At 72.5% G+C, this 112,379-nt stretch carries 100 protein-coding genes, 3 tRNA genes, 2 pseudogenes and 1 other annotated feature (2 of these 106 only partly in view); of the genes and pseudogenes, 48 read left to right on the top strand and 57 right to left on the bottom strand.

Annotated elements, in window-relative coordinates:
* The 6 genes from LPC08_RS05650 to LPC08_RS05625 all read right to left on the bottom strand — a co-directional run.
* On the bottom strand, positions 1-108 hold the 5' end (the start) of the coding sequence (locus tag LPC08_RS05650; protein WP_230451745.1) for a response regulator. It extends 939 nt beyond the left edge of the window; 108 of the gene's 1,047 nt are visible here — the first part of the coding sequence; the start codon lies at positions 106-108; the stop codon falls past the left edge of the window.
* Positions 96-1,493, bottom strand: a complete 1,398-nt coding sequence (locus tag LPC08_RS05645; protein WP_230451744.1) for a sensor histidine kinase — start codon at positions 1,491-1,493, stop codon at positions 96-98. The genes LPC08_RS05650 and LPC08_RS05645 overlap by 13 nt, the downstream gene beginning before the upstream one ends.
* Positions 1,490-2,080 (bottom strand): putative pterin-binding protein, encoded by a 591-nt coding sequence (locus LPC08_RS05640; protein ID WP_230451743.1) that lies wholly within the window; start codon positions 2,078-2,080, stop codon positions 1,490-1,492. Before LPC08_RS05640 ends, LPC08_RS05645 begins: the two co-directional genes overlap by 4 nt.
* A gap of 755 nt (positions 2,081-2,835) precedes the next feature.
* Positions 2,836-3,807, bottom strand: a complete 972-nt coding sequence (locus tag LPC08_RS05635) for a Bug family tripartite tricarboxylate transporter substrate binding protein (protein ID WP_230451742.1) — start codon at positions 3,805-3,807, stop codon at positions 2,836-2,838.
* A gap of 67 nt (positions 3,808-3,874) precedes the next feature.
* Positions 3,875-5,083, bottom strand: coding sequence for an FAD-dependent monooxygenase (locus LPC08_RS05630; RefSeq protein ID WP_230451741.1), 1,209 nt, complete (start codon positions 5,081-5,083; stop codon positions 3,875-3,877).
* Positions 5,084-5,118: 35 nt separating this feature from the next.
* Positions 5,119-5,262, bottom strand: a complete 144-nt coding sequence (locus tag LPC08_RS05625; RefSeq protein WP_230451740.1) for a hypothetical protein — start codon at positions 5,260-5,262, stop codon at positions 5,119-5,121.
* A 210-nt stretch (positions 5,263-5,472) separates the two neighbouring features.
* Here LPC08_RS05625 and LPC08_RS05620 point away from each other — a divergent pair, with 210 nt between their 5' ends.
* Positions 5,473-6,249 (top strand): IclR family transcriptional regulator, encoded by a 777-nt coding sequence (locus LPC08_RS05620; protein WP_230451739.1) that lies wholly within the window; start codon positions 5,473-5,475, stop codon positions 6,247-6,249.
* 336 nt (positions 6,250-6,585) lie between these two features.
* On the opposite strand, the pseudogene LPC08_RS05610 reads toward LPC08_RS05620, so the two are convergent.
* Positions 6,586-6,720, bottom strand: a pseudogene (locus LPC08_RS05610) (transposase domain-containing protein); the annotation flags it as partial.
* 544 nt (positions 6,721-7,264) lie between these two features.
* On the opposite strand from LPC08_RS05610, the gene LPC08_RS05605 reads away from it, so the two are divergent.
* The 6 genes from LPC08_RS05605 to LPC08_RS05580 are packed head-to-tail and all read left to right on the top strand — an operon-like array spanning position 7,265 to position 13,340.
* Positions 7,265-8,029: an enoyl-CoA hydratase-related protein gene (locus tag LPC08_RS05605; protein ID WP_230451738.1), complete on the top strand. Its 765-nt coding sequence runs from the start codon at positions 7,265-7,267 to the stop codon at positions 8,027-8,029.
* A gap of 7 nt (positions 8,030-8,036) precedes the next feature.
* On the top strand, positions 8,037-9,008 hold the full coding sequence (locus LPC08_RS05600) for a Bug family tripartite tricarboxylate transporter substrate binding protein (protein WP_230451737.1): 972 nt from the start codon (positions 8,037-8,039) through the stop codon (positions 9,006-9,008).
* A 27-nt stretch (positions 9,009-9,035) separates the two neighbouring features.
* Positions 9,036-10,541 (top strand): AMP-binding protein, encoded by a 1,506-nt coding sequence (locus LPC08_RS05595; RefSeq protein ID WP_230451736.1) that lies wholly within the window; start codon positions 9,036-9,038, stop codon positions 10,539-10,541.
* Positions 10,542-10,543: 2 nt separating this feature from the next.
* Positions 10,544-11,722, top strand: a complete 1,179-nt coding sequence (locus LPC08_RS05590) for a thiolase family protein (RefSeq protein WP_230452996.1) — start codon at positions 10,544-10,546, stop codon at positions 11,720-11,722.
* Positions 11,719-12,162, top strand: coding sequence for a Zn-ribbon domain-containing OB-fold protein (locus tag LPC08_RS05585; protein ID WP_230451735.1), 444 nt, complete (start codon positions 11,719-11,721; stop codon positions 12,160-12,162). Before LPC08_RS05590 ends, LPC08_RS05585 begins: the two co-directional genes overlap by 4 nt.
* On the top strand, positions 12,159-13,340 hold the full coding sequence (locus tag LPC08_RS05580; RefSeq protein ID WP_230451734.1) for a CaiB/BaiF CoA transferase family protein: 1,182 nt from the start codon (positions 12,159-12,161) through the stop codon (positions 13,338-13,340). Before LPC08_RS05585 ends, LPC08_RS05580 begins: the two co-directional genes overlap by 4 nt.
* Before the next feature lie 82 nt (positions 13,341-13,422).
* On the opposite strand, the gene LPC08_RS05575 is transcribed toward LPC08_RS05580, so the two are convergent.
* The gene (locus LPC08_RS05575; protein WP_230451733.1) at positions 13,423-14,136 is read right to left on the bottom strand and encodes a nitroreductase; all 714 of its coding nucleotides are present in this window, start codon (positions 14,134-14,136) and stop codon (positions 13,423-13,425) included.
* A gap of 90 nt (positions 14,137-14,226) precedes the next feature.
* Entirely contained in the window at positions 14,227-14,979 is a 753-nt protein-coding gene (locus LPC08_RS05570) for an alpha/beta fold hydrolase (protein ID WP_230451732.1), read from the bottom strand.
* A 136-nt stretch (positions 14,980-15,115) separates the two neighbouring features.
* Here LPC08_RS05570 and LPC08_RS05565 point away from each other — a divergent pair, with 136 nt between their 5' ends.
* The 4 genes from LPC08_RS05565 to LPC08_RS05550 all read left to right on the top strand — a co-directional run bounded on the left by LPC08_RS05565 (position 15,116) and on the right by LPC08_RS05550 (position 20,115).
* The gene (locus LPC08_RS05565; protein ID WP_230451731.1) at positions 15,116-16,048 is read left to right on the top strand and encodes an AraC-like ligand-binding domain-containing protein; all 933 of its coding nucleotides are present in this window, start codon (positions 15,116-15,118) and stop codon (positions 16,046-16,048) included.
* 258 nt (positions 16,049-16,306) lie between these two features.
* Complete coding sequence (locus LPC08_RS05560) at positions 16,307-18,208, top strand: flavin-containing monooxygenase (protein ID WP_230451730.1); 1,902 nt, start codon at positions 16,307-16,309, stop codon at positions 18,206-18,208.
* Between the two features lie 123 nt (positions 18,209-18,331).
* A complete protein-coding gene (locus LPC08_RS05555) occupies positions 18,332-19,249 on the top strand; it encodes a hypothetical protein (protein WP_230451729.1) in 918 nt (305 codons plus the stop codon).
* Positions 19,250-19,263: 14 nt separating this feature from the next.
* Positions 19,264-20,115: an MBL fold metallo-hydrolase gene (locus LPC08_RS05550; RefSeq protein WP_230451728.1), complete on the top strand. Its 852-nt coding sequence runs from the start codon at positions 19,264-19,266 to the stop codon at positions 20,113-20,115.
* A 55-nt stretch (positions 20,116-20,170) separates the two neighbouring features.
* Here LPC08_RS05550 and LPC08_RS05545 read toward each other — a convergent pair.
* Together LPC08_RS05545 and LPC08_RS05540 are read right to left on the bottom strand one after the other, a co-directional pair.
* Positions 20,171-20,626, bottom strand: a pseudogene (locus LPC08_RS05545) (transposase); the annotation flags it as partial.
* A 123-nt stretch (positions 20,627-20,749) separates the two neighbouring features.
* The gene (locus LPC08_RS05540; protein ID WP_370643307.1) at positions 20,750-20,941 is read right to left on the bottom strand and encodes a hypothetical protein; all 192 of its coding nucleotides are present in this window, start codon (positions 20,939-20,941) and stop codon (positions 20,750-20,752) included.
* 179 nt (positions 20,942-21,120) lie between these two features.
* On the opposite strand from LPC08_RS05540, the gene LPC08_RS05535 reads away from it, so the two are divergent.
* From LPC08_RS05535 to LPC08_RS05500, 8 genes are all read left to right on the top strand, one after another.
* The gene (locus tag LPC08_RS05535) at positions 21,121-22,047 is read left to right on the top strand and encodes a LysR substrate-binding domain-containing protein (protein WP_230451727.1); all 927 of its coding nucleotides are present in this window, start codon (positions 21,121-21,123) and stop codon (positions 22,045-22,047) included.
* 158 nt (positions 22,048-22,205) lie between these two features.
* Positions 22,206-23,240 carry a Bug family tripartite tricarboxylate transporter substrate binding protein gene (locus tag LPC08_RS05530; RefSeq protein ID WP_230451726.1) on the top strand — a complete coding sequence of 345 codons (1,035 nt, stop codon included), beginning with the start codon at positions 22,206-22,208 and terminating at the stop codon, positions 23,238-23,240.
* A 4-nt stretch (positions 23,241-23,244) separates the two neighbouring features.
* The gene (locus LPC08_RS05525; protein WP_230451725.1) at positions 23,245-24,606 is read left to right on the top strand and encodes an acyclic terpene utilization AtuA family protein; all 1,362 of its coding nucleotides are present in this window, start codon (positions 23,245-23,247) and stop codon (positions 24,604-24,606) included.
* Between the two features lie 2 nt (positions 24,607-24,608).
* On the top strand, positions 24,609-24,926 hold the full coding sequence (locus LPC08_RS05520; RefSeq protein WP_230451724.1) for a DUF4387 domain-containing protein: 318 nt from the start codon (positions 24,609-24,611) through the stop codon (positions 24,924-24,926).
* 212 nt (positions 24,927-25,138) lie between these two features.
* Positions 25,139-27,220, top strand: coding sequence for a DUF4387 family protein (locus tag LPC08_RS05515; RefSeq protein WP_230451723.1), 2,082 nt, complete (start codon positions 25,139-25,141; stop codon positions 27,218-27,220).
* A gap of 431 nt (positions 27,221-27,651) precedes the next feature.
* On the top strand, positions 27,652-33,798 hold the full coding sequence (locus tag LPC08_RS26060) for an autotransporter outer membrane beta-barrel domain-containing protein (protein WP_255702300.1): 6,147 nt from the start codon (positions 27,652-27,654) through the stop codon (positions 33,796-33,798).
* The gene (locus LPC08_RS05505) at positions 33,764-34,051 is read left to right on the top strand and encodes a DUF2165 family protein (RefSeq protein ID WP_255702299.1); all 288 of its coding nucleotides are present in this window, start codon (positions 33,764-33,766) and stop codon (positions 34,049-34,051) included. The genes LPC08_RS26060 and LPC08_RS05505 overlap by 35 nt, the downstream gene beginning before the upstream one ends.
* Positions 34,041-34,907, top strand: coding sequence for a cytochrome c (locus LPC08_RS05500; RefSeq protein WP_230451721.1), 867 nt, complete (start codon positions 34,041-34,043; stop codon positions 34,905-34,907). The genes LPC08_RS05505 and LPC08_RS05500 overlap by 11 nt, the downstream gene beginning before the upstream one ends.
* A 21-nt stretch (positions 34,908-34,928) precedes the next feature.
* Here LPC08_RS05500 and LPC08_RS05495 read toward each other — a convergent pair whose 3' ends face one another.
* Complete coding sequence (locus LPC08_RS05495) at positions 34,929-37,805, bottom strand: winged helix-turn-helix domain-containing protein (protein WP_230451720.1); 2,877 nt, start codon at positions 37,803-37,805, stop codon at positions 34,929-34,931.
* A 361-nt stretch (positions 37,806-38,166) separates the two neighbouring features.
* On the opposite strand from LPC08_RS05495, the gene LPC08_RS05490 reads away from it, so the two are divergent.
* The 4 genes from LPC08_RS05490 to LPC08_RS05475 are packed head-to-tail and all read left to right on the top strand — an operon-like array spanning position 38,167 to position 39,645.
* Positions 38,167-38,472 (top strand): hypothetical protein, encoded by a 306-nt coding sequence (locus LPC08_RS05490; protein WP_230451719.1) that lies wholly within the window; start codon positions 38,167-38,169, stop codon positions 38,470-38,472.
* 29 nt (positions 38,473-38,501) lie between these two features.
* Positions 38,502-38,834, top strand: coding sequence for a GCG_CRPN prefix-to-repeats domain-containing protein (locus LPC08_RS05485; RefSeq protein ID WP_230451718.1), 333 nt, complete (start codon positions 38,502-38,504; stop codon positions 38,832-38,834).
* Between the two features lie 31 nt (positions 38,835-38,865).
* Positions 38,866-39,363, top strand: coding sequence for a Spy/CpxP family protein refolding chaperone (locus tag LPC08_RS05480; protein ID WP_230451717.1), 498 nt, complete (start codon positions 38,866-38,868; stop codon positions 39,361-39,363).
* A gap of 42 nt (positions 39,364-39,405) precedes the next feature.
* Positions 39,406-39,645 carry a hypothetical protein gene (locus tag LPC08_RS05475; RefSeq protein ID WP_230451716.1) on the top strand — a complete coding sequence of 80 codons (240 nt, stop codon included), beginning with the start codon at positions 39,406-39,408 and terminating at the stop codon, positions 39,643-39,645.
* 171 nt (positions 39,646-39,816) lie between these two features.
* Here LPC08_RS05475 and LPC08_RS05470 read toward each other — a convergent pair.
* Positions 39,817-41,051, bottom strand: a protein-coding gene (locus LPC08_RS05470; RefSeq protein ID WP_230449651.1) for an IS3 family transposase whose coding sequence is annotated in 2 segments (ribosomal slippage) — positions 39,817-40,757 and positions 40,757-41,051 — 1,236 coding nt in all. Because the reading frame shifts where the segments join, the coding sequence is not laid out codon by codon here.
* Positions 40,648-40,764, bottom strand: a sequence feature (AL1L pseudoknot). It overlaps the preceding gene by 117 nt.
* A gap of 282 nt (positions 41,052-41,333) precedes the next feature.
* Between LPC08_RS05470 and LPC08_RS05465 the strand changes: the two genes are divergently transcribed.
* Positions 41,334-42,403, top strand: a protein-coding gene (locus LPC08_RS05465; protein WP_230451715.1) for an IS630 family transposase whose coding sequence is annotated in 2 segments (ribosomal slippage) — positions 41,334-41,825 and positions 41,828-42,403 — 1,068 coding nt in all. Because the reading frame shifts where the segments join, the coding sequence is not laid out codon by codon here.
* A 209-nt stretch (positions 42,404-42,612) separates the two neighbouring features.
* On the opposite strand, the gene LPC08_RS05460 is transcribed toward LPC08_RS05465, so the two are convergent.
* The 31 genes from LPC08_RS05460 to LPC08_RS26170 all read right to left on the bottom strand — a co-directional run bounded on the left by LPC08_RS05460 (position 42,613) and on the right by LPC08_RS26170 (position 74,227).
* Positions 42,613-43,302 (bottom strand): ABC transporter ATP-binding protein, encoded by a 690-nt coding sequence (locus LPC08_RS05460; protein ID WP_230451714.1) that lies wholly within the window; start codon positions 43,300-43,302, stop codon positions 42,613-42,615.
* Positions 43,295-44,548, bottom strand: coding sequence for a lipoprotein-releasing ABC transporter permease subunit (locus LPC08_RS05455; protein WP_230451713.1), 1,254 nt, complete (start codon positions 44,546-44,548; stop codon positions 43,295-43,297). Before LPC08_RS05455 ends, LPC08_RS05460 begins: the two co-directional genes overlap by 8 nt.
* Positions 44,548-45,855 (bottom strand): proline--tRNA ligase, encoded by a 1,308-nt coding sequence (gene proS / locus LPC08_RS05450; protein ID WP_230451712.1) that lies wholly within the window; start codon positions 45,853-45,855, stop codon positions 44,548-44,550. Before proS ends, LPC08_RS05455 begins: the two co-directional genes overlap by 1 nt.
* A gap of 426 nt (positions 45,856-46,281) precedes the next feature.
* Positions 46,282-46,545, bottom strand: a complete 264-nt coding sequence (locus LPC08_RS05445) for a DUF1467 family protein (protein WP_230451711.1) — start codon at positions 46,543-46,545, stop codon at positions 46,282-46,284.
* A gap of 3 nt (positions 46,546-46,548) precedes the next feature.
* Complete coding sequence (locus LPC08_RS05440) at positions 46,549-48,195, bottom strand: ribonuclease J (RefSeq protein ID WP_230451710.1); 1,647 nt, start codon at positions 48,193-48,195, stop codon at positions 46,549-46,551.
* A 30-nt stretch (positions 48,196-48,225) separates the two neighbouring features.
* On the bottom strand, positions 48,226-49,044 hold the full coding sequence (locus tag LPC08_RS05435; protein WP_230451709.1) for a type III pantothenate kinase: 819 nt from the start codon (positions 49,042-49,044) through the stop codon (positions 48,226-48,228).
* A 146-nt stretch (positions 49,045-49,190) separates the two neighbouring features.
* Positions 49,191-49,988 (bottom strand): biotin--[acetyl-CoA-carboxylase] ligase, encoded by a 798-nt coding sequence (locus LPC08_RS05430; protein WP_230451708.1) that lies wholly within the window; start codon positions 49,986-49,988, stop codon positions 49,191-49,193.
* Positions 49,985-51,406, bottom strand: coding sequence for an NADH-quinone oxidoreductase subunit NuoN (gene nuoN / locus LPC08_RS05425; protein ID WP_230451707.1), 1,422 nt, complete (start codon positions 51,404-51,406; stop codon positions 49,985-49,987). The genes LPC08_RS05430 and nuoN overlap by 4 nt, the downstream gene beginning before the upstream one ends.
* Before the next feature lie 4 nt (positions 51,407-51,410).
* A complete protein-coding gene (locus LPC08_RS05420) occupies positions 51,411-52,922 on the bottom strand; it encodes an NADH-quinone oxidoreductase subunit M (protein WP_230451706.1) in 1,512 nt (503 codons plus the stop codon).
* The gene (gene nuoL / locus LPC08_RS05415) at positions 52,922-54,835 is read right to left on the bottom strand and encodes an NADH-quinone oxidoreductase subunit L (protein ID WP_230451705.1); all 1,914 of its coding nucleotides are present in this window, start codon (positions 54,833-54,835) and stop codon (positions 52,922-52,924) included. Before nuoL ends, LPC08_RS05420 begins: the two co-directional genes overlap by 1 nt.
* 4 nt (positions 54,836-54,839) lie before the next feature.
* Positions 54,840-55,151, bottom strand: a complete 312-nt coding sequence (gene nuoK, locus LPC08_RS05410) for an NADH-quinone oxidoreductase subunit NuoK (RefSeq protein WP_230452995.1) — start codon at positions 55,149-55,151, stop codon at positions 54,840-54,842.
* Between the two features lies 1 nt (position 55,152).
* The gene (locus tag LPC08_RS05405) at positions 55,153-55,863 is read right to left on the bottom strand and encodes an NADH-quinone oxidoreductase subunit J (protein WP_370643345.1); all 711 of its coding nucleotides are present in this window, start codon (positions 55,861-55,863) and stop codon (positions 55,153-55,155) included.
* Positions 55,864-55,941: 78 nt separating this feature from the next.
* The gene (gene nuoI / locus LPC08_RS05400; protein WP_230451703.1) at positions 55,942-56,430 is read right to left on the bottom strand and encodes an NADH-quinone oxidoreductase subunit NuoI; all 489 of its coding nucleotides are present in this window, start codon (positions 56,428-56,430) and stop codon (positions 55,942-55,944) included.
* Between the two features lie 42 nt (positions 56,431-56,472).
* On the bottom strand, positions 56,473-57,483 hold the full coding sequence (gene nuoH / locus LPC08_RS05395; protein WP_230451702.1) for an NADH-quinone oxidoreductase subunit NuoH: 1,011 nt from the start codon (positions 57,481-57,483) through the stop codon (positions 56,473-56,475).
* Positions 57,484-57,489: 6 nt separating this feature from the next.
* Positions 57,490-59,568, bottom strand: coding sequence for an NADH-quinone oxidoreductase subunit NuoG (gene nuoG / locus LPC08_RS05390; RefSeq protein WP_230451701.1), 2,079 nt, complete (start codon positions 59,566-59,568; stop codon positions 57,490-57,492).
* Positions 59,569-59,572: 4 nt separating this feature from the next.
* Complete coding sequence (gene nuoF / locus LPC08_RS05385; protein ID WP_230451700.1) at positions 59,573-60,895, bottom strand: NADH-quinone oxidoreductase subunit NuoF; 1,323 nt, start codon at positions 60,893-60,895, stop codon at positions 59,573-59,575.
* A 1-nt stretch (position 60,896) separates the two neighbouring features.
* On the bottom strand, positions 60,897-61,526 hold the full coding sequence (locus LPC08_RS05380; protein ID WP_230452994.1) for a complex I 24 kDa subunit family protein: 630 nt from the start codon (positions 61,524-61,526) through the stop codon (positions 60,897-60,899).
* A 32-nt stretch (positions 61,527-61,558) separates the two neighbouring features.
* A complete protein-coding gene (locus LPC08_RS05375) occupies positions 61,559-62,806 on the bottom strand; it encodes an NADH-quinone oxidoreductase subunit D (RefSeq protein ID WP_230451699.1) in 1,248 nt (415 codons plus the stop codon).
* Complete coding sequence (locus LPC08_RS05370; RefSeq protein ID WP_230451698.1) at positions 62,803-63,444, bottom strand: NADH-quinone oxidoreductase subunit C; 642 nt, start codon at positions 63,442-63,444, stop codon at positions 62,803-62,805. Before LPC08_RS05370 ends, LPC08_RS05375 begins: the two co-directional genes overlap by 4 nt.
* A gap of 7 nt (positions 63,445-63,451) precedes the next feature.
* On the bottom strand, positions 63,452-64,003 hold the full coding sequence (locus LPC08_RS05365; RefSeq protein WP_230451697.1) for a NuoB/complex I 20 kDa subunit family protein: 552 nt from the start codon (positions 64,001-64,003) through the stop codon (positions 63,452-63,454).
* 5 nt (positions 64,004-64,008) lie between these two features.
* The gene (locus LPC08_RS05360) at positions 64,009-64,377 is read right to left on the bottom strand and encodes an NADH-quinone oxidoreductase subunit A (RefSeq protein WP_230451696.1); all 369 of its coding nucleotides are present in this window, start codon (positions 64,375-64,377) and stop codon (positions 64,009-64,011) included.
* 302 nt (positions 64,378-64,679) lie between these two features.
* Positions 64,680-64,756 (bottom strand) — tRNA-Asp (locus LPC08_RS05355).
* 62 nt (positions 64,757-64,818) lie between these two features.
* Positions 64,819-65,847 carry a tetratricopeptide repeat protein gene (locus tag LPC08_RS05350; RefSeq protein WP_230451695.1) on the bottom strand — a complete coding sequence of 343 codons (1,029 nt, stop codon included), beginning with the start codon at positions 65,845-65,847 and terminating at the stop codon, positions 64,819-64,821.
* Between the two features lie 4 nt (positions 65,848-65,851).
* Positions 65,852-66,640, bottom strand: a complete 789-nt coding sequence (locus tag LPC08_RS05345) for a CsgG/HfaB family protein (RefSeq protein WP_230451694.1) — start codon at positions 66,638-66,640, stop codon at positions 65,852-65,854.
* 120 nt (positions 66,641-66,760) lie between these two features.
* A tRNA-Val gene (locus LPC08_RS05340) sits at positions 66,761-66,832 on the bottom strand.
* 143 nt (positions 66,833-66,975) lie between these two features.
* Positions 66,976-69,387 carry an endopeptidase La gene (gene lon, locus LPC08_RS05335; RefSeq protein ID WP_230451693.1) on the bottom strand — a complete coding sequence of 804 codons (2,412 nt, stop codon included), beginning with the start codon at positions 69,385-69,387 and terminating at the stop codon, positions 66,976-66,978.
* 346 nt (positions 69,388-69,733) lie between these two features.
* Positions 69,734-70,990, bottom strand: coding sequence for an ATP-dependent Clp protease ATP-binding subunit ClpX (clpX, locus tag LPC08_RS05330; protein ID WP_230451692.1), 1,257 nt, complete (start codon positions 70,988-70,990; stop codon positions 69,734-69,736).
* 178 nt (positions 70,991-71,168) lie between these two features.
* The gene (gene clpP, locus LPC08_RS05325; protein ID WP_230451691.1) at positions 71,169-71,819 is read right to left on the bottom strand and encodes an ATP-dependent Clp endopeptidase proteolytic subunit ClpP; all 651 of its coding nucleotides are present in this window, start codon (positions 71,817-71,819) and stop codon (positions 71,169-71,171) included.
* A gap of 297 nt (positions 71,820-72,116) precedes the next feature.
* Entirely contained in the window at positions 72,117-73,469 is a 1,353-nt protein-coding gene (gene tig, locus LPC08_RS05320) for a trigger factor (protein WP_230451690.1), read from the bottom strand.
* A gap of 46 nt (positions 73,470-73,515) precedes the next feature.
* Positions 73,516-73,600 (bottom strand) — tRNA-Leu (locus LPC08_RS05315).
* Between the two features lie 171 nt (positions 73,601-73,771).
* Complete coding sequence (locus LPC08_RS26170) at positions 73,772-74,227, bottom strand: RlpA-like double-psi beta-barrel domain-containing protein (protein ID WP_304622066.1); 456 nt, start codon at positions 74,225-74,227, stop codon at positions 73,772-73,774.
* Positions 74,228-74,461: 234 nt separating this feature from the next.
* On the opposite strand from LPC08_RS26170, the gene LPC08_RS05305 reads away from it, so the two are divergent.
* The 5 genes from LPC08_RS05305 (at position 74,462) to LPC08_RS05285 (ending at position 80,818) form a co-directional block, all read left to right on the top strand.
* Positions 74,462-75,442, top strand: a complete 981-nt coding sequence (locus LPC08_RS05305) for a Bug family tripartite tricarboxylate transporter substrate binding protein (protein ID WP_230451689.1) — start codon at positions 74,462-74,464, stop codon at positions 75,440-75,442.
* Positions 75,443-75,635: 193 nt separating this feature from the next.
* Entirely contained in the window at positions 75,636-77,852 is a 2,217-nt protein-coding gene (locus LPC08_RS05300) for a TonB-dependent siderophore receptor (protein WP_230451688.1), read from the top strand.
* The gene (locus tag LPC08_RS05295; protein WP_230451687.1) at positions 77,846-78,718 is read left to right on the top strand and encodes an alpha/beta hydrolase; all 873 of its coding nucleotides are present in this window, start codon (positions 77,846-77,848) and stop codon (positions 78,716-78,718) included. Before LPC08_RS05300 ends, LPC08_RS05295 begins: the two co-directional genes overlap by 7 nt.
* Before the next feature lie 47 nt (positions 78,719-78,765).
* On the top strand, positions 78,766-79,698 hold the full coding sequence (locus LPC08_RS05290; protein ID WP_230451686.1) for a siderophore-interacting protein: 933 nt from the start codon (positions 78,766-78,768) through the stop codon (positions 79,696-79,698).
* A complete protein-coding gene (locus LPC08_RS05285) occupies positions 79,688-80,818 on the top strand; it encodes an ABC transporter substrate-binding protein (RefSeq protein WP_230451685.1) in 1,131 nt (376 codons plus the stop codon). Before LPC08_RS05290 ends, LPC08_RS05285 begins: the two co-directional genes overlap by 11 nt.
* Before the next feature lie 19 nt (positions 80,819-80,837).
* Here the strand turns inward: LPC08_RS05285 and LPC08_RS05280 are convergent, their stop codons facing one another.
* The 3 genes from LPC08_RS05280 to LPC08_RS05270 are packed head-to-tail and all read right to left on the bottom strand — an operon-like array spanning position 80,838 to position 84,463.
* Entirely contained in the window at positions 80,838-81,293 is a 456-nt protein-coding gene (locus tag LPC08_RS05280; protein ID WP_230451684.1) for a DNA polymerase III subunit chi, read from the bottom strand.
* Entirely contained in the window at positions 81,286-82,782 is a 1,497-nt protein-coding gene (locus LPC08_RS05275) for a leucyl aminopeptidase family protein (RefSeq protein ID WP_230451683.1), read from the bottom strand. Before LPC08_RS05275 ends, LPC08_RS05280 begins: the two co-directional genes overlap by 8 nt.
* A gap of 1 nt (position 82,783) precedes the next feature.
* Positions 82,784-84,463, bottom strand: coding sequence for a leucyl aminopeptidase (locus LPC08_RS05270; protein ID WP_230451682.1), 1,680 nt, complete (start codon positions 84,461-84,463; stop codon positions 82,784-82,786).
* 150 nt (positions 84,464-84,613) lie between these two features.
* Here LPC08_RS05270 and cysQ point away from each other — a divergent pair, with 150 nt between their 5' ends.
* From cysQ to LPC08_RS05240, 6 genes are all read left to right on the top strand, one after another.
* A complete protein-coding gene (gene cysQ, locus LPC08_RS05265) occupies positions 84,614-85,444 on the top strand; it encodes a 3'(2'),5'-bisphosphate nucleotidase CysQ (RefSeq protein WP_230451681.1) in 831 nt (276 codons plus the stop codon).
* Positions 85,441-86,430 (top strand): L-threonylcarbamoyladenylate synthase, encoded by a 990-nt coding sequence (locus LPC08_RS05260; protein ID WP_230451680.1) that lies wholly within the window; start codon positions 85,441-85,443, stop codon positions 86,428-86,430. The genes cysQ and LPC08_RS05260 overlap by 4 nt, the downstream gene beginning before the upstream one ends.
* Positions 86,431-86,557: 127 nt before the next feature.
* Positions 86,558-87,475, top strand: coding sequence for an ABC transporter permease subunit (locus LPC08_RS05255; RefSeq protein WP_230451679.1), 918 nt, complete (start codon positions 86,558-86,560; stop codon positions 87,473-87,475).
* Positions 87,472-88,941, top strand: a complete 1,470-nt coding sequence (livM, locus tag LPC08_RS05250; protein WP_304622065.1) for a high-affinity branched-chain amino acid ABC transporter permease LivM — start codon at positions 87,472-87,474, stop codon at positions 88,939-88,941. Before LPC08_RS05255 ends, livM begins: the two co-directional genes overlap by 4 nt.
* A gap of 14 nt (positions 88,942-88,955) precedes the next feature.
* On the top strand, positions 88,956-89,795 hold the full coding sequence (locus LPC08_RS05245) for an ABC transporter ATP-binding protein (RefSeq protein ID WP_230451678.1): 840 nt from the start codon (positions 88,956-88,958) through the stop codon (positions 89,793-89,795).
* Positions 89,792-90,529, top strand: a complete 738-nt coding sequence (locus LPC08_RS05240) for an ABC transporter ATP-binding protein (RefSeq protein ID WP_441295831.1) — start codon at positions 89,792-89,794, stop codon at positions 90,527-90,529. The genes LPC08_RS05245 and LPC08_RS05240 overlap by 4 nt, the downstream gene beginning before the upstream one ends.
* Here LPC08_RS05240 and LPC08_RS05235 read toward each other — a convergent pair.
* Both LPC08_RS05235 and LPC08_RS05230 read right to left on the bottom strand, forming a co-directional pair.
* Positions 90,514-91,005, bottom strand: coding sequence for a DUF421 domain-containing protein (locus LPC08_RS05235; RefSeq protein WP_230451677.1), 492 nt, complete (start codon positions 91,003-91,005; stop codon positions 90,514-90,516). The two genes, LPC08_RS05240 and LPC08_RS05235, sit on opposite strands and share 16 nt — an antisense overlap.
* The gene (locus LPC08_RS05230; RefSeq protein ID WP_230451676.1) at positions 91,002-91,508 is read right to left on the bottom strand and encodes a hypothetical protein; all 507 of its coding nucleotides are present in this window, start codon (positions 91,506-91,508) and stop codon (positions 91,002-91,004) included. The genes LPC08_RS05235 and LPC08_RS05230 overlap by 4 nt, the downstream gene beginning before the upstream one ends.
* Positions 91,509-91,695: 187 nt before the next feature.
* On the opposite strand from LPC08_RS05230, the gene LPC08_RS05225 reads away from it, so the two are divergent.
* Positions 91,696-92,823 carry a branched-chain amino acid ABC transporter substrate-binding protein gene (locus LPC08_RS05225; protein WP_230451675.1) on the top strand — a complete coding sequence of 376 codons (1,128 nt, stop codon included), beginning with the start codon at positions 91,696-91,698 and terminating at the stop codon, positions 92,821-92,823.
* A 230-nt stretch (positions 92,824-93,053) separates the two neighbouring features.
* Here the strand turns inward: LPC08_RS05225 and LPC08_RS05220 are convergent, their stop codons facing one another.
* The gene (locus tag LPC08_RS05220; RefSeq protein WP_230451674.1) at positions 93,054-93,548 is read right to left on the bottom strand and encodes a flavin reductase; all 495 of its coding nucleotides are present in this window, start codon (positions 93,546-93,548) and stop codon (positions 93,054-93,056) included.
* A gap of 191 nt (positions 93,549-93,739) precedes the next feature.
* On the opposite strand from LPC08_RS05220, the gene LPC08_RS05215 reads away from it, so the two are divergent.
* The 3 genes from LPC08_RS05215 (at position 93,740) to LPC08_RS05205 (ending at position 96,861) form a co-directional block, all read left to right on the top strand.
* Entirely contained in the window at positions 93,740-94,684 is a 945-nt protein-coding gene (locus tag LPC08_RS05215; protein WP_230451673.1) for a DMT family transporter, read from the top strand.
* A 7-nt stretch (positions 94,685-94,691) separates the two neighbouring features.
* On the top strand, positions 94,692-95,930 hold the full coding sequence (locus LPC08_RS05210; RefSeq protein ID WP_230451672.1) for a hypothetical protein: 1,239 nt from the start codon (positions 94,692-94,694) through the stop codon (positions 95,928-95,930).
* Between the two features lie 79 nt (positions 95,931-96,009).
* Positions 96,010-96,861 carry a PhzF family phenazine biosynthesis protein gene (locus LPC08_RS05205; protein ID WP_230451671.1) on the top strand — a complete coding sequence of 284 codons (852 nt, stop codon included), beginning with the start codon at positions 96,010-96,012 and terminating at the stop codon, positions 96,859-96,861.
* Here the strand turns inward: LPC08_RS05205 and LPC08_RS05200 are convergent.
* Both LPC08_RS05200 and LPC08_RS05195 read right to left on the bottom strand, forming a co-directional pair.
* Complete coding sequence (locus LPC08_RS05200; protein WP_230451670.1) at positions 96,839-97,468, bottom strand: GNAT family N-acetyltransferase; 630 nt, start codon at positions 97,466-97,468, stop codon at positions 96,839-96,841. The genes LPC08_RS05205 and LPC08_RS05200 overlap by 23 nt on opposite strands.
* Positions 97,469-97,478: 10 nt before the next feature.
* Positions 97,479-98,171 carry a winged helix-turn-helix transcriptional regulator gene (locus tag LPC08_RS05195; RefSeq protein ID WP_230451669.1) on the bottom strand — a complete coding sequence of 231 codons (693 nt, stop codon included), beginning with the start codon at positions 98,169-98,171 and terminating at the stop codon, positions 97,479-97,481.
* A gap of 202 nt (positions 98,172-98,373) precedes the next feature.
* Here LPC08_RS05195 and LPC08_RS05190 point away from each other — a divergent pair, with 202 nt between their 5' ends.
* The 6 genes from LPC08_RS05190 (at position 98,374) to LPC08_RS05165 (ending at position 104,198) form a co-directional block, all read left to right on the top strand.
* Positions 98,374-99,537, top strand: coding sequence for an acyl-CoA dehydrogenase family protein (locus LPC08_RS05190; RefSeq protein ID WP_230451668.1), 1,164 nt, complete (start codon positions 98,374-98,376; stop codon positions 99,535-99,537).
* Positions 99,538-100,018: 481 nt separating this feature from the next.
* On the top strand, positions 100,019-100,840 hold the full coding sequence (locus LPC08_RS05185) for a CoA transferase subunit A (RefSeq protein WP_230451667.1): 822 nt from the start codon (positions 100,019-100,021) through the stop codon (positions 100,838-100,840).
* A complete protein-coding gene (locus tag LPC08_RS05180; RefSeq protein WP_230451666.1) occupies positions 100,837-101,607 on the top strand; it encodes a CoA-transferase in 771 nt (256 codons plus the stop codon). Before LPC08_RS05185 ends, LPC08_RS05180 begins: the two co-directional genes overlap by 4 nt.
* Positions 101,604-102,848, top strand: a complete 1,245-nt coding sequence (locus LPC08_RS05175; protein ID WP_230451665.1) for a CaiB/BaiF CoA transferase family protein — start codon at positions 101,604-101,606, stop codon at positions 102,846-102,848. The genes LPC08_RS05180 and LPC08_RS05175 overlap by 4 nt, the downstream gene beginning before the upstream one ends.
* 22 nt (positions 102,849-102,870) lie before the next feature.
* Positions 102,871-103,254: a VOC family protein gene (locus tag LPC08_RS05170; protein WP_230451664.1), complete on the top strand. Its 384-nt coding sequence runs from the start codon at positions 102,871-102,873 to the stop codon at positions 103,252-103,254.
* 125 nt (positions 103,255-103,379) lie between these two features.
* Positions 103,380-104,198: an MBL fold metallo-hydrolase gene (locus LPC08_RS05165; RefSeq protein ID WP_230451663.1), complete on the top strand. Its 819-nt coding sequence runs from the start codon at positions 103,380-103,382 to the stop codon at positions 104,196-104,198.
* On the opposite strand, the gene LPC08_RS05160 is transcribed toward LPC08_RS05165, so the two are convergent.
* The 3 genes from LPC08_RS05160 to LPC08_RS05150 form a co-directional block, all read right to left on the bottom strand.
* Positions 104,162-104,515 (bottom strand): protein-tyrosine phosphatase family protein, encoded by a 354-nt coding sequence (locus LPC08_RS05160; RefSeq protein ID WP_230451662.1) that lies wholly within the window; start codon positions 104,513-104,515, stop codon positions 104,162-104,164. The genes LPC08_RS05165 and LPC08_RS05160 overlap by 37 nt on opposite strands.
* Before the next feature lie 107 nt (positions 104,516-104,622).
* The gene (locus LPC08_RS05155) at positions 104,623-105,516 is read right to left on the bottom strand and encodes a CDP-alcohol phosphatidyltransferase family protein (RefSeq protein WP_230451661.1); all 894 of its coding nucleotides are present in this window, start codon (positions 105,514-105,516) and stop codon (positions 104,623-104,625) included.
* Positions 105,513-106,256, bottom strand: a complete 744-nt coding sequence (locus LPC08_RS05150; protein WP_230451660.1) for a phosphatidylserine decarboxylase — start codon at positions 106,254-106,256, stop codon at positions 105,513-105,515. The genes LPC08_RS05155 and LPC08_RS05150 overlap by 4 nt, the downstream gene beginning before the upstream one ends.
* A 49-nt stretch (positions 106,257-106,305) precedes the next feature.
* Here LPC08_RS05150 and LPC08_RS05145 point away from each other — a divergent pair, with 49 nt between their 5' ends.
* Entirely contained in the window at positions 106,306-106,779 is a 474-nt protein-coding gene (locus LPC08_RS05145) for a hypothetical protein (protein ID WP_230451659.1), read from the top strand.
* Here the strand turns inward: LPC08_RS05145 and LPC08_RS05140 are convergent.
* Positions 106,704-107,978 (bottom strand): LysM peptidoglycan-binding domain-containing protein, encoded by a 1,275-nt coding sequence (locus tag LPC08_RS05140; protein ID WP_230451658.1) that lies wholly within the window; start codon positions 107,976-107,978, stop codon positions 106,704-106,706. The two genes, LPC08_RS05145 and LPC08_RS05140, sit on opposite strands and share 76 nt — an antisense overlap.
* A 209-nt stretch (positions 107,979-108,187) precedes the next feature.
* Between LPC08_RS05140 and LPC08_RS05135 the strand changes: the two genes are divergently transcribed.
* Positions 108,188-108,865, top strand: a complete 678-nt coding sequence (locus LPC08_RS05135) for a cytochrome b/b6 domain-containing protein (RefSeq protein ID WP_230451657.1) — start codon at positions 108,188-108,190, stop codon at positions 108,863-108,865.
* Here the strand turns inward: LPC08_RS05135 and LPC08_RS26165 are convergent.
* Positions 108,849-111,146, bottom strand: coding sequence for a glycosyltransferase (locus LPC08_RS26165; protein ID WP_304622064.1), 2,298 nt, complete (start codon positions 111,144-111,146; stop codon positions 108,849-108,851). The two genes, LPC08_RS05135 and LPC08_RS26165, sit on opposite strands and share 17 nt — an antisense overlap.
* Positions 111,147-111,235: 89 nt before the next feature.
* Here LPC08_RS26165 and LPC08_RS05125 point away from each other — a divergent pair, with 89 nt between their 5' ends.
* Positions 111,236-112,379: the 5' portion of a hypothetical protein gene (locus LPC08_RS05125; protein WP_230451656.1), read on the top strand. Its footprint extends 116 nt past the window's final position; the window shows 1,144 of its 1,260 coding nt (coding positions 1-1,144); the start codon lies at positions 111,236-111,238; its stop codon lies beyond the right edge, outside the window.

Below are 112,379 nucleotides of genomic sequence, written 5' to 3'. Positions count from 1 at the left end.
GCGGCCGTCCTCCGCCTGCGCCACCACGTAGCCGGCGGCCTCCAGCTCCTCGGCCAGGTCGGCGCGCAGGTCCGCCTCGTCCTCCACGCACAGGATCAGGCGGCCCATCGCAACCATCCCAACGAACGTTTGGCGGCCCCGGACCGGGCGGGGTCGCCGACCGGCTCGAGCCGCAGGGTGAAGGTGGAGCCCTCGCCTTCCCGGCTCTCCACGGTGATGTCCCCACCGTGCAGCCGCGCCACCTGCCGCGCGAAGGCCAGGCCGATCCCCGTGCCCGGCACGTTCCGCGCCGTGCTGGCACGATAGAAGCGGTCGAACAGGCGCGGAAGCTCCCCGGCCGGGATTCCGACGCCATGGTCCCGGACCCGCAGCACCATACCGCCGCCGACGGTGCTGCCGCCCGTGACGACCACCGGCGAGCCCGGAGGCGAGTACTTCACCGCGTTGGAGACGAGGTTGGCGATGGCCTGCTCGACCAGGGTCACGTCGCAGGGCAGGACAGGCGGCAGGCCCGCGAGGTCAAGCTCCAGCCGCGCCTTGCCGTCCAGCTCCGTCTGGGAGGCGCAGATCTCGCGCACCAGCACGGCCGGCTCGCAGGGGCGCGGGTTCAGCGTGATCTCCCCCGCCTCCAGCCGCGCGGCGTTCAGGGTGCTCTCCATCAGCCGTACCATGCGGCGGGAGGCATCGCGGATCTTGGCGGTGCGTTCCGCCAGCTCCTGCGCGTCCATGGCCGTGCCGCGCCGGGCCATGCGCTGGGCGCTGCCGTCGATGATGGCCAGCGGCGTGCGGAACTGGTGCGAGACGACCGAGACGAAGCCGCGGTACAGCCGGCCCAGGTCGCGCTCCCGCTCCAGCGAGATCTCCGCCCGTCGCGCCGCCACCCGGCCCTGGACCAGCAGCACGATCAGCAGCACGCCCATGCCGGCGATGCCCGAGCCGAAGACCACGAACTCCAGCATCGCCCGGCGGCGGCCGTCCCGCAGCAGCAGGCGCTGCTCGCGATCGGCCAGGACGGAGCGGTTGGCCGTGTCGCGCAGCTGCATCAAAAGGGGTGCCAGCGCACCGCGCAGGGCGTTGACCGCGTCGCGATCGCCGGGGGTGAGGGTCTCCGCCAGGGAGGCAAGCCAGACCACCGGGCCGATCCGCCGGTCCAGCTCCGTCGCCTCGCCGAGATCCTCCAGCCGCTCCCGCACCGTGCCGGATTCCAGCACGGAGAGCCGGCTGACCAGCACGTCGAAACGCAGCATCACCTCTTCCTCGTCCACCTCCGGATCGTCGGCATAGCGGCGGGTGACGGTGTCGAGCATCCGCGCCGTCTCGACCTGGGCCTGGCTGACGAACCACAGCACGCTCTCGCCCAGGCGGGTCTGGACGTTGCGCTCGACCTCGATGAGCCGCAGCCCGGCCATGACGAAGAACAGGATGAAGGCGATCACCGCCCCGAGGGCGAGGAAGGAGGCCCGCCGCCGGACCAGGGCGGGCGGGAGGTTCACCTGACCTCCAGGCTGCGCAGCTGCCAGACCCAGCGGGAGTTGTACTGGGCGTCGTCCAGCTCGGGGTGCTCCGAGCGCGGATAGACGATCCAGAGCGGCCCCTTGTCGCGGGTGGTCAGGTCGCGCCCGTCCATCCGGTAGGCCAGCAGGACGTCGTAGCGCTCGAAATCCTGGCGGGGGATGTCGATCATGTAGTCGTTGACCGCCCGGGCCCGGACCACGCCGCCCTGCGCGCCGACCCGTTCCAGCACCGCGCGGGCCAGCACGCCCTCGAACTGCTTGATGCCATCGGTCCAGGCCGTCGGGGTGCTGAGCTGCCTCTGGCCCAGGGCCCGCAGCATGTCCCGGTCGAAATCGGCACGGCCGTTGCGGTTGGTGACGGCGATATTGCCCATCAGGCTCAGCAGGACCCGCCCGCCCGGCTCCGGCAGCGCCTCCTGCGGTGCCGCCGCGGCCCGCCGTGCCGCCGGCAGCGCGGCGAGCAGCCCCAGCAGCACGGACCGCCGGGACGCGGGCGGGGCGACCCCGGCCACGCCGGCGGGCCGGCGGGCCGGCGTCGGGTGGGGGGCCGGAACGGGACCGGGCATGGGCGACCTCGCGAGGGAAGGCGCGCGGGCTGGGCGGGCAACGGAGCCCCACCGGCCATCCCGTGACGCAGCGGTGACAGTGGCAAGCCGGCCGTTACATCATAGGCGACGGCGACCTCCGTCTCAACCGAGGCGGCACGGTTCCCGAGCGTGGAACGAAGCCGGCGCCGGATGGCCGTCCCGCCGGGCGGGCACGGGGCCCCGCCATCCGCGGACCCCGTGCGGAGCGTGTCACGTCAGACCGGCTTCAGTGGGCCTCGCGCAGCGTCGTCCTCCCCGGTTCATCTGCGGCACCGTCCCAGGTTGTGGGTAACGATCAGGGCGGCAAGTCCCCTGGCCCGCGCCGCCCCAGGCCGCTGGGCGGAGACATGGTCGGGAGTGACACCGCCAACATCCCCGGGCGGCCCATCCGCCAGCGGGGCCGCCGGCCATTGACGGGGGCCATGGCGGAGCACTGCTGTGACGCGTCTGGCAGCGCACCATGCACCCCGAGCGTGTCGTCATTCTGGATGAGACCGGTGCTGCCGCGAACATGACCCGTCGCTACGGCCGGGGACCCGGACGTGAGCGCCTGGTCGACGCCACGCCACACGGCCACTGGCGCACCAGCCGCGCCGTCATCCGGCTGGCGGACAGGGAGCGATCCCCCTTCCGGACGTCGCCCGCGCCCTCGACGCGCTCTGCCGCCGCGGCGCCGGCTTACTGGAGGAGGACGCACCGGATTGGAGGCCGCGGGACGGCCCCGCCCACGCGCCTCATTCCACCGTGATCCCCGTGCTCTCGATCATCTTGCGGTAAAGGCCGGCCTCCCGCGCGATCCTCTCGCCCATCGCGGCTGGGGTGCCGCCGACAGGGCCGATCCCGAGGCGCGCCATCAGCCCCCCCATCTCCTCCGTGCGCAGCGCCGCGTTCGCCTCCCGGTTCAGCGCCGCGACGATCGCGGGCGGCGTGCCGGCGGGTGCCGCGAGCCCGACCCAGGAGGTGAGGTCGAGTTCGGGCAGGCCAAGTTCCACGGCGCAGGGCACCTCCGGCAACAGGGGGGAGCGGGCGGCGCCGCTGGCGAGAAGGGCCGTCACGCGCCCCGACTGCACCTGCGGCGCGGCGGCCGCCACCACCTCGAAGAACAGGTCCACCTGCCCCGCCACCACGTCGTTCATCGCGAGCGAGCCGCCGCGGTAGGGAACGTGGGTCAGACGCACGCCCGCACGGGCCATGAAGAGCTCGGCAAAGACGTGCGGGAAGCTGCCGTTCCCTGCCGAGGCGACGGTCACCTCACCCGGCTTCTCCTTCGCCAGCCGCACCATCGCCTCCAGGCTCCGGATGCCGCGCCGCGGGCTCGCCACGAGGATCGTCGGCGCCTCCGACAGCGCGGCGACGGGGGCGAAGGCGGTCAGCGGGTCGTAGGGCTGCGGGCGGTACACGTAAGGGGCGATGACGTAGGTGCTCGTCGTGCCGAGCAGCAGCGTGTAGCCGTCCGGCTCCGCGCGGGCGACGTACTGCGCGCCGATGGTGCTTCCCGCGCCAAGGCGGTTGTCGAGCACGAAGGGTTGGCCCAGGGCCCGCTGGAGCTGGAGGTTGACCAGGCGCCCCACCGGGTCCGACTGCCCGCCCGGCGCGAAGGGGTTGATCACCGTGACGGGACGGGACGGGTAGGCGCCCTGCGCGCCGGCCGCGCGCGCCAGCGGCAGCAGGGCGGCCGCGCCCAGCAGGGACCGGCGATGGGTCATCTCTCGTTTCCTCCGTTCTCGCGCGCCGCGGCGCGGGGACCCGGCCTCCGCGCCGGGCCGCCCCTTCTCAGACCGGCACCGCCGTGGCGTCGTAGCGGAACAGCCAGTCGTAGCGCTCGCGCACGCGGTCGGGCTGCCATTCCCGGCCGACATACGCCGCCGCGCCCTCCGCCTCGGCGAGGGCGGGGTTGTGGAAGCGCTTCGTGTTCTCCTCTGAGCCGCGCACCATCCGCGCGGTTCGCTCCCGGCGTGCGTCCTCGTAGCGGGAGAGGCCCTCCGTCACGTCGTCGCCGGCGGCTTCCAGGGCGCGCGCGAGAACCACGCCGTCCTCGATCGACTGCACGGCGCCCTGGGCAAGGAAGGGGAGCGTCGGGTGGCAGGCGTCGCCGAGCAGCGTCACCCGCCCCTCGGACCACCGCTCCAGCGGCGAGCGGGCCATCAGCGCCCACTTGTAGGGCGTGTCGATGCTGCGGATCATCGCCTGCACGTCCCCGTGCCAGCCCTCAAAGTCGGCCGCGCACTCCTCCGTGCTGCCCTGCGTGGTCCAGGACTCCACCCGCCAGTCGTCACGCTCGACGATGCCGACGAAATTCATCAACGCGAAGTTGCGGAGGGGGTACTGCACGACGTGGCGACCCGGCCCGACCCAGTTGGTGCTGGCCGGTCGCTTCATGTGGGCGGGCAGGCGCTCCATCGGGATCACGCCGCGCCAGGCGACGAGCCCCGTGAAGCGCGGCGCCTCGTCGCCAAAGAGCTGGTGGCGGATGCGCGAGTGGATGCCGTCCGCGCCCACCAGCGCGCTGCCGCGCGCGCTGCGCCCGTCGGCCAGGCGCAGCGTGACGCCCTCCGCGTCCTGCTCGAAGCCCTCCGCCCGCGCGCCGAGCCGGAGCGCTCCGGGATCGAGGCGGCGCACCGCCTCCACCAGCGCCGCGAGGAGGTCCGGCCGGTAGACGGTGAGGTAGGGGAAGCCGTAGCGCGACACCGATTCGCCGCCGATGTCGAAGGGCGACCAGGTCTCGCCCGTGCTCCAGAGGCGGATCTCCTTGCCCGACGCCTCGCAGGAGAGCGCCGTCACCGCCTCCCCCACCCCGAGCTCGTGGAGCGCGCGGGTGCCGTTGGGGCTGATCTGGACGCCGGCGCCCACCTCCCGCAGTTCCGGCGCCTGCTCGTAGATCTCCACCGCGTGGCCACGGCGCAGCAGGGCGAGCGCGGCCGACAGGCCGCCGATCCCTCCGCCCGCGATCAGGACCCGCGGCTTCGCCTGCACGTTGTTCATCGAGGCGCCTTCTCCTTGGCTGGCACGGGACGGCCTCACGCCGCGCGCGGTGCCGGCTGCTCCCGCGTCACGTCGTGCTCGAAGATCCAGTCCCGCGAGATCGGGGGCGGGGCCGGGCTCTTCCGGTTGTTCTGGAACTGCTGGCGCGCCTGCAGCTGCACGCCGACGTAGGTGAGCATCCCCGGCCTCGCCGCGTGATCGACCTCATGACGGTGCCTGCCCTCCCCCTACTTCCGCCGGGCTGTCGATCCGGGATCGCCGCCGCAGCGCAACTTGCCCTCCGATTAAAATAGCGAACTTAATTCGTCAATAGCGAATTCATGCCCTTGCGCCGGCGCGGTTCGGCGCGCCGAATTGACGGGGGGCACCGCCTGTCCTCTTCATGCGGCATGGCGAAGCGACGAACCGATCAGGACGAGGCCAATCAGGAGGCCGGGCAAGAGAAGCGGTCCGTCCAGTCCGTCGTGATCGGGTTCCGCCTCGTCGAGGCGCTCGAAGCCGCCGGCGGGCCCCTCCCCCTGAAGGATCTGGCGATAGCCGCCGGCATGCCGGCGAGCCGGGCGCACGCTTACCTCGCCAGCCTACGGGCCGTCGGCCTGGTGACCCAGGAGGTGGAGGGCGGGCACTACGACCTCGGGCCTCGCGCCCTCTCCCTCGGGCTTGCCGCCCTCGGGCGGCTCGACGTGCGGGACGCCGCGCTGGATGCCATGCGCCGCTTCCGCGATGAGACGGGCGAGGCGGTGCACCTCTCCGTGTGGTCGGGGCAGTCGCCGGTCATCGTGTCGCGCCTGGACGGGCGGCGCGGCGTGTCGCTCGCGATCCGTCTCGGCTTCGCGCTGCCGCTGGACCGCTCCGCCTCCGGCCGGATCTTCTTGGCCTTCCTTCCGGAGGCGGGGCCCGCGAAACCGGCCTTGCGGTCTGAGATTGAGCAGGTGAGGGCCCGGGGCATCGCCATCACCGATGGCTTGCTGAACGCCGGCTTCGCTGCGCTCTCCGTCCCAGTCCTTGACCACTCGGGCGACCTCGCGGCGGCGATGACCACACTCGGTGCTGCCGGCCATATCGACATCGCGCCGGGCGGGCCGACCGCGATGTGCCTGCGCGCCGCCGGAGAGGCCGCATCGGCGAGCCTGGGCTACAGGCGTGGACGACCTGGGTTCGGCTAGGAACATCCAGCAAGCTGCTGACGCCTCTGGTGCGCAGCCCTGCTGCATGCGCGCGGGCATCGTAGTTCTCGTCGGCCCCGAGCGTGATCCGCCGCCGCACCGTCAGGCGCTGCTGGTCCACGAGGCCGAGCGAGGCGCCGCGCTCGGCCGTGCCGGTGACCCGTGTCAGCCAGGCTAGGCGAACCAGACCCGAGCGGTTCTCCATGAGCACGTGCCCGGCATAGGCCAGGAGGGAGGGCTGCCCACCCGACCTGCGGGCGAAGCGTGCGTCCGGATCGGTGGCGCTGGCATGCGTCACGTTCGAGCATAAGCGTCCGGTGACGCGGGGATCGACTGTCAGGTTGCTGAGGCTTCGGCGTCGTTTGGCGGATTCCACGGCAGGAGCTCAGCGACGCAGCTGACGGGGTGGTCGGCGATGCGCTCCGGCGCGCGGCGCAGATAGGCCTCCGGGCTGAGGCCATTCAGCCTGGCTGGTGCACGACAGCGGCAGCCCAACGGAGATGGCGGCACGCATCCGTCGGGAATCCACGATCTACCGCGCGTCATCGCCGAGGCACGGATTGCCGTCGAACGGAGCGGATCGTCGGCGGGCGGATGGCAGTCCGCCCTGGCGGCGCCGACCGCCCGTGCCAGGCGGCCGCGCCGGTCGCCAAGCCGCGGCAGGGCCTGAACCTCGATGACGAATCTGTTTCGCAACTGACGAATTTCGTAATTGACGAATTTGTTTCGAATATGCCAAATACATCCTGAGGAAACCGACCAAGAAAGCGAGAGAGCACCATCATGACCGCAGGATGGAACCTGCACCGTGCCGTTCGGCCCGGCGCCTCCCGCCGCCAGCCGGGCCGGGGCGGCGGGCGACCATGGCCGCCGCGCCCCTCGCCCGGTCGTCGCGCCGTTCCCATGCCGCCCTAGGGCCGGCGACCGCCCTCCCCCCTTGTCATGCGCGCCGGACCCGGGACGGGCCGCGCGTGGCCCGTCCGCCGCCACATCCCTCAGAGAAAGAAGAAGCTGCATGAGCGCCCACGTCCTCCTCGTCGAGCATCCCGCACCGCATGTCGTGCTGCTCCGGATCAACCGCCCGGAGGCGCTGAACGCGCTCAATGCCGAGGTGCGCGAGTCCATCAACACGACCCTGCCGCGACTCGACGCCGACCCCGAGGTGCGCTGCGTCGTGCTCGCCGGCAGCGAGAAGTCCTTCGCCGCCGGCGCCGACATCAAGGAGCGCGCCGGCATGTCGGCCGTCGACGTGATGAAGATGAGCACGACGCGCGGCATCGCCGCCTTCTCCAAGCCGATCATTGCCGCGGTGAACGGCTTCGCGCTCGGCGGCGGCTGCGAGTACGCGCTGCAGTGCGACATCGTCGTCGCGAACGACCGCGCCCGCTTCGGCCAGCCGGAGATCAAGCTCGGCCTGGTGCCCGGCGCCGGCGGCTCGCAGCGGCTGCCGCGCGTCGTCGGCAAGCACAACGCCATGTACATGGTGCTGACCGGCAACATGGTGAGCGCGCAGGACGCGCTGCGCATGGGCCTGGTCTGCGAGGTGGTCAATGGCAATTGCGACGCGCGGGCGATCGAGCTGGCCACTCAGATCGCCGCGATGGCGCCGCTCACCGCAAAGCTCATCAAGGAGGCGGTGAACAGCGGCGCCGACATGGCGCTCGACGCCGCGCTGCGGCTGGAGACGCGGGCGCACCAGCTCGCCTTCGCGACCGAGGATGTGCGCGAGGGCATCGCCGCCTTCATCGAGAAGCGCCAGGCGCGGTTCGGCGGGAACTGAGGCGGTCATGCTGCTCCGCAAGCGCACCCTCCTGCGGTCCGCCCTCGCCGGCCTGCTGCCCGCCGCGCTGCCGGTCCGCCCGGCGCGGGCGGAGGCCTTCCCGGCGCGGCCGGTGCAGATCATCGTCGCCTTCCCTCCCGGCGGCCCCTCCGACGCCATCGCCCGCTCGATCGCGCCGGCGCTGTCGGAGCGCTGGGGCGTGCCGGTGATCGTGGACAACCGGCCCGGCGCGGCCGGCTCCATCGCCGCCTCGCTGGTGCTGCGCACGCCGGCCGACGGGCACACGCTGCTCTTCACCGCCTCCACCCACGTCCAGGCGATCGGCCTCAAGCTGCGCCTCTCCTACGACCCGGTGGCGGACTTCCAGGGCATCATCCAGGCCGCGGTCTCGCCCCTCGTCTTCATGGTGCGGCCGGACGGGCCGCGCACGCTGGCCGAGTTCATCGCCCTGGCGAAGCAGCGCAGCCTCAGCCACGCCTCCTTCGGCGTCGCGACGACGGGCCACATCTACGGCGAGTACCTGAACCAGGCCGCCGGCATCGCCATGGCCAACGTACCGTTCAGCGGCGGTGCGCCCGCCGTCTCCTCTCTGCTCGGCGGCCAGACCGACTGCTCCTTCATCGAGGGGACACAGGCGATCCCGCTGGTGCAGTCCGGCAGCCTGCGCCCCCTCGCCGTGACCGGCCCGACGCGGTTCACGCATCTGCCGGACGTGCCGACCTTCGCCGAGAGCGGCTTCCGCGGCTTCGAGCTGCGCGGCATGCACAGCATCCTGGCGCGATCGGCTGTCCCGGACGGGATCGCCGACCGCCTGGCCGCCGAGCTGGAGGCGGTGATGGGCGAGCCGGCGATCGCCGCGCGCCTCGCGGCACTCGGCGTGGAGCGCCCGCCGCCGGCGCCTGACCGGCGCGCCGCACTCCGCGTCGAGGCAGCGCAGTGGACGGACCTGATCCGCCGTACCGGCATCAGCGTGCAGTAGTCGGGGAGCAGGAGGATGTCACGGGGCATGGGCCGCATCGTCGTCGCCGGGATCGAGACCACGCTTCCCGATTTCGAGGAGCAGGTCGCCAGGGCCATGGCCGGCCTTGCGCGCCTCGGGGTCGGCGAGGGCAGCGCGGTGCTGCTGCTGCTGCGCAACGACACCGCCTTTCTCGTGGCGGCGCAGGCCGTCTCGCGCCTCGGTGCCTACCCGGTGCCGGCGAACTGGCACAACAAGCCGGACGAGATCGCGGTGATGCTGCGCGATTCCGGCGCCCGGTGCGCCGTGGCGCACGCGGATCTCGCGCGCTCCCACCTCGCGGGCAGCGAGGTGACGGTGGTGTCCGTCCGGCCGCCGGGCGCCGCCGATGCCGGGCTGGAAGGGCCGGGCTGGATCGCCTGGGAAGCGCTGCTCGCCGGCAGCGAACCGCGGGAGGTGGCGCCGGTGCCGCAGCGCGGCGCCCTCATCTACACCTCCGGCACCACCAGCGCGCCCAAGGCGATCGACCGCGCGGCGATGACCCCGGCGCAGGCCGCGGCGATGGCGGAATCGCAGTGCCTGACCTACGGCTTCCGCCCGGGCATGAAGGCGCTGATCTGCGGCCCGCTCTACCATTCCATGACGATGTCCTACGCCTTCACCGCCATCCGGACCATGGGCGAGGACGGCGCGCTGTTCGTCGAGACGCGCTTCGACGAGCGGCGGATGCTGGAACTGGTGGAGCGCGAGCGGATCACGCACCTGCTGATGGTGCCGGTGATGTTCATCCGCCTGCTCCGGCTCGACCCCGAGGAGCGCGCGGCGCGCGACGTCTCCTCCATCGAGGCGGTGACGCATTCCGCGGCGCCGTGCAGCCGCGAGGTGAAGGAGGCGATGGTCGCCTGGTGGGGACCGGTGCTGCGGGAGTTCTACGGCGCCAGCGAGAGCGGGCCGGTGACGCTGCTTGCCGGCGAGGACTATCTGCGCAAGCCGGGATCGGTGGGGCGGCCGATGGCGGGCTGCACCGTCCGCGTCCTGGGCGAGAACGGGGCGCCGCTGCCGGCCGGCGAGGCCGGCGAGATCGCGGTGCGCAACGGCTCCTACCCGGAGTTCACCTACCGCCACCGGCCGGAGGAGCGGGCGAAGCTGGACCGCGACGGGCTGATCGCGACCGGCGACATCGGCTGCCTCGACGAGGAAGGCTTCCTCTTCCTGCGCGACTGCAAGAAGGACATGATCATCACCGGCGGGGTGAACGTCTATCCGGCCGAGATCGAGGGCATCATCCTCGAACGGGCCGAGGTGCGCGACTGCGCGGTGTTCGGCATCCCGGACGCGGAATTCGGCGAATCCATGGCCGCCCATATCGAGCTCTGTGCCGGGGTCGATCCCGACATGGAGGCGATGCGCCGCCACCTCGCCGACCGGCTCGCCAAGTACAAGATCCCGAAGGTCATCCACTTCACCGAAGGTCTGCCGCGCGACGACAACGGCAAGATCGCCAAGCGGCACCTCGCCGCGCCCTACTGGGCGGATCAGGGGCGCCGCCCGTGAGGATGCTCGCCGACCGCGGCATCGCCGTGGTGGCCCATGGCGAGGTACCGAACGCCAAGGGCTCCGGCCGCTCGGCGCTGGAGCTGGGTGCCGCGGCGATGCGCGACGCGCTGCGCCGCTCGGGCATCCGCCCTGACGAGATCGACGGCGTCCTCGCCACCACGCCGCTCTCGGAGGCGGGCGACCCGTTCTGGACCAACCTGCTGGTCGAGACGCTCGGCCTGTCGCCGGGCTGGCTTCAGGCGATCGACCTCGGCGGCGCCTCGGCGATCGCGGGCGTGGCGCGCGCCGCGGCGGCGATCCATGCCGGCGCCTGCGAGACGGTGCTCTGTCTCTTCGCCGACGCGCCCTCCACCCGCTATCTCGGCCGGCAGGGCGGGCATCGCGCCGAGGTCGCCGATCCGGCCGGCTGGGGCGGCCCGGTGACGGGCTTCGGCCTGCTGGCCAGCGTCTATGCCGACCGGTACGGCTGGCCCGAGGCGGCGCTGGCGCAGCTCGCCATGCAGCTCCGCGAGAATGCCGGCCGCAATCCGAATGCCTGCGCCGAGCTGGCCCGGCCGCTGACCGAGGAGGCCTACCGCCGCTCCCGCCCGATCGCCGACCCGCTGCGGCTGCTGGACTGCGTGATGCGCTGCGACGGCGCCAATGCCGTGATCGTCACCTCGACCGCGGCGGCGCGCCGGCGCGGCCTCGCGCGCGTGGCGCATCCCATCGCCTATCGCGAGCTGACCAACCCCGATCCGCGCGGCGAGAGCGACGACCTGCTGGCCTCCGGCTTCTCCGTCGTCGGGCCGCGCGCGCTGGCCGATGCCGGCCTCGCGGCCTCCGACATCCGCATGCTCCAGGCCTATGACGACTTCACCATCGCGGTGCTGCTGCAACTGGAGGAGATCGGCTTCTGCGCACGGGGCGAGGCGGGGGCGTTCGTCCTCGCCAACGACCTTTCCCCGGCCGGGCGCCTGCCCGTGAACACCGGCGGCGGCCAGCTCTCAGCCGGCCAGTGCGGGCTGGCGGGCGGCGGCATCGGGCTGGTGGAGGCGGTGCGGCAAATCCTCGGCGAGGCCGGCCCGCGCCAGGTGGCGGCGCCGCGCAACGCGATGGTCACCGGCCTGGGCGTAGTGCCCTATGCCGGCAATTGGGGCACCAGCGCCGTGCTCATCCTCGAAGGGGGCAGCCCATGAGCGGCGACGGCAAGGGCGGCGGCCCCGTGAGCGTCGGCATCGACCTGCCCGAGGCGGGGCTCGACGCGGCAACGGCGTTCTGGGCGCATCTCGCCGCCGGCGAGCTGCGGCTTCAGTACGATCCCGGCGCGGATCGCTGCCAGTTCTATCCGCGGCCGCTCAGCCTGTTCGCGCCGGACGGGTCGCTCGAATGGCGCGCCGTGCCGCGCACCGGCACGCTGCTGGCGCTGACCATGGTGCGGACGCCGACGCCGGGCTTCCCGCTGCCGCCGCCCTATCGCGTCGGTCTCGTGCGCCTGGATGCCGGGCCGCGTCTGTTCGGCGTGGTCGAGGCGGAGGCGGCGCCCGCCATCGGCAGCCGGGTGGAGCTGGTGCCGCCCGAGGCGGCGAAGGACGTGCCGCCGCTGCGCTTCCGGCCGGTCGCGGCGGCCGGCGCATGAGCGCCCCGGCCGAGAGCGTCGCGCCGGACCCCCAGGCCGACGCCACCCCCGCCGGCACCGCGCCGGGCGGGCCGCTCGCCGGGCTGCGCGTGGTGGAATTCGCCGGCCTCGGCCCCGGCCCCTTCGCCTGCATGCTGCTGGCGGACATGGGCGCCGACGTGCTCACCATCATGCGGCCGGCCGAGCGGCTGCCTGGCCCCGGCTCGATCCTCGGCCGAGGCCGTCGGGTGGTCCAGCTCGACCTGAAGTCGGATGCGGACCGGGCGGCCGTGCTCGCCCTGTGCGACCGCGCCGACGTGCTGGTGGAAGGCTTCCGGCCCGGCGTCATGGAGCGGCTCGGCCTCGGGCCGGAGGCGCTGGCGCGGCGCAACCCGCGCCTCGTCTATGGCCGCATCACCGGCTGGGGGCAGGACGGGCCGCTGGCGCCGCGCGCCGGCCACGACATCAACTTCATCGCCCTGGCCGGCGCGTTGCACGCGATCGGCCCGGCGGACGGGCCGCCGGTGCCGCCGCTGAACCTGCTGGGCGACTATGCGGGCGGCAGCCTCTACCTCGTCTGCGGCGTGCTGGCGGCGCTGCTCGAACGGCAGCGCTCGGGACGCGGGCAGACGGTGGACGCGGCCATGGTGGACGGCGTGCTGTCGCTCATGAGCAGCATCCTCGGCATGGCTCGCACGGGCCGCTTCACCGAGGCGCGCGGCACCAACCTCCTCGATGGCGGCGCGCCCTTCTACGCCACGTACCGGACCGCCGATGGCGGCCATGTCAGCATCGGCGCGCTGGAGCCCGCCTTCTTCGACATCCTCTGCGACCGGCTCGACCTGCCGGCCCCGCTGCGCGCGGCGCAGCGGGACCGGGCCGCCTGGCCCGCGCTGCACGCCGCCTTCACCCGGATCTTCGCGTCACGCCGCCGCGACGAATGGGAGGCGCTGCTGGGCGACGTGGATGCCTGCTTCGCGCCGGTGCTGCCGCTCTCCGAGGTGGAGGCGCACCCGCATCACCGCGCGCGCGGCGCCTTCGTCACGGTCGGGGAGAGCCGGCAGCCGGCGCCGGCGCCGCGCTTCGGGCGCACGCCCTCGGGCATTCCCGCCGCCGCGCCGGCCCTGCCGGTGGCACCGGAGGCGGCCCTCGCCGCCTGGGATGCCGCGCCGCCGGAACCGGCCGGCGGCCGGGACTGAAAGGACCCGGGCGATGGCCGCGCCACGGCGGAACCCGCTCCGGCCGGCACCGGGTGGCGCCTCGCCCCGGCGCCGCGCCGTACTACGCGCCGTGCCAGTCGACGACTTCGGCGAGCGGCGCCCGCTCGGTCCGGAAGGCGTTGGCGGGGTGCGCCGGGTCCTCGTAGCCGAAGGAGATGCCGCACAACACCTGGCGCCCCTCCGGGATGCCCAGCCGCGCGCGGAGGATGGGCGCGTACATCGCCAGCGAGGCCTGCGCGATACTAGCCACGCCCAGCGCCTGTGCCGCCAGCATGAAGCCGGTGACGTAGGCCCCGCAATCGACCGCGCCGTAGGGACCAAGCGCCGCCTCGGTGGTGACGACCGCCACGTGCGGCGCGCCGAAGAAGCGGAAATTCTCCAGCGCCTGCCGGCGCGAGGCCTCCCGGTCGCCGGCCGCCACGCCGGTCGCGGCGTAGAGCTGCAGGCCGGAGACGCGGCGCCGGTCCCGGTAGACGCCGAGATACTCCTGCGGGAACGCGATGTCGGGCGCGGGCGCGCCGGCGCGCGCCGCCTGAAGCACCGCCTCGCGCAGCTCTTCCGTCGCGGCGCCGCTCGTCACATGGACCCGCCAGGGCTGGGTGTTGCACCAGGAGGGCGTGAGCTGCGCGACCGCGAGGATGCGCGCGATCACGTTGCGCGGCACGGCGTCAGGCCGGTAGCCGCGGCAGCTGTGGCGCGTGCGCAGGAGCGCTTCCAGCGCCCCGATGGCGTCCATCCCCGGCGCCGTGCCGGTCGGTGCCTCACCATCCGTCATCCCGTCCTCCCTGTTTCCGGCAATGCCCGTCCCCCGATCACGGTGATGACGGGCATCCGCCGCCCCGCCGGGGCCCGGCCACGGCGCCGCTCAGCCCGGCTCCAGGAAGCCCGCGAGATGCGAGGCGAGGATCAGCGGGCACTCGTTCGCCGGATAGTGCCCGCTGTCCGGCATGACGGCGAGCCGCGCGTTCGGCAGCGTCGCGAGCCAGGTGGCGCGGGCCACCGCCTCCGTGATGCCGGGATCGTGCGCGCCGACGATCACCAGCGTCTCCGCCGTGACACTGGCTGCCTCCCGCGCGAAATCCTCCAGTGCCCAGGATTCGAAGTAGGCGGCGAAGGCGTCCGGATCGCTGATGCGCATCGAGTGCTCGGCCACGCGCCGGCTCCAGACCGTCGGCAGACGGCCGCCCGTCGCGTTGGCGACGATGCCCTGGCGTACGCCGGCCACATCCCTCGCCTTGCGGAACAGGCCGAGCCGCTGCTCGTCGAAGGGCGAGCGGCCGGCCCAGACGGGGGCGATGCCGCAGAGCTTCCCGACGCGCCCCGGCGCCTCGACCGCCACGCGCAGCGCCGCCTTGCCGCCCATGGAGTGGCCGACAACGTCGAACCGCTCCCAGCCGAGCTCGTCGGCCAGCGCCACCGCGTCGCGCGCGATCGTCGCGACGTCGTAGGGGCCGGTCTCGCCCTTCCGCTCGCCGAAGCCGCGGAACTCGATGCAGGCGAAGCTGAAGACGTCGGGATCGATGGCGGCCAGCATCGCGTCGAAGTCGTGCGCGTCGCCGAACCAGCCATGGATCAGCACGGCGCGAACAGGCCCGTTGCCGTACCGGTATGCTACCATTCCGCTTGCTCCACCCCGCATCGCCCGGCCATCGAACCAGCCGCGCGGAAAACTACCCACAGGCGCGCCCGGCGGGCTGCGCCGGTACGGCACTGCGTCTGTGCACAGAAGGAAGAGAACCAGGGAGGATGACCGGATGCGCAAGCCGGGAAGCCAGAGCTACTGCCTGAGGGGCCTTTCCTCGGAGATCCTGTCCTCGATCTTCGTGCCGCTCGAGATGCGCGGTGCCGCCGCGGTCGAGGGGCGCTACCTCGTCACGGAGGTGGACTCCCTGCGCTTCATCCGCGCGCGCAGCCGCGGCGACCGGTACGAGGCGCGGCGGCGGCAGGATCACATCGCCGCCGGTGCGGAGGGCCACTGCTTTGTCTGCCTGCCGCTGAGCCGCCCGACACTGCTGCGCCAGGACGGCGCGAGCTGCCTGCTCGAACCCGGCGATCTCGGCATCGTGGACTCGCGGCGGGAATACAGCGTCGAGGTTCCGGCCGGCAGCGACACGCTGTGGCTGCGGCTCGACACGGCCAGGCTCGCCGGGCGCTTCCGGGCAGCGCCGGCGATCTTCGCGCGGCGGATCGACGGCAAGGCCGGCATCGGCCGGCTCGCCGCCGGCTTCCTGCGCTCCGCGATCGGGCAGGAAGGCGCGGTGCCGTTGCCGTCCCGGACGCTGGTCGCCACCGTCGCGACAGACCTGCTGGCCGAAGCAGCGGCCACGCTGCTCCAGGACCGGCCGTTCCGCTCCGGCAGCCAGCGCAGCTTCGACCGCGCCTGCCTGCACATCGACCGCCATGCCGACGACCCCGAGCTGTCGCCGGCTTCCATCGCCCGCGCGCTCGGCATCGGCCCGCGCTATCTCAGCCAGCTCTTCGCCGATCGCGGCGAGACGGTGATGGGGCGCGTGCAGCGGCAGCGGCTGGAGCTGTGCCGGGCGCGGCTGGAGCGGGAGGTGTGGCGCCCGGGTCTGATCACCGAATTCGCCTATGCCGCCGGCTTCGGCAACGTCTCCAGCTTCAATCGGGCCTTCAAGGCGGCCTTCGACCGGACGCCGCGGGAGGTGACGCTGCGCCAGCCCTGACCGGGCGGCCGTCCCGCACCGTGCGGCCCGGTGGCTTCCGGGCACACCCTCTCCGCGCAGCCCCGCTGCCGCCTGCGCAAAGACACGGCCCGCCGCGTCGTACGACCATGCCACCAAGGCGATCGGGCCATCTGATCCGCCGGCCGGGCGAAGGCGCCGGCGGGAGAGGGTGTCCACCGACGGCGCCCGTCACCGCGCCGGCGCCGCGCGCCGACCGGGGTGAAGCCGGGCAAGGTCCGACGCAGGGAGGGAAGGCCGGTGACGGACGCAGCCGAAACCGTGGCGCTGCTGGAGGGGCATATCCGCGCCGGAGCGGAATTGCCGGTCCTCCTGATGGCCACGGCGCATCTGACGGGCGACCATTCGCTCCTCACGCCAGGCCGGAAGCCGGGCGCCGTGTTCGGCAAGCTGCGCTGCGAGGTGGAGCCGGCGGAGCGGGAGACCATCCTCGCCGCCTGCGTCGAACGCCTGCGCGCCTTCCTCGCCGCCGGCGCGCCGGTGCCGCCGCTGACCTTCGACGTGCTGCACCGCATCGCCGCCTGGGCGGTCGGCAAGGAGATCGAGCCCTTCGTGCCGCTGCTGGCCGAGGAGATGGTGCTGGGCGGGCAGGATCCCCGCCGCCCCGGTTGGTCCAAGGCGCGGATCGCGCCGGACCGTCCCTTCAGCGTCGGCATCGTCGGCGGCGGCGAGAGCGGCATCATCGCCGCGATCCGCCTCGCCCAGGCCGGCATCCCCTACACCCTGTACGAGAAGAACGACGCCCTCGGCGGCACCTGGCTGGAGAACCGCTATCCGGGCTGCCGGGTGGACATCAACAGTTACGTGTACAGCTACGCCAGCGCGCCCGTCGTTTGGCCGGAGTATTTCGGGCAGCAGCCCGACGTGCTGGCCTACCTGCAGGATGTGGCGCGGCGGCACGGGGTGGACGAGCAGACGCGCCTCAACTGCGCGGTGCGGGCCGCGCGCTGGGACGAGGCGGCATCGGCCTGGAAGCTGCGCCTCTCGCAGGACGGCGCCGAGGTGGTCCGCACGCACCAGGCGGTGATCTTCGCCGTCGGCCAGCTCAACCGGCCCGCCCTGCCCGACATCCCAGGCCGCGACGAATTCGCCGGCCCCGCCTTCCATTCCGCGCGCTGGGACCATGCCACCGATCTCGACGGCAAGGATGTCGGCGTCATCGGCACGGGGGCCAGCGCCTGCCAGTTCATCCCGAAGCTCGCCGAGCGGGCGCGCAGCGTCCGCGTCTTCGCGCGCACCACGACCTGGCTGCTGCCGACGCCGGAGCTGCACGAGGCGGTGCCCGACAGCGCCCGCTGGCTGATGGCGAACCTGCCCGCCTACCAGCCATGGTACCGCGCCTCCATGCTGATGATGCAGGGGCCGGGACTGCTCGACCGGATCACCCACGATCCGGCCTATCCCGCCTCGGAGACCGCCATCTCCGAGAGCAACGATGCGCTGCGCGCGTCGCTGCAGGGCTGGATCGAGGCGCAGATCGCCGACCGCCCGGACCTGCGCGACGCGCTGATCCCGGACTCGCCGGTCGGCGCCAAGCGCATCCTGCGTGACAACGGCGCCTGGATACGCGCATTGCGCCGCGACAACCTGCGCGTGGTGCGGACGCGGATCGAGCGGATCGTGCCGGGCGGCCTCGTCACCACGGACGGGGAGCACCACCGGCTCGATGCCCTGATCTACGGCACCGGCTTCCAGGCGGCGCGCTTCCTGCACCCGATGACGATCACCGGCCGCGGCGGCGTGGACCTGCACGAATACTGGGGCGCGAACCCGCGCGCCTATCTCGGCCTCACCGTGCCGAACTTCCCGAACATGTTCGTCATGTACGGGCCCAACACCAACCTGGTGGTGCATGGCGGCAGCATCATCCTGTTCTCGGAGCTGTCCGCCAAGTACATCCTCAGCGCGCTGCGCTGCCTGCTGGAGGACGGGGCGCGTTCCCTCGAAGTGCGGGACGGCATCCACGAGACCTACAATGCGCGGGTGGACGAGACGAACGCCCGCCGCGCCTGGGGCTGGTCCGGCGTCAGCAGCTGGTACAAGAACAGCGAGGGTCGGGTGACGCAGAACTTCCCCTTCACCATCGCCGAGTACTGGCAGCGCACCGATCGGTTCGAGCCGGGCGAGTACCTGCTCCGATAGGGAGTTCCCGTCTCCAGGTCACGCCGCCCGGCGCGACACGGCGGCGGGCGGGACGCGCCAGGGCGGCGCGCGAAGGACCGCCCGGAACCGGCTGGGCCGGCAGGAAGCAGGGGAAACGGCGTGATGCACGTGGATTCGGAGACGATCGGACCGATCGCTGACAAGGAAACGGATCCCGCTGATGCCGCGACGGCGCCCGAGCCAATTGCCGAGGGGTTGCACCTGCTCGGCGGCAACGTCGCCATCGACGAGCGATTGTCCTGGTACCCGGCGGCGGAGGCGGGCCGCCACCTTCCCTTCAACAGCTACCTGCTGGCGGATGCCGGCAGCCTGCTGCTGCTGGAGGGCGGCGTGCCCGCGGTATTTCCTGCGATCGCGGTGCAGCTCGGCGGGCTGGCCTGCGCCGGGCAGGGGCCGACACGGCTGGCGGTCACGCGGAACGAGCCGGACTGCGTCGCCAATATTCCCGATCTGGTACGCCTGACCGGGCTGCGCACCGTCCATTCCCCCGGCCTGCTGGACACCCTGCAATTCTTCACCGCCGACACGGAGGCGCTGCGCGAGGGGAGCTTCCTCGACACCGCCACGGAATTGCAGATGCTGGATTTCGGCGTGGCCTGCGCCCGCGTCGCGCCGGGGGACACGGTGCCGGTCTCGGCGCATCGCCGGCTGGAGGCCATCCAGGCGCCGCTGCGGGTCCTGCCGACCGTCTGGTACTACGAACGGGTCAGCCGGACCCTGTTCTGCTCCGACAGCTTCTCCGACGAGACGGCGGCCACGCCCGGCCAGCGGCTGCTCGCCGGGGTGGCGCCGCACGACGCGCTGGTCGCGCGCTGCCTGGAGAATTTCGCGCTGAAGTTCGACTGGCTCGCGCGCAGCCGGCTGGCGCCGATCATCGACCAGGTCGAGGCGATCTTCGACCGCCACGACATCGAGGTGCTGGCGCCGAGCCGGGGCCTCGTCATCCGCGGCGCGGCCGCGGTCCGCGCCAAGCAGTCGGCGATGCTCGAGGCGCTCCGGCGGCTCGAAGCCCGCCATTGAGGAGGAGACCCGCCATGTCCGACGCCGCTGCCGGGGGGCGCGCCGGCGATGCCGCGCCCGCGACCAACCGGATGGATTATCACGGCTTCTCCACCCGGCAATTCACCGACAGCGCCTACCTGCTGACCGGCTGCTTCCACATGCGGATGTACGGCCGGGAATTCCACACCCATGCCTCGGCCTACCTGCTGCGCGGCAGCGCCGGCGCCGTCCTGATCGACACCGGCCACGCCAAGGACGGGCCGCGGATCGAGGCCTTCATCCGCTCCGTCGTCGGCGACGAGCTGACCTACATCTTCCCGACGCACGAGGAGTACCCGCATGCCGGCAACCTCGGCGCGTTGCTGACCGCCTTCCCGAAGTCGACGGCGGTGGGGGAGGCGCGCAACCTGCACCTGTACCACCCCGGGCACGCCCGCGCCGGCCGCTTCCGGCAGATGCGCACGGGGGAGACGCTGTCGCTCGGCGACCGCACGCTGAGCGTCCTTCCCGCCCTCGTCCACGACCTGCCGGCGACGGCCTGGGCGCATGACGACAAGGACGGGCTACTCTTCGTCTCCGACGCCTTCGGCTTCTCGCATTACGCGACCGACCAGTGCGCGCTGCTGACGCGCGAGATGCCCTTCCGGCCGACGCTGGAGGATACGAGGATGGTCCTCGACCTCGCCCTCTACTGGGCGCGCTTCGCCGACAACCATCCCCTCGTCGCGGATTTCCGCCGGATGCTGACGCGTTATCCGACGACCATGATCTGCCCGGCGCACGGCAACGTGGTCACCGAGGTTGAACAGCTCACCGCGCTGATGGAGGAGGCGCTGCTGGCCAACGGCATCGCCCTACCGGCCGGATACCCAGCCGGCGGGTGATAAGCCGCTTGGAGTTGGAGTTGAACCGCTCCCGTGGACGGTTGGCGGGGAGGGATCAGTTGTTCTCGGCCATGGCTCTGGCTTCGTATTCGATGGGGGAGAGGTAGCCCAAGGCGGGGTGACGCCTGGCAGGGCTGTAGAAGCCCTCGATGAAGGCGAACGCCGCCATCCGCGCCTCGGCCTGGGAGCGGAAGCTGCGGCGGTCGAGGAGTTCGCATCCGAGGGTGGCGAAGAACGCCTCGGCCATGGCGTTGTCGTAGGCGTCACCGACCGAGCCGGTGGAGGGGCGGACTCCCGCCTCCCTGCATCTGAAGCCGAAGGCCACGGATGTGTATTGGCTGCCCTGGCCCGAGCGGTGGGCGACATCGGTGGAATTGCGCGTTGTCACCGCCATGTCGAGCGCGTCCAGCACCCAGCGAGTGCGCAGGTCCGTCACCATGGCCCAGGCGACGATCCGGCGCGACCAGACATCGAGCACGACAGCGAGGAGCAGCAAGCCCGCTGCGGCAGGCCGCCGCCTTTGCCAAAGATGTCGCACTCCTGACGCAGGCGGTGGCTCTCATGCCGAAGCTTCGTCAACTCCTCCCGCTCGGGGCTGGTCACGCCGCTGTCGTTGCGGGCCCCGCCGTCGCGCTCAGCCTGTCGACCCCAGTTCCAGATCGACGTTCCAGATCGACGGCGCCGTCGGCTCGAACTCCCTCGCACGCTCCTCAGGCGTTCGCCCCGATCGGACCAACTCCACCATCTGCCGCCGGAACTCCGGCGGGTAGGGCACCCTGAATTTCGGCATCTCCGACACCCCCGTCTCAAGCCTCAGGGTGTCCACGAAACCGGGTCAACTCCAACTCCAGTCGCCCCCCGTGAGGCCGAGCGAATTACAACGGAAGCACCAAATCAACAGGTCGAACGGGTTCTCAGCCTAGAGCGTGGCGTGCTTCCGAGGTGAGGTCAGGCGGTGCAACATGACGTCGAGCTCCGGTTGTCGGAGCCACCCCGAGGCGATGCATGCAGCTACGACACCTCCGGTACTTCGTCCGGATCGTTGAGGCCGGGAGCTTCTCCCGGGCGGCCTCGCTCGTGCACGTCGCGCAGCCCGCGCTCAGCCAGCAGATCGGCGAACTGGAGACCGAACTGGGTGTGCTCCTCCTGGAGCGCAGCGCGCGGGGCGTCACCCCGACGGAGGAGGGCCGCATCCTCTACCAGCATGCCTGCTCCATCCTGCGTCAGGTCGAGCAACTGCCGGACCTCGTGCGGGCGGGCCGCGGCGATCCCGCTGGCGTGGTCTCGCTGGCCATGGCATCGACGCTGGCCTCCCGCCTGGCAGCCCCCTTCGTTCTGGAGTGCCGCACGGCCCTGCCGAAGGTCAGCCTCCAGATCGTCACGGGCGATAGCCTGCACCTCAGGGAGCGGCTCGCGAACAGCAAGGTGGATCTCGCCCTTCTGTTCGAGGAAGCGCCGGCCCCGGGCCGCCACTGCCGGCCGCTCTTCCGGCAGCGCCTGCATCTCGTGCAACGCTCCGACCAGGCGTCTGGCGTGGAGGAGATCGCCCTCGGCGACCTGGCCCTGATCCCGCTCGTCCTCGCGGTGCGGCCGAACGTGACGCGCGCGGTGCTGGACCGGGCTCTCGACCGGGCCGGCGTGGTCCCCGACATCGCCGTCGAGGCCGATGCCTTCTCGAGCCTGTTCGAGGCGGTCCAGGCCGGGCTCGGTGGAGCCGTCCTGCCGGTCTCCGGCGCCGAGGCGTTCCGGGGCGGACCCGCGCTGCGGCTGCGTGCCATCACACCGCCGCTGTACCTCGTGGCCTCGCTCCACACCTCGGCCGAGCCGTCCGGCAGCCCCGCCGTCGCGGCGGTGGGCGATCGCCTGGCCGCCTTCGTGCTCGCCGCCGTCCGCTCGGGCACTTATGCCGGTGGCGAGCCGCTCGAGGACTGAGGGGGCCATATCCGGCGGCTATGCCGGCAGAGGCGAACGGTATTTGTGGGGCGCCCGGCGCGCTGGCATTCCCGTCGACCGTCGCCGCGAAGGTTCCCCGGCCGCAGCAATGGCCGCCAGCGGTGGGAGGACATCATGCAGAATCCGGGCCACGGGCGATGAACGTACCAGCCGTGGGGACGGCCGAGCAGTCAGGCGCGCGCCTGCTCCGCCACGTGCTACGGAGAAGAACCGCCCTCGGCGGCGCCCTCGCCCTGATCGGCGCCGCCTCGCGCCCGGCGGAGGCGGAGGCCGAGTTCCCGACCCAGCCGATCCGGCTGATCGTCCCCTTCGCGCCCGGCACCGGCAGCGACGTCGTCGCGCGCCTGATCACGGAGGCGGCGAGCGCCGCGCTCGGCCGGCCCCTGGTGGTGGAGAACCGCAGCGGCGCCGGGGGCGCCACCGGCACGGACCAGGGCGCACGCGCGCCCGCCGACGGCCACACGCTGATCCTCGGCACCACCAGCACGCTCATCGTCAATCCGCTCGTCAACCCCCGGATCCAGTACCGGTTCGAGCGGGACTTCGTGCCCGTCGCCGGCCTCGCGCAGACCTCCTTCGCGCTCGTGACGGCCAATACGCCGGGCGCGCCAGGGAGCTTCCGGGGGCTGATCCAGCATCTCGGGGCGCAGGATGCCTCCTACGGCTCTCCGGGTGTCGGCACGATCGCACAGCTCGCCTCGGAACTCGTCCTGCGGCGCGCCGGGGTCGCCGCCGCGCACGTCCCGTACAGGGGTAGCAGCCAGGCCCTGGGCGACGTCATCAGCGGACAGGTGCTCTTCGCGAGCGACACCCTCGCCGCCACGCTACCGCTCGTCCAAGGGGGAACCCTCCGCGCCCTCGCGGTTACCTCGGCCGAGCGTCTGCCAACGCTGCCGGACGTGCCGACCGTCGCGGAAAGCGGGTTCCCTGGGCTGGTGGTGAATGCCTGGTTCGGGCTCGTCGCCCCCGCGGCCACGCCGCAGGACAGGGTCGGGAGGCTGAGCCGCGCCATCCTCGATGCCCTCGGCGCGCCGGCCTTGCGGAGCCGCTTCCAGACCCTGGAGCTGGAGGCGCTGCCGCTGGCGCCGGCGCCCTTCGCCGCCTTCATCCGGACCGACGCGGCCTTCTGGGCCGACTTCATCCGGCAGGCCAATATCAGGATCGAGTTCTGAGCCGATGCGGGAACTCAGGATCGTCGCGATCAACGGCTGCCTCGGCTACGGCTACGAGGTCGAAAGCCTGGACGCCGGCATCGCGCAGCGGCCGCACCTCGTCGGCGGCGATGCCGGCTCGACCGACCCGGGGCCCTTCTACCTCGGGACCGGCCGGTCGCTGGTGAAGGACGGGCAGGTCGAGCGCGACCTGAGCCTCGCCCTGCTGCGCGCCCGCACCGCCGGCGTGCCGCTCGTGATCGGCTCGGCGGGCATGGCGGGCGGCGACCCGAACCTGGAGGCCGTGCGGCGCATCCTGGTCCGGATCGCGCGCGAGGCCGGCCTGCACTTCCGCCTCGCCGTGATCCGCGCGGAGATCGACCGGGCGCGCGTCCGCGACGCGTTGCGGGCAGGCGCCATCACCCCGATGCCCGACGCTCCGCCCCTGGCCGAGGAGGCGGTGATGGACAGCGCCCGGATCGTCGGCCAGATGGGGACGGAGCCCCTGGCACATGCCCTGGCGCGGGGCGCGGATGTCGTCCTCGCCGGGCGGGCCTGCGACACGGCCATCTACGCGGCGCTGCCGATCGCGGAGGGCTACGATCCGGGCCTGGCGCTGCACATGGCGAAGATCATGGAATGCGGGGCCCAGTGCGCGCTGCCGCTCGCCCCGAACGACAGCCTGCTGGGGATCATCCGCGACGGCCACTTCCTGATACGCCCGCTCTCCGCCCGCCGGACCTGCTCGCCCGCCTCGGTCGCCGCGCACACCCTGTACGAGCAGGCCGAACCGCTCCTGCTGCACGAGCCGGAGGGCCGGGTGGACCTACGCGACGCCACCTTCGAGCAGGTCGACCGGCAGACCGTCCGGGTCGGCGGTTCCCGCTTCATCCCCGCCCCGCGGCTGCGGATCAAGCTGGAAGGCGCCCGCCGCGTCGGCTTCCGCGCCTTCGTGCTGGCCGGCATCCGCGACCGGGCGGTGATCGCGAACCTGCCGCTCATCGAGGCGCAGGTCCGGGCCGCCGTGCGGCGCAACCTGGGAGGCGCGGGGGCGGACGACGCGCCCGCGCTCGGCTTTCGCTACTACGGCCGGGACGCCGTGCTCGGGGAGCTGGAGCCGGAGCGCGACAGGGTGCCGCACGAGGTCGGCGTCCTCATCGAGGTCGTCGCGCGGACCCAGGAGCTGGCCGACCATGCACTGTCCCTCGCGCGCTCCTCCTTCCTGCACTGCCCCTTCCCGGGCCGGCGGACGACGGCCGGCAACCTGGCCTTCCCCTTCTCGCCCTCCGACGTGAGTGCGGGCGAGGTGCACGAGTTCAGCGTCTACCACCTGATGGACGTCGAGGATCAGCTTGCCCTCTTCCCGATCGAGATGGAGCAGGTGTGACGATGGCCCAGCTCCAGGACCTCGCGGCCGTGCTGCGGAGCAAGAATGCCGGACCGTTCCAGGTCACCATGGACCTCCTGTTCGACGACGAGCCGACCTACCGGCGCGTCCTCGCATCGGGCGTGCTGACGGCGGCGCGCATCGGCGCGCTGTACGACGTCGAGGCGCAGCACGTCTCGATCATCCCGTTCGACCGGATCCGCGCGGTGAAGGTCACCCTGCCGCGCCGCTGGGGCGATCGCGGCAGCGGATCGCCCTTCGACCGTGACGTCTACGGCGCCCAGCAGCATGGCCCGCTGGCGGTGCTGGAGATTCCCTGAACCGGGGCGGCCCTCGGACAGTGCTCACGGGCCGCCACGATGCGTGGCCGTCCGGACGAAGCGGCGGGATACGGGGCGGGCCGTATCCGAAAGCTATGCCGGGATATCGAGACCCTATTTGTCCTCCGGCGCAGCGGGCTGCATCTGCTCTGCCGCCGGCACTGGCCTGGGCCGATCGCGTCGATCCCGCCTGCCGGCTGCGGAAGGACATCATGGCGAAGCTCATCTACCGTGTCGTCTCGGCCTGCGGCGCGCTCGGCTACGGCTATCCTCCGGAGTCCCTGAAGGAAGCGCTCCGCGGCCGCATCGACGCCATCATCTCCGACGCGGGCTCGATGGATGCCGGGCCGCACTATCTCGGCACGGGCACCGAGTATTTCGAGCGCGAGGCGGTGAAGGCCGACTTCCGCCACATGGTCGAGGCGGGACAGAAGACCGGCAGCCCGGTGATCCTCGGCAGTTGCGGGATGGCCGGCGGCAACCGCAACCTCGACGGGATGCTGGAGGTCGCGAAGGCGGTCTTCGCGGAACTCGGTGTGCGCGACGCCAAGGTGGCGGTGATCCGCTCCGAGCTCGATCCGGAGATCGTCCTGCGCGAGTTCCGGCAGGGCACGCTGCGCCCGACGGGCCTCGGCCCCGATCTCGACGAGGAGGCGCTGCGCGAGAGCACCATCGTCGGCCAGATGGGCATCCACCCCCTCATCACCGCGCTCGACAGCGGGGCGCAGTACGTGCTCGCGGGCCGCGCCTGCGACGTCGCCCTCTTCGCCTCGGACATGATCCGCCGCGGCATCGATGCCGGCTTGGCCTATCATGTCGGCCACGTCCTGGAATGCGGCGCGCTGGCCTGCGACCCGGGCTCGCCCTCCGACTGCCTCGTCGCGGAGGTCTACGACGACGGCACGGCGGTCTTCGTGGCACCGAACCCGGCGCGGCGCTGCACCCCCTACTCCATCGCGGCGCATTCGCTCTACGAGGAAAGCCACCCCCAGCTCCAGTTCTATCCCGAAGGCGTCCTGGCGATGGAGCATGCGGAGTTCTTCACCCGCGGTCCGCGTGCGGCGGGCATCCGCAACAGCCGGTTCGTCCATGCGGGCAAGCCGTGGCCGCTCAGCATCAAGCTGGAGGGCGCGCGGCGGCTGGGGGCCCGCAAGGTGTCGATGGTCCGGCTGGATCCGGCCGACCTTCCGAAGGTTCCCGCCGACATCCTGGTCTATGGCCGCAACGGCGTGCAGGCGGCCCCGGTCGTCGAGGGCGAGCGGGAGCTCGGACTCATCGTGGAGACGCGCGCCGCGACGCAGGAGGCGGCGGTCCTGCTCGCGAGTCTGCTGACCCACTACCTCATCCACTACGGCTATCCCGGCCGCAAGGCGACGGCCGGCAACATCGCCTACCCGCTCTCGCCCAACCTTGTCAGCTTCCGGCGCGACGACGGCGCCTTCGGCGCCATCGTGCCGAGCGGCACGCGCGATCCGGTCTTCTTCGCGAACTATCCGAGGATCAAGGCGGCGGTGGTGGCGCTGATCCAGGCGGAATTTCCCGACGCGCTGCGCGACGCGACCTACGAGATCATCGAGGCCGATGCGGCGCGGCCCTGCGCTCTCCTGCGAACCGTGGACCGCGACGCCGACGCGCTCGCGCGGCGCCACGCGGAGGAGATCGCACGCCTGGCCGCCGTCGCGGCACCCCTGCCGGGCTCGCTGACCAACCTGGACGCGCCCGATGCCTACGAATGGTCGCTCTACCACCTGCTGCAGAACGAGGCGGTGATCCGCGACGTGATGTTCCCCATCACCTTCTACCGCGCGGATGGCGGCGCCTGGACGGAGGAGGGCACGGCCCGTCCCCGCTACTTCGATGTCGGGGAGCGGAGGTATGACGGGAACCTCGATGACCGCACCCTCTCCCTGATCGCGGACGTGCCGGCGCGGGGGGCGCCGGACGACACTTACCATCTACTCGACATGGCCATCGTGATCCGCTCGAAGGATGCCGGGATCAACCGCCTGACCTTCGACATCATCTTCAACTCGGCCGAGAGCTACGAAGCCGCCCTCCGGTCCAACCGCTTCCACAGGGACAGCGTCGCGGCGCTCCTCGGCCTGCCGGCGGAGCGGGTCGTCGGAAGCTTCTTCGTGGACAGCTGCAACGCCATCAAGATCTCGATCGAACGGCCGAACATCTCCGCCTCGGTGGACGAGCGTGACGTCTTCGGCGCCCAGCAACAATCGGCGATCGAGCGGATGGCGGTGCCGATCTACGCCGATGCGCTCGCCAAGGCGCTGCCGGTCTGATGCCGCTCGATCGTCACCAGGCTGCCGCGACTCACCGGGCGGCGCGGTGCCGCCCAGCCGTTCCGGCGGCTCTCCCCATCCGCGAGACACCGGCTGGTTCACGCACCGCCAATCCAGTCTCTCGCGAGGGCATATCGTCATCCGAAAGAACGCCGAAAGAAATTTCGGCTGAAGCTCGCCGGTTTCGGGCCCGGCTTTCGGGACTTCCGGAGTGGCCGGCAGGTACCTCTTCCAGGCCGGCCGTGATGCCGCCGGCGCCGCCCCGGACCGCAGGCCGGTCCCTCGGGCGGTGCGTCACCAGGATCAAGGATATCATCATCATGCGCCGCTCCGGACGCAGCCTGTCCAAGCATGCCCCGGCGGCCGGCCGGGCGACCCCTGCCGGAGCTGCGGCACCCGACCTGCAAGGGACAGGCGCACGGCTTCCGGCCATGTCGCCCGGTGCCTCGTCCCGCGCTCGGCTGCTCTCCTCCTGCTCGGGCACGGCCGTGCTGGCCGCCTCCATCGCGGGGCCGCTCGTCCTGTTCTCCGCCGCGCTGGGCGGCGCGGCCAGGGCCGACGACTGTACGCCGCAGGGGGGGTACGCCTGCTACTACGTCGTGCAGCCGCCCACGGCCCCGAACGGCCCGAACAACGGCTCTCCCGGCTCGCCCGGGACGGCCGTGGGCGCGGCGGGCGTGAACATTCCCGGCGTCGCCTACCCGGCCGGGGAAGCGATCGTGATCCGGACCATCGGCGGCCAGGGCGGCGCGGGCCGCAACAGCCACTACAGCGAGATGGACAAGAACGGCGGCGACGGCGGCAGGGGGGGCGACGGCAACACCCTCACCGTCACCATGCAGCCCGGCACCACGACCGGGGAGATCACCCTCATCGAGGCCAATGGCGGCGCGGGCGGCGTCTCCGGCCACGGCTCCCACGGGGGCGCGAACGGGACCGGCGGTGATGGCGGGACGGCCGGCACGGTCGTGGCCGGCACGTCGAATGCTCCGATGGTCGGGCAGCTCCGCAACCCGGCGGCGGCCCAGGCGCCGATCAGCGGGCTGGTGCCGTCGGTCGGCCTCTATGCCGGCGCCAATGGCGGCGCCGGCGCGGCGGGGGTGAACTTCGACAATGCGAGCCCGGACACCTCCGTGGACGATGGCGGCGACGGTGGCAATGGCGGCAACAGCAGCGGCGGCGTGAGCGTCGTTTTCCAGGGCGGCGTTACCGGCACCCAGGGCGGCATCCTCGCGCGCTCCCAGGGTGGCAATGGCGGCAATGGCGGCCTGCCCATCAATGTCGACTTCCCCGTCGGGGCCTCGGGCGGCGACGGCGGCAATGGCGGCACGGGCGGTTCCGTCTCCGTGATGCTCATGCCCGGCAGCTCGGCGAGTTCCACCGGCACCGGCGCCGCCATCACCGCGCAATCCTTCGGCGGCCAGGGCGGCCAGGGCGGTGCCGGGCTGGGCGACGCCTCCGGCGGCACCGCAGGCTCCGGCGCCGACGCCGGCAGCGTGAGCGTGGTGAACTACGGCGCCGCCAGCACCGGCAGCGCAGATTCACCTGGCATCCTCGCGCAGTCCTTCGGCGGCGCGGGCGGCGGCGGCGGCCAGGGCGGCGGCTGGGGGGCGGGCGGCGGCAACGGCGGCACCGGCGGCAGCGGCGGTCCTATCGGATTCGTGGCCGCCGCGGTCTCCTCGGTCGCCACGAGCGGGAGCAACTCCCCTGGCGTCCTGTTGCAGAGCATCGGTGGCGGTGGCGGCAATGGCGGCGACTCGAACGGCTGGCTGGCCGTGGGCGGCGACGGCGCGGCACCCGGCAACGGCGGGGATATCACTGTCTTCAAGTCCACCGATGCTTCCGGCGCGAGCGCCATCACCACCTCCGGCGAGCGGTCGACCGGCATCCTGGCGCAAAGCATCGGCGGCGGCGGCGGCAATGGCGGCAACGCCACGGGCACGGGCAAGACGGACGCGTTCCTGAACATCGTCATCGGCGGCTCGGGCGCCGGCGGCGGCCATGGCGGCACCGTGCAGGCAGCGACCACCGGCAGCATCGCGACCTCCGGCCTGCATTCCTCCGGCATCGTGCTGCAATCCATCGGCGGCGGCGGCGGCAATGGCGGCGCGGCCTACTCCAAGGTGGTGTCCGTCATCGGCGGTGCCTCCGTGTCGGTCGGCGGCAGCGGCGGCGGCGGCGGCAACGGCGGCACGGTCGGGCAGATCACCGACACCAACACCGGAGGCCTCTTTCCCACCAGCACGGGCCAGATTCTGACGACGGGCGCCAATTCTCACGGCATCATTGGCCAGAGCATCGGCGGCGGCGGCGGCATCGGCGGCGCCTCCGGAGCGACCGCCACCGTCTATGGCGCCGCGACCGAGGAGGTGCCGACGCCGACCGTCTCCGTCGCGGTCGCCATCGGCGGGGCCGGCGGGGCCGGCGGGAATGGCGGGAGCGTCAGCCTCCAGAACACCGGCCTGATTGCCACGGCAGGAGGCGGCTCGATCGGCATCGCGGGGCAGAGCGTCGGCGGCGGCGGCGGCTCGGGCGGCGACGCCTCCGCCACCTCCACGGCCAAGGGCAACGACGACTCGCCGCTCAACGTCTCCACCTCCGTCGCCCTCGGCGGCACGGGCGGCGGGGGCGGCACCGGCGGCCCGGCCAGCGTCACCAATGGCGGCATGATCTTCACCCGGGGCGAGGCGGCGGACGCGGTCCTGGCCCAGAGCATCGGCGGCGGCGGCGGCAATGGCGGGACCGGCGACGCCAAGGCGAAGAGCTCCGGCGACGGCGCGAACATCTCTGCCAGCGTCTCCCTCGGCGGCGCAGGTGGCAGCGGCAACAATGGCGGCCCGGTCACCGTGGACAACAGCGGCGCCATTCTGACCCTCGGCGACGGCGCCATGGGGGTGCTGGCGCAATCGGTCGGCGGCGGCGGCGGGCGCGGCGGCGGCGCGGCCGGGACGAGCAACGGCCAGTTCACCGCGAACGTTGCGGTCGGCGGCAACGGTGGCGGCGGCGGCAGCACGACCCAGCCCAACGGCGGCAACGCCGTCACCGTCACCAATGCCGGCACCATCGTGACCTTCGGCGCCGATGCGCCCGCCGTCGTGGCGCAGAGCGTCGGCGGCGGCGGCGGGTTCGGCGGCAAGTCGGCCAGCACGCTCGGCAACCACACCAATTCCGGCGATGGCGGCAACGGGGCCAGCGGCTCCGTCAACGGCGCCATGACCTCCCTCAACAGCGCCTTTGCCGCCGGCGGGGAGGGCGCGGTGAATCAGTACAACTCCGTCTCCGGCCTCATCGGCGTCGCCAACTCGGCGCTGGGCAACGTGACGGCGACGCGCCTGCTGGGCGACGATCCGACCGGGGATCTGGAGGATCTGGGTGAATCCGGCGGCGACAGCGGCGATGGCAGCTCCTCCACCAAGATCACCGTCCACGTGAACGTGGGGGGGCAGGGCGGCGCCGCAGGGGACGCGGGCAACATCCATGTCACCAACACCGGCTCGATCGGCACGGTCGGGCCGATGTCGGACGGCATCCTGGCCCAGGCGATCGGTGGCGGCGGCGGTCGGGGCGGCGCAGCCGTCTCCTCCATCACCAGCGGCCAGGTCAACGAGGACGACAAGGAGGGGAACGTCCCCATCAGCGTCGGCGGCCAGGGCGGCCACGGCGGCAGCGCGGGCAGCGTCACCGTGGACAATGGCGGGAACGTCACGACGATCGGCGCGCAGTCGCTCGGCATCGTGGCGCAGAGCATCGCGGGCGGCGGCGGCATCGCCGGGACCTCGGCCGCGAAGGTCAAGGGCGACAACGCGGACAATACCTCGGTCCTCAGCCTGCCCATCGCGATCGGCGCCAATGGCGGCGGCGGCGGGTCGGCGGGGACCGTGACGGTCACCAACGCGGGCGCGATCGTCACGCGCAGCCATGACGCGACCGGCATCGTGGCGCAGAGCATCGCGGGCGGCGGCGGCATCGTCCGCACCCGCTCCAGCGATGCGTCGGACAACAACGGCGGCGGGCCGGTCGCGACGGGCGGCAGCTACGGCATCAACCTGACCTTCGGCGGCAACTGCGGCACCCTCTGCGACGCGAGCAAGGAGGCGCCCGCCGGCTCCGCCGGCAGCATAGCGGTGAACCATACGGGCAGCATCACAACCGGCTCCGTGGCCGCGAACGGAACGAGGTTCGGCAGCAACGCCTACGGCATCCTGGCGCAGAGCATCGGCGGCGGCGGCGGGCTGGTGCTGGGGGGCACGCCGAACGGGACGAATTTCTTCGGCTCCGGCACCATGACCGGCGACGCAGGCAGCGTGACGGTATCGGTAGGCAACGCCTCGGGCGCGGCAGGGTCGGCGGGCAACATCACCACCTATGGCCTCGGCGCCGTCGCCATCCTGGCGCAGAGCATCGGCGGCGGCGGCGGGCTGGCGGGCGACACCGGGCTGACGGCGCAGCGCGCGGGCTTCGCGCCCTCTTCCGCGCACAGCGGCAATGGCGGGCAGGTCCTGATCAATGTGAACCCGACGGCCATTCTCTCCACCAGCGCCGACAACACCCCCGTCATCCTGGCGCAGAGCATCGGCGGCGGCGGCGGGCGCGTCACCAGCAGTGGCGACGGCGCCTATGACGGCACGGCCGGAGGCAGCGGCACCGGCGGCGCGGTGACCATGAATGTCTACGGTCAGGTGCGGGCGGGCGGCGCGGCCTCCCCCGGCATCTTCGCCGAGAGCGTGGGCCAGGGCTCGACGGCCAATCCGACCGGCGGCGCCGCGGTGCGGATCAACGTCGGGCCGGGCGCCCTGGTGCAGGGCGGCCGCGACTTTAACCCGGGCGACGGCTACAACGCCGGCATCTACATCGTCGGTGGCAGCACCAACCAGGACCCCTCGAGCCAGACCAACAACAACATCAACAACCAGGGCACCATCACCTCGCTCGGCACCACCGCGATCTACGGCACCGGCGGCTGGACCAGCGTGTACAACCAGGCCGGCGGCACGATCACCGGCAGCGTGAACCTGGACAACGGCAATGGCGGCGGCGCCTGCCCCCAAGGGGGCTGCGCCGTGACCGGCGGCAACGTCGCCAACGCCGCCGGCGCCGCCTTCAACACCGGCCCGCTGGTGCGCCTCGGCGCAGCAGGCACGCTGACCAATGCGGGGACGCTGAACATCGGCGGCACCGGCACGATCGCGACGACGGCAATGACGGGCAACCTGGTGCAGACCGGCAGCGGCCGGCTGGTGGTGGACACCAACCACGCGACGGGGCAGGCGGACCGGCTGGACGTGCAGGGCAGCGCCTCGCTCGCCGGCACGGTGGAGGTGCACGCCGCGAGCCTGGCCAACCGCGCCGTGACGGTGCTGACCGCGACCCAGGGGGTGAGCCTCGATGCCGGGCTCGCCACCACCCGCACCCAGCTCTTCCGCTTCGATGCCCAAGCGAGCGGCAACAGCCTGCTGATCCAGCCCCGCGCCGAGTTCGCCACCCAGGCCGCGGGGCTGGGCCAGAACCAGCAGCGCGTGGCCGCCCACCTGCAGGAGCTGTGGGACAGCGGCGCCAGCCTCGGCACCGGCTACACCGCGCTGGCTGGGGTGGCCGATGCGGGCGGCTATGCCCGCACCTTGAACAGCCTCTCCGGCCAGACCGTCGGCGCCGTGGCCGCCTTCCGCTACAGCGCCAGCCAGAGCTTCGTCACCACCATGCTGGACGGCTGCCCGACCTACGAGCAGGCGGGCATCACCGATGCGGAGCAGGGCTGCGGCTGGGCCCGCATCCTCGGCCGCCACAGCGACCAGGACGCCACCGCCGCCGCGCTGGGCTACACCGCCGACGCCTGGACCATGCAGACCGGCGGGCAGGTGCAGGTCGCGCCGGGCTGGTTCCTGGGCGGCTCCATCGCCTATGAGAGCAGCGACTTCCGCGGCGATGGCGGGCTGGCCAAGGTCAATGGCGACAGCCTGCTGCTGGGCGCGACCCTGCGCCACCAGGACGGGCCCTGGCAGATCTCCGGCGCGCTGGACTTCGGTTATGGCTGGTACGACAGCAAGCGCACGGTCGAGGTCGGCACCCTGACGCAACAGGCCAGCGCCTCGCCGCGGGCCTGGCAGGTCGGCGCGCATGCCCGCGTCGCCTACCAGATCCCCTTCGAGGGCTGGTACCTGCAGCCGCGGGTGGACCTGCACCTGAACCACGTGCGCAGCGGCAGCTACACCGAGAGCGGCGCCTCGCCCTTCAACCTGACGGTCGATGGCCAGGGCGAGACCAGCGTGGCCGCCACGCCCGCGATCGAGGTCGGCGGCCGCATCCGGATCGCCGAGGGAATGGTGCTGCGTCCCTATGCCAGCGCCGGCCTCAGCCTGGTCAGCAACGGCGACTGGGCGGCGACCGCGCGCTTCGCCGGCCAACCCGCCAGCCGCGGCTTCCGCGCCACCACGCCGATCCCCGACACGCTGGGCAAGTTCGCCCTGGGTGCGGAGCTGCTCAGCACCGGCAACTGGGACTTCAAGCTCCAGTACAGCGCCGATCTCGGCGACCGCTACGCCTCCCATGCCGGCATGGCGCGCGTCGCCTACAGGTTCTGAGGGCAGGCGGCGCGAGGATGGGCGCGGCGGCGATGAGGCGGCGAAGGCCTGGTGCGTGGCGGGCTCTGCCGCGGGCCTGGGCGTCTGGCTCCTGGGCTTCCTGGTGATCGGCGGGGAGTGGTTCCAGATGTGGCAGTCGTCCCACTGGAACGGCCAGGAGGCCGCCTTCCGCTTCGCGATGGTCATCCTCGCGGTGCTGATCTTCGTCCATCAGCCGGATGGCGGCACGCAAGGAGCGGCGCATGGCCGATAGCTTCATGACGCGGTGGCTGCGCCCGTTGCGCCGTTCCCTGAAGGCCGGCGCCGTGCTGCTCTGGCTGGGCAGCGCGGCGGCCGCGGACGGGGCCACGCTGACCGTGGACGACGGGTCGCGTCACGTCGCCTTCGGCACGGAGGCGCTCCTGGCCAGCCCGTCGGCCGTCGACCTCCTCGTGCAGCAGGACCCGGCCTATGGCGGCGCCGCGCGGCGCTACCGCGCCGTGCCGGTGACCGAGGTGCTGTCCGGCCTGGCCGCCAACGGAGGCGGTGCGGTGGAGGCCGCGGCGACCGACGGCTTCGTGACCCAGATCCCGGTCCGCCTGCTGGAGCAGACGGCCGGGAGCGCCGCCCGCGCCTGGCTGGCCGTCGAGCCGCCGGACGCACCCTGGCCCGCCATCGCGGGCCGGTCGGCCAGCGCCGGCCCGTTCTACATCGTCTGGGAGCGGCCGGAGCTGTCGGGCATCGCGCGCGAGTACTGGCCCTTCCAGCTGGCGACCCTGCGCTACGTCCCGCTGCCGACCGAGCGCTGGCCGCAGCTGGCCGTCGACCCCGCGCTGCCGGCGGATCACGCCGCGCGGGTCGGGCAGGCCGGCTTCGCGGCCAATTGCCTGCCCTGCCACCGTCTGAACGGCGCCGGTGCCTCCGACATGGGCCCGGACCTGAACCGGCCCATGAGCCCCACCGAATACTTCGAGCCCTCCGCGCTGCGGCGCTACCTGCGCGACCCCGGCTCGGTGCGGGACTGGCCGCAGCGGGTCATGCAGGGCTTCTCGCCGGAGCAGCTCTCCGACGACGACATCAACGGCATCGTCGTGTATCTCGATCACATGGCCCGGCGGCGCGCGCCATAGCCGCGAGAGCCGGGCCGCGCGTCACGCCCGGGCGGTGGGAGCCGGCATCAGGCCGCCCGCATCGGCCGCCGCACCCAGGCGCCGCGCGATGCGGAACGCCTTCCCGTACCGCTCGACATCCTCGGGCCGACGCAGGAACCAGAAGATCGGCTCCGTGCCCGCGACCCAGTCGGGCCGCAGGCGCGCGACATCCCGCAGCGCCTCGCGCGCCTCCTCGACGAGGCCGGCCTCGACCGCCGCGACCACCATCGTGCGGAAGCAAAGGGCGTAGTCCGGCAGATGCACGGCGCAATGGCGGAGCGCGGCCATCGCCTCCTCGGGACGCCCCTCCAGGAGCAGGGCACGACCGAGCACCGCATGCAGGACGGGCGAGCCGTACGGATCCCGGGCGATGGCCTGCCGGAACGCCCTCTCCGCCTCCTCAGGATAGCCTGCCGCGGCCAGCGTGTCGCCGCTCGCGATGAGCGCCGCATCGCCGGCGATGCGGCTCGTCCGCAGCGCGAGGCGTGCCGTGGTGACGGCCTCCTCCCAATGCCCCTGCAACGCCAGCGCCAGGCCCAGCGAGGCGAGCGAGTGGGGGGATTCCGGATCCAGCTCGACGGCCATCCGCGCCAATCGGATCGACTGCTCCAGGGTCTCGTCCAGGTCCTGCGTCCGCCAGCCATGGAGCGCGATGCGTGCCAGGGTGATGGCCGTCCAGGCGAGAGCCGGCGCATAGCCCGGATCGGCTTCCGTGGCGCGGAGGAACAGCCCGCGCGCGACAGAGGTCTCGGCCTCCGTGCTGCGGAGGTAGTGCTCCTGGCCAAGCAGGGTGAGCTCGCGCGCGCTCAGCCGATCCACGGGCTTCTGCCGTGCCCGGCGCAGGCTCTTGCGCCCGATCTGCGCGTTCATCGTGGCGGCGAGCGACGCGATGTCCCCGACGGGCAGGCCGGTGGTCCGGCCCGCGGGCCACTCCACCTGCCCGGCCCAGAAGGTGGTGCCGGTCACGAGGTCGTCCAACCGCAGATGGGCGCGCAGCAGGTCGCCCGCAGAGTGGACATCGCCCCTCACCTCGAAGCCCTGCGACACCCGCTGATCCGGACCGGCGACGACGCGCAGGTCCGGATGACGGACCAGCTCGGCCATGAGGCTCGGCGCGAGGGCGGCGGCGGCCTGCGCGGCAGCGGCATCGGCCGGGGCGGACCGCAACGGCTGTATGACCAGGGTGTCCTGCCGCAGGCCCGCGAGGCTGGCGGCGGGCGGGCGCCCGGGCCCCGCCCGGGGAAGCTCGGGCGGCTCGGGTGGCGCGCCGGCGTGGCTCGGTCCGGGGCCCGGAAGTTCGGCGGCGGTCACCGGAGGGGCGCCATCGCTGCCGGCCTGCCCGGCCACGCGACGATGCGCCGCCTGGAAGCGGGCCAGATCCTCAGCGCGCCGGAAGTACCAGAAGCCGGTGTGGTTGCGCGGCATCCAGTCCGGCCTGAGGCGGAACAGCTCGCGCCGCGCCGCCAGGGCCTCTGGCATCCGCCCAGCCTCCGCCCAGGCCACCACGAGGGTGTCGTAGGTCGCCGCATAGTCCGGCAGGTGCAGGGCGCACCAGCGCAGCGGCGGCAGCGATTCCTCCACCCTTCCCGCCAGCAGCAGGGCCCGCCCCAGGATTCCCCGGGCGGTCGGCGGGCAGAGCGGGTCGAGCGCGATCGCAGCCTGCGCCACCTCCACCGCCTCCTCGGAATGCCCTGCGGCGACCAGCACTTCGCAGACGGTGATGCGGGAGGGCGCGAAGGCCGGCCGGCCCGTGCGCAGCGCCGAGCGCGCCACGTCCACGGCCTCCTCCCAGCGCTGGTCCAGGACGAGGGCGAAGGCGAGGCGGGCGAGGCAGAGCGGCGAGTCAGGCTGGAGCTGGACAGCCCGCCGCGCGAGCCGGAGCGCCTCGTCTCGCGCCGCCTGGCCCGCCGGGCTGCCCCAGCCGTGGGTGATCGCGCGATGCACCGTGTAGGCCTGCCAGGCATAGGCGGGCGCGTAGTCCGGATCGGTCGCGATGGCCTGGGCGAACATCTCCCGCGCCACCTCCGTATCCGCCTGGGTGATGCGCTGGTGGTGGTCCCGCCCGATCAGGCAAAGCTCGCGCGCGGTCAGGGTGGCGACGGGCTTGCGGCGCGCGGCGGAGTGGCTGTGGCGCTCCACCTGCCAGTCGATATGGGCGCCGAGGGCGGACAGGGTCGCCGCCGACAGTCCCGACGCGGCCTCCCGCGGCTGATCCAGGCGTTCCGCCCAGAAGACGGTTCCGGTCGCGGCCTCCTCGAGCCGGAGCGTGACCCGCAGTCCCTCGCCGACGGAACGTACCTCGCCCTGGATGCGATACCCCGCCGCGGCCGCCTCTGCGGCGGGCAGCACGCGCAATCCTTCCGCCCGAGCGAGTTCGGCGATCAGGTCGCCCGCCAGCGCATCGGCCAGGCGGGCGCAGGCCGGGTCGCCGTCCGGTGCCTCGAAGCGATGGATCGCGACCGGGTCCTGTCGATGTTCCACGATGTCGCGGGACGGGAGGAGGGCGGCCTTCGGCGCCAGCCCTGCATCGCGGTCGGCGTCCTGCCGGGGCGGCCCGTCGCGCTGTACTGCCGCCGTCAGCATGTAGCCTCGCCGGGGGACCGTCCGCAGGATCTGGGCGGCGCGGCTGCCGAACGCCTGCCGCAACTCGCCGACGCACTGGGTCAGCGAGTCGTCCGTCACCGCCACACCGGGCCAGAGCACTTCGAGCAGTTCCTCCCGCCCCAGGAGCCGGCCCGGATGGTCCACCAGGTAGCGCAGGAGGGCGAAGGTTTTGGGCCGCAGGCGCAGCTCGACGCCATCGAGCCCCAGCAGGGCTCCGCGCTCCGCAGCCAGCCGGAACCCATCGAAGGTGTAGGTCCCGGGATCGTCCCGCAACGGCATCAAAGGTCCTTGTCGACACCCGGTGATCCTAATCCGAAAAAACTCCGAAGATAGGTTCGGAAAAAGATCGTCACGATCTCGGCGGGCCTTCGGGACCTCCATTGCAGCAGCACGGTAGATCAGCAGCGCACCCCGAGATGGAAGCCGCGCCGTGCTCCGACCCGCCAACCGGACCTCGTGCCACCTCTCGCCTTGTGCCGTCCCGGTTGGTGCGAGGGATCGCCCGATCGGAGGCGGCGCAATGGCGAGCGGGGCATCCTTCCCGCCGGGGCCGACCGCCTTGCCTGCCGTTTCCGACCCGCGTCGGACCACGAGCGACCTTCCCCCCTTCCCCATCCCTCATGAGAGAATGGCGATGACCTGCCCCGCCTTCCGCGCCGGCGCGCTTGCGCTGTTTGCCACGCTGGGCCTCGCGGCCTGTGCCGCCGATCCCGCGGCGATCCCGCCGAACGAGAGCCGTCGCGGCCTGAGCCCCATGGCCGGCGAGCCCGTCGCCGCCATGCCGACGACGCCGGGCGCGGCCGATGCCTCCCCGGCCCCCACCGGGCGACGGGCCGTCGCCGGCGACACCGCCGTCTCCGCCGGTCCGGCCACCGCGCTCGACTCCGCCGGCGCCTCGCCCGCCTCCACCGGCCGTGCGAGCGGCACGCGGCAGCGCTGATCCCGTTAGCCCGAAGGACGGAGAGCCCCATGCACGGAACCTTCCGGCTGGTCGGCGCGGCCGTGGTGCTGCTGGCCCTGGCCGGCCCGGCCGGTGCCCTGACGGTGCCGCCCGCGGCGGAACTCCCCAGCGGCATCACGGCCGTGGCCGAGGGCTGCGGCCCGGGCCGCTGGCGGGGCCCCTGGGGCGGCTGCCGCGGCCCCGGGCCCGGTGGCCCCGAGCCCGGCTGGGCCTGGCGCGGCCCCACCGCCCCCGGCTGGTACGGCGGCAATGGCTGCCCGCCCGGCTTCTGGCGCGGTCCCTGGGGCCATTGCCGCGACACGCCCTATCACGGGCCGCTGCCCGGCGGCGGCTGGAAGTAGCCCGCCCTCCCACCCCGGAACGAAAACCCCGATGTCCCTGATCCGATCCGCCGTCGTCGCCGCGGCCCTGCTCGCCTTCCCCGTCCTCTCCTCCCCCGGCGCCCAGGCCCAGCCGGCGCCCGCCCAGCAGCCCGCGCCGGCCGGCGACGAGGCCGATGCGCGGGCGATCCTGAACGCCCGCCTCGCCGCGCTGCGGACGGTCATCGAGCTGTCGCCGGAGCAGGAGAGGCTCTGGGCGCCGCTGGAGGCCGCGATCCGCGATGCCAGCCGCAACGCGGCCAGCCGCCGCGCGCAACGCCTGGCCGCCGCCGAGCCGACGACCTTCCTCGACGTGCTCGGCCACATCGCCGACGCCGAGGTCGCCCGCGGCCAGGACCTGCGACGCGTCGTCGATGCCGCGACGCCTTTCGTCGCCTCCCTCACCGACGCGCAGAAGCGCCGCATCCCCGCCTTCCTCGGCATGACCGACCACCCCGGCCCCGCCCAGCCCAGCGCCCAGCTCTGGCTGTTCGAGGCGGAGGAATGCTGATCGCCCTTCCCCTCCGCACGCCCCCCCGAAAGGACCGACCTCATGAACCGCCGCGATGCCCTTCTCCCGCTCTCTCTCCTGGCCGGTGCCGCCCTCGTCTCCGGCTGCGCCGTGGCGCAGGAGCCCTGGCCCAACCTCAACGAGGCCGAGGACCACCTGCGCCTCGCCCTCGACGCCCTCAACCGGGCGCCCAACCGCTTCGGCGGACACAAGGGCGAGGCCGAGCGCCTGATCCGCGGGGCGCTGGCCGAGATCGAGATCGCCAAGCGCTCCTTCCGCTGACAGCACGCAGGCACCGCGCTCTTCTTCCGGCGGATGTGCCACCAGATCGCGGTGAGTCGTCGTCTGGGAGCTGACTTCGGCGATGGCCGGCACTCCTACGACCTGCACGGCACCTAGCGACCCACAGGCTTGTGAACCGCGCCGGGTTTGGCGGAGGCTGTTTGGCGTGAGTCAGGCCGCCAGGGCTATGGCCTCCTGGGCGGCATAGTAGCGCGCCTCCGCCTCGGCGGGCGGGATGTTTCCGATCGGCTCGAGGAGGCGGCGGTTGTTGAACCAGTCCACCCATTCGAGGGTGGCGAACTCGACGCCCTCCAGGCTGCGCCACGGGCCGCGGCGCCGAATGACCTCGGTCTTGAACAGGCCGATGACGCTCTCGGCCAGCGCGTTGTCGTAGCTGTCGCCGACGCTGCCGACCGACGGCTCGATGCCCGCTTCCGCCAGGCGCTCGGTGTAGCGGATAGACACGTATTGGACCCCGCGATCGCTGTGATGGATCAGCCCCATGCCCTGGACAGGCCGCCGGTCATGCAGCGCCTGCTCCAGGGCATCCAGGACGAAGCCAGCATGGGAGGTGCGCGACACCCGCCAGCCGACGATCCGCCGCGCGAAGGTGTCGATGACGAAGGCGACGTAGACGAAGCCCTGCCAGGTCGCGACGTAGGTGAAGTCCGACACCCAGAGCAGGTTCGGCCGCGGCGCCAGGAACTGCCGGTTTACCCGGTCGGCCGGGCATGGCGCGCCCTTGTCGGGCACCGTCGTCCTGGTCTCCTTGCCACGCACCACGCCGCGCAGGCCCATCTGGCGCATCAGCCGCGCCACCGTGCAGCGGGCGACCGACGTCCCCTCGCGGCCGAGCTGGCGCCAGACCTTCCGCACGCCGTAGACGCCGAAGTTCTCGGCGTGGACCCGCCGCACCTCCGCCCGCAGCATGCTGTCCCGCTGCGACCTGGCCGAGCCCAGAGTGGGATCGGCGCGGCGCGCGGCATGGGCGTGGTAGGTGGACGGGGCGATCGGCAGAACCCGGCAGATCGACTCGACCCCGTACACGCCCCGATGATCGTCGATGAAGGCGATCATGGCTTCGACCGGCGGTCGAGCTCCGCCAGGGCAAAATACGCTGATGCCTTGCGCAGGATCTCGTTCGCCTGGCGCAGCTCGCGGTTCTCCCGCTCCAGCGCCTTGATGCGATCCCGATCCTCGCTCGTGGGCCCGGCACGCTTGCCGCGGTCACGCTCGGCCTGCCGGACCCAGCGACGCAGCGTCTCCGCCGTGCAGCCGATCTTCGCCGCGATCGAGCCGATCGCCGCCCATTGCGAGCCATGCTCCCCGGCGCCGTCCAGCACCAGCCGCACCGACCGCTCCCGAACCTCAGGCGAGTAGCTCGCCGCCGTCTTCTTCGCCGTCATCGCTCCATCCTCTCAACGGTTGGAGCCTCCGCCAAACCCGGCGCGGTTCACTTGTCCCCACATCCTGTGGATAAGAACGTGCGAGACCGTCTGCCCCCCATCGCCCAGCTCCTGCACACCTGCACGCCGCACGAATGCGCCAACCACCTCGCCAAGCCAGGCTATGACGGACGTAACGTCATCACGCTCTAATACCCGCCCCACGAACTGCTGACTCATTCGTGTGAGGCGTGGCGGGTGGTGCTGTGATTCGGTGTTCTCCGAGGTGGCGGAGTGCCTGGGATGGGCGCGGCGGTGGCGATTCGGACTGACGTGGAGGCGGGAGAACTTCGGCGTCTGGCCCGGCGCGAGCGGGCCGGGCGGGTGGCGGCCCGGCTGATGGCGCTGGCGAACGTGCTGGATGGCATGAGCCGTGAGGCGGCAGCCCGGTTCGCGGGGATGGATCGGCAGACGCTGCGGGACTGGGTGATCCGCTTCAACGCCAAGGGCGTGGCAGGCCTGCGCGACCAGCCCCGCTCGGGGCGGCCGACGCGCATGACTGAGGGACAGAGGGCCGCCTTCAAGGCGGTGGTGCTGCGCGGCCCGGATCGCGAGCGAGACGGGGTGTCGTCCTGGCGTATCGTCGATCTGTGTCGGGTGGCGGAGGAGCGCTTCGGTGTAACCTACCGCGAGGGTGGGATGCTGCGGCTGGTGAAGTCGCTCGACCTCTCCTGGCAGAAGGTCCGGCCCAGCCATCCCAAGGCGGACAAGGGAGCGCAGGAGCGGTTCAAAAAGGGGGCCTCGCCGCCGCCCTGAGCGAGATCAGCCGCGCCCACCCCGGCGCCGAGGTCCAACTCTGGTGCCAGGACGAGGCCCGAGTGGGTCAGAAAGGCCGCGGCACCCGTGTCTGGTACGAGCGCGGCGTCCGTCCGGCCGGCACCATCGACCAGCGCCACGCGTCCGCCTGGATCTTCGTCGCCGTCCGCCCCGGCACTGACCAGGCCTTCGCCCTCGTGCTCACCGAGGTCGGCACGGCGGCGATGCAGGCCTTCCTCGACCGCTTCGCCGCCACCCTGCCCGAGCCGGTGCACGCCGCCCTGCTGCTGGACGGCGCGGGCTGGCACATCGCAGGCCACCTCGCCGTCCCGAACAACGTCAGCCTCGTCTTCCTGCCGCCCTACGCCCCCGAGTTGAACCCGGTCGAACGCGTCTGGCTCTACCTGCGGGAGCGCTTCCTCTCGCTCTGCCTCTTCCCCGACCTCAACGCCATCATCGACGGCTGCTGCCAAGCCTGGAACCAACTCACCAACGAGACCGGCCGCATCGCCTCCCTTACCGACTACCCCTACCTGCAATCAGTCAAAACTTTATGAGACGGGTATAATCCGGCTCGGTTCGGCGCTGGGACGTGAAAGGCGATCACCCGGCGCCGCCACCCCGCTCCTGCTATGGGCGACGATTCGACGCCTGCTGTGCCGAACCGGGACACCGCCCGAGGACGGTGGGCAGCCCCGGATGACCGGGGGGTCGTGACACCGGCGGGGCGGGCCCGGGCGGCAAGGCCGGCCCCGTGCGGCGCGCCCTAGCCGGCTCCAACGAGCCGCCCGTCGCGCAGCGTCACCACCCGGTCCATCCGCGCCGCCAGCTCCGGGTTGTGCGTGGCGATCAGGGCGGCGAGCCCCCTGCCCCGCGCCGCTTCCAGCAGTTGCGCGAAGACCCGGTCCGAGGTGCCGACATCGAGGTTCCCGGTGGGCTCGTCGGCCAGCAGGATGCGCGGCGCGTTGGCCAGGGCACGCGCGATGGCGACGCGCTGCTGCTCGCCGCCCGAGAGCCGACCGGGGCGATGGTGCTCCCGCCCCGCCAGCCCGAAGGCCGCCAGCAGCTCCCGCGCATGGTCGCGCGCCTGGGCACGGCTGCGCCCGGCGGCCATCTGCGGCAGGGCCACGTTCTCCTCGGCAGTGAATTCTGGGAGGAGGTGGTGGAACTGGTAGACGAAGCCGATCGTGCTCCGCCGGATGGCGGTGCGCGCGGCATCGTCCAGCCCGCCGGCGGCGCGGCCCTCGACATGCACCTCGCCCCCGTCGGGCCGCTCCAGCAGCCCGGCCAGGTGCAGCAGGGTGGACTTCCCCGTGCCGGAGGGGGCGACCAGGGCGACGATCTCGCCCGCGTGCAGCGTCAGGTCGGCGCCCTGGAGGACGGGCAGCTCCCCCGCCTCGGTGCGGTAGCGGCGCTGCACGTTCTCCAGCCGCAGCGGCGGCACGGCGTCACTCATTGCGCAGCGCCACCACGGGATCGGTCCGCGCCGCCCGCCAGGAGGGGTAGAGCGTGGCGAGGAGCGAGAGGCCGAGGCCCATCAGCACCACCTGCGTCACCTCGTGCGGGTTCACCACCGCCGGCAGCCGGGTGAGGAAGTAGACCTCCGGGCTGAACAGCTCCGTCCCCGAGAGTCGCTGGAGGAGCTGGCGGATGTTCTCGATATAGGCGCAGAAGACGATGCCCAGCAGGAAGCCGATCAGCGTCCCCGCCACGCCGACGCTGGCGCCGCAGAGCAGGAAGATGCGCATGATCGCCCCGCGCGTGGCGCCCACGGTGCGCAGCACGGCGATGTCGCGGGTCTTGTCCTTCACCAGCATGATGAGGGAGGAAACGATGTTGAAGGCGGCGACGATGATGATCAGCGTCAGGATCAGGAACATCACGTTCCGCTCGACCTGGACGGCGTTGAAGAAGGAGGAGTTGGCGCTCTGCCAGTCCAGCACGCGGACGCGCGTGGGGGCGACGGCGCGGTAGATCTCCCGCCCGATGGCGGCGACGTTGTCGGGGTTGTCGACGAAGACCTCCACCTGCGACGCCGCGTCGCGAAGCTGGAAGTAGACCTGCGCCGCCTGGAAGGGCAGGAAGACGTAGCTGCTGTCGTACTCGTTCATCCCCGCCTCGAACAACGCCACCACCTCGTAGGAGCGCAGGCGGGGCACGGTGCCGATGACGGTGGTGCGGCCCTGGGGCGAGACGAGGGAGAGGCGGTCGCCGACGCGGAGGCCGAGCTTCTGCGCCAGGCGGTTGCCGACCACGATCGTGTCGTCGCCGCCGAAGCGCTCCAGGCTGCCGCCGCGCAGGTTGTTCGCGATCAGCGGCCGGGCGCGGAGATCCTCCGGCCGGATACCGCGCGCGATGCCGCCCGAGGCGCCGCCGGCCTCGGAGGTGAACAGCACCTGCCCCTCCACGATCGGGGTGGCGGAGGTCACGCCGGGCACGCCGCGCACCTTGCGGGCGATCTCGTCGAAATCGGGCAGCGGGCCGCCGGCCGCGGCGAAGACGCCCATATGCCCGTTGAGGCCCAGGATTCGGCCCAGCAGCTCCTGCCGGAAGCCGTTCATCACGCTCATCACGATGATCAGCGTCGCCACGCCCAGCGCGATGCCGACGAGCGAGAAGATCGCGATGACCGAGACGAAGCGCTCCCCCTTCCGCGCCCGCAGGTAGCGGAAGGCGACCATACGCTCGAAGGCGCCGAACATCAGGCGGCGAGCTTCGCCAGCGCGTCGTCCAGGGACAGCTCCACCCGCTCGCCGGTGGCGCGGCGCTTCAGCTCCACCTTGCCGGCCGCCGCCCCGCGCGGGCCGATGATCGCCTGCCAGGGGAAGCCCAGCAGGTCGGCATCGGCGAATTTCTGCCCCGCCCGCGCGTCGCGGTCGTCCAGCACCGCGTCGTCCGCGAAGGCGCCGTAGAGCTGCTCGGCCATCGCGTCGCAGGCGGCGTCGCCGGGCTTGAGGTTGATCACCGCCAACTTGTAGGGCGCGATGGCGTCGGGCCACTTGATGCCCGCCTCGTCATGGTTGGCCTCGATCGCGGCCCCCACGACGCGGGAGACGCCGATGCCATAGGAGCCCATCTCCGGCGTCACATTGGCGCCGTCCGGCCCGGCCACCTGGAAGCCCATGGCAGCGGAGTACTTGGTGCCGAAGTAGAAGATGTGCCCAACCTCCACGCCGCGGGCGGCGACGCGGTCGCCCTCCGGCACCTGCGCCCAGGCGGCCTCGTCGTGCAGCTCGTCGGTGGCGGCGTAGCGGCGGGTCCAGAACTCGACCTGCGGCGTCAGGTCGCCGTCGTAGTCGGGGATTTCGGAGAGCGGGTCATAGGCCAGCAGGTCGCGGTGCAGGTAGACCTGGCTCTCGCCCGTCTCGGCCAGGATGATGAACTCGTGGCTCAGGTCGCCGCCGATCGGGCCGGTATCGGCGCGCATCGGGATGGCCTTCAGCCCCATCCGCGCGAAGGTGCGCAGATAGGCCACGAACATCTTGCGGTAGGAATGGCGCGCGCCCTCGACGGTCAGGTCGAAGGAATAGGCGTCCTTCATCAGGAACTCGCGGCCGCGCATGACGCCGAAGCGGGGGCGGACCTCGTCGCGGAACTTCCACTGGATGTGGTAGAGGTTGCGCGGCAGGTCGCGGTACGACTTGGCGAAGCCGCGGAAGATATCGGTGACCATCTCCTCGTTGGTCGGGCCGTAGAGCATCTCCCGCTCGTGCCGGTCGTTGAGACGCAGCATCTCCTTGCCGTAGGCCTCGTAGCGACCGCTCTCCTTCCACAGCTCGGCCGGCTGGATGGTGGGCATCAGGATCTCCTGCGCCCCCGTCCGGTCCTGCTCCTCGCGCACGATCTGCTCGACCTTGCGCAGCACCCGCAGCCCCAGGGGCAGCCAGGCGTAGATGCCGGCGCTGGTCTGCCGTACTAGCCCGGCGCGCAGCATCAGGCGGTGGGAGGCGATCTGCGCCTCGGCGGGCGTTTCCTTCAGCGTGGGCAGGAAGGCGCGGGACAGGCGCAAGGCAGGCGACTCCGGGGGGAAGAGGGGGCGCAACCTAGAGCGGATCGGCGGAGGCTGGAACCGGTGCGGCCCGGGCCTTTCCGCCCCCAGGGGCCGGAAGCGGGCGCTCAGGCCGGGCCCAGCAACAATCTGTCTATCCGGCGTTCTTTTCCGAAACCTTTTGGACGAATTTTCGGCAAACGCTTGTCAGGTCGGACCCTGGCGCCGTAAAAGAAACGGGCCGTGCCCGAGGGCACGGCCCGAGTTTAGGGAGGAAACGCCAGTCACACGGCAGGAAGAGGACCAGCCCTCTTCCTGATGGGTACTGTCGCGCCGCGGCTTTCGCATCGCAACGTGATTCCATGGCGGGTGCGGGCAAAAACAGCTTGGTACCGCTCTTTTTTGCATTCAATTTGAGCAACCGGCGGCATCATGACCACGATCCGCCTACCGGTCAGGCATCGCGAGCCAGCCGTGCCGGAAGGACAGCCAGTCGCTGCTGATGATCGCGTAGAGGCCCAGCCAGACCACCGTCGCCACGACCGTCGTCCACAGCACCTTCGACCATAGCCGCGGCCGGGCCGGGGCGCCGCGCCAGCCACCGGGCGTGCTGACGGCATCGGTATCCGGCTGCACCCCGAAGGGCAGGACCGCGAAGAGCACGGTCCACCAGACCAGGAAGTAGACGACGATCCCGCTGACCCACCCCATCTCTCACACCCGCAGCAGGTGCACGTCCACCATCGGACGCTTGCGCAGGCGGCGGCCGAGCGAGCGGCGCAGGGCCGTCCGGGCCGCCTCCCGCAGGGGGTCGTCATCCAGGCGGAGCGGGGTGGGCAGGTCGCCGATCGCCCGGGCCAGCTCCGAGGCGATCTCCGCCGGCTCGGCGTCGATCTGCTCGAACAGGCCGGGGGCGGAAACCTGCGGCTCTCCGCGCACCCGGCCGTCCCGGTCCACCGCCAGGGAGGCCACGACCACGCCGTTGAACAGCATGCGCCGGCGCGCCGCCAGCACCCCGCCTTCCAGCGGCAGCAGGCGGTCGCCGTCGATCGCAAAGCGGCCTGTCGGCACCGTGTCCACCACCTCCGGCGTGTTGCCGGACAGGCGGAGCACGTCGCCATCCTCGATCAGGATGGGCTTGGCACCGGCCTCCTGCGCCAGCTCGGCATGCTGCTCCAGGTGGCGCCATTCGCCGTGCACCGGCACGGCGATGCGCGGCTTCACCAGGGCGTAGAGCCGGCGCAGCTCGTCCCGCGCGGGGTGGCCGGAGACGTGCACCATGCGCTCGTCGGCGGTGATGACGCGGCAGCCGGCGCGGCGGAGGCGGTCCTGGACGCGCGCGATGGCACGCTCGTTCCCGGGGATCTGGCGGGAGGAGTAGATCACCGTGTCCCCCTCCCCCAGCGAGATCTGCGGATGGGTGTCGGCGGCGATCTTGGACAGGGCCGAACGCGGCTCCCCCTGGCTGCCGGTGCAGATCACCACCAGCGCGTCGTCGGGCAGGTAGCCCGCCTCCTCCTCCGTCAGGAACGGCGGGATGTCGGAGAGGTAGCCCGTCTCCCGCGCCGCCGCGTCCGCGTTGCGCAGGCTGCGGCCGAACAGGGCGACCTGGCGGCCGTTGGCCTCGGCGGCCTTGGCCACGGAATAGAGCCGGGCGACGTTGGTGGCGAAGCAGGTGACGGCGACGCGCCCCTTCAGCTCGCCGATCAGCGCCGTCAGCTCGCGCAGCACCTCGGCCTCGCTGCCGGAGGTGCCGTCGACCAGGGCATTGGTGCTGTCGCAGACCATCGCCAGCACGCCTTCCTGCCCCAGCGCGGCGAAGGCGGCTTCGTCCGTGGGCGGGCCGAGCAGCGGATCGGGATCGAGCTTCCAGTCCCCCGTGTGCATGACGATGCCGTGCCGGGTGCGGATGGCCAGCGCCTGCGCCTCGGGGACCGAATGCGCGACCCGCAGGAAGGTCAGGTCGAAGGGCCCCACGGCGAAGCGCCCGCCCGGCGGGACCGTGTGCAGCATGACCTGGTTCAGCAGACCGGCCTCCCCCAGCTTCCGGCGGAGCACCGCCGCGGCGAAGGGGCTGGCATAGACGGGACAGCGCAGGCTGGGCCAGAGATGGGCGACCGCCCCGAGATGGTCCTCATGGGCGTGGGTGATGACCAGGGCCTGCAGCTGGTCCTGCCGCTCGGCCAGCCAGGACGCGTCGGGCACCATCACCTCCGCCTCGGGCGTGTCGCTGCCGCCGAAGCCGATGCCGCAATCCACGGCCAACAACGCCTGGTCGCAACGGTAGACATTCAGGTTCAGGCCGATCTCCCCGGTCCCCCCGAGGGGGATCAGGGCCAGGTCGCCGGAGTTCAGGGGCATGTGTTCTCGTTCTTCATGGTCCCCCGCCCGTCAGTCCGCATCATGTCTCAGCATCTCGGGCAGGGTGGTCCGATGGAAGATGGGCGTGGGATTGCGATCCGCCAACAGGCGCAGCCCGTCCAGGGTGATGTCCGCATCGGTGCGGTCGATGATGGTCGTGCCCTCGGCGAAGAGGGGGGCGAGGCCGCCCGTGGCGATCACCTTCAGCGGCGCGCCGTACTCGCCCCTGATCCGGCCCACGATCCCCTCGATCAGCCCGACATAGCCCCAGAAGACGCCCGACTGCATGGCGGGCACCGTGTCGCGCCCGATCACCGCCTGCGGCCGGCCGATGCCGATGCGCGGCAGGCGGGCGGCCGCCTTGTGCAGCGCCTCGATGGACAGGTTCACCCCCGGGGCGATGACGCCGCCGAGATAGGCGCCATCCCCGTCCACCACGTCGAAGGTGGTGGCGGTGCCGAAATCGATCACCACGAGCGGCCCGTGGTAGTGGCGGTGGGCCGCCAGGGCGTTCAGGAGGCGGTCGGCGCCGACCTCCTTCGGGCGGTCCACCTTGATCTCGAAGCCCCAGTCCAGCCCGGCCCGGGCCACCAGCGGCTCGCAATGGAACCATTCCCGGCTCAGCCGGCGCAGGTTGTAGAGGGCGGCGGGCACGACCGTGCCGATCGCGCAGCGCGTCACCTCGCCGGCGGGGATGCCGGCATGCTGGAACAGGCTGTAGAGCCAAGGTCCGTACTCGTCGCTGGTCCGGTCGGCACGGGTGGCGATGCGCCAGCGGCCGCGCCATTCCGTGCCGTCATGAACGGCGAAGACGACATTCGTGTTGCCCGCATCGACCGCCAGGAGCACGCGTTCCGTTCCCTTCACACCCGCCTGCGGGGACAGGATGCCCGCCCGGTTCCGGCCGGGCGCGCGGGCCGCTGGACCAGATCCCGGATCGTTCCCCGATCGCGCGATGCAGGGTGTCGGCCGGTCGGGCCGCAAGCCGTCACGCTCTAACCGGTCAGTTCCCCGCTGGCAACGAGCGTGACGCCGCCGGCGGTGTCGAGTTGCAGCGCGCCATCCTCCGCCAGCCCGGCGAAGCGGCCGCGCCGGTCGGGCTGCCCGGCCGTGCCCCGCAAGGCAAGGGGCGTGCCGATCGGGGGCCCGAAGCGCAGCCAGGCGTCGCGCACCGGGCCGAACCCCTCCCGCGCCAGGCGCCCGCGCCAGTGGTCGAGGCGTTGCAGCACCGCCCGGGCCGCCGCCTCCGGCGATGGCGGGACGATCCCCGCCATGGCGAGGCTCGCGGTCGGCCGGTCCGGCAAGGAGGGCGCCGCCGCAAGGTTGGCGCCGATGCCGATCACCAGCCAACCCGGCACGCCGCCGGCCCCGGGCCCGGCCTCGACCAGGATGCCGGCGCACTTCCTGTCGTCGAGCAGCAGGTCGTTGGGCCATTTCAGCCGCAGCCGTGCCGGCGCGGCCAGGAAGCTGCCCAACGCCTCGGCCAGCGCCACCCCGGCCAGGAGGGACCAGCGCGGCATCTCGCGCAGCGGGGTCTGCGGGCGGAGCAGCAGGGAAAGCGACAGGTTGCCGGCGGGCGCCGTCCAGCTCCGGCCCTGCGTGCCGCGCCCTGCGGTCTGGCGCAGGGCCAGCACCGCCAGCCCCTCGGGCTCCCCCGCCTCGGCCCGGGCGGTCAACAGGGTGCTGGTGCTGGGCAGGCTGTCATGCACCTCCAGCCGCCAGGGGGGCGGCCGGGGTGACGACAGGTCGTCGGGAAGCCGGGGCTGCGTCGCCCCGGCCGCCGGGAGGCTCATCCGACCAGCGCGGCCACCGCCGCCTGCACCGCCGCCAGCACCGGCGCCGGGAAGGCGAAGAACACGACGTTCAGCAGCCCCGCCCCGGCCATCAGCATGCCGACGCCGACAGGCCGCGCGTCCAGCGCCCCAGCCGCCTCGTCGAAGTACATCACCTTCACGATGCGCAGGTAGTAGTAGGCGGAGACCACGGAGGTCAGCACGCCGATCACCGCCAGCGTCCAGTAGCCCGCCTGCACCGCGGCCAGGAAGACGTAGAGCTTGCCGAAGAAGCCGGCGAGCGGCGGGATGCCCGCCATGGAGAACATGAAGATCGCCATGGCCAGCGCCATGCCGGGATCGGTGCGGCCCAGCCCGGCGAGGTCGTCGATGGACTCCACCGCGCGGCCGTTGCGCCGCATGGAGACCAGCACGGCGAAGACGCCGATGTTCATGACCAGGTAGATGGCGAGGTAGAGCAGCAGCCCGCGCACGCCGACCTCGGAGGCGACGGCGAGCCCCATCAGCAGGTAGCCGACATGGCCGATGGAGGAATAGGCCATCAGCCGCTTGATGTTGCGCTGTCCGATCGCCGCCAGCGCCCCCAGCAGCATCGACAGGATGGAGGCCAGGACGATCACCTGGCTCCATTCCGCGGCGAGGTCGCCGAAGGGACCGACCACCACGCGGGTCAGCAGCGCCACGCCGGCCACCTTCGGCGCCGAGGCGAAGAAGGCGGTCACCGGCGTCGGCGCGCCCTCGTAGACGTCGGGCGTCCACATGTGGAAGGGCACGGCCGAGATCTTGAAGGCCAGCGCCGCCACCACGAAGACCAGCCCCACCACCACGCCGGCGGAGACGCCCTCCGGGTCGGTCAGCGCCTCGGCGATGCGGTCGAACTGCGTCGCGCCGGAGAAGCCGTAGATCAGGCTGGAGCCGTAGAGCAACAGGCCGGAGGCCAGCGCCCCGAGCACGAAGTACTTCAGCCCCGCCTCGGCCGAGCGGACGTTGTCCCGGTCGAAGGCGGCGACGACGTAGAGCGAGAGCGAGAACAGCTCCAGCCCCATGTAGAGCGCCATCAGGTCGCCGGCCGAGAGCATGACCATCATGCCCAGCGTGGCGGTCAGGATCAGCAGCGGGTACTCGAAGCGGGCGATCCCCTGCTTCGCGTTCCAGTCCAGCGCCAGCAGCAGGCTGGCGGCCGCGCCCAGCAGCACCAGCACCTTGGTGAAGCGGCTGAAGGCGTCGGAGACGTACTGGCCGCCGAAGGCCACGCCGTCCGACTGGCCCAGGGTGAGCATGGCCACGACCAGGAGGGCACCCATCGCCCCCATCGTCACGGCGAAGCTGGTGTCCTTCTTCGGGATCACGCCCACGAGCAGGAGCACCAGGGTGGAGACCGCCAGGACGATCTCCGGCAGGGACAGGGCCCAGTTCATCGCGTCACATCCCCGCCAGGCGCACGGCGGCCAGCGCCGCCTCGTGCCGGCCGACCAGGGCCGCCACGCTCGCCTCGAAGAACTGCAGGAAGGACGAGGGATAGACCCCCATCCAGAGGGTGAGCAGGATCAGCGGCGCGAAGGTCGCGTATTCCCGCGGCGAGAGGTCCAGCAGGCTCTTCAGGTCCTCGCGCGAGATGCGCGAGAAGATCACCCGCCGGTAGAGGTAGAGCATGTAGGCCGCGCCCAGGATCATCCCCATCGCGCCGCCCACCGCGACCCAGGGGTTCACCCGCCACGCCCCGGTCAGCACCAGGAACTCGCCGGGGAAGCCCGCGAGGCCGGGCAGCGCGACCGAGCCCATGGTGAACAGCATGAAGACCAGCGCATAGGCAGGCATGATCTTCGCCACCCCGCCGTAGCGCGCGATCTCGCGCGAGTGCACCCGGTCGTAGAGCACGCCGACGCAGAGGAAGAGCGCGCCCGAGACCACCCCGTGGCTGAGCATCTGGAACAGCGCGCCCGAGATGCCCTGCTGGTTGAAGGTGAAGAGGCCCATGGTGACGATGCCCATATGCGCCACCGAGGAGTAGGCGATGAGCTTCTTCATGTCCTCCTGCGCCAGCGCCACGAGGCTGGTGTAGACCACCGCCACCACGGAGAGCGCGAAGATCATCGGCGCGAAGAACTGCGACGCCTCCGGCAGCAGCGGGATGGAGAAGCGGATGAAGCCGTAGGCCCCCATCTTCAGCAGCACGCCGGCCAGGATCACCGAGCCCGCCGTCGGCGCCTCCACATGCGCGTCCGGCAGCCAGGTGTGGACGGGCCACATCGGCACCTTCACCGCGAAGGCGGCGAAGAAGGCGAGGAACATCCACATCTGGGTGGGGCGCGGGATCACGAGCTCGGCCAGCGCCGTCATGTCCGCTGTCCCCGCCTGGTACCACAGGGCGAGGATGGCCAGCAGCATCAGCACGGAGCCGAGCAGCGTGTAGAGGAAGAGCTTGAAGGCGGCGTAGACCCGCCGCGCCCCGCCCCAGACCCCGATGATGAGGAACATCGGGATCAGCACGCCTTCGAAGAAGACGTAGAACAGGACGATGTCCAGCGCGCTGAACATGCCCACCATCATCGTCTCCAGGACGAGGAAGGCGACCATGTAGTCGCGCACCCGCTTCTGCACGCTCTCCCAGGAGGCGAGGATGCAGATCGGCGTCAGCAGGGTGGAGAGCAGCACGAAGAGGACGGAGATGCCGTCCACGCCCATGTGGTAGCTGAGCCCGAACTCCGGCAGCCAGTCGACCCGCTCGACGAACTGGTAGTCGGCCGAGTTCGGGTCGAAGCGGAACCAGAGGATCAGCGACAGGGCCAGCACGATCAGGCTGGTCCAGAGCGCCGCCCAGCGCGCGTTGGAGGCGACCACCACCTCCTCCCCGCGCACGAACAGGATCGCCGCCGCCCCCGCCAGGGGCAGGAAGGTGAGCAGAGAGAGGAGCGGGAAGCCCGCGGCGTTCATCACAGGACTCCCGCGAGGAAGATGGTCACGAAGAGGACGAGCCCCGCAATCATCACGAAGGCGTAGTTGGCGAGCTTGCCGGTCTGAATGCGGACCGCCCCGCGCGAGGCCTCAACCGTCAGGGCGGCGGCGCCGTTGGGCATGCCGTCGATGATCTGCGCGTCGCCCACCTTCCACAGCACCCGCGCCAGCCGGCGGGCCGGACGGACGAAGAGGACGTCGTACAGCTCGTCGAAGTACCACTTGTTCAGCAGGAAGCGGTACACCGCCGGGAAGGCCGCCGCGATCTTCCCGGGGATCGCCGGGAAGAACATGTAGAACAGGTAGGCGAGCGCGATGCCCGCCACCCCCATCACCGTCGGCGCCAGCGGCACCCATTCAGGCACCTCATGCATCGCGTGCATGATGTGGTTGTGCTCGCCGTTCACGATCGAGCCGTGCCAGAACTCCTCCCAGTGGTGGCCCACGAACAGGTCGTAGAACACGCCGCCGGCGAAGATCGCGCCCACCGCCAGGACCAGCAGCGGGATCAGCATCACCGGCGGGCTCTCATGCACGTGCTCCATCACGTGGTGGTCCGCTCGCGGCGCGCCGTGGAAGGTCAGGATCATCAGGCGCCAGGAGTAGAAGGCGGTCAGGAAGGCCGCGATCATGCCCATGACGAAGGCGTAGGTCCCCACCCCGCTATGCGCGGCGAAGGCGGCCTCCAGGATCGCGTCCTTGGAGTAGTAGCCGGCGAACCAGGGGATGCCGGCCAGCGCCAGGTTGCCGATCCACATCACCGCGTAGGTGATCGGGATCTTGGTCCAGATCCCGCCCATGCGCCGGATGTCCTGCTCGTCCGACATGGCGTGGATGACCGAACCCGCGCCCAGGAAGAGCAGCGCCTTGAAGAAGGCGTGGGTGAAGAGGTGGAAGACCGCCACCTGATAGGCGCCGACCCCGGCCGCGAAGAACATGTAGCCGAGCTGGGAGCAGGTCGAGTAGGCGATGATCCGCTTGATGTCGTTCTGCACGCAGCCGATCGTCGCGGCGAAGAAGGCGGTCGAGGCGCCGACGACGGTGACGATGGCCAGCGCGGTCGGCGCGTGCTCCATCACCGGCGACATGCGCGCCATCAGGAAGACGCCCGCCGTCACCATGGTCGCCGCGTGGATCAGGGCGGAGACGGGGGTCGGGCCCTCCATCGCGTCCGGCAGCCAGGTGTGCAGGCCGAGCTGCGCGGACTTGCCGCAGGCGCCCAGGAACAGCAGCACCCCGATCACCTCCAGCACCGGCATGCCGCCGATGGTCATCGGCTGGACGTGCTCGACACTGGCGAAGATGTCGTTGAAGGTCAGGGAGCCGAAGGACCAGAAGGTCAGCGCCATGGCCATCATGAAGAACAGGTCGCCGACGCGGTTGACGATGAAGGCCTTCATCGCCGCGCGGTTCGCGCTCTCGCGGTCGTACCAGTAGCCGATCAGCAGGTAGGAGGCGACGCCCACCCCCTCCCAGCCGAAGAACAGCTGGACGAGGTTGTCCGCCGTCACCAGCATCAGCATGGCGAAGGTGAAGAGCGAGAGGTAGGCGAAGAAGCGCGGGATCGTCGCGTCGTGCGACATGTACCCCACGCTGTAGATGTGGATCAGGGTGGAGATGAAGGTCACCATCCCCACCATCACCGCCGCCAGCGTGTCGTAGCGCAGCGCCCATTCGACGTGCAGCGTGCCGACCTGGATCCAGTCGGCGATCACCACCGTGGTCGGCTGACTGTGCAGCGCCACCTGCCAGAAGGCGGACACGCCGCAGATGGCGGCCAGCACCATGCAGAGGACGGAGGCCCACTGCGCGGCCTTGTCGCCGATCCAGCGCCCCAGGAAGCCCGCGATGCAGGACCCCAGCAGCGGGAAGAAGACGGCCCCGACGAACATGCCCCTAGCCCTTCAGGGTGGAGACATCCTCCACCTCGATGCTGCCGCGGTTGCGGAAGTAGATGACGAGGATCGCCAGGCCGATCGCGGCCTCGGCGGCCGCGACGGTCAGGATGAACATCGCGAAGACCTGGCCCGTCAGGTCGCCCAGCGAGGCGGAGAAGGCCACCAGGTTCAGGTTGACCGAGAGCAGGATCAGCTCGACCGACATCAGGATGACGATGACGTTCTTCCGGTTCAGGAAGATGCCGAAGACACCCAGCACGAACAGGATGGCGCCCACCGTGAGGAAGTGGGGAAGGCCGACGGCCAGCATCTCAGTGGTGCCCCCCATGCCCGTGGTCGTCGTCATGGCCATGGCCGTGATGCGCGACCTCCTTCGGCTTGTCCTTCGGCTCGGGCGGCAAGCGGCGCAGGATGCCCAGATCCTTCAGCCCGACGCCGGTCGGCACGGACTGGAGCTCGACCTTCTCGGCGCGGGCGACCTGGGCCGCGATGTCCTGCCGGCGGGTGCTGACGCGGTCGCGGTGGGTCAGGACGATGGCGCCGATCATCGCGACCAGCAGCACCATGCCCGCCGCCTGGAACAGGTAGATGTAGTCCGTGTACAGGATGTGGCCCAGCGCCTGGGTGTTGGTCATCCCCGCGGGCGTCGGGTTCAGGCGCAGCGCCTCGGCCCCGCCGCTGAACTGCCAGGCGCCGAGGACCAGGATCAGCTCCAGGAACAGGATGCCGCCGACCACCGCGCCGATCGGGGCGTAGCGCTGGAAGCCCTCGCGGAGCTGGCTGAAGTCCACGTCCAGCATCATCACCACGAAGAGGAACAGCACCGCGACGGCGCCCACGTAGACGATGACCAGGATCATCGCCAGGAACTCGGCGCCGGCGATCAGGAACAGCGCCGCCGCGTTGAAGAAGGCGAGGATCAGGAAGAGCACGCTGTGCACGGGGTTGCGGCTGGTCACCACCATGACGGCGGAGGCGATCAGCACCGCCGCGAAGGCGTAGAAGGCGAGGCCCGCGATCATGGACATGACCTTTCCGGGGTGCGCTGCATGGGGTGGTCCGTCGGTTCCTGGCCGGGCGGGGGGCGCCCGGCCATATGGTCAGCGATAGGGGGCGTCGAGCCGGAGCCGCTCGGCGAGCAGCGGCTCCCAGCGGTCGCCGTTCGCGAGCAGCTTCTCCTTCTGGTAGATCAGCTCCTCCCGTGTCTCCGCGGCGAATTCCAGGTTCGGCCCCTCGACGATGGCATCCACCGGGCAGGCCTCCTCGCAGAGGCCGCAATAGATGCACTTCGTCATGTCGATGTCGTAGCGCGTGGTGCGGCGTGACCCGTCCTCGCGCGGCTCGGCCTCGATGGTGATGGCCAGCGCCGGGCAGATCGCCTCGCACAGCTTGCAGGCGATGCACCGCTCCTCCCCGTTCGGATAGCGCCGCAGCCCGTGCTCGCCCTTGAAGCGGGGCGAGAGCGGCTGGCGCTCATAGGGATAGTTCAGCGTGTACTTCGGCTTGAAGAAGGCCTTCAGCGTCAGCCACATCCCCGAGGCGATTTCCGCCAGCAGGAAGGACCGCGCCAGCCGGTCGAGCGTCGCCATGTCGTTATGCCTTCTCGGCGCGATGCCAGGGGGTCGTCGTGGTCATGCCGGCAGCGATCCGAAGACCTTCAGCGCCGTCGCGGTCAGCACCAGCCAGACCAGCGAGAAGGGCAGGAAGACCTTCCAGCCCAGCCGCATCAGCTGGTCGTAGCGGTAGCGCGGGAAGGTGGCCCGCACCCAGACGAAGACGAAGAGGCAGAAGCAGATCTTCAGGATGAACCAGAGCGGCCCGGGCACCCAGTTCAGCGGCGCCACGTCCAGCGGCGGGTACCACCCCCCCAGGAAGAGGATGGTGGTCAGTGAGGACATGAGGATCATGTTCGCGTACTCGCCGAGGAAGAACAGCCCGAAGGACATGGAGCTGTATTCCACGAAGAAGCCCGCCACCAGCTCGCTCTCGCCCTCCGGCAGGTCGAAGGGCGCCCGGTTCGTCTCCGCCAGGATGGAGATGAAGAAGATGATGAACATCGGGAAGAGTGGGATGACGAACCACAGGTCCCGCTGTGCCCGCACGATGTCGGTGAGGTTCAGCGAGCCCACGCACATCAGCACGGTGACCATCACGAAGCCCATCGAGACCTCGTAGGACACCATCTGCGCCGCCGAGCGCAGCGCGCCGAGGAAGGCATACTTCGAGTTCGACGCCCAGCCCGCGATGATGATGCCGTAGACGCCGAGGGAGGAGATGGCGAAGAGGTAGAGCACGCCGACATTGATGTCCGCGATCGCCCAGCCGTCGTTCACCGGAATCACCGCCCAGGCCAGCATGGCCAGGACGAAGGTGATCATCGGCGCCATCAGGAACAGCACCCGCGACGCGCCGGAGGGGATCACCGTCTCCTTGGTGAGCATCTTCAGCGCGTCGGCGAAGGGCTGCAGCAGGCCGAAGGGCCCGACCACGTTGGGCCCCTTGCGGCGCTGCATCGCCGCCATGACCTTGCGCTCGCCATAGGTCAGGTAGGCCACCGCGATCAGCAGCGGCACCAGCAGCGCCAGGGTCTGCGCGACCGTGATCGAGAGGATCCCGATCGGGGTGGAGAGGAAGCCGTCCATCCCGCCTTACTCCGCCGCCAGCAACGTGGGCGCCGCGTCCTGCCGGGTGCGGCTGCACTCCGCCATCACCTCGCTGGCCCGGCTGATCGCATCCACCCGGTAATAGTCGGCGATCGGCAAGGCGAAGGGCTCCCCCCCCACCGATCCGCCGCCCGCCGGCCCGGCTGCATCGGCGCAGCCCGCCGCCGGCACCGCGTCCAGCGTTCCGAAGACCGGGTTCGCCGCCACCAGCGCCTCGCGCAGCGCGGGCAGGTCGTCATAAGGCAGCGGCCGGCCGAGCACGCCGCTCAGCGCCCGCAGGATCGCCCAGTCCTCCCGCGCCTCGCCCGGCGGGAAGACGGCGCGGCGGCCGAGCTGGACCCGGCCCTCCGTGTTCACGTAGGTCCCGTCCTTCTCCAGATAGGTGCAGCCGGGCAGCACCACATCCGCCTTCACCGCGGCGCGGTCGCCGTGATGTCCCTGGTAGACGACGAAAGTCCCCTCGCCGATCAGCGACGGGTCGAAATTGTCGGCGCCGAGCAGGAACAGCACATCCACCCCGCCGCCGAGCATGGCGCCGAAATCCTTGCCGCCATCCTTCGGCAGGAAGCCGAGATCCAGCGCCCCCACCTGGCCGCCGAACTGGTGCAGCAGGTTGAAGCCGTGCCACTCCGGCGTCAGCGCACCCAGCCGCTGCGCCAGCGCCCAGGCCCCCGCCAGCACCGCCGCGCCGTCCGGCCGCGCCAGCGCGCCGCGGCCCAGCAGCACCAGCGGGCGCTTGGCGTTGCGCAGGACCTTGGCGAAGGCTCCCTCCCCGTCCTCCACCCCGTCCAGCGCGGCGAAGTCGGCGCCCAGATGCGTGGCGCCATAGGTCAGGTCGAGCCCGGCCGGGCCGACATAGCCGACCTCCATCTTCCCGCTCAGCCAGCGCTTGCGGATGCGCGCATTCAGCACCGGCGCCTCGTGGCGCGGGTTGCTGCCGATGATCACCACCGCATCCGCCTGCTCGATGCCGGCGATGGTGCTGTTGAACAGGTAGAAGTCACGGCGCGAGGCGTCGATCGCCGCCCCGTCCTGGCGGCAGTCGAGGTTGCCCGAGCCCAGCGAGGCCATCAGGTCGCGCAGCGCCAGCAGGCTCTCCGCATCGGCGTGGTCGCCGGCCAGCGCGCCGATCCGCTCGCCCGGCGCGCCGTTCAGCCGCGCGGCGATGGCATCGAAGGCCTCCTGCCAGCTCGCCTGGCGGAGCTTGCCGTCGCGCTTCACCCAGGGACGGTCGAGCCGGCGGTGCTTCAGCCCGTCATGCGAGAAGCGCGAGCGGTCGGCGAGCCACTCCTCGTTGACGTCGTCGTTGATGCGCGGGGTGATGCGCAGCACGTCCGGGCCGCGCGCGTCGATGCGGATATTGGCCCCCACCGCGTCCATCACGTCCACGCTATCCGTGTGCGTCAGCTCCCAGGGCCGCGCCGTGAAGGCATAGGGCCGGCTGGTCAGCGCGCCGACCGGGCAGATGTCGATCAGGTTCCCCGCCAGCTCGGTGGAGAGCGTCTTCTCGACATAGGTGCCGATCTCCATGCTCTCGCCGCGGCCGGTGGCGCCCAGCTCCGGCACGCCGGCGATCTCGGTGGAGAAGCGGATGCAGCGGCTGCACTGGATGCAGCGGTTCATCACCGTCTTCACCAGCGGACCGATGAACTTGTCCTTCACCGCCCGCTTGGCCTCGCCGAAGCGGCTGTGGTCCAGGCCGTAGGCCATGGACTGGTCCTGCAGGTCGCACTCGCCGCCCTGGTCGCAGATCGGGCAGTCCAGCGGGTGGTTGATGAGCAGGAACTCCATCACCCCGCGCCGCGCCTTCCGCACCAGCGGGCTGTCGGTCATGATCTTCATGCCGTCCATGACCGGGAAGGCGCAGGAGGCCACCGGCTTCGGCGACTTCTCCACCTCGACCAGGCACATGCGGCAGTTGCCGGCGATCGACAGGCGCTCGTGGTAGCAGAAGCGCGGGATCTCCTTCCCCGCCATCTCGCAGGCCTGCAGGGCGGTCACGCCCAGCGGGACCTCGATCTCCGCGCCGTCGACGGTGACCTTGATGACCTTCACGTCGCTCATCGGATCACTCCGCCGCCAGGGGGAGGGAAGTGGGGGGCATCGGGGTGGCGGAATGCTTCGCCTTGTACTGGGCGATGCGCTCCTCCATCAGCGGGCGGTAGTGCCGGATCAGCCCCTGCACCGGCCAGACGCCGCCATCGGCCAGCGCGCAGATGGTGTGGCCCTCGATCTGCCGGGTCACCTCCTCCAGCACGTCGATCTCGCTCACCTCGGCGCGGCCCTCGACCATGCGCAGCATCATCCGGTTCACCCAACCCATGCCCTCGCGGCAGGGGGTGCACTGGCCGCAGCTCTCGTGCTTGTAGAACTGCGACAGGCGCTGGATCGCCTTGATGATGTCCGTGCTCTTGTCCATCACGATCAGGCCCGCCGTGCCCAGGCCCGACTTGTGCTCGCGCAGCGCGTCGAAATCCATCAGCACGTCGTCGCAGATATGCTTGGGCAGCAGCGGCGTGGAGGAGCCGCCGGGGATGACGCAGAGCAGGTTGTCCCAGCCGCCGCGCACGCCGCCGGCATAGCGCTCGATCAGCTCGCGCATCGGGATGCTCATCTCCGCTTCCACGTTGCACGGCTTGTTCACGTGGCCGGAGATGCAATAGACCTTGGTGCCCTGGTTCTTCGGCCGGCCGAAGCCCGCGAACCACGCCCCGCCACGGCGCAGAATGGTCGGCGCCACCGCGATGGTCTCGACGTTGTTCACCGTGGTCGGGCGGCCGTAGAGGCCCATCGCCGCCGGGAAGGGCGGCTTCAGGCGCGGCATGCCCTTCTTGCCCTCCAGGCTCTCGATCAGCGCCGTCTCCTCGCCGCAGATGTAGGCGCCCGCGCCACGATGGATGTAGACGTCGAAGTCGTAGCCCGAGCCGCAGGCGTTCCTGCCGATCAGCCCGGCCTCGTAGGCCTCGTCCACCGCCGCCTGAAGCACCAGGCTCTCGTTGTAGTACTCGCCGCGATGGTAGATGTAGGCCGCCGTCGCGCCCATGCCGACGCCGGCCAGCAGGCAGCCCTCGATCAGCTTGTGCGGATCGTGGCGGATGATGTCACGGTCCTTGCAGGTGCCCGGCTCGGACTCGTCACAGTTGACGACGAGATAGACGGGGTTGCCGTCGGACTGCTTGGGCATGAAGGACCACTTCAGCCCGGTCGGGAAGCCGGCGCCACCGCGGCCGCGCAGGCCGGACTGCTTGATCTCCTCGACGATCCAGTCGCGCCCCTTGGCGATGATCGCGGCCGTCCCGTCCCAGTCGCCCCGCTTGCGCGCGGCGTCCAGGCCCCAGTGCTCCAGCCCGTAGAGGTTGGTGAAGATGCGGTCCTTGTCGGAGAGGGCCATCCTACTTCTCCTCCTCCGTGCCGGTCAGCACCATCGGCCCGCCCTCCGGCGCGCTGGTCTGCCGCCCGATGGTGGAGCCGATCGGTGGCCGCACGCCGTTCTTCAGCGATTCGAGGAGCTGGACGGTGCGGTCGTAGTCCAAATCCTCGTAGTAGTCGTCGTCCACCTGGAGGATCGGCGCATTCACGCAGGCGCCCAGGCACTCCACCTCAGTCAGGGTGAACAGCCCGTCCGGCGAGGTGTCGCCATAGTCCTTCAGGTGGCCGTGGTCCTTGCAGGCGCGCAGCACCTCGTCCGAGCCGCGCAGCCAGCAGGGGGTCGTGCCGCAGACCTGCAGGTGGTAGCGCCCGATCGGCTTGGTGTTGAACATGAAGTAGAAGGAGGCGACCTCGTAGACGCGGATCGGCGGCATCCCCAGCCGCGCGGCCACCGCATCCATCGCCACCTTCGGCAGCCAGGCGCTGCCCGTGTCGCGGCCCATCTGCTTCTGCGCCACGTAGAGGACGGGGATCACCCCGCTGGCCTTCTTCTCCTCGGGGTAGCGGGCGAGGATCGTGGCGATCTTCTTTTCGCTGTCCGCGTCGAAGGCGAAGCTCGCCGGGGCCTCCGGCGCGACGAAGGCCTTGCCGATCGCGTGGGTCGCACCCTCGTGCGAATGGTCGCTCACCGGTCGATCTCTCCGAACACCACGTCGAGGCTGCCGACCACCGCCACCGCGTCGGCCAGCATGTGCCCCTTGCTCATCACTTCCGTCGCCTGAAGATGGGCATAGCCCGGCGAGCGGATCTTGCAGCGGTAAGGCTTGTTGGTGCCGTCCGACACCAGGTAGACGCCGAACTCGCCCTTCGGCGCCTCGACCACCGAATAGGTCTCCCCCGCGGGCACGTGGTAGCCCTCGGTGTAGAGCTTGAAGTGGTGGATCAACGCCTCCATCGAGCGCTTCATCTCCGCGCGCTTCGGCGGCGCGATCTTGTTGTCCGCGATCTTGATCGGCCCCTGCGGCATCTCGCGCAGCGCCTGGCGGATGATCTTCACGCTCTCGCGGCACTCGGCCACGCGGACCAGGTAGCGGTCATAGCAGTCGCCGTTGCGCCCGACGGGGATGTCGAAGTTCATCCGGTCGTACACGTCGTAGGGCTGCTGCTTGCGCAGGTCCCAGGCGCAGCCGGAGGCGCGCAGGCAGGGGCCGGAGAAGCCCCAGGCCATCGCCTGCTCGGCGGACATGATGCCGATGTCGACGGTGCGCTGCTTGAAGATGCGGTTGCCCGTCAGCAGCCCTTCCAGCTCGTCCATGAAGCCGGGCAGCTTCTCCGCCCAGGCATCGATCCGCTCCGCGAGGCCGGCCGGCAGGTCCTTCGCCACGCCGCCAGCGCGGAAGTAGTTCACATGGTAGTGGCTGCCCGCCACCGCCTCGTAGAACTCCAGCGCGCGGTCGCGCTCCTCGAAGCCCCAGAGCGCGGGGGTGATGGCGCCGCAGTCCAGCGCGAAGGTCGTCAGGTTCAGCAGGTGGTTCAGGATGCGGGTGACCTCGCTGAACATCACCCGGATGTACTGCGCCCGCTCCGGCGCCCGGATGCCCAGCAGACGCTCCGTCCCCAGCGCGAAGGCGTGCTCCATGCACATGGGGCTGACGTAGTCGAGGCGATCGAAATACGGGTTCGCCTGCATGTAGGTCTTGTGCTCGATCAGCTTCTCGGTGCCGCGGTGCAGCAGCCCGACATGCGGATCGGCGCGCTCCACCAGCTCGCCCTTCATCTCCAGGATGAGGCGCAGCACGCCATGCGCGGCAGGGTGCTGCGGGCCGAAGTTGATGGTGTGGGAATCGCCCTCGAAGGTGACCGTCGTGGTGGCCGGGTCGGGGCGTGCCTCCCCGCCCGAGGCGGAGGGGATCGGATCGGTGGTCAGGCTCATGGGGCGGGCTTCTCCGCGTCCGGCGGGCCGGCGATGCGGTTCAGATGGACCTTCTCATCGCCCGGCAGGGTGGTCATCCCCTCCCAGGGAGAGAGGAAGTCGAAGTCGCGGAACTCCTGGGTGAGCTGCACGGGGCCGTAGACCACCTCGCGCCGCTCCGGGTCGTAGCGCAGCTCGACATGCCCGGTCAGCGGGAAGTCCTTGCGCAACGGATGGCCCTGGAAGCCGTAGTCGGTGAGCAGGCGGCGCAGATCCGGCTGGCCGTCGAAGACCACGCCGTACATGTCCCAGCACTCGCGCTCGAACCAAGTCGCGGTCGGCCAGAGCATCGCCACGCTCGCCACCGGAGTCGCCTCGTCGGTGGTGGTGGTGATGCGGACGCGGTGGTTGTGCGACAGGCTGAGGAGGCACCAGACCACCTCGAAGCGCTCGGCCCGGTCGGGCCAGTCCACCGCCGTCAGCTCCATCATCTGCTCGAAGGCGAAGCGCGGGTCGTCGCGCAGCAGCAGCATCACCGGCAGCACGGCGTTGCGGTGGATGGAGACGGAGAGCTCGCCGATGCGCGAGACCTTGGCCTCCAGCACCGCGCCCTGCGGCGCGGCGGCGGCGATGGCCGCGCCCAACTCGGAAAGGGTCATGCCGGTATCAGCCACGGAGGATGGTCCCCGTGCGGCGGATCTTCTTCTGCAGCTGCATGATGCCGTAGACCAGCGCTTCCGCGGTGGGCGGGCAGCCGGGGACGTAGACGTCCACGGGCACGATGCGGTCGCAGCCGCGCACCACGCTGTAGGAGTAGTGGTAGTAGCCCCCGCCATTGGCGCAGGAGCCCATGGAGATGACCCAGCGCGGCTCCGGCATCTGGTCGTAGACCTTGCGCAGCGCGGGGGCCATCTTGTTGGTCAGCGTGCCCGCCACGATCATCACGTCCGACTGGCGCGGCGAGGCGCGCGGGATGATGCCGAAGCGGTCGAGGTCGTAGCGCGCCATGTAGGCGTGGATCATCGGAACGGCGCAGCAGGCGAGGCCGAAGGTCATCGGCCAGAGCGAGCCGGTGCGCGCCCAGTTCACGACCTTGTCGAGATTGGCGACGACGAAGCCCTTCTCCTCGATCTCGCCGGTGATGCCGCGCACGACGGCATCCTGGGCCGGACCGGGCGGCAGCGCCTCCCGGTTCCAGGCGATGGACTGATCGCTCATCCAGCCTACTCCCAGTCCAGGGCGCCCTTGCGCCACTCATAGATGAACCCGACCGTCAGGATGCCCAGGAAGCCCATCATCGACAGGAAGCCGACCCAGCCGATGCCGTTCAACGACACGGCCCAGGGAAAGAGGAAGGCGACCTCGAGGTCGAAGATGATGAACAGGATGGCGACCAGGTAGAAGCGCACGTCGAAGCGGCGCCGCGTGTCGTCGAACGGCTCGAAGCCGCACTCATAGGCGGAGAGCTTCTCCGCGTCCGGCTTCTGCGTCCCGGCCAGCAGCGCGCCGCCGACCATCGCGATCGAGATGACTCCCGCAATGGCCAGGAAGACGAGGATGGGGAAGTACTCGGAAAGCAGCGGCTGCGTCATCAATCCGTTCCATCGCCGGCGGCGCCGCGGCCGTGACGCACCGCAGCGTGCGGGGAACATACAGCCGCCCGCCACGGGCCGCTATAGCGTCCGGGCGGGTCCAAGCTTCTGAAAACGCAAATGGGGGCGATGCGAGGCACCGCTTACCGAGTTGTTGAGAATGCCTTGCAAAAACGGGCAAGGGAAGCCCCTTTCGGCAAAACCGTCGCCGGCAGGCATGCAAAGGGCCGGCGCCGCCCCGAAACGCGCGAAAGCCGGCTCACCCTGGGCGAACCGGCTTTCAAGCGACATGCGATCTGAAGTGGCGCGAGTGACGGGGCTCGAACCCGCGACCTCCGGCGTGACAGGCCGGCGCTCTAACCAACTGAGCTACACCCGCGCAGCGCGGCGGTCTTTACGGGCGGCCCCGCCCCCTGTCAACACGCCCCCGGCGCCGGAATCTCACCACCGCCCAAAGGCAGGCGCGTTGGCCCAGCCACCATCATGCGGCCCTCCCCAGGGCCCGACCGGAGAGCCCATGCCCCAGCCCCAGACCGGCGGCGCGATCCAGCCGGACCAGGCGCTGGCGGCCCAGGCCGCGCGCGTCTCCTCCCGGCGCAGGGTCAGTTCCTGCGCGAAGCGGCGCTCGTCGCGCAGCGCACGGTCGACCTCCGCGAGGTCGCGGCGGGCCTGCGCATCGCCCTGCTCCGCCGCCCGCGAGAGCCAGCTGCGGGCTTCCTGCAAGTCCTGGCCCATCTCCTCCAGCCCGGTCATGTAGAGACGGCCGACGGCGCGCTGGGCCCGGACGTTCCCGCCATCCCCGGCGCGACGCATCCACTGCAGGGCGTCGTAGGGAGAGCGCGCCACGCCGTCGCCGCGGAAAACCATCTGCCCGAGCGCGTACTGCGCCTCCGGCACGCCGCCCCGCGCCGCGACCGTGAGCCACCGCGCAGCCTCGGTCGAATCGCGGGACACCCCCCGGCCCTCGAGATAGGCGAGGCCCAGATTGGCGGCGGACGGCGCATGCCCCGCCTCGGCCGCCTGCCGCGACAACTCCAGCGCCCGGCGGCGACCACCCGGTGCGGCGCCCCGCTCGGCCAGGGTCGCGAGTCGCCAACTCGCCCAGGGGTTCCCGGACGCGGCCGCCTGCTCATAGGACCGCGCGGCCGCGGCCGGGCTGCGCGGCACCCCGCCCAGCCCGAATTCCTGCGCCTGCCCCAGCTTGTAGGCCGCCACCGGATCACCCGACGCCGCGGCGGCGCGCAGGCCGGCGGGGTCCTCCCCGGCATAGCGGTTCGGGTCCTCCTGCCGCTGCGCTTCGCCGCCATCGAGCACCGCCGTGTTCAGGCCGCTCGGCTGGGCCCGGCAGGCCTCGCCGGCGCGGCAGACGACGACCTCGGGGCCGAAGCCGCCGGGCCGGCCCTGGGCGCAGCCGCCCAGGGCCAAGCCCAGCCCGAGGAGGAGGGAGCCCAGTTCCGGGCGGCGGAGCATGGCCTCAGTTCACCCGCAGCCGCCCGCCCCGGCCGAGCCCACCGCGCACGTCCTGCGCCCGGTAGTTCTGCAGGGCGACCACCATCTTGTTGTAGGCGTCCACGAAGGCCGCCACCGTCGCCTGCCCCGCCGGCGTGCGCTGATAGCCGCCCAGGGCCCCTGCCGCACCGCCGCCGAAGCCGGCCAGGGTGGCGCCGAAGTTGGACGCCGTGGCGGATCCCTCCGAGGCGGCGATCTGGACGCCGGCCCGCATGTCGAAGATGGACATGGTCACCTGGGTCGCGGAGGTGGACATCGCCGCCCCCGCCAGGCCGAGGCCGAATCCCGTCCAGCCGCCGATCCCGGCCCCCAGGCCACCGATATTCTGGTCGGAGAAGAGGATGGCCGGCTCCATGAAGTAATCGGCCGCCACGCGCTGGCCACGCTGCATGTTGGAGCCTGCGCGGAACTCGCCGCTGTCGCGCATGTCGCTGACCATGCCACGCATCCGGCTTTCCAGCCGGCTGTTGCCCATGGCCGTGATGACGAAGCAGTTGGACTGCTGCACCACCAGCCGGACCATCGGCTCGATCGTCGTGATCTGGGTCTTGGCCGTGAAGGGGCCCCACCAGCCAGCCTGGCGGCCATCATCGATGGCGATGGTGCCGAGGGTCTCCGGGCAGCGGACGATGCTTCCGCCGACGCTGGTGCTGCCGCCCGCCGCACCCGTGACCGGCCCGCTGGCACCACCCTGCTGGATGCAGCCGCCCAGAGTCACGCCGGCGAGAAGCAGCATCCCACTCCGGAACTTCATCACACATCATCCCGCGCCTTGTCCCGCCGACCTCCGGCGACACTTCGGCCTCATCTCACATCGTTTGAGGTGTCGGGACAACCGCGTATCCTGGCGGGAGACGGATGGCCGGAAATGGAATGGGCGCTGACGGATTCGAACCGCCGGCATCCTCGGTGTAAGCGAGGCGCTCTACCGCTGAGCTAAGCGCCCGGGCCGGTGTCGTTATGACGCGGAGCAACCCCCGGCAAAAGAGGGCCGGGAGAGACGGCCCGCGCGTCGGCGGGCCAGCCGCCGATGGCGGCCCGCCAGGATGCGGCCGGAAGCCCGGACAGGGCTTCCGGCACGTCGCCGGTTCAGTGCGGCAGGGCAGGCTGGCCGGGGCCCTGGCCGGGCTTGGCCGGCGGAACCTCCGCCTCCTCCTCCCACTCGATGGCTTCCGGTTTCCGGACCAGCGCCTGGGCGATCACCTCGTCGACATGCGAGACGGGGATGATCTTCAGGAACTTCTTCACGGATTCGGGAATCTCCGCGAGGTCCTTCTCGTTCTCCTTCGGGATGAAGACGGTGGTGACACCGGCCCGCATCGCCGCGAGGAGCTTCTCCTTCAGCCCGCCGATCGGCAGCACCCGGCCGCGCAGCGTGATCTCGCCGGTCATCGCCACGTCCTTGCGGACGGGGATGCCCGTCATGATCGAGACCATCGCCGTCGCCATGGCGATGCCCGCGCTCGGCCCGTCCTTCGGCGTCGCCCCTTCCGGCACGTGGACGTGGATGTCCCGCTTCTCCAGGAAGTTCGGCTTGATCCCGAACTGGATCGAGCGGCTGCGGACATAGGACAGGGCGGCGGAGACGCTCTCCTGCATCACGTCGCCCAGCTTGCCCGTGTGCTTCACCGCGCCCTTGCCCGGCAGCAGCACCGCCTCGATGGTCAGGATCTCGCCCCCCACCTCCGTCCAGGCGAGGCCGGTGACGGCACCCACCTGGTCGTCCAGCTCCGCCTCGCCATAGCGGTACTTCTTGACGCCCGCGTACTTCTCCAGGTTCTTGCGGGTGATCGCGACCTTCTTGGCCTTGCCCGTCACGATCTCCCGCACCGCCTTGCGCGCCAGCCCGCCCAGCTCCCGCTCGTAGGAGCGGACGCCCGCCTCGCGCGTGTAGTAGCGGGCGAGGTCGAGCAGCGCCTCGTCGGTGATGGACCACTCGCCGGGCTTGAGGCCGTTCGCCTCCGTCACCTTGGACATCAGGTGCCGCTTGGCGATCTGGATCTTCTCATCCTCGGTGTAGCCGGGGATGCGGATGATCTCCATGCGGTCCAGCAGCGGCTGGGGCATCTTCAGCGAGTTGGCGGTCGTGATGAACATCACGTCCGACAGGTCGTAATCCACCTCCAGGTAGTGGTCGGCGAAGGTCGCGTTCTGCTCCGGGTCCAGTACCTCCAGCAGGGCGGAGGACGGGTCGCCGCGCCAGTCGGCGCCGAGCTTGTCGATCTCGTCCAGCAGGAAGAGCGGGTTGGAGGTCTTCGCCTTCTTCATCCCCTGGATGACCTTGCCCGGCATGGAGCCGATGTAGGTCCGCCGGTGGCCGCGCACCTCCGCCTCGTCCCGCACGCCGCCCAGCGACATGCGCACGAAGTTGCGGTTCGTCGCCTTGGCGATCGACTTGCCCAGCGAGGTCTTGCCGACGCCCGGGGGGCCGACGAGGCACAGGATCGGACCCTTGATCTTCTGGCTGCGCGACTGCACCGCCAGGTATTCCAGGATACGCTCCTTGACCTTCTCCAGCCCGTAGTGGTCCGCGTCCAGGACCTGCTCGGCCGCGTTCAGGTCGTTCTTGACCTTGCTCTTCTTCTTCCAGGGGATGGAGAGCATCCAGTCGAGATAGTTGCGCACCACCGTCGCCTCGGCGGACATGGGCGACATGGTCTTGAGCTTCTTCAGCTCCGCCATCGCCTTGTCGCGCGCCTCGGCCGTGAACTTGGTGGCCTTGATCTTGGCCTCCAGCTCGGCGGTCTCGTCCTTGCCTTCCTCGCCCTCGCCCAGTTCCTTCTGGATCGCCTTGAGCTGCTCGTTCAGGTAGTACTCGCGCTGCGTCTTCTCCATCTGCCGCTTGACGCGGTTGCGGATGCGCTTCTCCACCTGAAGCACGCCGATCTCGCTCTCCATGTGCGCGAAGACGCGCTCCAGGCGGGCGGGGACGGCGGTCGTCTCCAGCAGCTCCTGCTTCTCGCTGATCTTGAGGTTCAGGTGGCTTGCCACCGTGTCGGCCAGCTTCGCCGTGTCCTCGATCTGGTTGATCGAGACCAGCACCTCCGGCGCGATCTTCTTGTTCAGCTTGATGTACTGCTCGAACTGGGTGACGACGCTGCGGGCCAGCGCCTCCAGCTCCTTCGGGTCCTTCGCCGGTGCCTCGGCCTCGTCGATCGGCGCGGCATAGGCCTCGAAATGGGTCTTGGTCTCCTTCCAGCCGGCGACCTGCGCGCGGCGGCCGCCCTCGACCAGCACCTTCACGGTGCCGTCGGGTAGCTTGAGGAGCTGCAGCACCGTGGAGACGGTGCCAACCTCGTACAGGTCCTTCTCCTCGGGGTCGTCCTGGGAGGCGTTGCGCTGGGCCAGCAGAAGGATCTGCTTGTCCTCCCGCATCACGGCCTCCAGGGCGCGGACGGACTTCTCGCGGCCGACGAAGAGGGGAACGATCATGTGCGGGAAGACGACGATGTCCCGCAGCGGCAGTACGGGCAGCAGTTCGCCGCGAAGGGTTTCCGTCATGGGACCTCACTGAGACAGTCAGCGCCGGACCGCCCAGGCCACCAGGAGAGGATCCGGTGACCCCTAGCGGCACGGTTCCGGCGCCACGGGATGGAGGAGAGATGGGATGCGGCGCCGCGTCGGACAAGAAGCCGGACCGGGGCGGTCCGGATTGCAGCCGGAGCGGGGCCCGGCCATGCGCCGGGCACGCCGGGGCACGACGGGCCCTGACGGGTGGGCGCCATGCCCCGGGAGGACGGTTCCGCCCAGCCTGCCCTTCGACGGACGGTCCGGGTCGGGCCCGCCCCCCGGGACGCGGGCCCTTCCAGGCCCGGATCGGCAGGGGGCGGCTTCAGGGCAGGCTCCCTCAGGCCGAGGTCTGCTCGGCCGGCCGCTCGCCGTAGATGAACAGGGGGGTGGCGCGACCTTCGGCCACCTCCTTGTTCACCACGACCTCGTCGACATCGTCGAGGCCGGGCAGCTCGAACATGGTGGAGAGCAGGATGCCCTCCATGATCGAGCGCAGCCCGCGGGCGCCGGTCTTGCGCTGGATGGCCCGGGTCGCCACGGAGCGCAGCGCGTCCTCGGTGAAGGTCAGCTTGGTGGCCTCCATCTCGAACAGGCGCTGGTACTGCTTCAGCAGGGCGTTCTTCGGCTTGGTCAGGATCTCGATCAGCGCCTTCTCGTCCAGGTCCTCGAGCGTCGCGACCACCGGCAGGCGGCCGATGAACTCGGGGATCAGGCCGAACTTCAGCAGGTCCTCGGGCTCCACCTCGCGCAGGATCGCCCCCGTCCGCCGCTCGTCCGGGCCGCGGACCTCGGCGCCGAAGCCGATGCCGGAGCCCTTGCCCTTGGCGGCGATGATCTTCTCCAGCCCGGCGAAGGCGCCGCCGCAGATGAAGAGGATGTTGGAGGTATCGACCTGGAGGAACTCCTGCTGCGGGTGCTTCCGGCCGCCCTGGGGCGGGACGGAGGCCACCGTACCCTCCATGATCTTCAGCAGCGCCTGCTGGACGCCCTCGCCCGACACGTCGCGGGTGATGGAGGGGTTGTCCGACTTGCGGCTGATCTTGTCGACCTCGTCGATGTAGACGATGCCGCGCTGCGCCCGCTCCACGTTGTAGTCCGCCGCCTGGAGCAGCTTGAGGATGATGTTCTCGACATCCTCGCCGACATAGCCCGCCTCGGTCAGGGTGGTGGCGTCGGCCATGGTGAAGGGCACGTCGAGGATGCGGGCCAGCGTCTGGGCGAGCAGCGTCTTGCCCGAGCCGGTGGGCCCGACCAGCATGATGTTGCTCTTGGCGATCTCGACCTCGCCGGACTTCCCGCCGGCCGCCAGGCGCTTGTAGTGGTTGTGGACCGCCACCGAGAGCACCTTCTTGGCGTGCTCCTGGCCGATCACGTAGTCGTCGAGGACCTTGCAGATCTCGCGCGGGGTGGGGACGCCGTCCCTGGACTTCACCAGGTGGGTCTTGTGCTCCTCGCGGATGATGTCCATGCACAGCTCGACGCACTCGTCGCAGATGAACACGGTCGGACCCGCGATCAGCTTGCGCACCTCATGCTGCGACTTGCCGCAGAAGGAGCAGTACAGGGTGTTCTTGGAGTCGCCGGACTTGCTCATGCTCGCTCCTGGGGCCCGGGAATAGCACCGGGTATTGTAGACCCCCCTCCCCCCCGGGGGAAGACGAACCGGGGGAAGACGGATTGGGCGCGGGGGGCGGGCCTGCCCCCGCCGGCCGGCTGGCGGCGACGGGGGATCGGCCCGGGTCGGTGGGTGCTGGCGGGCGTGGGGGCGCTCCTCAGCCGGCCTTGGGCTCGGAGGGGCTGCCGGAGGCGGGGATGCGCTCCACCACCGCGTCGATCAGCCCGAAGCCCAGGGCCTCCTCCGCCGACATGTAGGTGTCGCGCTCCAGCTTGGCCTCGATCGCCTCGATGGGCTGGCCCGTATGCTTCACATAGATCTCGTTCAGCCGCTTGCGCAGGCTGAGGATCTCGCGCGCCTGGATCTCGATGTCCGTCGCCTGGCCCTGGGCGCCGCCGGAGGGCTGGTGGACCATGATCCGGCTGTTCGGCAGGGCGAAACGCTTCCCCTTCTCCCCCGCGGTCAGCAGCAGGGAGCCCATGGAGGCGGCCATGCCCAGGCAGACCGTGCTCACGGGGGCGCGGATGTACTGCATGGTGTCGTACATCGCGAGCCCGGAGGAGACCACGCCGCCCGGCGAGTTGATGTAGAACGAGATGTCCTTGTTCGGATTCTCGCTCTCCAGGAACAGCAGCTGGGCGCAGACGAGCGAGGAGACCTGATCGAAGACCTGGCCCGTCAGAAAGATGATCCGCTCCTTCAACAGGCGCGAATAGATGTCGAAGGAGCGCTCGCCACGGGCCGTCTGCTCGATGACCATGGGAACGAGCGTGTTGTTGTAGACCTCGATCGGATCGCGGTCGCGCATGACTTGTCCTTTCGCCACCGGGCCAGGGTTCGTGCGGGCGGCGGCTCGGCCCCGGGCCCTGTGCCCGTTGCCCGCCCGGCCCCCGTCCCGCTCCTCCTCGCCGCGCATCCTGGCACGGAGGGATGAACGAAACCTGTGGCAGGCCGGTCCGCCCCGGCACGTTCGCGCCACGGCGGGACCAACATGGCTCGCCCGGCCCCCCTAGGGAAGGGGGCCGGGCGAGAGAGTGACACTGGCGTGTCAGGCCCGGAACGGCATCCCGGGCGTCGGCGTGGGCGCGGCCCGCCCCCGGACAGGTCAGGCGGCGGTGGCGGCCTGGTTCAGCTCCTCGAAGGGGACGACGCGGTCGTTCACCTTGGCCAGCTCCAGCATGAAGTCGACCACCTTCTCCTCGAAGAGCGGGGCGCGGAGGTTCTCCATCGCCTGCGGGTTCTTCTGGAAGAACTCGAAGACCTTCTTCTCCTGGCCGGGGTAGCGGCCGGCCTCGGCGCGCAGCGCGCGGAACAGCTCGTCCTGGGGCACCTGGATGTTGTTGGTCCGCCCGATCTCGCTGACCAGCAGGCCCAGCCGGATGCGCCGCTCGGCGATCTTCCGGTAGTCCGCCTTCAGCGTCTCCTCGTCCTTGCCCTTGTCATCCTCGTCCAGCCGGCCGGCCTTCATGTCCTCCTCGACCCGCTTCCAGATCTGGTCGAACTCCGCCTGCACCATCCCCTCCGGCACCGGGAAGTCGGCCCGCTCGGACAGGGCGTCGAGGAGCTGGCGCTTCACCCGCTGGCGGGCGAGCTGGTCGTACTCGCGCTGGATCACCTCGCGGAGCTGGGTCCGCACCGCCTCGATGCCGCCTTCGATGCCCAGGGTTTTGGCGAACTCGTCGTCCAGCGCCGGCTTCGCGGCCTTCTTCAGCGCCTTGGCCGTCATCTCGAACACGGCCGGGCGGCCGGCCAGCTCGGGGGCATGGTACTCGGCGGGGAAGGTCACCTCGACGTGGCGGGTCTCGCCGACGCGGATGCCCTCCAGCCCCTCGGAGACGCCGGGGATGAAGCCGTCGCCGCCGATCTCCACCGGCATGTCCTGGCCGGCACCGCCCTGGAAGGGCTCCAGCTCGCCCTCGGGGTCGTCCTTCGGGCGGGCGCGGCCGGTGAAGTCCACCACCACCACGTCGCCCTTCTCGGCCGGGCGCTCCTCGGTGATGTCCTCCAGCTGGGCGTTGCGGGCGGCGATGCCCTCCAGCGCCTTGTCCACCTCCGCGTCGGAGGGTTCGGCCTTCAGCCGCTCGACCTCGATGGAGGCGAAGTCCGGCATCGGGATCTCCGGCAGGATCTCCAGGTCCACGCGGAAGGCCAGGTCCTTGCCGTCGCCGAAATCCTTCAGCTCGATCTTGGGCTGCTGCGCCGGCTTCAGCCCGCGGTCGGCCACGATCTTCTGGGTGGCGTCGTTGACCTGCTCCTCCAGCACCTCGCCCATCACCGAGGCGCCGTAGCGGCCCTTGACCAGCGACATCGGCACCTTGCCCGGGCGGAAGCCGGGGAGACGCATCTCCTTGGCCAGCTGGCCCAGGCGCTTGTCGCGGGCGGCTTCCAGCTCCGCCGCACCCACCACCACGTCGTAGGCGCGCTTCAGCCCGTCCGTCGCGACCTCGGTCACCTGCATCTGTCTGGTCCCAGTCCCTGTCGAATCCCGTTGAGTCCGGGGCTTCTGGTGCGGGCGGAGGGACTCGAACCCCCAAGGCTCTCGCCACCGGAACCTAAATCCGGCGTGTCTGCCAATTCCACCACGCCCGCGTCGCCACGTCGTCGAAGGGCGGGCCTGTAGCCCATGGCGGGCCGTATTCCAAGCGGCGCGGGGCGTTCGAGCCGGCCGGAGGCGGGAATCCCCGCCCACCGGCCGCTTTCCGGCCGGCGGCCGTCGACCCGCTCCCCGCCTGCGGCCGGCGCCCTGCCCCCCGGGGGGGGTCAGCCCCGCTCGGGGTGGACGATGACCGCCGGCTGCCCGTCGAAGCCCGTGCCCTGGCCCAGGCGGATCGTGCCGTCCGCCTGCGGCACCGCCAGCGGGGCCACCAGCACCGGCGCCTCACCGCCCTCCGCCAGTTGCAGCAGGCGGGCCACGCGCGGGCTGACCTTCAGGCTATCCCCCTCCCGGCCCGCCTGGGCCCGGCGGGGACGCTCATGGATGCGGATCATGGCGACGCGCCCGTTCGCCAGGTTGGTGATGCGGGCGGTGCTGCCGACCGGCAGGCGGGCGGAGGACGCCGCGGCGGATTCCGGGTCGTAGGGCCGTCCATCCGACAGGCGCCGGCCCGCCAGTCGCTCCGGCAGCACCGAGACCTCGCCCCGGTACTCCCGGCCGCTGCGATCCATCGCCGCCATGGCCGGCACAGCCCCGGCCAGGATCGGAAGGGCCAGAGCCACGCCGCGGATCCTGTTCCACCAACCCGTCATCTTCTGCCCCCCTTTCCGGATGAAGTTCACACGTCGTCTTAAGACGCCACGGCAAGCCTTCGGTTCGCCTCGCAAATGCTCGATCGACCGCGCAAGCCCGTGAGGTCCGGGGCAGCCGGTTGGAATCCCTTGCGAAAATTCCAGGCCAGCTTGACGCCCGCGCCGGGGGGCGGTTGTTCGGCGCAGAACCGGAGGATGCCGCCCATGCCCCACCCCACCACCCCACGCCGTGCGCTGCTGGCCCTGGGCCTCGCCCTGCCCGCCCTGTGGCCCGCGGCACGTTCCCGGGCGCAGTCGCCGGTGCCGCTGCGTCTCATCGTCCCCGCCCCGCCCGGCGGGCCGACCGACATCCTGGCCCGCGCCGTCGGCGACAAGGCCCAGGCGGCGCTGGGCCGGCCGGTGATCGTGGACAACCGCGCCGGGGCAGGCGGGGCGATCGGCAGCGAGGCGGCAGCCCGCGCCGCGCCGGACGGCAACACGCTGGTGCTGGGCCACAACCAGACCCACGCCTCCAACCAGTCGATGATGGCGAACCTGCGCTACCACGTCATCGACAGCTTCGAGCCGGTGGCGCGGCTGGGCACCGTCCATCACGCGCTGGTGGTGCCGGCGAACTCCCCCTCCCCCACCCTGGCCGCGCTGATCGAGCGCGGGCGGCGGGAGCGGGTGACCTACGCCTCCTCCCAGGCCGGCAGTGCCAGCCACGTCATCAGCGAGACGCTGGCGCGGCGGACAGGAATGAACGCCACCCATATCCCCTATCGCGGCGCAGCCCCGGCCGCGACGGACACCATGGCGGGGGTGGTGGATTTCTACACCGCCACCTTCCCGTCGGTCGCCGCGCTGGTCCGCGACGGCAAGCTGCGCGCGCTCGCGATCGGCGCGCCGGCGCGGGTCGCGGGTTTCCCGGATGTTCCGACCGCCGCCGAGGCCGGGCAGGCGGAGCCCTTCGTGGATGCCTGGTTCGGCCTCTTCGCGCCCAAGGACACGCCCGCGCCGCTGGTGGACGCGATCTCCGCCGCCATGCTCGGCGCGCTGGAGGACGCCACGGTGCGCCAGCGCCTGGAGAATGCGGGCTTCACCCTCGCGCCCCAGGGGCCGGCGGAATTCGCGGCCTTCCAGAAGGCGGAGGTCGCGCGTTGGGCGGAAATGGCGCAGCTCACCGGCATCCGCATGGAGGAATAGCCGCGGCGCAGCGGGCCGGCGGGGCGGCGGATTGTTCCCCCGCCCCGGTCGTGGCAGATCCGCCACAACGCCCAACCGCGAAGCCACAAAAACCTCCTCTCAACTTGATAGTGCGACTGATTCTCGGTACCTGCCCGCCGCAGGTCCGGCCCCCTCGATCGGCCAGGACGGGATGACGAAGGGTACCAGCACCATGACCGCGCCTGCGCGCCGTACCAGCCGACTGTCCTGGCTCCTGGGCACCGCCGCCCTCATCGGCGTGCTGCCCTGGTCTCACCCCGCGCTGGCGCAGGACGGCACGACGGCCCAGGCAACGGACGGCGCCCTGGCCATCCCCGAGGTGGAGGTGCAGGCCACCGCCTGGCGCGCCTGGCAGCCGGTGCAGGGCTACGTCGCCCCGGTGACCACGACGGGCACCAAGACGGACACCCCGCTGATCGAGGCGCCGCAGTCGGTCGGCGTCGTTACCCGCCAGCAGATGGACGACCAGGCGCCGCAGACCGTCTCCGAGGCGCTGCGCTACACCGCCGGCGTGCTGCCGGAGGTGCGGCCCAGCGCGCGCTACGACAGCGTCTTCGTCCGCGGCTTCGGCGGCCAGGGCACCAGCGCGGCCTTCGTCAACTTCCTCGACGGGCTGCGCGTCGGCCGCGGGGCGAACTACGCCGTGCCGAACTTCGACCCCTGGCTGCTGGAGCGCATCGAGGTGCTGCGCGGCCCGGCCTCCGTGCTCTACGGCCAGACCGGCGCCGGCGGCCTCGTCAACCTCGTCAGCCGCCGCCCGACCGAGACGCCGATCCACGAGGTGCGGCTGGAGGCGGGCAACGACGCGCGGATGCAGACCGCCTTCGACTTCGGCGGCCCGCTGACGGCGGACGGCACCTTCCAGTACCGCCTGACCGGGATCGGCCGCATCGCCGACACCCAGGTGGACTACGTCGGCGAGAAGCGCATTGCCATCGCCCCGGCACTGACCTGGCGCCCCAGCAGCGACACGACCGTCACCGTGCTGGCCGGCTTCCAGGACGATCCGGAGATCGGCTTCTACAACTTCTACCCGGCCACCGGCACCGTGCTGCCCAACCGCAACGGCAGCCTGGGCCGCAACTTCTTCGCGGGCGACCCGAACTGGCAGAAGGACCAGCGCCGCCAGGCCTGGGTCGGCTACCAGCTGGAGCACCGGCTCGACGACACCTGGACCGTCCGCCAGAACCTCCGCTACATGAACATCGACTCCGAGCGCCGGGTGCTGTCCATCGCCAGCATCGCCGCGGACGGCCGCACCGCCACGCGGCGCGCGCTGCACGCGATCGAGCACGCGGACACGCTTGCCCTCGACAACCAGGCGCAGGCCACCTTCTCGACCGGCCCGCTGCGCCACACCCTGCTCGGCGGCGTGGACTGGTCCGCCACCTGGGCCGATTCCCGCGTGGCCGTGGGCACCGCGCCCAGCCTCGACCTCTTCGCGCCCGTCTACTACCGCACCATCACCGGCCCGGCGATGGGCAACGCGGCGCGCACCAGCCAGGAGACGGACCAGGTCGGCGTCTACCTGCAGGACCAGATCGCGCTGGACCGCTTCCGCCTCAATCTCGGCATCCGCCACGACTGGGCGAACAGCGACACCCAGGCCTATTCCACCGGCCTGCACACCAAGCAGGACGACCAGGAGTGGACCTGGCGCGTCGGCGGGCTCTACCTGTTCGACAGCGGCGTCGCGCCCTATGTCAGCTACTCGACCTCGTTCCTGCCCAATGCCGGCGTCCAGGCGCCCGCGCGCGGCGGCAAGCCCTTCGAGGCGACGACCGGCGAGCAATACGAGGTGGGCGTGAAGTACCAGCCGCCCGGCCGCACCAGCTTCGTGCAGCTCGCCGCCTACCAGATCACCCAGGACAACGTCCTGACGCCCGATCCGCTCTACACCACCTTCAGCGTCAGCACCGGCCGCATCCGCTCCCGCGGCATCGAGCTGGACGCGCGCGCCAGCCTGACCAACAACCTCGACCTGATCGGCGCCTATGCCTACACGGAGGCGGAGATCCGCCGTTCCAACACGGCCGGCGTCGCGGGCAACCGGGTGCCGCAGGTGCCGGAGCACTCCGCCTCGGGCTGGCTGAACTACCGCTTCACCGAGGGCGCGCTGCGCGGCCTCCAGCTCGGCGGCGGCGCGCGCTATGTCGGCGAGACCTACGGCAACGAGGCCAACAGCTTCAAGGTGAAGGACTTCACCCTGTTCGACGCCGCGGTCCGCTATGATTTCGGCGCCCGCTTCGAGAGCATGAAGGGGCTGGAATTCGCCGTGAACGCCAGCAACCTCGCCGACAAGGAATACGTCGCGAGCTGCAACACCGACACGACCTGCTACTTCGGCACCGGCCGCCTCGTCCTCGGCAGCCTGCGGATGCGGTGGTAGCCGCGCCCACGCCGGCGACGGGGCGCCTCGAAGGCGGCGGCCCCGTCACCCTGCCGCGCAGCGCGTGCTGGGAGATGGCGGCGGCGGGCGACCCCGACCGCCGCTACCGCATCCGGGCCGCCTGGCCCGAGGGGGAGGCGCCACCGGGCGGCTTCCCCGTCCTCTACCTGCTCGACGCCGACGCCACCTTCCTCACCGCCGTCGAGGCGGCGCGGATGCAGCAGCGGCGGGCCGAGGTGACGGGGGTGACCCCCGCCGTGATCGTCGGCCTGGACCACGCCGTCGATCCCGCGCTGCGCCGGGCGCGCCGCTCCCGCGACTACACCCCGCCCTCCGCCGGCGCGCCGGAGGGCACCGGCGGCGCGGATCGCTTCCTCGACTTCCTGGAGCGCGAGGCCCTGCCGGCGCTGGAGTCGCAGCTGCCGGCCGATCCGCGCCGCCGCACCCTGTTCGGCCATTCCTTCGGCGGGCTGCTGGTGCTGCATGCCCTCTTCGCCCGGCCCGGCCTGTTCCGGCGCCATGTCGCGGCCAGCCCCTCCATCTGGTGGAACGGCGGCGCCATCCTGGAATCGGAGCGCCGCTTCACCGCCAGCCCACCGCCGGAGGCGCCGTCGCTCGGCCTGCTGCTCACCGTGGGCGAGATGGAGGGGCGCGGCGTGGACGACCCCTCCCTGTCGGCGGAGCGGCGCGAGCGGCTGCGCCAGGCCCGCATGGCCGGGCATGCCCGCGAGATGGCGCTGCGCCTCGCCGCGCTGGGCGCCGCCGGGCCGGCGGTGGAGTTCGTGGAGTTTCCGGGCGAGAACCACGGCTCCGTGCTGCCGGCCGCCATCAGCCGCGGCCTGCGCGCCGCCCTGTCCGGCCGCTGAGGCGCGCCCCGGCGCCCGGCCGGCCCCGATCCCGAGGAGGACCACCCTTGCCCGACGCCTCCGGCCCATCTCCCCCCGCACCTCCCCCCGCACCTCCCCCCTGGGCCGCGCGCTGGCGCGGCATCCGGCGCCTGGAGGTGCTGCGGACCGCGCGGATCACGCGGCACCTGATGCGCGTCACCCTGGGCGGCGAGGAGTTCGCCGGGCTGCGCGGCGGCCCGAACCTGAAGCTGATCCTGCCGCCGCGCGCCAACATCCCGCTGGAGCTGCCGGGCAAGGCGCCGGACGGCAAGCCGCTCTGGGCCGAGGGGGAGCGCCGCCCGGCGGTGCGCACCTACACCGTCCGCCGGCTGGACGAGGCGGCGGGGGAGATGGACATCGACTTCGTGCTGCACGGGGACGAGGGCGTGGCCGGCCCCTGGGCGGCGCGGGCCCGGCCGGGCGACGCCGCCGGGGTGGCCGCGCTGGGCGGGCGTGCCGTCCGCCCGGCCGACTGGACGCTGCTGGCCGGCGACCACACCGCCCTGCCCGCCATCGCCGCCATCCTGGAGGGCCTGCCCCCCGGGGCGCGCGGCGAGGCGATCATCGAGGTGCCGGACGCGGCGGAGGCCCTGCCGCTGGCCCACCCGCCCGGCATGCGGCTGCGCTGGATCTTCCAGGACGGGCGGGAGCCCGGCACCGGTACGGCGTTGCAGGACGCGGTCCGGGCGGCGGACTGGCCGGCGGTCGGCACGCCCTTCGTCTGGGTGGGCGCGGAATCGATAGCGGCGCGCGAGATCCGCGCCCATGTCCGCGACGAGCGGGGGCTGGACCGGCGGCAGATGCTGGTCATCGGCTACTGGAAGCGCGGCATGAGCGAGACGGAGTACGGCGCCAAGCTCGACCATGACCGGGACGAGGACTACCACCGCGTCGCGCGCGAGGAGGAAGCCGCGTCCCATCACCACCGCCATGCCCCGGGGCACGACCATGCGCACTGACACCCTCTCGCGCCGCGGCCTCGCCCTGAGTGGTGCTGTCCTGGGTGCCGCGGCCCTGCTCGCCGCGCCGCGGATCGCCCGGGCGCAGGCGCCGGTGCGGCTGCGCGACCTGATGGGGCGGGAGGTATCGCTGCCCCGCCCGGCGCGCCGGGTGCTGCTGGCCCAGGGCCGGCACCTGCTGGTGCTGAACCTGCTGCACCCCGACCCGACCGCCATCGTGGCGGGGCTGGGCAGCGACCTGAAGCGCAACGGGGTCAATGACTACGCGGCGCTGCGGCGGCAGTGGCCGGCGCTGGACGGCATCCCGACCCTGCCCGACGCGCAGATGGGGCTGCCGATCGAGCTGGTGCTGTCGATGCAGCCGGACCTCGTCATCCTCAGCCGCTCCCTGGCGACGCGGAACGACAACAGCCTGTCCCAGATGGAGGGGGCGGGGGTCCCGGTCGCGGTGGTGGACTTCTTCGTCGCCCCGCTGCGCGACACCGAGCCGAGCCTGGAGATCCTGGGCCGGCTGCTGGGGCGGGAGGAGCAGGCGGGCCGCTTCCTCGCCTTCTACCGGGAGCGGATGCAGGGGGTCCGCCAGGCCATGGCCGGGCTGGACGAGGCGGCGCGGCAGAGCGTCTTCATGCACGCCCATGCCGGGGGCACGCCCTGCTGCTCCTCGCCCGGGCGCGGCGTGTACGACGACTTCATCCGCCTGGCCGGCGGAGTGAACATCGGCGCCGCGACGATCCCCACGCCCACGGGGCAGCTCAACCTGGAATACGTGCTGACCCGCGACGCGCGGCACTACATCGCCACCGGCGGCCCCTATGGCGAGGCCGGCGGGGTGCGGATGGGGGCGGGCGTGACGCCGGCCGAGGCGCGCCGGAGCCTCGCCGGGGTGATCGAGCGGGAGAAGCTGGGCCAGCTCACCGCCATCCGCGAGGGCCGCGCGCATGCCATGTGGCACCCGTTCAACGACTCCCCCATGCACCTGCCGGCGGTGGAGTGCATGGCGCGCTGGCTGCAGCCGGACCGCGCGTCGGGGATGGACCCGGACGCCACCCTGGCGGCGATGAACGAGCGCTTCGCGGCGGCGCCGATGCAAGGGACCTACTGGGTGGACCTGAAGGGGTGAGGCGGCCGGCGGGGCGGGCTCACCCCTCCCCGCCCTTGCGCTCCCAGCCGCGCGGCCCCTGCTGCCAATAGGTCAGCGCGTGGCCGGCCGCCCTGGCCCGGCGCCAGCGGTCGCGGGCGGCGGCCGTGGCGGTCGCGTCGTTGCCGTCGAACAGGTCGAGCACCCGGTCATAGCCGTCGAGCCGCGCGCTCTCCGCCCCGTCCACCAGGACCAGGAAGCGCGCGCCGTTGGGGGCCTCGTCCGCCGTGGTCAGCCAGATTGGCTGGAGGTCGGCATTCCCCACGGCCGGCGTGCCGTGCGGCAGCCAGTCCGGGTCCTGGCTGAGCCAGAGCGAGGCGTCCAGCGCCGCCAGCCGCTCCGGCCCGGCGCAGAGCACCACCGCCCGCCCGCCCGTGTCCAGCACGCGCCCGAGCAGCCGCGGCAGCGCCTGCTCCAGCGGCGTCCGGGTCAGGTGGTAGAAGCCGATCTCAGCCACGGCGGCGCCGCACCCGCTCCTCGAAGCGCATCGCCATCAGCCGGTCCAGCAGCCGGGCGCCGAAGCCGGAGGGCCCCTTCGGCCCCAGCGGCGAATCCTCCTCCCACGTCTCCACCCCGGCGATGTCCAGATGCGCCCAGGGCGTGTCCCCCACGAACGCGCGCAGGAAGGCGGCGGCGTGGCAGGCATCGGGCAGGAAGCGCCCGCCCCAGCCCTCGCCGGCCCCGGCGGGCAGGCAGTGGCGCAGGTCGGCGATGGCGCTGTCCAGGTCGGCGCGGTGCCGCTCGCCGATCGGCATGGGCCAGAGCGGCTCGCCCACCGCCTCCCCCGCCCCGATGGCGGCACCCATCAGCGCCTCGTCATTGCCGAAGATCCCGGCGCGGTGGTGGCCCAGCGCGGTGACGATGCTGCCGGTCAGGGTGGCCAGGTCCAGCAGGGCGCGCGGGCGCAGCGCGGTGGCGGCGTAGTCCAGCGCATCGGCCAGGACCAGCCGCCCCTCCGCATCGGTGTCCACCACCTCCACCGTGCGACCGCCATGCATCGTCAGCACGTCGGAGGGACGGTAGGAGGCGGCGCCGGTCGCGTTCTCCGCGATCGCCAGCACGGCCGCCGCCGGGTGGGTGCCGCCGCGCAGGGCCAGCGCCAGCATCGCCCCGGCGCAGGCGGCGGCGCCGGCCATGTCGGCGCGCATCGCCTCCATCCCCTGGGCGGGCTTGATGCTGATGCCGCCCGTGTCGAAGGTGACGCCCTTGCCGACGAAGACGACCGGCGCCTCCTCCTGCGTGCCACGCCAGCGCAGCACGACGAGGCGCGGTGGCTCGGCCGCGCCGCGCCCGACGGCGAGCAGCCCGCCGAAGCCCTCGCGCTCCAGCCGCTTGCGACCGAACACCTCCACCTCCAGCCCGAAGGCGGCGAGCGCCTCCAGCCGTTCGGCGAAGCGGCGGGGGGTCAGGCGGTTGCCCGGCTCGGCCACCAGGTCGCGGGCGTAGAGGGCACCGCGCACCCCGGGTTCCAGCCGCTCCCAGGCGGCCAGCGCCGCGGGCGGGTCGTCCACGACCAGGTCGAGCTGCGCCAGGGCGCACGGCGCCTCGGGGTCGGGGCGCCGGGTGGCGGGCGGCGTCCAGCCGCGCAGCAGCACCCCGGCGGCGAGTCCGGCCGCCGCGGCCGGGGACAGGCCGCGCGCGTCGATCGCCATCCGCTCCGGCGCGGCGGCGCCGAGCCCGCGTCGCCGGGCCTCGGCCGCGCCACCCACCGCCTCCCAGTCCGGATCGGCGCCCGTGCCCAGCAGCCAGGCCGGCCCGGGCCCGGACAGGCCGGCGACCTGCCCGGCCCGGCCGGCGAAGCCATCCGCGGCAGCGGCGGCACGCAACGGCTCCGGCACCGGGCCGCCGGGGCCGAGCGGCAGGGCGCACGGCACGCCGGGCTGCGGCTGGCGGCAAGGACGGACTTGCGTCACCGCCGCCAGGGGGAAGCCGCCCTGCCCGGCCAAGTCAGCGCTTGCGCGGGCGCCGCACCGGCGCGCGGGAGGGGGCGGCGCCCGCCACGGCCGGCGCCGGCTCGGACGCCGGCTCCGGCATGGCGGTCACCACCGGGGCGGGCTCGCCCTCCGAGAGCAGGGCGGGAGAGCTGGCGGCGCCGCTGACCGCGGCCTCGGGCTCCGCCGCCGGTCGCACCGGGGGCAGCGGGGCGGGCTGGCCCTCGTGGTGCTCGGCCACCAGGCGGTCGAGCAGGCGCACGCCCCAGGCGGTGGCGCCCTTGGGCGTGGTCGGCTGGTCCTTGCTGCTCCACACCGTGCCGGCGACGTCGAGATGCGCCCAGGGGCAGCCATCCACGAAGCGCTGGATGAACTGCGCCGCGGTGATGGAGCCGCCGGGGCGGCCGCCGACGTTCTTCATGTCCGCGATGTCGGAGCGGATCTGCTTGTCGTAGGCCTCGCCCAGCGGCATGCGCCAGACCAGCTCGCCCACCGCCTTGCCCGAGGCCTCGATGCGCTGCGCCAGGGCGTCGTCGTTGCTGAACAGCCCGGCATGCTCGTTGCCCAGCGCCACGATGATGGCGCCGGTCAGCGTCGCCAGATCCACCATGAAGACCGGGTCGAAGCGCTTCTTGGCGTACCAGAGCACGTCGGCCAGGACGAGCCGGCCCTCCGCGTCGGTGTTGATCACCTCCACCGTCTGGCCGGAGGCGGTGGTCACCACGTCGCCCGGCCGCTGCGCCGTGCCGGAGGGCATGTTCTCGACCAGCCCGACCAACCCGACCACGTCCGCCTTCGCCTTGCGCCCGGCGAGCGCGGCCATCAGCCCGGCGACGGTGCCGGCGCCGGCCATGTCCCACTTCATGTCCTCCATCCCGCCCGCCGGCTTGATGGAGATGCCGCCCGTGTCGAAGGTCACGCCCTTGCCCACGAAGCACAGCGGGCGGCTGCCCTTCTTCTGCCCCGTGCCGTTCCAGCGCATCACCACCATGCGCGGCTCGCGCTCCGAGCCCTGGGCGACGCCGAGCAGGGCGCCGAAGCCCAGCTTGCGCATGTCCTTGGGGCCCAGCACCTCCACGTCGACGCCGAGCTTCTCCAGCTTCTCCAGCCGGTCGGCGAACTCCTCGGGGTAGAGGACGTTGGGCGGCTCGCTCGACAGGTCGCGCGCGAGGAAGACGCCCTCCGCCACCGCCCGGCGCGCGGCCCAGCCCTCCTTCGCCGTGCCCGGGTCGTCGCACAGGACCTTCAGCGCGGTCAGGCGCGGCCTGTCCTCGGCCTTCTCGGTCGTGCGGTACTTGTCGAAGCGGTACATCCGCAGCGTGGCGCCCAGCGCCGCATCCCCCGCCCCGCCAGCCCAGCCGCCCACCGCCCGGGCGTCCAGCGCCGCGATGCCCTCGGCCGCGAGCGCCGCCGCGGCGGCGCCGCCCGCCGCCTCGATGCCCGGCGCGTTCAGCTCGGCGCGCTTGCCCAGCCCGACCAGGACGATGCGGCTCAGCCCGTGGCCGGGGGCGAGCAGGGTGACGGTGGCCCCCTTGCGCGCCTTGAACTCGGCGGCCGCGATGCCCCGGGCGACGGCCCCGCCCAGGGCGCGGTCCCACTCGTGCCAGGCCCCCTCGCCCAGATCCTCCTCCGCCAGGAGCAGGGCGAGGCCGCCGCTTTCGGGGAGGACGGGCTTGGCGAAGGCGATATCGAGCATGCTGGGCATCCGTGCTTTCGGCGACGCGATGGGCGCATCCTTAAGCACCCGGGCGAAGGCTGGCCAGGGTGACGGCGGCAGGGAAGGAGGGGGCGGACGTGAAACCCCCATGGCCTGCCGCCCGCCGGCCGGGCTATCCCTCTGGGCGTGATGACCGATCCTGAACTGCTGGAGCTCGCCGCCAGCCTCGCCCGGCGGGCCGCCGACGCCATCAACGCCATCCGCGCCGCCGGCTTCGCGGTGGAGCGCAAGTCCGATGCCTCCCCGGTGACGGAGGCCGACCGCGTGGCCGAGGCGCTGATCGTCGAGGGGCTGCGCGCCGCCACCCCCGACATCCCGGTGGTGGCGGAGGAGGAGGTCTGCGCCGGGGTGGTGACCCGCCTGGCCCACCGCTACTGGCTGGTCGATCCGCTGGACGGCACCCGTGAATTCGCCGCCGGGCGGGACAGCTTCGCCGTCTGCATCGGGCTGGTGGAGGGCGACCGGCCCGTGCTGGGCGCCGTCGCCATCCCCCCCACCGGCGAGGTCTTCGGCGGCCTCGTCGCCACCGGCGATGCCGCGGGGGGCACCGCCTGGAAGGAGGATGCCGCCGGCCGCCGCGCCATCGCCGCGCGGGTGCCGCCGGCCGAGGGGCTGACGGTGATGTTCAGCCGCCATTCCATGGGCGACCCGCGCCTCGCCCCCTTCCTGGAGGGCTGGACGGTGGCCGAGGTGGTGAACTGCGGCTCGGCGGTGAAGTTCTGCCGCCTCGCGGAAGGCGCCGCCGACCTCTACCCGCGCTTCGGCCGCACCATGGAATGGGACACCGCCGCCGGACAGGCGCTGCTGGAGGCGGCGGGCGGGCGGCTGCTGGACGCCGCCGGGCAGCCGCTGCGCTACGGCAAGCCGGGCTTCGAGAACGGGGCCTTCGTGGCCTGGGGCCGGGCCGCGCCCGGACCGGACGCGCTGGTGCTCGACCGGCTGCACGCCGCCGGGCGGTGAGCGCGACGGCGACGCGGCGGCTGCCGCCTGAGGCGACCGGGGAGGCCGCGGCCCTGCTGCGCGCGGGGGAGTTGGTCGCCTTCCCCACGGAGACGGTCTACGGGCTGGGCGGCGACGCCCGGAACGGGCGGGCGGTGGCGGGGATCTTCGCCGCCAAGGGCCGGCCGCACTTCAACCCGCTGATCTGCCACCTGCCGGAGGCGGAGCTGGCCTTCGCGGAAGTGGTGCCGGACGACCGCGCCCGCACCCTGGCCGCGCGCTTCTGGCCCGGGCCGCTGACCCTGGTGCTGCCGCGCCGGGCGCAGTCGCGCATCGACCTGCTGGCCGGGGCAGGGCTGGACACGCTGGCGGTGCGCGTGCCGGCGCATCCGCTGGCCCAGGCGCTGCTGCGCGCGGCGGGGACGCCGGTGGCGGCGCCTTCGGCCAACCGCTCGGGCGAGGTCTCGCCCACCACGGCGGAGCACGTGCTGGAGGGGCTGGGCGGGCGGATCGCGGCGGTGCTGGATGGCGGTCCCTGCGCCGTGGGCGTGGAGAGCAGCGTGCTGGACCTCAGCGGCCCCGGCGCGGTGCTGCTGCGGCCGGGCGGCGTGCCGGTGGAGGCCATCGAGGCGCTGATCGGCCCGGTGGGGCGCCCCCTGCCCCTCGCCGCGGCGGCGGCGGTGCGCAGCCTGCGCTCGCCGGGGATGCTGCTCTCCCACTACGCGCCGCGCCTGCCGGTGCGGCTGAACGCGACGGCGGTGGGGGCGGAGGAGGCGCTGCTGGCCTTCGGAACCCCGCTGTCCGGGGCCGGGGCAGTGTGGAACCTGTCGGAAACGAGCGACCCGGTCGAAGCGGCGGCGCGGCTCTTCGCCGGGCTGCGGGCGCTGGATGCCGAGGGGGCGCGGCGCGGGCTGCGCGGAATCGCGGCGATGCCGGTGCCGGCGGCGGGGCTGGGGGCGGCGATCAACGACCGGCTGGAGCGGGCGGCGGCACCACGCGGGGCGTGACGGCCCACGAAACCGCGACGGCCAGGACGATGGTGCGCGGGCGGCGGCTGGCGTAGCGTTTGCCAGGAACGCCCGGCGAATCAACGGCCCGGGCGCGGGCGGCTTCGAAATCCATGGGGGTGCGCGCTTGGCCTATGCCCTGCAGCAGCTCATCAACGGCATCTCGCTGGGGATGATCTACGGACTGATCGCCGTCGGCTACACGATGGTCTACGGCATCGTCGGCATGATCAACTTCGCCCATGGCGACATCTTCATGATCGGCGCCTTCTCCATGCTGATCGCGGTGCTGCTGCTGGTGGGCGGCGGCGGATGGTTCGACGGATCGGCTGCGATCCTGCTGGCGCTGCTGCTCTCCATGGCGGTCACCGGCCTCTACGGCTGGACGGTGGAGCGCCTCGCCTACCGGCCGCTGCGCGGCTCCTTCCGCCTGGCGCCGCTGATCTCGGCGATCGGCATGTCCATCGTGCTGCAGAACTTCGTGCAGGTCAGCCAGGGCGCGCGGGTGAAGCCGCTGAACCCGCTGGTCCCGGGCGGCGTCACGATCTTCGAGCAGGACGGCTTCGCGGTGCAGCTCTCCTGGATCCAGCTCGTCATCGTGGTGGTCACGCTCGCCGTGCTCGCGGCCTTCACCATCCTGGTCACCCGCACGCCGCTGGGTCGCGCGATGCGGGCGGTGGAGCAGGACCGCAAGATGGCCTCGCTGCTCGGCGTGGACACGGACCGCACCATCAGCCTCGCCTTCGTCATCGGCGCCTCGCTGGCGGCGGTGGCGGGGGGGATGTACCTGATCCGCTACGGCGTCATCGACTTCTACATCGGCTTCCTCGCCGGGGTGAAGGCCTTCACCGCCGCCGTGCTGGGGGGCATCGGCTCGCTGCCCGGGGCGGTGCTGGGGGGGCTGCTGATCGGGCTGATCGAGACCTTCTGGAGCGCCTACTTCTCCGTCCAGTACAAGGACGTCGCGGCCTTCTCGATCCTGATCCTGACTCTGATCTTTCTGCCTACCGGCCTGCTCGGCCGGCAGGAGGTGGAGAAGGTATGAGCGGCGCCATTCCCCCCGCCGGCGACCAGTCGGGCGGCGGCGGCACGGATTCCTCCGATCCGTCCGGCGGCATCACCCATCCCGGCGGCGCCGGCCACCTCTCGGACGGCGTCCCCTCCCCCGGCGAGGCCGGCGGCATCCCCCGCCCCGCCCCGGCCCCCGTGCCGCCGCCGTCGCCGCCACGCGCGCTCGACCTGCCCGGCGCGCTGAAGGAGGCAGGGCTCGCCGCGTTGGTCGCGGCCGGGCTGTTCGTCCCGCTGGTCGGGCTGCGCACCGATGTCGGCACGGGCGGCAGCCTCATCCTGCGCACGCGCTGGGCCGATGTCGCGGTGCTGGTGGCGCTGGCCTTCGCCGGGCGGCTGCTCCTCGCCCTGTGGCAAAGGCGGCGGCCGGCGGCGCTGGCCCGCTCCCGCGCCTTCCGCCCGCCCGCCTGGCTGCCGAAGGTGGTCGCGCCGGCCCTGCTGCTGCTGGCCGTGGCGCTGCCCGTCATCCCCGGCACGGGGCGCTACGAGCTGGATCTCGGCGTGCTGGTGCTGACCTACGTGATGCTCGGCTGGGGGCTGAACATCGTGGTCGGCCTCGCCGGGCTCCTCGATCTCGGCTACGTCGCCTTCTACGCCGTCGGCGCCTATTCCTACGCGCTGCTGGCGCAGAATTTCGGCCTGTCCTTCTGGGTCTGCCTGCCGCTGGCCGGCATCCTCGCCGCCTTCTGGGGCGTGCTGCTGGGCTTTCCCGTGCTGCGGCTGCGCGGCGACTACCTGGCCATCGTGACGCTCGCCTTCGGCGAGATCATCCGCGTCGTCCTGCTGAACTGGGTCTCGCTGACCGGCGGGCCGAACGGCATCTCCGGCATCCCGCGCCCGACCTTCTTCGGCCTGTCCTTCGCGGCCTCCGGCGGGCCGGACACCTTCGCCGGCTTCTTCGGGCTGGAGCCCTCGCCGACGCATCGGGTGGTGTTCCTCTACTACGTCATCCTGGCGCTCGCCCTGCTGACCAACTGGGTCACGCTGCGCCTGCGCCGCCAGCCGCTCGGCCGCGCCTGGGAGGCGCTGCGCGAGGACGAGGTCGCCGCCCGCGCGCTGGGCATCAACATCACCAACACCAAGCTCACCGCCTTCGCCATCGGCGCCATGTTCGGCGGCTTCGCCGGGGCCTTCTTCGCCACCCGCCAGGCCTTCATCAGCCCGGAAAGCTTCACCTTCATCGAGAGCGCCATCATCCTGGCCATCGTCGTCCTCGGCGGGCTGGGGTCGCAGCTCGGCGTCGCGATCGCGGCGCTGGTGATGATCGGCGGCTTCGAGGTGTTCCGCGACCTGCAGGAATGGCGGATGCTGGTCTTCGGCGCGGCCATGGTCGTCATCATGGTGTGGAAGCCGCGCGGCCTCGTCTCCACCCGCACGCCCACCGTCTCGCTCGGCAAGGCGCGGGCGATCTCCTCCGACCTCGTCAGCCAGGGCCACGGGTGATGGAGGCACGGCCGATGCGCGATCCCATCCTCACCGTCGACTCGCTGACCATGCGCTTCGGCGGCCTCACCGCCGTCAACGCCGTCTCCTTCGCCGCCGCCAGGGGCGAGATCACCGCGGTGATCGGTCCCAACGGCGCCGGCAAGACGACGATGTTCAACTGCATCACCGGCTTCTACCGCCCCACCTCCGGCACCATCCGCCTGCACGGGCCGCACGGCGAGGCGGGGCTGCACGACCTCGCCGGCCACCGCATCGCCCAGGCGGGCGTGGCGCGCACCTTCCAGAACATCCGCCTCTTCGCCGGCATGACGGTGCTGGAGAACCTGCTCGTCGCCCAGCACAACGCGCTGATGCGGGCGACGGGCTTCGGCATCGGCGCGGTGCTGGGCCTCTCCGGCTACCCGGCCGCCGAGCGCGCCGCGATCGGCCGCGCCCTGCGCTGGCTGGAGGAGACGGGGCTGACCGACCGCGCCGACGACCCGGCCGGCGCCCTGCCCTATGGCGACCAGCGGCGGCTGGAGATCGCGCGCGCCATGTGCAGCAACGCGCCGCACGGCCCCTCCCTGCTCTGCCTGGACGAGCCGGCGGCGGGGCTGAACCCGCGCGAGAGCGAGCAGCTCGGCGCGCTGATCCGCCGCATCTGCGACACCGGCTGCTCCGTCCTGCTGATCGAGCACGACATGGGCGTGGTGATGCGGATCTCCGACCGGGTGGTGGTGCTGGAATACGGCAAGAAGATCGCGGACGACGTGCCGGCCATCGTGCGGCGCGACCCGACCGTGATCGCCGCCTATCTCGGCGAGGGCGACGAGGACGACCCGGACGCCGCCGGCGCGGAGGCCGCGGCATGAGCGCCGCACTCCGCCCCGCCCCGGCGACGCCCATGCTGGAGCTGCGCGGCGTCTCCGCCGCCTATGGCGCGGTGGAGGCGCTGAAGGGCGTCTCCGTCGCCGTGGCGCCGGGCGAGATCGTCACGCTGATCGGCGCCAACGGCGCGGGCAAGTCCACGCTGCTGATGACCATCTTCGGCAGCCCGCGCGCCCGTTCGGGGCAGGTGCTGTTCGAGGGCCGCGACATCACCGTCCTGCCGCCGCACCAGGTGGCGCGCCTGGGCATCGCGCAGTCGCCGGAGGGGCGCCGCGTCTTCCCGCGCATGACCGTGCGCGAGAACCTGCTGATGGGCGCCCAGGCCTTCGGCGTCGATCCCGCGCCCGGGCTGGAGCGCGCCTTCGCCCTGTTTCCCCGCCTGAAGGAGCGGGAGGCGCAGCGCGGCGGCACCCTGTCGGGCGGCGAGCAGCAGATGCTGGCCATCGCCCGCGCGCTGATGTCCCGCCCGCGCCTGCTGCTGCTCGACGAGCCCTCGCTCGGCCTCGCGCCGCTGGTGGTCAAGCAGATCTTCGGCGCGATCCGGGAGCTGAACCGGGCCGAAGGGCTGACCGTGCTGCTGGTGGAGCAGAACGCCAACCAGGCGCTGCGCCTCGCCCACCGCGGCTACGTCCTCGTCACCGGGCGCATCACCATGGCCGATACCGGCGCCGCGCTGCTGGCCCGGCCGGAGGTGCGGGAGGCCTATCTGGGTGGGTGATTCGTCTCGCCCGCCTGCTCGCCCTCCTGGGGGCTGGCGCGCGGGATGATGCTGATCCGGCCGCTGGTCTCCAGGATCGCCCAGCGGACCCCGCCCAGCTCCGCGATGCCGTTCTGCCGCGCCGCCTCCAGCACGTCGTCCAGCGCGACGCGCGAGCGGCGCAGCCGCCCCAGATCCGGCACGCCCTCGCGCACCAGCACCGTGGGCACCCCCTCCATCGGCCGCGTCAGCCCCGGCCAGCGTGCCTTCGCCGTGGCGTAGAGCACGGTCAGCAGCAGCAGCGTCGTCACCACCACGAAGCCGCTGGTCAGGCTGGCATCGTCGCCCAGCAGCCCCTGCTGCACCATGTCGCCGATGATGAGCAGCACGACGAAGTCGGCCGGGCTCATCTCGCCCAGGGTGCGGCGGCCGGAGAGCCGCAGCAGCACCATCAGCCCGGCCCAGGTCAGGGCGGCGCGCAGCACCGTCTCGATCATGGGAAGACCACCGCCGCGAGCGGCAGCGGCGGGCCGCCGGCGACGCGCAGGTGCCCTTCGGCGCTGAGCCGCGGCAGGCGCGGCTGCACCCAGAGGCGCAGGCGCAGCGGCGCCCCGGCCGCATCCTCCGCCCGCAGCAGGGTGAGGCAGAGGCCGTCCGGCCCCGCCTCCTCCCGCGCCGCCGCCGGCTCCGCCCGCATCAGCCGCCATTCGTCGAGGAAGGCGTGGTCCAGGCAGAGCGGCACCTCGCGTGCCGTCCCCGCCGGCAGCGCGATCTCCACCGCCGTCGTGGCGTCGGCGCGCTGGAAGCGGTCGTAGGTCAGGCGGATGCCGCCCGCCTGCACCTCCCGCTCGGCCAGGGGGCCGTCGCCGAAGAGGCCCAGCCCGGCCAGCGCCAGCACCGCCCCCATCCCCCACCAGGCGAGGCGGGAGACGGCCCAGATGCGCCGCTGCACCGGATGCTCGCGCTCGATCTCGGCAATGGCGGCAGGGGCATCCGGCATGGAGGCGGCAACGCCGCGATCACGCCTTCGTTGCCCCGGCTCCCACCCTGCGCCGTCCCCGGGGCAACAGCCGGACACGGCGTGTTCCGGATTGTCCCAGGCCGTTTCCGAGCCCGCATGATCTGCTCTAGGCTTCCCGCCGGTGGCCCGGCGCACGGGCCCGACGGATGACGGAGGACCTTCCCCCATGCCCACTCTCGACCGGCGCCGCCTGCTCGGCGCGACCCTGGCCGCGCCCGCGGTCCTCGCCGCCGGGGGCACCCGCGGGGCGCTCGCCCAGTCGGGCATCCGCATCGCCACCGCCGGGCCGATGACCGGCCAGTACGCCGCCTTCGGCGCGCAGATGAAGGAGGGCGCGACCCAGGTCGTGGCCGACCTCAACAAGGCGGGCGGCGTGCTGGGCCAGCAGCTGATCCTGGAGGTGGGCGACGACGCCTGCGACCCGCGCCAGGCGGTGTCGGTGGCGAACCAGCTTTCGGGGCGCGGCATCAAGCTGATGGCGGGGCACTTCTGCTCCGGCTCCTCGATCCCGGCGAGCAAGGTCTATGGCGAGGAGGGCGTGCTGCAGATCAGCCCCGCCTCCACCAACCCCGCCTATACCGAGCAGGGCGGCTGGAACACCTTCCGCACCTGCGGCCGCGACGACCAGCAGGGCGCGGTGGCCGGCAAGTTCATCGCCGAGCGCTTCAAGGGCAAGCCCGTCGCGATCCTTCACGACAACTCCGCCTACGGGAAGGGTCTGGCGGACGAGACCAAGAAGGCGCTGAACGCGGCGGGGGTCACGGAGGCGATCTATGCCGCCTACACCCCGGGCGAGCGCGACTACAACGCCATCGTCTCGCGCCTGAAGGCCGCGAATGTCGGCGTCATCTACATCGGCGGCTACCACACGGAATCCGGGCTGATCCTGCGCCAGGCCAAGGAGCAGGGGATGGACGTGACCCTGATCGGCGGCGACGCGCTGGTGACCAACGAGTTCTGGCAGATCACCGGCCCGGCCGGCGAGGGCACGCTGATGACCTTCTCGCCCGACGTGCGCACGCGCCCGACGGCGGCGGAGGTGGTGCAGGCCTTCAAGGCGCGCAACGTCGATCCGGAGGGCTACACCCTCTACACCTATGCCGCCGTGCAGGTCTGGGCCGAGGCGGCGAAGAAGGCCAACAGCACCGACCCGCGCAAGGTGGCGGAGACGATCAAGTCCGGCGGCCCGTGGCAGACGGTGCTGGGCCCGATCAGCTTCACGCCCAAGGGCGACCCGACGGTGGCGGACTACGTCTTCTACGTCTGGAAGAACGGCTCCTACGCCCAGATGTGAGGCGGGCCTTGTGGCGGCGGGGGGCCGTCGCCACATCCCTGGCCGTCGTCAACAACCGAAAGGAGGTGATCCAGTGTCTCATTGCCTGATGTCGGGCGCTCGGCCCGCGGACCGGATCACTGCCGTCGCCACGCTCGCGGCGGGATTCTGAGTTCGGGCGGGCCGGCCTCGGCCACCGCAATGGAAGGCCCCGGGGGTGACCCCGGGGCCTTTTTCATTCCCGGAGCCGGTCAGGCGGCGCCGCTGAGCACCCGGTAGTCGCGCGCCCACCAGATCAGCACGTCCTCCGGCGGGTTGAGGCGTATGGCCTTGACCGCGCCGAACAGCACGCTGTGGGTGCCCTTCTCCAGCACCTCCTCGATCTCGCAATCGACCGAGGCCACCGCCCCGCGCGAAGCGGGCGAGCCGGTGACCAGCCGGTCCCAGCCGGGCTCGGCGAAGCGGTCGGCCATCGGTATCCCCCGCGAGGAGGCGAAGGCGCGCGACAGCCCCTGCTGCCGGGCCGAGAGCACGTTGACGCAGAAGACGCCGTTCGCCTTGACGATGGGGTTCAGGCTGCTGCTCCGGTTCATGCAGACCAGCAGGGTCGGCGGATCGTCCGTCACGCTGCACACCGCGCTCGCCGTAAAGCCGGCCGGGCCGGCGGCGCCGTCGGAGGTCACGATGTTCACCGCGGCGCCCAGGCGCGCCATCGCGTCGCGGAACTCCTGACGGACGGGGTCCATGGTCAACTCTCCCTGCCCCCGCCGGAAGGTCCGGGCCGGCTGGGGTCGCGCCTGGTCATGTGGCATCGCACCACGGCGATGAACAGGCCGGGCGGCCTCGCGCCGGCGCGGAGGGGCTTGGAGCGCCCCGTCCGGCGGCCTATCACCGGCCGCCGGGTGGCGTGCCGCGCGGCCAAGGAACGCCAGGACCCATGCCGCCCATCCCGAACCCCTTGCCCACCATGCTGGGCGGCTCTCCGGCACTCGCTTCCCCGGCCCTGCGCGGCATCGGCCTCACCGTGCTCGGCGTCTTCCTCTTCGCCGCCAATGACGCGCTGGGGAAATCCCTCGTCGCCGCCGCGACCATCGGGCAGATCCTGCTGATCCGCAGCACCGCGGCCTTCGTGCTGCTGACGCCGGTGCTGTGGCGCGCCGGGGCAGGCCCCTTCCGGCGGGCGCCGCGCCCGGGGCTGCAGGCGCTGCGCATCGTGCTGGCGATGGCGGAGGTGGCGCTGTTCTACCTCGCCCTCTCCGCCCTGCCGCTGGGCGAGACGCTGACCATCTACCTCGCCGCGCCGATCTACGTGACCGCCCTCTCGCCCTGGCTGCTGGGCGAAAGCGTGGGCTGGCGGCGCTGGGCGGCGGTGCTGGTGGGCTTCGCCGGGGTGGTGCTGGCGATGCAGCCGGGCAGCGCCGCGCCCTCCTTCGGCCTGCTGGCGGCGGTCGCGGGCAGCCTCGTCTACGCGCTCATGCTGGTGATCACCCGCCGCCTCTCCGGCACGGACAACCGGGTGCTGCTGACCGGGCAGCTCGGCGGCGGCTGGGTGCTGGGGGCGGCGCTGGTGCTGGCGGGCGACTGGGCACCGATCGATGCCGGGACGACGGCGCGGCTGGCCCTGCTCGGCGTGGTGGCGATGGCGGGCATGGCCTGCGTCAACCGGGCCCTGCTGATCGCCCCGGCCTCCGTGGTCGCGCCCTACCACTACACGCTGATCGTCTGGGCCCTGGCCTTCGGCGCGATCTTCTTCGGCGAGGAGCCGGGACCCGGCACGCTGGCGGGCGCGGCGCTGATCACCGGGGCGGGGCTGTTCATCTTCTTCCGCGAGAAGGTCCGCAGCGGCACGGTGAAGCGGGAGCACGCGATCCCCCCGGGCTGATGCCCTGGTGTCGCCACGCCGGGCGCGCCAGATGGCGGGCGTGCCCGTGACCCGACGCCTGCTCGCCCTGTCCGCCCTGACCGCCGGCCTGCGGCCGCCCCGTGCCCGGGCCGCGGGCTGGGCCGACGCGGCGCCTGCCTTCCTGGCTCCCATCCGGGCGGCGGCGGCGGCGCTGGATGGCCCCGGGCTGCTGAAGAGCTACGTCGCCGATGGCGGCGAGCCCTTCGACCGCAGCCATGGCGAGACCGCCTATGCCTATGACAACGCGATCGCCGCCCTGGCCCTGCTGGCGGGGGGCGAGCGCAGCCTGGCGGAGCGGATCGCCGAGGGGCTGCGCCTCGCCCAGCTCCAGGACCGCTTCTGGCAGGACGGGCGGCTGCGCAACGCCTATGCCGCCGGGCGCCTATTCCCCGAGGCGCCCCGCAGCGCCCGGCCACCCGGCTGGTGGGACCGCGATCGCCGGGCCTGGATCGAGGACGGCTATGCCGCCGGCTCGGCCACCGGCCCGGTGGCCTTTGCCATCCTGCTGTGGACCGCACTGGGTGGGGCTGTCTTCCGCGTGGCGGCGGAACGGGCCGCGGGCTGGATCGCGCGCGACCTCTCCCGCCCCCGCGGCTTCGCGGGCGGCACGCTGGGGCACGAGCCGTCGCCGGCGGTGCAGGAATGGCTGTCCACCGAGCAGAACCTGGACTGCGCCGTCGCCTTCGCCCGGCTGGGCCGCACCGCCGAGGCGGAGAAGGCCGCCGGCTTCGTGCGCTCGATGTGGCTTCCCGCCGAGGGCCGCTTCGCCGCCGGGCGCTCGCCTGCGGGCGAGGTGGACGGTTCCTCCGCGCTCGACGCCAACCTCTGGCCGCTGCTGGCGCCGGGAATCACCGCGCCGGGGCAGGAAACGGCACTGGACTGGGTGCTGGCCCGCCACGGGCTGCCGGCCGGCGCCCCGGCGGCGGAGCTGGACGGGCTGGACTTCAACGACGACCGCGACGGCATCTGGCCTGAGGGCACGGCCCAGGCGGCGTTGCTGCTGCGCCGGACGGGGCGCGAGCCGCTGGCGGCCCGTTTCCTGGCGACGTTGCGGGCGAACCAGGGGCGCGACGGGTGGGTGAAGGCGTCCAGCATCCCCTGGCTGACCACGGGGATGTGGAACGGCGACGTCCCCTTCCGCTACCCCCGGCGCGGGCATCTGGGCGCCACCGGCTGGGCCGCCCTGGCGGCGCTGGGCGCCAGCCCCTTCGATCCGGTGCGGTAGGACGGACCCGCGCTGCCACGGCCCTGGCCGGGGAATCCCCGCGAGGATACAGCCGCCAGGCCATAGCGGAGCCGCACCCATGCCCAATCCCGCCCCGAAGGACTTTGCCTTCCGGCAGGTCGACGTCTTCACCGACCGGCCGCTGCGCGGCAATCCGCTCGCCGTCGTGCTGGGCGCCGAGGGGCTGGAGGAGGCGGTGATGGCCCGCTTCGCCAACTGGACCAACCTCAGCGAGACCACCTTCCTCCTGCCGCCCACCACGCCGGAGGCGGATTACCGTGTCCGCATCTTCACCCCCTTCGGCGAGCTTCCTTTCGCCGGCCACCCCACGCTGGGGAGCTGCCACGCCTGGCTGGAGGCGGGCGGCGTGCCGCGCGGCGCGGAGGTGGTGCAGGAATGCGGCATCGGCCTGGTCCGCATCCGGCGCACCGCCGGCGGCCTCGCCTTCGCCGCGCCGCCGCTGCGGCGGGAGGGGCCGCCGGAGCCGGCGCTGCTCGCCGACCTCACCGCCGCCCTGGGCCTGGAGCCGGGATCGGTCCTCGCCGCCTCCTGGGTGGAGAACGGGCCGGACTGGCTCGGCCTGCTGTTGCCCTCCCGCGCCGCCGTGCTGGCGGTGCGGCCGGATTTCGCCGCGCTGGGCCGGCGGCGCATCGGGCTGGTCGGGGCCTGGGACCCGGCGGCGGACGGGACGGCGGCGCAGTTCGAGGTCCGCGCCTTCACCGCCGGCGGCTACGAGGACCCCGTGACCGGCAGCCTCAATGCCGGGCTGGCGCGCTGGCTGATCGGCGCCGGGATCGCCCCCGACCGCTACGTGGCGAGCCAGGGCACCGTGCTGGGCCGCGAGGGGCGGGTCTTCGTCGAGCGCGACGGGGCGGAGATCTGGATCGGCGGCGCGGTGACCACCTGCATCACGGGCCGCGCCCGCCTGTGACGCCGGGCCTCCCGGCCGGCGGGCCGCCCTCCCCGCCCGGGCGGTGCCCTTCCCCGGCGCTCCGCCCCGGCCCCGCGCGCCACGCGGCGGCATCCGTCTCGTACCAGAGGTGACGGTGCTGCGGGTGGTCGGGCGCCAGGCGCGGATGCCCGAACTCGCCGCCGCGCCGCATTCCCAGCCGCTCCATCAGCCCCCAGGAGGCCGTGTTCGCCGGCACGGTGAAGGCGACGATCCGCTCCAGCCCGATCGGGCCGAAGCCGGCATCGAGCGCGAGCGACGCCGCCTCCCGCGCCAGCCCCTGGCCCTGCCAGCGCGTGGCGAGGCGCCAGCCGATCTCCACCGCCGGGGTGAACTCCGCCTCCCAGGGGATGCGGGCCAGGCCGCAGAGCCCGATCAGGACGCCCTCCGCCCGGTGCTCCACCGCCCAGAAGCCCCAGCCATGCGTGGCGAAATGCGCGTCGATCCGGTCGAGCATGGCGTCGTAGCCGGCGCGGTCCAGCGGCAGCAGGTGCCGTTGCACCGCCGGCTCCGCGTTCAGCGCCGCGAAGGGCTCGCGGTCCGCGGCGCACCAGGGACGGAGGATGAGGCGGGAAGCTTCCAGGATCATGCCAGCAGGCTCAGGGGCGGCGGCGGGTTTCGCCCGCGAAGGGGCTGAGGCCGAGCCAGCGCTGCATCGACCCGGCGAGGCGAGGGTCGCCGTCGACGGAGAGCCGCCCCTCCTCCACCTCCCGACGCACGGTGGAGATCCCCATCCAGACCGCCGTCATGCTGCGCAGCGGCCCCGTCACCAGCAGGTCGACCTCGAATCCGGGATCGACGTTGCACAGGTCCACCATGCCCTGGTCCACCACAAGCCACCAACGGCGCCGCGCCTCGGGGAGCTCAGGGTACAGGAACTGAATCGTGCACCGGCCTTCCGGGAGTGGCCGGGGATCGAGGTGGCGGCGCATGTCCCACATCAGCAGGGACGGATCGAGATTCTTCAGGGAAAGCTGCGATTCCACCCAGCGCTGGCCCCAGCCGCCGAAGCCCATGACCACCGGCCGCAGATCTTCCCCGGCCTCGGAGAGGTGGTATTCCGGGGTGCCGCGCCCGCCCGGCCGCACGGGGACGATGCCGGAGCGCTCCAGCTCCTTCAGCCGCTTCGACAGCAGCGCCGGCGACATGCGCGGCACGCCGCGCCGGAGGTCGTTGAAGCGGGTGGTGCCGCAGAGCATCTCCCGCACCACCAGCATGGTCCAGCGGGTGCAGAGGATCTCCGCGGCCATGGCGACCGGGCAGAACTGACCGTAGCTCCCCTGCTCGTTCATGCGCCCTCTCCCGGCCGGCACAAGCCTTCCGCGCCGGGCGCCGGAGGCGTGCACCCGGCGCGGAGCCGGCCCGATATGGGGCGCGGCCGACCGGCCCGGCGCCGGGCATCCCGCAGCCCATGCCAGTACAGTCCGTGAACTGGATATATTGCAATCACAGAACGACCATGCCGTCTCCTTCATCCGGGAGAAGGCAACGGACATGACCGACACCCTCGAGCACCAACCCATCGTCAGCGGGCCGTCCGGCCGCGGCACCCTCGCCGACCGGGCGGAACGGCTCGTGCCGCGCTTCGCGGCGGAGGCCGCGGAGAACGACCGGGCGGACCGCTTCGTCGCCGCCAACTACGACGCGCTGAAGGAGGCCGGGCTGATGGAGGCCGGTGTCCCCGCGGAGCTGGGCGGCGGCGGCGCGGAGCTACGCGAGCTGGCAGATATGCTGCGCCGGCTCGCCCATGGCTGTTCCTCCACCGCGCTGGCCTTCGCCATGCACACGCACCAGGTGGCCATCCCCGCCTGGCGCTGGCGGCACCAGAAGCTGGCCGCGGTCGAGCCGCTGCTGCGCCGCGTCGCGGCGGAGCGGATCGTGCTGCTCTCCAGCGGCGGCGCCGACTGGATCGGCGGCTCGGGCGAGGCGCGCCGCGTCGAGGGCGGCTACCGGGTCTTCGCCCGGAAGCCCTTCTCCTCCGGCGGGCCGGCAGGTGATCTGCTGATGACCGGCGCCGTGCTGCATGAGGCGGAGGGCGACAGCGTTCTGCACTTCGCGGCCCCCGTGAAGGCCGCGGAGGTCACGGTGCTCGACAACTGGCGGGCGCTGGGGATGCGAGGCACCGGATCGGGCGACATCGTGATCGACGGCCTCTTCGTGGCCGATGCGCAGGTGGCGCTGAAGCGCCGCGCGGGCGAGTGGCACCCGCTGTTCCAGATCATCGCCACCCTGGCCTTCCCGCTGATCTACGCCGCCTATCTCGGCGTGACCGAGCGGGCGCGCGATGTCGCGATCGGTCTGGCGGGGCGGCGCCCGGTCGGAGAGGACTCGCTGCATCTCGCCGGCCGCATGGACACGGCGCTGCGCGCGGCACAGTTGGCGCATGGCTGGATGCTGGAGGTGGCGGAGCGCAACAAGCCTGGCGCGGAGAGCGTCAACGAGGTGATGATCGGCCGTGCCCTGGTGGCGGAGAACGCCATCCGCGCCGTGGGACTTGCCCTGGAACTCGCCGGCGGCGCGGGCTTCACGCGGGAGAACGGTCTGGAGCGGCTGTTCCGCGACATCCAGGGCGCGCGCTTCCACCCCCTGCAAAGCGGCCCGCAGGCCCGCTATGCCGGCGCCATGGCGCTGGGGCAGGACGTGACGCGGATCTGGTAGGCCACGGGTCATGCCGGCAGACCATCCGGGATGACCGGCCGCGCCCCGGCCACGATCCAGCGTAGCCGCGAGAACCCCGTGCCGCTGCGCCGCATCCGGCGCGCGTGCAGCGCCGCCGGCTCCCCGCCCGGCGCTGCCACAGCTGGGAGCCGAGGCCGGGCGCATCCTCCTCCCGCGTCTCCGCCGCCTCGGCGCGGGACAGCGCCACCCGGGCCGCGACGTCCGAACCTCCCTGGGGACGGGAGAGCGCAGCCTCCAGCTCGCTCACCGCCCCCGCCGCAGCCTGCACCGCCAGAATCGGGCCGCGAGGATTTCGTGGCTGCCGCGCTCCGCGGCCTGTGCGGCCGGCGCTGCGCGCCAGCGGGTACCGGGCGCATTGACGCCTCCTGCCGTCGGACCCACCCTCCGCGGCCCGGGCCCGGGGCCGGGGCCGGGGCCGGGGCGGCGTCGGGCCAGGAACAGGAGAGGAGGCCAAGCCAGGATGACGCCCGTCACGCTCGACGCCATGGCCGCCTCCGTGCCGGACGGGGCGCTGCTGGCCCTGCCGCCGGACAATTCGCTGCCCTCCGTCGCGCTGGCCAAGGCGCTGGTGCGGCGCGGCGCGCGCGGGCTGCGGCTGGTCGGCGTGCCGGTCAGCGGCTTCGCGACCGACCTGCTGATCGGCGCCGGCTGCGTCGCGGAGGTGGAGACCTCCGCCGTCTCGCTGGGCGAGGCCGGCTTCGCCCCGCGCTTCTCGGCCGCCGTGCGGGCGGGGACGATCCGTCTGCGCGACGCCACCTGTCCGGCGATGCACACCATGCTCCAGGCGGCGGAGAAGGGCGTGCCCTTCCTGCCCCTGCGCGGGCTGATCGGCTCCGACATCCTGGCACACCGGCCGGACTGGACGGTGGTGCAGAATCCGCTTTCCGACATGCCCGATCCCATCGTGCTGCTGCCCGCGCTCTCGCCGGACATCGGCGCGATCCATGCCGTCATGGCCGACCGGAACGGCAACCTCTGGGTCGGGCGGCGGCGGGAATGCGCGACGCTGGCGCATGCGTCGAAGCGCCTGCTGGCCACGGTGGAGCGGGTGGTGGAGACGGACTTCCTGGAGGATGAGCGCCTCGCGCCCGGGACGATCTCGGCCGCCTATGTCGATGCCGTCGCCGTCGCCGTGCTCGGCGCGCATCCGGTGGCGCTGCTGGACGAGTACGGGCCGGACGAATCCTACGTCGCCGCCTATGCCCGCGCCGCCCGCACGGATGAGGGTTTTCGGGCATGGCTGGAGGCGAACGTCCTGACGCCGGAGCGGGCCGCGGCATGACCGTCCCGCCCGTCCTGCCGGAGGAACGCCTCGCCGCCACGCTGGCGCGGCTGATCCTCGACCCGTCGCTGCCCCCCGTGCGGCACGCGGCGGTCGGCGCCGCCTCGCCCATCCCCGCCGCCGCCTGCTGGCTGGCCGCGAAGCAGGGCCACCCCATCCGCCTCTCCCTGCTGCACCGGCGCCGCGGCAATCCCTTCACCGAGGGCTCGCGCGAGCTGTTCGACCTCGCCGGCCAGGGGCGGATCGACCTGTTCTTCCTCGGCGGCGGGCAGATCGACGGACAGGCCAACCTGAACCTGATCGGCACGGGCGACTGGCCCGGCACCACGGTGCGCTTCCCCGGCAGCTTCGGCAGCGCCTACCTCTACTTCATGGTCCCGCGTACCCTGCTGTTCCGCGAGGAGCACAGCCCCCGCGTGCTGGTGCCGCGCGTCGAGCACGTCTCCGCCCCCGGCGTCTCGGAACCGGGCGTGTTCCGGCGCGGCACGGCGCAGGCGCTGGTGACGGGGCGCTGCGTCTTCCGCTTCGACGCGGCGCGCGGCCGCTTCGCGCTCGTCAGCCTGCATCCCGGCGAGACGGTGGAGAGCGTCCGCGCCGCCACCGGCTTCGACTACGACGAACCGGCGCAGGTGCCGCGGACCCCCGACCCGACGCCGGAGGAGCTGGCCCTGCTGCGCGGCCCGGTGGCCGCCGAGCTGCGCGAGACCTACCCCGCCTTCTGCGCCCGGATCTTCGACCGAACCCCCGAGGGAGTCCCCGCCGCGTGACCGATGCCCCGACCGGTGCCCCAACCCCCCGGGCCCTCTCGCCCGGTGCCCTGGCCGGGCTGAAGGTGATCGACCTGACGCGGGTCCTGGGCGGGCCGTACTGCACCATGATCCTCTCCGACCACGGCGCGGAGGTCATCAAGATCGAGCCGCCGCAGGGCGACGAGGTGCGCCACTGGGGCCCGCCCTTCCACGCCCATCCGGACGGGGAGAAGGACGCCAGCTACTACATCGGCGTGAACCGCAACAAGCGCTCCCTGGCGCTGGACCTGTCGAAGCCCGAGGGCCGCGCCGTGCTGCTGCGCCTGCTCGACGGCGCGGACGTGCTGATCGAGAACTACAAGCCCGGCAGCATGGAGAAATGGGGGCTGGGCTATGCGGAGGTGCTGGAGGCGCGCTTCCCTCGCCTGGTGCATTGCCGCGTCTCCGGCTTCGGCGGGGACGGACCGCTGGGCGGGCTGCCGGGCTACGACGCGGTGATCCAGGCCATGGCGGGGCTGATGTCGATCAACGGCGATGCCTCCACCGGCCCGCTGCGCATGGGCACGCCGGTCGTCGATCTCGCCACCGGGCTCTACTCCGCCATCGGTATCCTGATGGCCTTGCAGGAGCGCGAGCGGTCCGGGCGCGGCCAGTACCTGGACATGACGCTCTACGATTGCGGCCTGTCGCTGCTGCATCCCCAGGCGGCGAACCACCTGCTGAACGGGCGCCGCCCCGCCGCCACCGGCAACGCGCATCCGAACATCAGCCCTTATTCGCGCTTCCGCACCGGCACCTGCGACATCTTCGTCGCCTGCGGCAACGACCCGACCTTCCGCCGCTTCTGCGCCTTCCTCGGGCTGGACGCGCTGCCGGGGGACCCTCGCTTCACGACCAACGCGCTGCGCGTGGAGAACCGGCCGGCGCTGGACGCCATCCTGGAGGAGCGGCTGGCAGCAGAGGACGGGCACGACCTGTCCGACCGCCTGATCCGCGCGGGCGTCCCCGCCGGGCCGGTGCTGCATGTGGACGAGGCGCTGGCCGCCCCCCACACCGCCGCGCGCGACATGGTGGCGGAGATCGGCTGGTTCCGCGGGCTGAACTCGCCGATCAAGCTGTCCCGCACCCCCGGCGGCGCCCGCAGCGCCCCGCCGCAGTTCAACGCGGACGGCGCCGCCGTCCTGGCCGAGCACGGCTTCAGCGAGGCGGAGATCGCGGAACTCGCGGCGCAGGGCGTGCTGGTCGGCACCCGGCGCTGAACCCCCGAAGACAGGAACACCGATGAGCTACACCTGGGACCACATCCACCTGCGCAGCCCCGACCCGCGCGCCACCGCCGCCTTCTTCGTCGAGATGTTCGGCGCGGCGCAGACGGGCGAGGTGATGAACGGCGACAAGCTGCGCGTCGTCCTGAAGCTGGACGGGATGCCGCTGTTCATCGAGGAGGTGCCGGCCGACACCGCCGCCCCGCCCACGCCGCCCTTCCTGGGCTACGAGCATATCGGCCTGCGCGTGCCCGACATCGAGGCGGAGGCGGCACGGCTGAAGGCGAAGGGCGTGACCTTCGTGATGGAGCCGAAGGAGATGAGCCCCGTGCTGAAGATCGCCTTCATCGAGGGGCCGGAGAAGATCCGCATCGAGCTGCTGGAACGCAAGACGGGCTGACAGGGGCAGGCTGGCGGAGGCGGGCTGCCGGGGGCCGCCGGTCCGGATCTTGCCTGGGGCGTGACCAAGGCGGCGCCCGCGCCCGGGCCGTCCCCCGGGGCGGCCCTCTCGAACGGAGCGATCGGATGACCGTCTTCCTGTGCACGGCCTGCGGAACCTCCTACCCCGACGCGCCGCTTCTCCCCGCGCATTGCACCATCTGCGACGAGGAGCGGCAGTACGTGCCGCTCTCCGGCCAGAACTGGATCGCGCGCGAGGACCTGCCGAAGGCGCACCGCAACGCTTGGAAGCGGTACGAGCCGGACCTGTTCTGCCTCCAGACCCTGCCCGCCTTCGGCATCAACCAGCGCGCCTGGCTGATCCGCACGCCGCAGGGCAACGTGCTGTGGGACTGCATCGCCCTGTTCGACGCGGCCACGGAGGAGATCATCCGCGCCCTGGGCGGAATCCGCGCCATCGCCATCTCCCACCCGCACTACTACACGACCATGCAGGACTGGGCGGCCGCCTTCGGGGCGCCGGTCTATTTGCACGCCCGCGACCGGGAATGGGTGATGCGGCCCGATCCGTCCCTGACCTTCTGGGAGGGCGACGAGATGGCGCTGTGGCCCGGCCTCACGCTGCACCGGCTGGGCGGGCACTTCCCCGGCGGCACGGTGCTGCACTGGCCGGGCACGGCGGACGGCGCCGGGGCGCTGATGGCGGGTGACATCGTGCAGGTCGCGCCGGGGGCGAAGCGGGTCTCCTTCCTGTGGAGCTACCCGAACATGATGCCCTTGCCCGCCGCCGAGGTCCGGCGCATGGCCGCCCGCCTCGCGCCGTTGCGCTACGAGCGGATCTACGGCGCCTTCCTGGGGCAGGAGGTGGCGGCGGACGGGCCGGGGATCGTCGCCCGCTCCGCCGCGCGCTACGTCGAGCTGCTGGACAGCCCCGGCAACGGCTGAGGCCGGAAGGCCCGGGCGAAGGCTTCCTGCTCCGGCGTCTCGACCGCGCGCGGGTCGTAGCCGGCGCGCACGAAGGCCACGGGGTCATCCGCCACCCCCGCCATCCGGGCGAGGCAGGCCAGCGCCAGTCCCGTCCGCCCCAGCCCGGCACGGCAGCCGACATAGGCGCCGCGCCCGTCGCGCAGCGCGACGGCCACCGCGCGCAGGGCCGCCTCCCAGCCCGGCAGGTCGGGCGGCAGGCCGAAATCCGGCACCGGGAGCAGCAGGTCGGCACGGTGCCGGGCCGGCGAATCCCCATCCAGGCAGAGGCCGAACACCCCTGGTGGGCAGCGCGTGAACGGGCCGGCCAGGACCCGGCCCAGGCCGGGGAGATCGAGCCCGGGGGGAACAGGCCCGGCCGGACCCGGCTCCGCTCCCCCGCCGCTCACTCCGCGACGGTGGCCGGCACGGTGCTCTCCGCCATCCGCTTCTGCCGGTGATAGGAGGCCCCGGCGACGGGGATCATGGCGGCGTAGATCAACCCCGCCGCGGCCAGCGCCGCCCAGGGCTCCGCCACCAGCAGCGCGGCATAGGCCGCGGCGCCGAGAAGCAGCAGCAACGCCACCTCGCGCGCGATCTTCACCTTCTTGAACGACCAGGTCGGCAGGGTGGACACCAGCAGCCCCGCCACCACGACGAGCAGCGGCGCGACGAAGAGGGGGTGGCGCAGCGCGGCGGCGGTGCCGAGGAAGCCCCAGCCCTCGAAGGCCAGCGAGGCGAAGATCGGGAACAGCGCCAGCCCGGCGCCGGAGGGTGCGGGGACGCCGGTGAAGAAGTTCGAGGCATAGGCCGGCTTCGGCGCGCCTCCCGGGCCCGGCGCGTCGATCGCCGCGTTGAAGCGGGCGAGGCGCAACGCCATGCAGACGGCAAACAGCAGGCAGGGGATGAAGCCGAAGCCCCGCGCGTCCTTCAACGTCCACAGGTAGAGGATCAGCGCGGGCGCCACGCCGAAGCAGAGGAAGTCGGACAGGCTGTCGAATTCCGCGCCGAAGCGGCTGGTCGCCTTCAGCAGCCGGGCGAGGCGGCCGTCGATGCCGTCGATGAAGCCCGCCACGACGATCAGCGTCAGTGCCGGTTCCCACCGCCCGTCGAAGGCGAAGCGCACGGCGGTCAGCCCGGCGCAGAGCGCCAGCATGGTCAGGATGTTGGGCAGCAGCCGGTTGAAGGACCAGCCCGGGCGCCGCTCGCGGCGGCGCGGCAGGCGGAAGCGCCGGCGCCGCGGCCGACCTTCCGTCGCCTCCATGACCTGGCCGGCCGGCGTGGCCGTCTCGTCGCTCATCCCACCCCCAGCGGCACCCCCGGCGGATCGTCACCGGACGAGCGGGCAACGACCGGGGCGGCCACTGGCTGCGTGGTATCGGCGATCACCGTCTCGCCCCCGATCATGATCTGCCCGGGTTCCACCAGCGGGCGCACGCCGGGCGGCAGGTAGAGGTCGGTGCGGCTGCCGAAGCGGATGATGCCGAAGCGCTCCCCGGCGGAGAGGCGCTGGCCCTGCCGCACGTCGCAGAGGATGCGTCGCGCGATCAGCCCCGCGATCTGCACCACGGCGATGGTGGTGCCGTCGTCCAGCCGCATGGCCAGGGCGTTGCGCTCGTTGTCCTCGCTGGCCTTGTCCAGGCTGGCATTGAGGAACTTGCCGCGGTGGTAGGCGATTCGCGTCACCACCCCGTCCACCGGGGCGCGGTTCACGTGCACGTCCAGCACCGAGAGGAAGATCCCCACCCGCCAGCGCGGCTCCGCGCCCAGATCCAGCTCCTCCGGCGGCACGACCGGCGCCACGGAGACGACGCGGCCATCCGCCGGGGCGACCAGCAGTCCGGGCCTGCCGGGCGTGACCCGTTCGGGGTCGCGGAAGAAGTAGAGGCAGAACAGCGTGAACAGCAGGCTGGGCCAGAACAGCCAGCCGCCGGCCAGCAGGCCGCCGATCACGGCGACGGCGATGCCGCCGTACAGGAAGGGCCGGCCCGCCGGATGCGGCGGGGCCAGCACCATTTTCACGCTTTGAACGAGGGACATGTCGCCGCGGTTATCGTCTGTTCACCGGGGCGGGACAACCCTGTCCGCCATGCCTGGCCCCTCCCCCCCATCCCGTGCCAAGCCGGACATGGCGCTCGGCGCCTTCACCGTGGGCCGCGACGGACGCATCGCCCCGCGCGGCCCCGACCACCCCGCGGCGCTGCGCTTCGCCTGGCGGGGCCGGCCCTGCACGGCCGTGCTGGAAGCTGACGGGCTGGGCCTCTCCGCCGAGGCCGGGCGGGTGCCCTACACGGTGGAGGCACCGCGCGCGCGTGGCGCGGCGCTGGAGACCCTGGCGCGCCTGCCGGCGGAGCTGCCGCCGGGCTGGGCCCTGGCGCTGCGGCCGGACCACCGCATCCGGCTGGCGGCGAGGGCGATCCTCCCGGGCGCCGCCACGGCAACCGGGCTGGTGGCGGCCATGGTGCACTTCGTCCTGGCGCTCGACCCCTATCTGGAGCGGCTGGAAGCCTCGGGGCTAGCGGCGGCGCCCTCCGCGCCCGAGCCGGGCAGGTCCAGCACCTGACCGGGATAGATCAGGCGGGGATCGCGGATCTGGCCGCGATTCGCCCCGTAGATCACCGTGTAGCGGGTGCCGCGCCCGTAAGCCTCCCGCGCCAGGCGCCAGAGGTTCTGGCCCGGCTGCACCACCACGCGGCCGTCGCGCACCGTGCCGGCGGGCAGGGCCTCGCGCTGGAAGGCCACCTCCACCCGCGCGGCCACGGCGGAGCCCGCTTGGCCCGCCCGCGGCGCGGCGCCATCGGCCGGAAGCTGGTCCACCCGCAGCCGATGCCGGCCCGGGGCGGGTGCCGTCTCGGGCGCCAGGCTCCAGCGGCCGGATTCATCGGTCCGCACGTCGCCCACATGCCGGTCATCGGCATAGACGCGAAGCTGAGCGCCGGCCGGAGCGCTGCCGGCGAAGCGCATGTTCCCCTGGTCGTCGTAGTCGACGATATCGATCCCCAGCGTGGCCGCGCGGCCGTTGCCGCCCTGCAGCGGCCGCGGCGCGGCGCCGGAACCGGTGGGCAGCAGCAGCACGGTCGGGCCTGGGACCGGCGCCTCGGCCGCCGCCGGCCCCGGTGCCGCCGCGGCCTCCTGCCGGCTGCTGCCGGGCGGGCTGGCGGGCGGCGCAGGCTCGGCGGCCGCAGCGGCCGCCCGCTCCCCGGCGGCACGGGTGGCGGCCAGGGCGGGGGTGTCGGGAACCACCACCACCGCCGTGTCGGTGCCGCCGATCTCCTGCCCGTCGGGCAGGCGGGCGCGCAGGGACAGCTCGTGCGCCCCGACGCCCATCCGCGCATCCGGCAGGATGACCCATTCGCCGCGCTGGTCGGCGCGGGCCCGGCCGATCTCCTGCCCGCCCTGGTAGAGGATGACCTCCACCCCCGGCATGGCCCGGCCGGCGACCACGGCGGTGCCGCGCGCGCCCACGCGGACGATGTCGAAGCGTGGCGGCTCCAGCCGGCGCGTCCCCGGCACCGCCGGGCGTGCCGCCACCGGGCTGCTCTCCGGCACGGTGGCCCCGGACCCCGCGCCGCCGGGCACCGCCGACCGGATGGACGGCGGCGTGGCGGGTGGCGACGCGGTCGTGGCGGCGGGCGGCAGCGGCGCCAGGATGGGCGTCGCCGGCCGCAGGGAGAGGTAGGGCCATGCGAGCCACGCGGCCGCTGCGGCACCGCCGACGAGCAGCGGTGCGACCAGCAGCGGAATGCGTGTCGCGGGGTTCATGCTTCCGTAACTACGTCCCCGCGACCACCCATCGCAAGGGCACAACGGCCTGTCGGCGCTGGGTTTCCGACCGCCGTGCCGCCATGCGCGGGGCCCACATCCGGGGCGTGCGGGCCGGCCCCGCCGCTGCACGGCCTGGCTGCACCCTCGGGGCCCTTGCCTTGCGGCCGGACGGGCCGATCATCCCCGGGGTGGGCGGGGGCTTTCCGATGACGACGACACAAGAGTCGCGCGTGCCGGTGCGGGTCTGGGACGGCTGGGTCCGGCTGACCCACTGGGTCATCGCGCTGCTGCTGCCCCTCTCCTGGTGGAGCGGCACGCAGGCGCGCTGGGAGCTGCACTTCCTCAGCGGCTTCACCATCCTGGCGCTGGTCCTGTTCCGCCTCGCCTGGGGGCTGGTCGGGTCGGACACGGCGCGCTTCACCCGTTTCCTGCGCCCGCCGCTCGAGGGGCTGCGCCACCTCTCCCACCTCACCCGGCGGGAGCCGGATACGGAACTGGGGCACAACGCCGCCGGCGGGTGGATGGTGCTCGTCCTCCTCGGCCTGCTGCTGCTGCAGACCGTCACGGGGTTGATGGCGGACGACCAGATCCTCACCCGCGGCCCCCTGGCGGCGCGGGTGCCGCCGGCGGTGAGCGATCAGGCGACCGCCATCCATCTCCGCGCCTACTGGTTCCTGCTGGCCGCCGCCGGGCTGCATGTTCTCGCGGTCCTGGCCTATGCGCTGCTGAAGCGGCAGGACCTGGTGCGGCCCATGGTGACCGGGGTGAAGCGCCTGCCCGCGGGCTTCGCGCACCGCGCCCCGCGCCTGGGCAGCCCGGTCCTGGGCGCCGTCCTGCTGGCCGCGGCGGCGGCGGCCGTCTGGGGGATCAGCCAGCTGGGCTGAGGCCGCGGTCCCCGGCGGCGGCTTCCGGCACCCGCCCCGAGCGCAGCACCGCCGCCAGCGCGTCCAGCCCTGCTTCCACCGCCGCGTGCCAGCGCCGGGCCAGGGTGCGGGAGGCCTCCTCCAGCGCGGCACGCAGCGGCGCGGAGGATTCGTGCTCGGCCATCCAGTCCGCGACCTCGGCCGCATCCGCCGCCTGCTGCGCCGGATGGTCGGGGGAGAGGCCGGCGAAGGCATGGCGCGTGCCGATCACCGGCAACCCGTCGCAGAGCGCCTCGACGGTCTTGATCTTCAGCCCGGTGCCGCCCTCCATCGGGTTCACCGCGCATCCGATCAGCCGGTGGAACTCCGCCGCCTCGGCGACGGGTCCCGTCGCCACCACGCCGGAGCGCAGGCGGCCCTCCGGGCGGATCGCGCCGCCGAGCAGCCAGGGCAGGCCACGCCCGCGCGGATGCGCCGCCAGCGCCCGGTCCAGCGCGGCGACGGCATGGCGGTTCCAGACATTGCCGCTGGCCAGCAGGCCGAAGGGAAAGGGCGCCGCGCCGGGCGGCCGGGCGCGCGGCCGGGGCGCATGGCCCACGACCAGCACCGGCCGGCGGGTGCGCCGGCGCAGCAGGGCGCCCTCCTCCGGCTGGATGCCCAGGACAAGGTCGGCACGGTCCAGGCCGCGCGCCTCCTCGGCCTCGCCCGTCCAGAACCAGGAGGGGGCGAGGCCCGCCGCCAGCGCCGCCTCCCGCCGCCCGCCCAGCAGGTCGTGCGTGTCCAGCACGCGCAACGCGCCCGGCACGGCATCCAGCACGGCCGAAAGCCAGGTGTAGGAGGCGATCACCGCATCATAGCGGCGGGCGCGGTGGAGCGCCGCCACCGCCTCCACCGTCTCCACCGGGCACCAGTCATCCAGCGCCCAGCGGTCCGGATGGGTCGGGGCATGGCGCGGCCGCCAGGGCAGCGGGTGCAGCGCCGCCCAGTCGCGGCGGCGGCGGCGCTCGTCCTCCGCCGACAGGCGCGGCAACGGGCAGGCCAGCTCCGCCGGCAGGCCGCGGCAAGACAGCGCGCCGCCCAGGGCCAGCAGCCGGGCGGCGTTGCCGGCGCGCACGGGCCAGGGCGGCACGGGCGAGACCAGCAGCAGGCGTGGCGTGCGCCCGCGCCCCACCGCCGGGGCCGGCACGGGCGGCGGCGCGTTGCGGAACTCCTCGATCGCCTGGCGATAGGCTAGGGCCACCCGCTCCGGCGCCAGCACGGCACGGGCATGGTCGGCGGCGCGCCGCCCCACCGCATCGGCCAGGCCGCGGTCGCCTTCCAGCGCCAGCAGCGCCTCGGCCAGGGCGCGCTGCGGCGCCAGGGGCGGCAGGTGCAACACGGCATCGCGCGGCAGCTCGGCATAGCCGGCGACATCGGAGACGAAGGCACAGCGCCCTGCCCCCAGCGCCCGCGCCAGCGTGCCGGAGCTCTCCCCGACCGAGGGCGCACGCAGGTTGGCCAGGGCGTCGCAGGCGGCGAGGTGCGTCGCCAGCAGCGGCTCCGGCAGGTACCCGGTGGCGCGGAAGGCCCCGGCGGCGGCCAGGGCGGGGGCGATGGCGGCCGCCTCCCCCTCCCCGGCATGGATCCAGAGCAGCCGGGCGCCGCGCCGCCTCGCCTCGGTCACCGCCTCGGCCACCCAGTCCAGGCGCTTGGCCCAGGCGGCGAAGCCCGCCGTCAGCAGCAGGAAGCGGTCCTGCGGCAGCCCCAGCGCCGTGCGGGCCGCAGCACGGTCCGGGGCGGCGAGCGGGGCAAGGTGCGGGATGACCGCGATCCGCGCGGCGATCGGCGGCCAGAGCGTGGCCAGGCGCCGGCGGGCATGCTGCGAATGGACGATCGCCGCGCGGGCATTCGCGAGCGCCTGGCCCAGCAGCGGGAAGGCCGCCGCCGCCGCGCCGGGAAGCCGCCCCTCGGCCAGCCAGGCCTCGCCGAGCGTCCCGCCCAGGCCGGGCGAGAGGGCGCGCAGGGCCGTGCGGAGCGCCTCCTCCGTCTCCGCCTCGCGCAACGGCACCGCCAGCGTCAGGTCGTGCAGCACGGCCAGGCCGGGATGCCGGCGCAGCGCGCGCAGCGTCACCGCATGGCCGGGACTGTTGCCGAGCTGGTGCAGCACCCGCGCCCCCTCCGGCAACGGCCCGAGCGACGTCTCGCCCGGCTCGCAGATCACCTCGTAATGCGCGGCCAGGGCGGGCCGCAGCAGGGCGGCGTAGTCGGCCACGCCGTTGCGCGCCGGCGGCAGCGGCGAGAACATGTGCAGGCGCTGCGGCACCTCGTCCCCTTTTCGCGCCCGGCCGGCCCTCCCGGCCAGCGATAGGCGGGATGGTGCGGCCGGGGCGCCAAACCGTCCAGGGAGGCCGCATGCCGGACCATGTCGATGCCCCGCCCGCCCCCCGCTTCGTGGTGGCGGAGGTGGCCGCGCGACGCCTGCGCCTGCGCTGCACGGAGGCCGGCACCCTGTCGGCGCCGGCGATCGCCTGGGTCGGCGGGATCGAGGCCGGGCGGGCGGAACGGACCGGCCCCTTCGCCGCGGAGGAGGTGCTGGAGGTGGTGATCGACCGCCTGCCCTGCGCCCCTGCCCCGGCCCTGCTGCGCCTGGGACCGGAGGGCGGGACGGGGGAGCTGGCGCCGCCGCTGGAGCTTGGCGCCGGCAACCTCGCCTGGCGCCTGATGGGGCCGGGCAACCCGGAGCTGGAGGCCCTGGAGCTGCGCCAGGGGCTGCTGCGCGGGACGCTGCTGAACCGGGAGAACGGCTTCTTCGCCCCTGTCCTGGCGGCGCGGGTCCAGGGCGGCCCGCCACGGCCGGTCGCGGCGGAGCCGCCGCAACCCGGGCCGGACGGCGCCGGCCGGGTGCGCTTCGCCCTGGCCCTGCGCGCGGAGGATCTGGATGAGACGGGGATGCAGGTGGAGATCTGGTGCCAGGGCCTGGCCCGGCCCGTCGCCACCTGGGCGCTCGCCCCGGCCTTCCCGGAGCAGGAGGCGGTGCCCGTGCTGGCGGCGCGGCTGCGGGCGGCGGAGCAGGCCTCCGTGCTGCGCGAGGCGCGGCTGCGCCAGGCGATGGAGCAGGGCTTCGCCGAACGCGACGCGCGCTTCGACGGCTTCGTGCAGCACGTGATGGGGCTGCTGGCCGAGGGTGGCGCGCCCGAGCCGCGGATCGGCCCGCCCGAGGCAAGGCTGGAGGCGCTGCGCGCGACCCTGGCCACGCCCCTGCCCGAGCCCGCGCCGCAGCCGGCCGAGCGCGTGCTGCCCTCGGACGACGACCGCTTCACCCTGGGCTGGTACCCGCCCGAGTCGGAATTCCGCTGGATGGGGCCCAGCGGGCTGATCGAGAATCCGGAGCCGGCGCGGCCGGTGGAGCGCGTGCGGCTGAGGCTGCGTCACGTCTATGGCGACGGGCCGCCGCAACTGCTCGCCACGCTCGATGCGCACGGGACCACGCTCACGCTCGAGGCGGTGGCGGACGGCTTCGTGGCGCAGGTCGAACCGGGGGCGGCCGTGGCCTTCG

Origin of the sequence: Roseomonas sp. OT10 (genome assembly GCF_020991085.1) — a bacterium.
Lineage (GTDB): Bacteria > Pseudomonadota > Alphaproteobacteria > Acetobacterales > Acetobacteraceae > Roseomonas > Roseomonas cutis.
The sequence above is the reverse complement of the archived record's forward strand: the minus strand, read 5'-3'. Positions and strand labels throughout refer to the sequence as shown.

Bases quoted from the DNA above. Each gene is read 5' to 3' on its own strand.
- LPC08_RS05640 (WP_230451743.1), bottom strand. From the start codon at position 2,080: ATGCCCGGTCCCGTTCCGGCCCCCCACCCGACGCCGGCCCGCCGGCCC.
- LPC08_RS05635 (WP_230451742.1), bottom strand. From the start codon at position 3,807: ATGACCCATCGCCGGTCCCTGCTGGGCGCGGCCGCCCTGCTGCCGCTG.
- LPC08_RS05630 (WP_230451741.1), bottom strand. From the start codon at position 5,083: ATGAACAACGTGCAGGCGAAGCCGCGGGTCCTGATCGCGGGCGGAGGG.
- LPC08_RS05625 (WP_230451740.1), bottom strand. From the start codon at position 5,262: ATGCTCACCTACGTCGGCGTGCAGCTGCAGGCGCGCCAGCAGTTCCAG.
- LPC08_RS05620 (WP_230451739.1), top strand. From the start codon at position 5,473: ATGGCGAAGCGACGAACCGATCAGGACGAGGCCAATCAGGAGGCCGGG.
- LPC08_RS05605 (WP_230451738.1), top strand. From the start codon at position 7,265: ATGAGCGCCCACGTCCTCCTCGTCGAGCATCCCGCACCGCATGTCGTG.
- LPC08_RS05600 (WP_230451737.1), top strand. From the start codon at position 8,037: ATGCTGCTCCGCAAGCGCACCCTCCTGCGGTCCGCCCTCGCCGGCCTG.
- LPC08_RS05595 (WP_230451736.1), top strand. From the start codon at position 9,036: ATGGGCCGCATCGTCGTCGCCGGGATCGAGACCACGCTTCCCGATTTC.
- LPC08_RS05590 (WP_230452996.1), top strand. From the start codon at position 10,544: ATGCTCGCCGACCGCGGCATCGCCGTGGTGGCCCATGGCGAGGTACCG.
- LPC08_RS05585 (WP_230451735.1), top strand. From the start codon at position 11,719: ATGAGCGGCGACGGCAAGGGCGGCGGCCCCGTGAGCGTCGGCATCGAC.
- LPC08_RS05580 (WP_230451734.1), top strand. From the start codon at position 12,159: ATGAGCGCCCCGGCCGAGAGCGTCGCGCCGGACCCCCAGGCCGACGCC.
- LPC08_RS05575 (WP_230451733.1), bottom strand. From the start codon at position 14,136: ATGACGGATGGTGAGGCACCGACCGGCACGGCGCCGGGGATGGACGCC.
- LPC08_RS05570 (WP_230451732.1), bottom strand. From the start codon at position 14,979: ATGGTAGCATACCGGTACGGCAACGGGCCTGTTCGCGCCGTGCTGATC.
- LPC08_RS05565 (WP_230451731.1), top strand. From the start codon at position 15,116: ATGCGCAAGCCGGGAAGCCAGAGCTACTGCCTGAGGGGCCTTTCCTCG.
- LPC08_RS05555 (WP_230451729.1), top strand. From the start codon at position 18,332: ATGCACGTGGATTCGGAGACGATCGGACCGATCGCTGACAAGGAAACG.
- LPC08_RS05550 (WP_230451728.1), top strand. From the start codon at position 19,264: ATGTCCGACGCCGCTGCCGGGGGGCGCGCCGGCGATGCCGCGCCCGCG.
- LPC08_RS05535 (WP_230451727.1), top strand. From the start codon at position 21,121: ATGCAGCTACGACACCTCCGGTACTTCGTCCGGATCGTTGAGGCCGGG.
- LPC08_RS05530 (WP_230451726.1), top strand. From the start codon at position 22,206: ATGAACGTACCAGCCGTGGGGACGGCCGAGCAGTCAGGCGCGCGCCTG.
- LPC08_RS05525 (WP_230451725.1), top strand. From the start codon at position 23,245: ATGCGGGAACTCAGGATCGTCGCGATCAACGGCTGCCTCGGCTACGGC.
- LPC08_RS05520 (WP_230451724.1), top strand. From the start codon at position 24,609: ATGGCCCAGCTCCAGGACCTCGCGGCCGTGCTGCGGAGCAAGAATGCC.
- LPC08_RS05515 (WP_230451723.1), top strand. From the start codon at position 25,139: ATGGCGAAGCTCATCTACCGTGTCGTCTCGGCCTGCGGCGCGCTCGGC.
- LPC08_RS26060 (WP_255702300.1), top strand. From the start codon at position 27,652: ATGTCGCCCGGTGCCTCGTCCCGCGCTCGGCTGCTCTCCTCCTGCTCG.
- LPC08_RS05505 (WP_255702299.1), top strand. From the start codon at position 33,764: ATGCCGGCATGGCGCGCGTCGCCTACAGGTTCTGAGGGCAGGCGGCGC.
- LPC08_RS05500 (WP_230451721.1), top strand. From the start codon at position 34,041: ATGGCCGATAGCTTCATGACGCGGTGGCTGCGCCCGTTGCGCCGTTCC.
- LPC08_RS05490 (WP_230451719.1), top strand. From the start codon at position 38,167: ATGACCTGCCCCGCCTTCCGCGCCGGCGCGCTTGCGCTGTTTGCCACG.
- LPC08_RS05485 (WP_230451718.1), top strand. From the start codon at position 38,502: ATGCACGGAACCTTCCGGCTGGTCGGCGCGGCCGTGGTGCTGCTGGCC.
- LPC08_RS05480 (WP_230451717.1), top strand. From the start codon at position 38,866: ATGTCCCTGATCCGATCCGCCGTCGTCGCCGCGGCCCTGCTCGCCTTC.
- LPC08_RS05475 (WP_230451716.1), top strand. From the start codon at position 39,406: ATGAACCGCCGCGATGCCCTTCTCCCGCTCTCTCTCCTGGCCGGTGCC.
- LPC08_RS05460 (WP_230451714.1), bottom strand. From the start codon at position 43,302: ATGAGTGACGCCGTGCCGCCGCTGCGGCTGGAGAACGTGCAGCGCCGC.
- LPC08_RS05455 (WP_230451713.1), bottom strand. From the start codon at position 44,548: ATGTTCGGCGCCTTCGAGCGTATGGTCGCCTTCCGCTACCTGCGGGCG.
- LPC08_RS05445 (WP_230451711.1), bottom strand. From the start codon at position 46,545: ATGGGGTGGGTCAGCGGGATCGTCGTCTACTTCCTGGTCTGGTGGACC.
- LPC08_RS05440 (WP_230451710.1), bottom strand. From the start codon at position 48,195: ATGCCCCTGAACTCCGGCGACCTGGCCCTGATCCCCCTCGGGGGGACC.
- LPC08_RS05430 (WP_230451708.1), bottom strand. From the start codon at position 49,988: ATGAGCCTCCCGGCGGCCGGGGCGACGCAGCCCCGGCTTCCCGACGAC.
- nuoN (WP_230451707.1), bottom strand. From the start codon at position 51,406: ATGAACTGGGCCCTGTCCCTGCCGGAGATCGTCCTGGCGGTCTCCACC.
- LPC08_RS05420 (WP_230451706.1), bottom strand. From the start codon at position 52,922: ATGAACGCCGCGGGCTTCCCGCTCCTCTCTCTGCTCACCTTCCTGCCC.
- nuoL (WP_230451705.1), bottom strand. From the start codon at position 54,835: ATGTTCGTCGGGGCCGTCTTCTTCCCGCTGCTGGGGTCCTGCATCGCG.
- nuoK (WP_230452995.1), bottom strand. From the start codon at position 55,151: ATGCTGGCCGTCGGCCTTCCCCACTTCCTCACGGTGGGCGCCATCCTG.
- LPC08_RS05405 (WP_370643345.1), bottom strand. From the start codon at position 55,863: ATGATCGCGGGCCTCGCCTTCTACGCCTTCGCGGCGGTGCTGATCGCC.
- nuoI (WP_230451703.1), bottom strand. From the start codon at position 56,430: ATGGCGACGCTCGACCGGCTGGCGCGGTCCTTCCTGCTGGCGGAAATC.
- nuoH (WP_230451702.1), bottom strand. From the start codon at position 57,483: ATGGACGGCTTCCTCTCCACCCCGATCGGGATCCTCTCGATCACGGTC.
- nuoG (WP_230451701.1), bottom strand. From the start codon at position 59,568: ATGAGCGACGTGAAGGTCATCAAGGTCACCGTCGACGGCGCGGAGATC.
- nuoF (WP_230451700.1), bottom strand. From the start codon at position 60,895: ATGGCCCTCTCCGACAAGGACCGCATCTTCACCAACCTCTACGGGCTG.
- LPC08_RS05375 (WP_230451699.1), bottom strand. From the start codon at position 62,806: ATGAGCCTGACCACCGATCCGATCCCCTCCGCCTCGGGCGGGGAGGCA.
- LPC08_RS05370 (WP_230451698.1), bottom strand. From the start codon at position 63,444: ATGACCCTTTCCGAGTTGGGCGCGGCCATCGCCGCCGCCGCGCCGCAG.
- LPC08_RS05365 (WP_230451697.1), bottom strand. From the start codon at position 64,003: ATGAGCGATCAGTCCATCGCCTGGAACCGGGAGGCGCTGCCGCCCGGT.
- LPC08_RS05360 (WP_230451696.1), bottom strand. From the start codon at position 64,377: ATGACGCAGCCGCTGCTTTCCGAGTACTTCCCCATCCTCGTCTTCCTG.
- LPC08_RS05350 (WP_230451695.1), bottom strand. From the start codon at position 65,847: ATGCTCCGCCGCCCGGAACTGGGCTCCCTCCTCCTCGGGCTGGGCTTG.
- LPC08_RS05345 (WP_230451694.1), bottom strand. From the start codon at position 66,640: ATGAAGTTCCGGAGTGGGATGCTGCTTCTCGCCGGCGTGACTCTGGGC.
- lon (WP_230451693.1), bottom strand. From the start codon at position 69,387: ATGACGGAAACCCTTCGCGGCGAACTGCTGCCCGTACTGCCGCTGCGG.
- clpX (WP_230451692.1), bottom strand. From the start codon at position 70,990: ATGAGCAAGTCCGGCGACTCCAAGAACACCCTGTACTGCTCCTTCTGC.
- clpP (WP_230451691.1), bottom strand. From the start codon at position 71,819: ATGCGCGACCGCGATCCGATCGAGGTCTACAACAACACGCTCGTTCCC.
- tig (WP_230451690.1), bottom strand. From the start codon at position 73,469: ATGCAGGTGACCGAGGTCGCGACGGACGGGCTGAAGCGCGCCTACGAC.
- LPC08_RS05305 (WP_230451689.1), top strand. From the start codon at position 74,462: ATGCCCCACCCCACCACCCCACGCCGTGCGCTGCTGGCCCTGGGCCTC.
- LPC08_RS05300 (WP_230451688.1), top strand. From the start codon at position 75,636: ATGACCGCGCCTGCGCGCCGTACCAGCCGACTGTCCTGGCTCCTGGGC.
- LPC08_RS05285 (WP_230451685.1), top strand. From the start codon at position 79,688: ATGCGCACTGACACCCTCTCGCGCCGCGGCCTCGCCCTGAGTGGTGCT.
- LPC08_RS05270 (WP_230451682.1), bottom strand. From the start codon at position 84,463: ATGCTCGATATCGCCTTCGCCAAGCCCGTCCTCCCCGAAAGCGGCGGC.
- cysQ (WP_230451681.1), top strand. From the start codon at position 84,614: ATGACCGATCCTGAACTGCTGGAGCTCGCCGCCAGCCTCGCCCGGCGG.
- livM (WP_304622065.1), top strand. From the start codon at position 87,472: ATGAGCGGCGCCATTCCCCCCGCCGGCGACCAGTCGGGCGGCGGCGGC.
- LPC08_RS05245 (WP_230451678.1), top strand. From the start codon at position 88,956: ATGCGCGATCCCATCCTCACCGTCGACTCGCTGACCATGCGCTTCGGC.
- LPC08_RS05240 (WP_441295831.1), top strand. From the start codon at position 89,792: ATGAGCGCCGCACTCCGCCCCGCCCCGGCGACGCCCATGCTGGAGCTG.
- LPC08_RS05235 (WP_230451677.1), bottom strand. From the start codon at position 91,005: ATGATCGAGACGGTGCTGCGCGCCGCCCTGACCTGGGCCGGGCTGATG.
- LPC08_RS05230 (WP_230451676.1), bottom strand. From the start codon at position 91,508: ATGCCGGATGCCCCTGCCGCCATTGCCGAGATCGAGCGCGAGCATCCG.
- LPC08_RS05225 (WP_230451675.1), top strand. From the start codon at position 91,696: ATGCCCACTCTCGACCGGCGCCGCCTGCTCGGCGCGACCCTGGCCGCG.
- LPC08_RS05220 (WP_230451674.1), bottom strand. From the start codon at position 93,548: ATGGACCCCGTCCGTCAGGAGTTCCGCGACGCGATGGCGCGCCTGGGC.
- LPC08_RS05215 (WP_230451673.1), top strand. From the start codon at position 93,740: ATGCCGCCCATCCCGAACCCCTTGCCCACCATGCTGGGCGGCTCTCCG.
- LPC08_RS05205 (WP_230451671.1), top strand. From the start codon at position 96,010: ATGCCCAATCCCGCCCCGAAGGACTTTGCCTTCCGGCAGGTCGACGTC.
- LPC08_RS05200 (WP_230451670.1), bottom strand. From the start codon at position 97,468: ATGATCCTGGAAGCTTCCCGCCTCATCCTCCGTCCCTGGTGCGCCGCG.
- LPC08_RS05195 (WP_230451669.1), bottom strand. From the start codon at position 98,171: ATGAACGAGCAGGGGAGCTACGGTCAGTTCTGCCCGGTCGCCATGGCC.
- LPC08_RS05190 (WP_230451668.1), top strand. From the start codon at position 98,374: ATGACCGACACCCTCGAGCACCAACCCATCGTCAGCGGGCCGTCCGGC.
- LPC08_RS05185 (WP_230451667.1), top strand. From the start codon at position 100,019: ATGACGCCCGTCACGCTCGACGCCATGGCCGCCTCCGTGCCGGACGGG.
- LPC08_RS05180 (WP_230451666.1), top strand. From the start codon at position 100,837: ATGACCGTCCCGCCCGTCCTGCCGGAGGAACGCCTCGCCGCCACGCTG.
- LPC08_RS05170 (WP_230451664.1), top strand. From the start codon at position 102,871: ATGAGCTACACCTGGGACCACATCCACCTGCGCAGCCCCGACCCGCGC.
- LPC08_RS05165 (WP_230451663.1), top strand. From the start codon at position 103,380: ATGACCGTCTTCCTGTGCACGGCCTGCGGAACCTCCTACCCCGACGCG.
- LPC08_RS05155 (WP_230451661.1), bottom strand. From the start codon at position 105,516: ATGAGCGACGAGACGGCCACGCCGGCCGGCCAGGTCATGGAGGCGACG.
- LPC08_RS05150 (WP_230451660.1), bottom strand. From the start codon at position 106,256: ATGTCCCTCGTTCAAAGCGTGAAAATGGTGCTGGCCCCGCCGCATCCG.
- LPC08_RS05145 (WP_230451659.1), top strand. From the start codon at position 106,306: ATGCCTGGCCCCTCCCCCCCATCCCGTGCCAAGCCGGACATGGCGCTC.
- LPC08_RS05140 (WP_230451658.1), bottom strand. From the start codon at position 107,978: ATGAACCCCGCGACACGCATTCCGCTGCTGGTCGCACCGCTGCTCGTC.
- LPC08_RS05135 (WP_230451657.1), top strand. From the start codon at position 108,188: ATGACGACGACACAAGAGTCGCGCGTGCCGGTGCGGGTCTGGGACGGC.